Here is a 114,190-nt window from a genome sequence, read left to right as displayed (position 1 = left end):
GCGATCTCGGACGACTCGCGCCAGCGCTGCGGATAGTTGCGGCCGAGGTGGGACACCGACCACTGCGCCGTGTCGCGCCCGTCGACGACCTCGCGCCGGCCCGGCAGCCACTGGCCCTGAAAGCTCGGGTGCGGCCAGTCGGACATGAGCTGCACCGTCGTTTCCTCGGCCGTCGGCGCGAAATGCAGGGCCTGTGCGCCGTTCAGCGTCAGATCGAGCGTGAACGCGGTCAGCGCAGCGGGATCTGACGTGGCCAATGACTCGGCGATGGCGGGCCCGAGCGCCGCATGGATGCCGGGCGCGGCCCAGCTGCCGGACTGCCCGGTCGACGGCTTCAGCGCCAGCGGCTGGCCGGCCCACGCCAGCGCAGCATCGGCGCGCAGGCTGCGCGGCTCGGTCAGGCCGATCAGCAGCTCGGCGCGCGGCCAGTCGATGTCTTCCGGCGCCACGCCCCACGACGCGAGATCGGGCTTCTCGAACGCGCCGCTCAGATGCATCGCGGCGACATAGACCGGCACTTCGAACAGGCCGCGCTTGCGGCGCTCCGTGGTCAGCTCGGCGCGGATCGCCAGCCGCTTCGGCAGGAAGTAGCCGACGCCGGACTCGCGCCGCGTGATCGCCTTGCCCTTGTCATCCTGCGCGATCACCTGCCGCGTGTACGGCACGCGCAGGATCGGCCCGGTGAGCTGCTGCTCGCCGCCCCACTTGGCGGTGATGTCGGCCACCGCGGCATCGCGCCGCGCCTCGCGTTCGGTCACCACGTCGCGAATCATCGAGGCCGGAATCATCAGCAGCAGCACCAGCAGCCCGATCAGCATCAGCCGCCGCGTCGGCGAATCGAGCAGCCGCTGCGACCACGGCGCGCTCATGGCGTCACCGCCATCGTCGCGGAAGTTTCGCCGGTCAGCGTCGCGACACAGGCGGGCAGCAGGAACAGGGTCAGGATCGATGCGGCAAACAGCAGCACGCGAATGCGCATGGCAGGCCTCGGCAGGGGGTCGGAAAGCACCGGTGAGTGGAGTCCGCAGTGTTCGCGCCGGCCATGACGGCCCCGCGCCGCGCCCGTGCAAGGCGCGAGGATTTGCGTGCAATTGCGGTGCAGCGATGCAACGGCGCGGAAGCGCCGCGCTAAGCTCGCCGCATGCAGAAAATCCTCGTCGTCGACGATGACCCGCACATCCGCGAAGTCATCTGTTTCGCGTTGCAGAAGGCCGGCTACGCCACGGTCACGGCGGCCGATGGCCGGCAGGCGCTGAGCCTGTGCGAGCGTGAGAAGCCGGCGCTGTTGATCCTCGACATCCTGATGCCGGAGATGGATGGCACCGAGGTCTGCCGCCGCCTGCGCCGCGAACCGGCCGACGGCCATCTGCCGATCCTGTTCGTCAGCAGCAAGGATGACGAGATCGACCGCATTCTCGGCCTGGAACTCGGCGGCGATGACTACGTGGCCAAGCCGTTCTCGCCACGTGAGCTGGTGGCGCGGGTCAAGGCGATCCTGCGCCGCACCGGCGCGCCTGCCGGCGATGGCAAGTCCGCGAAGCTGCAGCATGGCCGGCTGCGGCTCGACCTGGACCGCTACCGCGCCGAGTGGGACGACATCGACGTGGTGCTGACGCTGACCGAGTTCGGCATCCTGCGCACGCTGATGACGCGGCCGGGCAAGGTCTGCACGCGCGATCACCTGATGAACACGGCCTACGAGCTGCACAAGATCGTGGCCGACCGCACCATCGACAGCCACGTGCGCCGGGTCCGCGCGAAGTTCGCGGCGATCGGTGCGGACCCGATCGAAACCCTGCACGGCGTCGGCTACAAGCTCGGTCCCTGCGAGTGAAGCCGGCGCTGCCGCCGTCGACCTCGGCCAAGGCCCGAGAAGACGTTGCCGGGGAAGACGACGCCCGCCGGCGCGCGCTGCTGAAGAAACTGCTGCGCGGCCACACCGGCAAGCGCTTCAAGCGACCGCGGCTGCGGACTGTTCTGTTACTGATCAACCTCGTGGTGCTGGTGCTGCCGCTGGCCGGCATCGCGATGCTGCGCATCTACGAAAGTGCGCTGATCCGCCAGACCGAGTCGGAACTGGTGGCGCAGGGCACGGTGATCTCGGCGACCTATCAGGCGCTGCTCCAGCGGCTGGCGGCGGCGCACAAGACTGCGGGTGTCGCCGACTACGGCATTCCGGTCGAATTTCCGCTGCCACTGCGCAATGACGATGGCGAAACCTTCAGCCCGTGGCGGCCGCGGCCGCTGCAGCTCGATCTGGCGCGCGACCCGATCCTGCCGAAACCGCCCGAGCCGGATGCGCCGAACAGCCCGAGCGATCCGCTGGCGCTGGAGATCGGCCGGCTGATCGAGCCGATCCTGCGCACCGCGCAGTTCACGACCCTGGCCGGCATCCGCGTCGTCGACTTCCGCGGCACCATCGTCGCATCGACCTTCGACCGCGAGCTGCGGCGCTCGATGCTCGGCTTCGTCGAGATCGCCCGGGCACTGCGCGGCGAGCCGGTGAGCACGCTTCGCAGCCGATATGACGCGGGCAGCGGCAACCGACCACCACCGCCGCTGGCCTCGATCAGTCGCGGCACGCAGGTGCGCGTGTTCGTCGCCGTGCCGATCGTGATCGACAGCAAGGTGGTCGGCGCCGTGCTGCTGGTGCGGACACCGGCCAGCCTCCAGCAGGCGCTGCTCGGCAAGCGCACCGAGCTGCTGCGCGGCACCCTGCTGCTGATCGCGGTGGTGCTGGCCCTGTCATTGCTGACCAGCTTCACCATCAGCCGTCCGGTGCGCGCGCTGATCGAACAGACCCGCCGCGCCGCGCGCGGCGAGCAGGGTGCGGTGGTGCCGCTGCGCCGGCCCGGCACCTACGAGATCGGCGAGTTGTCCGACACCATCGCGGTGATGGCGGCGACGCTCGAAGCCCGCGCCACCTACATCCGTGATTTCGCCGCGCATGTCTCGCACGAGTTCAAGACGCCGCTGACCGCGATCCAGGGCTCGGTCGAGCTCTTGCGCGAGCACGGCAACGCGATGTCGGACGACGAGCGCAGCCGCTTCCTGAACATCCTCGCGGACGATTCGGAGCGCCTCGAACGCCTCGTGCAGCGGCTGCTGGAGCTGGCGCGCGCCGACATGACCCAGCCGGGCGACGAGCATGCCGCCGTGCGTCCCACCGTCATCGCCGTGGCCGAACGCTTCCGCGAGCGCGGCCTGCCGGTGCACTGCGATTTCGCGTTCGATGCCGAGGTGCCGATGGCGGTGGAAACGCTCGACGCCGTCGTCGCCACCGTGCTCGACAACGCGCGCCAGCACGCCGGGCCGGACGTGCAGGTGCTGGTGCAGGTCGGCCTTGATGATCGCCCGGACACGCTGAAGATCGACATCGTCGACGATGGCATCGGCATCACCGCGGCCAACGCGCCTAAGATATTCGAGCCGTTCTTCACCACCGGCCGCCCGCGCGGTTCCACCGGCCTTGGCCTGCCGATCATCCGCTCGCTGCTCGCGGCCCACGGCGGCAGCATCGCGCTGGTGCCGGCCGGCCGCGGTGCCCATTTCCGCATCCGTCTCCCGCACCTTGCCCTCCGATGACCGTCACCACCCCCGAACGCATCACCAATGTCCGTGCCGCCGCCGCGAAAGCCGTGGCCGCGGTGATGACCGGCCGCAATCTCGATGACGCGCTGGCCGCGGTCAGCGCGCCGCTGTCCGCGGCCGACCTGTCGCTGCTCAAGGCGATGGCCTACGGCGTGGTCCGCGAGTTCAGCACGCTGAACTGGCTGGTCGGCCGGATGCTGCAGAAGCCGCTGCGCGAGGAACCGCTGGTGGCGGCACTGCTCGCCTGCGGCGTCTATCAACTGCGCGCGATGCGGGTGCCGGCCCACGCCGCCGTGGCCGAAACCGTGGCCGCCGCGGAAGTGCTCGGCAAGCCGTGGGCGAAAGGCCTGACCAATGCGCTGCTGCGCCGCTATCAGCGTGAGGCCGATGCCATCGAAGCGACCCTGCCGCCGGATGTCGAGGTGCGGCAGTCGTATCCGGAATGGCTGGTTCGCCAGATCAAGCGCGACTGGCCCGGCGCCTGGCGCAGCGTGCTCGCGGCCGGCAACACGCAGGCACCGATGACGCTGCGGGTGAACCGCCGTCGCGGCGATCGCGAGGCCTTCGCGGCCGAGCTGAGCACCGCCGGCATCGGCCACCTACTGCCGCGCACGACTCCGGACGCCGTGATCCTGAACGAGCCGCTGCCGGTCGAACGCATTCCGGGCTTCGCCGATGGCCGGGTCTCGGTGCAGGACCTGAGCGCGCAGCTCGCCGCCGACCTGCTCGGTGCCGAACCCGGCATGCGCGTGCTCGATGCCTGCGCTGCCCCGGGCGGCAAGACCGCGCACCTGATCGAGCGCAGCGAAGGCCTCGACGTCATCGCGATCGAATCCGAAGCCGCGCGCCTCGGGCGCATTCGCGACACGCTCGGCCGCCTCGGGCTCGACGCGATGCTGGTCCATCACGATGCCGCCGACACCGCCGGCTGGTGGAAAGGCAAGAAGTTCGATCGCATCCTGATCGATGCGCCGTGCTCCGGCACCGGCGTGATTCGCCGCCATCCGGACATCAAGTGGCTGCGCCGCGAGACCGACATCCCGACGATGGCCGCGCAGCAGCTCCGTCTGTTGCGCGCGCTGTGGCCGCTGCTGAAACCGCAAGGCGTGCTGGTCTACGCCACCTGCTCGATCCTCAAGGCCGAAGGCGAGGACGTGGCCCGCGCCTTCATGGCCGAGCAGCCGGAAGCGGTCGAGCAGGTGATCGACCCGTCGCCGTACGCGATGTGGGGCGAAGACTGCGGCCTCGGCCGACGGATCGAGCCGGGTGGCGATTTCGATGGCTTCTACTACGTGCGCTGGGTGAAGGTGCCGTGACCCGGCAACGTCCGGGCGCGATTCGCGATTGACGTTCGCTATCGCCGAACGATTCGACATAGGGACGGTCTAGAATCGGGCGCACCGGCGGCGGGGAGCTGTCGGGCCCGCTTCCCACAGACAGGTCAACCCATGACGCTGACCGAACTCCGCTATCTCGTGAACCTCGACAAGGAGCGCCATTTCTCGCGCGCGGCCGAGCGTTCGTTCGTGTCGCAGCCGACGCTGTCGGTGGCGCTGAAGAAGCTCGAGGACGAGCTGGGCGTGACCTTGTTCGAGCGCATCCGCGGCGAGGCCAAGCCGACGGCGGTCGGCGTGCGGATCATCGAACAGGCGCGGCGGGTGCTGGCCGAAGCGAAGCGGGTCGAGGACATCGCCCGAGAAGGCAAGGACGAGCTGGTCGGCTCGCTGCGGCTCGGCGCGATCTACACCGTCGGCCCGTACGTGCTGCCGAGCCTCGTGCCGCTGATGCGCGAGACGGCACCGATGATGCCGCTGATGATCGAGGAAAACTTCACGGCCGTGCTGCTCGAACAGCTGCGCGACAACGAGCTGGACGTGGCGCTGCTGGCGCTGCCGATCGATCTGCAGGGGCTGTCGGCCTGGCCGCTGTACGACGAGGATTTCGTCGTGATGCTGTCGCCGAACCATCGCTGGGCCGAACTGCCGAGCATCCCGGCGAAGAAGCTGGCCGAGGAGCATCTGCTGCTGCTCGGCCCCGGCCACTGCTTCCGCGAGCAGGTGATCGCGGCCTGCCCGAAGTGCCTGGATGCCGAAGGCGACGGTCCGCGGCCGGTCACCGGCAGCTCGATCGAGACGATTCGCTACATGGTCGGCTCGGGGCTCGGCATCACGGTGATGCCGAACTCGTCGATCGCCAATCGCCCGCCGGAGCCGAACCCGTTGCCGGTGGTGCCGTTCGCCGCGCCGGCGCCGTCGCGCCGCATCGGCATGGTCTGGCGCCGCAGTTTCCCGCGGCTGACCGCCATCCGCGCGCTGCATGCCGCGATCCTCGCCAGCGGCGTGCGCGGCGTGCGCCTGCTGCCGGACGCCGAACCGCAGCATCCGTAAGGCGCGGGCGTCCGCGGCAGCGCGTCATCCGGCGCGGGGCGCATCTGCATCAGAATGGTGGCCTGTTCCTGACGCCTGCCTGCCCTCATGTTCGAAGCGCTGATATCCGCCACCCGCAGCCAGTTCCAGGGCCGCATGCTCGGGCTGGTGCTGTAGCCGCTGGTTGGCTCGCTGGTGCTGTGGACGATCCTGCTGATCGTCGGCTGGCAGCAGGGCATGGCGGCGCTGCGCGGCGTGACCGAATACGCGCCGGTCGACGCCTTTCTGCACGAATGGGGTCTGGCGTGGATCGCCAGCGCGCTGACCCTGGTCGTGCTGTTCCTGTTCCTGCCGACCTTGGTCGCGGCGACGGCCCTGTTCATCACCTCGGTGTTCGCGATGCCGGTGATGCTGGAACACGTCGCGGCGCGGGATTACCCGGGCCTCGTCCGCCAGCGTGGCGGCAGCAACTGGGGCAGCGTCTGGAACGGCCTGAGTGCCCTGCTCGTCTATTTGTTGTTATGGATTCCAGCGCTGCTGCTGGCGCTGATCATCCCGTTCGCGTTCATCATTCCGATTGCGCTGGCCGGCTATCTGAACGACCGCGTGTTCCGCTACGACGCGCTGGCCGAGCACGCCTCGCCGGCCGAGTATCAGGAAATCCTGCGCCGGCACGGCACGCCGCTGTTCGGGCTCGGCGTGGTCGCGGCACTGATCCAGATCATCCCGCTGGTGAACCTGATCTCGCCGGTCTACTCGGGCCTCAGCTTCATCCACTTCGGACTGGCCGAGCTGCAGAAGCTGCGCGCCGAGCCGGTGGCCGTGCGCTGAAGCGCGCGCGATGAGCCTGCCGATGCTGCTGGCCGCCGCCGTCAGCGCGCTGCTGGCGATTGCCGCCGAGGAACGCGCGGCCGGCCGACATCCGGCGTTCTATGCGCTGAAGCCGCTGACGACGACACTGATCCTCGCGGCGGTCTGGGCAACGCCGGCGCGCGAGCCGGTCTACGCCGAGTGGATCGTCGCCGGGCTCGCGCTGTCGCTGTGCGGCGACATCGCGCTGATGTTCGCCGGGGATCGTGCGTTCATCGCCGGCCTCGGCAGTTTCCTGATCGCGCACGGCTTGTTCGTCGCCGCGTTCCATTCGAGCCACGGCTGGCTCGCGCCGCCGCTGTGGTCGCTGCTGGCCTGCGTGCCGGCGCTCGCGTTCTTCGGCTGGCTGATTCCGCGCACCGGGCCGATGAAGGGGCCGGTGGTCGTCTACGGCCTGAGCCTGCTGGCGATGGCGCTGGTCGCGGCGGCACGTGCGCAAGTGGTCGATGACCGCGCGGCGTGGCTGGCCAGCATCGGGGCCTTCGTCTTCATCGTCTCCGATGCCAGCCTGGCCGTCTGCCAGTTCCAGCGGCCGTATCGCCGGGCGCAGGCGCTGATCCTGTCGACCTACTGGACGGCGATCGGCCTGCTGGCGCTGTCGGTCGGCTGAGCCGATCGCCCAAGCTGATCGCTCACAAAAAACCCCGCCGTCGAGTGCGTCGACGGCGGGGTGTGGTCACGACCGGTGCGCGATCAGCGCGCCGAGTGGCCCTTCAGCTCCACCTTCACCTTCTCGTGCGCTTCGAGGCCGGCGTAGTACGCGCGCAGCACCTTGAGCACTTCCGGGCGCGAGAACTGCGGCGGCACTTCGCCGTCCTCGCTCAGCAGCTTGCGCAGCTTGGTGCCGGACAGCAGCAGGCGGTGCGAGGCGTCGTGCGGGCAGGTCTTGGCCGACGACATGCCTTCGCAGGCGTCGCAGTAGAAGGTCCAGTCGATCTTCAGCGGCTTGGTTTCGAGCGCGCCGGCCGGAATCTCGTCGAAGATCGTCTGCGCGTCGAACGGGCCGTAGTAGTCGCCGACGCCGGCATGGTCGCGGCCGACGATCAGGTAGGTGCAGCCGTAGTTCTGGCGGAACACGGCATGCAGCAGCGCTTCGCGCGGGCCGGCGTAGCGCATGTCCAGCGGATAGCCGGACTGGATCACGGTGTTCTTGACGAAGTACTTCTCGATCAGCTGCGCGATCGCGTCCTGACGCACTTCAGCCGGGATGTCGCCGGGCTTCAGCTTGCCGAGCAGCGAGTGGATCATCACGCCGTCGCAGATTTCCACGGCGATCTTGGCCAGGTACTCATGGCTGCGATGCATCGGGTTGCGGGTCTGGAACGCGGCGATCGACTTCCAGCCGCGCTTCTCGAACTCGGCGCGGGTTTCGGCCGGCGTCATGTACATCTCGCCGTACTGCGTCGGGAACTCGGCCTGGCTCAGCACCTTGATCGGGCCGGCGAGGTTGACCTCGCCCTGCGCCATCACCATCGCGACACCGGGGTGGGCGGCGTCGGTGGTCTTGAACACGGTCTGGCACTCGTGCGCCTTGTCGATGCCGTACTTCTCGGTGACGGTCATCGTCGCGAGAATCTCGTTGCGCTCGGCGTCGAACAGCGCGATGTCGCTGCCGATGGCGAGCGTGCCGGCGGTCGCGGCATCGGTCGACAGCGTGATCGGAATCGGCCAGAACAGGCCGGCGGCGGTGTGCATCGTGTCGCAGACGCCCTGCCAGTCGGCCTTGGTCATGAAGCCGTCGAGCGGGGTGAAGCCGCCGATGCCGAGCATGATGATGTCGCCCGCTTCGCGCGAGCTGATGTGGACCTTCGGCAGCGTGGCGGCGCGCGCCAGTTCGGCGGCCAGCGCAGCCCCTTCGAGCAACAGCGGTTTCAGCGGGCCGCCACCATGCGGCCTGACCAGATTCGACATTTCGTTATTCCCAAGTGATGAGCTGACGCGCCGTCAGTATACGAAAGTCATGCCATCGGCCCGGTGACCGGACGGTCGATCGCCCGACCGGAGGGCCGCTCAGCTCAGCAGCATGCGCAGGCTGATGCCGGCGAGAAAGATCGCGAAGGCCCGTTTCAGCAGCTTCGGCGGCAGGCCATGGGCCAGTTTCGCGCCCCACGGCGCGGTGAACACGGACATCACCGCGATGCCGCCGAACGCGGCGAGATCGATGTAGCCGAGGCTCCATGGCGCCAGCCCGGCCACGCCATGGCCGTTGAGCGCGAAGCCGGCCGCGCCGGCCCAGGCGATCGGAATGCCGCAGGCCGCCGAGGTGCCGACGGCGCGCCGCATGTCGACATTGCAGGCGTTCAGGTACGGCACCGTCAGCGAGCCGCCACCGATGCCGATCAGTGCCGACAGCGCGCCGATGACGATGCCGACGATCCCGAGCCCGACCGTGCCCGGCGTTGCGCGGGTGGCCTTCGGCGTGGCGTCGATCAGCATCTGGATCGAGATCAGCAGCGCGCCGACGCCGACGCAGGTCTTCAGCGCATCGCTGCTGACGTGATGGGCGACGGCCGCGCCGATCAGGCTGCCGAGGACGATGCCGGGCGCCAGCTTCCAGAAAATCGGCCAGATCACGCCGCCACGGCCGTGGTGCGAGCGCGCCGAGGAGATCGCGGTCAGGCCGATCACGGCCAGCGAGGTGCCGATCGCGGACTGCATGACGACGTCCCGGGCCGTGCCGAGCGACGGCAGGATGAACGCCAGCGCCGGCACCACGATCAGGCCGCCGCCGACACCGAACAGGCCGGCCAGCAGGCCGGCGGCGGCGCCGGTCACGAGAAAGACGAGCAGGGTTTCCATCGAGCGTTCCGGCCTCAAGCGCGGCCGCGGCAGGCCGTAGAATTGCGAAGGTCGCGCAGCCTACCGCAAGGCAATGCCGCGGCCGCACGAACCTCGCGGCGATCCTGCGGGTCAGACAGGCATGATGATTCCCCTCCCGATTCGATTCTCCCGCGTTTCCGCCGCCGTTCTGGCCACTGCGTTCAGCGCGGGATTCGCACTGCCGCTGGCCGCGACCGCTCAGTCCGCGCCCGCCGCGGCCTCCCCCAGTGCGACCGTCGCGGCCACCGACGATCGCTACGCCGCCGTCCGCGCCGAATTCGTCGCCGCGCTGGCCACCGCCGAACTCGGCTCGCCGGCACCGGCGGACAGCGAGCGGCTGCGCGCCTATCCGATCTATCCGTGGCTGGTCGCGGCCCGCGTGCGCGCCACGCTGGCCCGCGCCAAGCCCGATGACGCCGCGGTCGACACCGCCGTCGCCGAATTCCTGAGCGCGAACGGCGATGCCCCGGTGACCCGCGACCTGCGCCGTGCGTGGCTCCTGAGCTTGGCCGAGCGCAAGCGCTGGGATCGCTACCTGAGCGCGCTGCCGGCGTCGCTGGCGGCGGCCGATCCGCTACTGCGCTGCCAGCAGTTCGCGGCCCGCATCGCGCTGATGCAGACCGAAGGCCTCGGCCCGGCCGTGGTCGAGCAATGGCAGGCGGCCGACAAGTCGCTGCCGGCCTGCGATGCCGCGTTCGACTGGGCCCGCGCGCAGAACCTGCTGACGCCGGCGCTGATCGAAGCGCGCGCGCGGCTGACGCTGAAGGCCGGCTACGGCGCGCTGGCGACGATCATTGCCGCACCGCTGCCGGCCGATCGGCTGGCGCTGATCCGGCAGTGGGCGGCGCTGATCGACAGCCCGGCGCGCGAGATCGACGCACTGATCGCCAACCCCGAACGCCCGGTCGATCTCGACGCGCTGGTCGATGGCTGGCAGCGCCTCGCCCGCAAGGATCCGGACGCCGCCGCCGCCCGCTTCGACGCGCTGCGCACCGCGCGCAAGCTCGACGCCGCCAGTGTCAGCCCGCTTGCCCGGGCGCTGGCGCTCGGCTACGCGTGGAGCCGGCGGCCGGAAGCGCTGCCGCTGTTCGCGCAGGTGCAGACGACGGATCGCGACGCGCTCGCGTCCGAGTGGTGGGCGCGTGCCGCGTTGTGGGCCGGCGACTGGAAGCAGGTGACGCAGGCCATCAACGGCATGGGTGCTGACGCGCGCGGCGAGCAGCGCTGGCGCTACTGGTCGGCCCGCGCGGCCGGCGAACTGAATGATCCGGCGGGCAAGGACTTGCTGGCGCAATTGGCTGCGGAAGATGGCTGGTATCCGGCGCTGGCGTCGGCGCGCATCGGGCAGCCCTATGCGCCGCATCCGCAGCCGGTGGCGGTCGATGCCACGGTGCTGGCGCAACTGGACCAGAAGCCGGGATTCGTCCGTGCCCGCGAACTGTTCCGCGCCAGCCAGCGGGGGCCGGCCGGACAGGAGTTCCAGGCTGCGTACGAAAGTCTCGACGACGCCGGCCGCCGCGCGGCGATCGCGCTGCCGATCCGCTGGGGCTGGTACGAGCAGGGCGTGGCCACGGCCTCGAAGCAGAAGGTGTTCACCGATTACGGCCTGCTGTATCCGCGGCCGTACGATGCGCCGGTCAAGGCCGGCGCGACGCTTTCCGGCCTGCCGGAAGCCTTGATCTACGGCGTGCTGCGCCAGGAAAGCCTGTACCGGGCCGATGCCGTGTCCCGCGCCAATGCCTACGGCCTGCTGCAGATGCTGCAGGAAACCGCGAATCGCACGGCGAAGAAATGGCAGCGGCCGGTGCCGAGCCGCACGGCGCTGTTCGATCCGAACGTCAACGTGCCGCTCGGCGCCGCGCATCTGCGCGACCTGATCGACCGTTTCAACGGTCAGTGGCCGCTGGCGATCGCCGGCTACAACGCCGGCCCGAACGCCGCCGCGCGCTGGCTGCCGACGACGCCGACGCCGGTCGATGTCTGGGTCGAGAACATTCCGTTCAACGAGACCCGCACCTATGTCCAGCGCGTGCTGTGGCACACGCTGGTGTTCGGCTGGCAGCAGGACGGCAAGCCTCAGAAGCTCGATCACTGGATCGCGCCGGTGGTCAAGCCGGGTGTCGTCGCGCCCGATCCGGCCGATCCCGCGCCGTGAGCAGCCCGCGATGAAGCGCTATCTCGTCGGCGGCGCCGTGCGCGATCGCCTGCTGAACCGGCCGTTCCACGAACGCGACTGGGTGGTCACCGGCGCCACGCCGGAAGACATGGTCGCCGCCGGCTACAAGCCGGTCGGCAAGGATTTCCCGGTGTTCCTGCACCCGGAAACCAAGGAAGAGCACGCGCTGGCGCGCACCGAGCGCAAGAGCGGCCGCGGCTATCACGGCTTCACCTTCCACACCGACCCCGAGGTCACGCTGGAACAGGACCTGATCCGGCGCGATCTGACCGTCAACGCGATGGCCGAGGACGAGCATGGCGCGCTGATCGACCCGTACGGCGGCGTGGCCGATCTCAATGCCCGCCGGCTGCGGCACGTGTCGGACGCTTTCGCCGAAGACCCGGTGCGGGTGCTGCGCATCGCCCGCTTCCACTCCCGCTACGCCGCGCTCGGCTTCAGCATCGCCCCGGAGACGATGGCGCTGATGCGGCAGATGGTCGACGACGGCGAGGTCGATCATTTGGTGCCCGAGCGGGTCTGGGCAGAGACCGCGCGGGCGCTGATGCAGGCGCAGCCGTCGGTCTACTTCACGACCCTGCGCGAATGCGGCGCGCTGAAGCGCCTGATGCCGGAAGTCGATGCCCTGTTCGGTGTCCCGCAGCCGGAAAAGCACCATCCGGAAATCGACACCGGCGTGCACGTGATGCTGGTGATCGACCGCGCCGCGAAGATCGAGGCGCCGCTCACCGTGCGCCTCGCCGCGCTCTGTCACGACTTCGGCAAGGCGCTGACGCCGGCGCATGTGCTGCCGAGCCACTACGGCCACGAGACCTCCGGCGTGCCGAGGGTCGAAGCGTTCTGCGAACGCCTGCGGGTGCCGGCCGACTGTCGCGACCTGGCGCTGCACGTCTGCCGCGAGCACCTGTACGTGCATCAGGCCTGCGACCTGCGCCCGAACACGCTGATGCAGCTGCTGGAACGGCTCGATGCCCTGCGCCGGCCGCAGCGCTTCGAGGAATTCCTGATCGCCTGCGAATGCGATGCCCGCGGCCGCACCGGGCTGGAGGATCGCCACTATCCCCAGCCGGATGTCCTGCGCGAAGCGTTCCGCCGGGTCGCGGCGGTCCCGCCATCGCAGGTGACGCGCGATGGTTTCGTCGGTGCCGCCATCGGCATCGAGCTGCGGGCACGGCGCGTCAGCGCGCTGCAGATGATGATGCGGGAGCCGGCGGCGGAGTAGCGGCCACCCGTGCTGCGAGCCGGCCGGCGCTCGCGGCACACGGTTCATTCAGCCCGAATCGGGTGGAATTCGCCGGAATTCGAACGAAATCGCGCGAATTCGGCGTCGATCAGGCTCAAACCTTTGTCCCGGCAACCGCATCTCAACCGCTTGCCCGCGGCGTAAACTCGGACCCTTCGCCGGTCCAGCACCTGCCGGCTCCCTTTCCAGACAGGACATTTCCGTGAAACGTACGCTACTGATCGCCGTCAGCGCAGCCCTGGTCTACGGCTGCGGCAAGTCGGCCGAAGCTCCCAAGACCGACGCGGCCCCAGCCGCGGCCGCCACGCCCGCCGCCCCGGTGGCGCTGACCTCGGGCATCGACACCGCCGGCATCGACGCCGCGACCCGCCCGCAGGACGACACCTACCGCCATCTGAACGGCAAGTGGCTCGACAGCTTCGAGATTCCGGCCGACAAGGCCCGCTACGGCTCGTTCACCAAGCTCAGCGACGATTCCGAAGCGCAGCTGCGCGCGATCATCGAGGCCGCGGCCGCCGACGAGAACGCCAAGCCGGGCACCGAGGCGCAGCAGATCGGCGATCTGTTCAAGAGCTTCATGGACGAAGCCAAGGCCGAGGAAGTGGGCATGAAGGCGCTCGAGGAGAGCCTCAAGTCGATTTCCGCGCTGCCGGACAAGAAGGGCATTCCGGCGATCATGTCCACGCTCGCGATCATCGGCGTCGGCTCGCCGGTCGTCCCGTTCATCCATCAGGACAACAAGGATTCGACCAAGTACATCGTCGACCTGTACCAGTACGGTCTCGGCCTGCCGGACCGTGACTACTACCTGAAGGACACCGACAAGTACAAGCAGAGCCGCAGCCAGTACCTCGCCCACATCGAGAAGATCCTGACCCTGGCCGGCGACGCGGATGCGGCGAAGAAGGCGAAGGCGATCTTCGCGTTCGAGACCGATCTGGCCAAGGTCCAGTGGGACAAGGTCGAGAACCGCAATCCGGTCAAGACCTACAACAAGGTCACGCTCGCCGACCTGCCGAAGCTGGCCCCGGGCTTCGACTTCAAGTCCTACTTCGAAGCCGGCGGCATGGACGGCAAGTTCGACTACGTCATCGTCAGCCAGCCGACCTACATCACGGCGATGGCCAAGCTGATCGGCAAGGCACCGCTCGACACGCTCAAGGCCTACTTCAAGTGGCACCTGCTGAACGAGTTCGCGCCGTACCTGAACAAGGCGTTCGTCGACGAGAACTTCGCGTTCTACGGCACCGCGCTGCGCGGCATTCCGGAACAGCGTCCGCGCTGGAAGCGCGGCGTCGAGGTGGTCGAGACCGCGATCGGCGAAGGCGTCGGCAAGCTCTATGTCGAGAAGCATTTCCCGGCTGCCAGCAAGACCCGCATGGAAGCGCTGGTCAAGAACCTGCTCGAGTCGTACAAGACCTCGATCGACACGCTGGACTGGATGAGCCCGGAAACCAAGAAGGAAGCCCAGGCCAAGCTCGCCAAGTTCACGCCGAAGATCGGCTACCCGAACCAGTGGCGCGACTACTCCAAGCTGGTGATCGCGCCGGATGACCTGATCGGCAACCTCGCCCGCGCCCGTGCCTTCGAGTACGACCGCAACCTGAACAAGCTCGGTGCGCCGATCGACCGCAACGAGTGGGGCATGACGCCGCAGACGGTCAACGCCTACTACAACCCGGAACAGAACGAGATCGTGTTCCCGGCCGCGATCCTGCAGCCGCCGTTCTTCAACGCCGCTGCCGACGACGCCGTGAACTACGGCGGCATCGGTGCCGTCATCGGCCACGAGATCAGCCACGGCTTCGACGATCAGGGCAGCCAGTACGACGGCGACGGCAACCTGCGCCAGTGGTTCACCGAATCGGACCTGAAGAACTTCAAGGCCAAGACCGAGGCGCTGGTGGCGCAGTACGCCGCTTACGAGCCGGTCAAGGGCTACCACGTCGACGGCAAGCTGACGCTCGGCGAGAACATCGCCGACCTGTCCGGCCTCGCCATCGCCTACAAGGCCTACCGCCTGAGCCTCGGCGGCAAGGAAGCGCCGGTGATCGACGGCCTGACCGGCGACCAGCGCTTCTTCCTCGGCTGGGCCCAGGTCTGGCGCGGCAAGGATCGCGAAGCCGAAGCGATCCGCCGTCTGACGGTCGATCCGCACTCGCCGCCGTCGGTGCGCGGCAACGCCACGCTGGTCAACCAGAGCGGCTTCTACGAAGCGTTCGGCGTCAAGGAAGGCGACAAGATGTATCTGGCGCCGGAGAAGCGCGTCAGCATCTGGTAAGCCTCCTGTCGTGAGGCGTCGAACGACGCCGTGCTGAAACGAAGGGCCGGTGGCGACACCGGCCCTTTTTCGTGGATGATCGAAGCAGTCCCGGCGACAGACCGGGTCACCCGCGAGAGGAGCGATCGACCATGAACCGCCTCACCGCCGAAGACTGGGCCGCGCTGGAACGCATCGAACACGGCCAATGCGCGCTCGACGCCGCGACCGCCGCCCGCCTGACGCCCTGCGCGCTGATCGAAGAGAAAAGCCCCGGCGCGGGGCGTTACGCCCTGACCCCCGCCGGCTGGCATGCGCTGCGGCAGCATCGGCGGCTGGATCCGGATTGAGCGCGGTCTGGATTCGGACTTCGGAAACGCTCGGGATGCGGTGGTCGAAGCATCGGAATCGCGCCACCTCGCGTTCCCCTGAATGCTGCGCCGTGTCGATCACGAACCGCTCGCTCGGCGCGACGTCGCACCTCGGCAGGTGTACTGACAGCCGTGCCCGTGGCCACCACTTGCCGAGCACTTGCACTAGGCCGGCAAAAGATATTGAGTCCGTACCGGATTGAAGACAGCCGGGCCTTGGAATCGGGAGCAAGCAATGGCAAAGGATGTCGCACAAACAATGACAGCCGATCAAATCCTTGACGTCACGCTGTCGGCCAACACGATATGCGCCGACGGGGAAGTCAACGCGTACGAGATCAGAAACGAGTTGGTTGTCGAGGCCGACAAGGCACGCGTCCGATACGAAAACGGCGTGACGCTGCCCATTCACGCCCGGGCCCTGCTGCAAGATGTGGCAAGAAAGCGCCGTCACTCGCGCATACTCGGTCGCAATCTATGCAGGCAATCTCGACAGGCTCGGCCAGCGAAAGTCGAAGCGCATCACATCGTCGCCTGCCGGGATGAGCGTGCCAATAACGCGCGGAGGTTGCTGTTTCGCTGGGGAATTGCGATCAACGATGCCGATAACGGCGTCTTTTTGCCGATCGCTCATCATGCATTGGAAGGCTTCCCGGGAGCAGTCAAGCATCGCTCCATTCATACCGCCCGGTATTTTCTGGAGGTCGATGCGAGGCTGCGCCCTGTTGCAAAAGAACCTTCGCTGAAAGGTCGCCTTGAGTTGCGCGGGATACGAACCGAGCTTCTGGAAGGGACATTTCCTCATTGAGGTCGAATGCCATGACGGTCTGGGAGTTCCGCAATGCTGACGTCAATCGCTACGCGCTGTGGACGAATGCCGATGTCGTCGATCTGGATGACGGGCTGTTCGATATCGGAGGCGTTGCGCTGAACTGGCCGCGTCGGCCACGGCTGACGGCTTTCGTCGAGCCCCGAACGCGCAAAGCGAAACCGCAGGCCGATATCGGCGCCCTTCAACCGGGGGCCGTGCTGCTCAATGCCCGCGCACACGACGCACTGTCAGCGTTTCTCGGCGCGTTCGGGCAACTGCTGGAGGTGGATTGCGACGGTCGGCCCGGCTGGTTCTACAACGTCACGACCGTCATCGACGCGCTTGATGGCGACAACAGCGAGTACCGCGCCAGCGGTGCCGTTGCCCGCGAAGCTTTCGTTGCCGGGCGCATTCCCGTCGAACCCGTCGTGTTCAAGGTTCCGCAGACGGCAACGGTGAAGCTGTACGTCAACGACGCTGCCCGTCGGGTGATCGAGGCGCGCATCGCAGCGGCCGGACTGACCGGCGCCGAGTTCGTCGTGCCGGGCAGTCGTTGAGTGGCGGAATGCGGAAGCCTGCGGGCCGCGGCTACCCGGCGCGTAATGCGTCTTTACCAATGCTCGCCCTTGAAGACATTGGCGAACACCACCTGCTCCAAGGTCGGCTTGTCGGACTTGCGGTCCTTGTCCTTGGCGCCCTTGGCGGCGGTCGATGACGGGAACAGCTGGAAGCCCTTCGACAGGATGTAGTCGTTGAGCTTCGGCCACACGGCGTACGACAGGGCGGCGGCCGTGCCGAGCGGGGTGGCGATCGACTTCGGTTCCTCGACGATGGCCTTGATCACGGTGTCGGCGGCATCGTCCGGGGACCAGGTCGGGATGTACGAGTAGATCTTGGTCGGCGCGATCATCGGGGTGCGCACCAGCGGCATGTAGATCGCCGTCGTGCGGATGTTGCTGCTCTTGACCTCGGCCGACAGGCAGCGGGTGAAGGCATCGAGCGCGGCCTTCGAGGCCACGTAAGCGGAGAAGCGCGCGGCGTTGGCCAGCACGCCGATTGAGCTGATGTTGATGATGTGGCCTTCGCGGCGCTCGGTCATCGTCGGCAGCAGCGCCATGATCAGACGCACGGCACCGTAGTAGTTCAGCTCCATCGTGCGTTCGAAGTCGTGGAAGCGGTCGAAGCTTTCCATCACCGCGCGGCGGATCGAGCGACCGGCGTTGTTGATCAGGATGTCGACGTGGCCGAAGTCGCGCAGCACCTTCGCGGCCATCTCGTCGATCGCCTTCATGTCGATCAGGTCGCAGGGGTAGACGTAGCTCTCGCCACCGGCCTTGGCGATGATGTTCTGGGTCTCGATCAGGTTCTGCTCGGTGCGCGCGACGAGGATCACCTTGGCGCCGGCGATCGCGAGGTTCTTCGCGGTGGTGAAGCCGATGCCGCTCGACGCACCGGTGACCAGGATCACCTTGCCCTGCACCTTCGCGATCAGCTCCGGGCTCGGCTCGTAGTGGATGTCGAGGAACTGCTCCCAGAACGACCACAGGTTCTTCGCGTAGTCGCGGAACTCGGGGCACTTGATGCCGGTGCCCTTCAGTGCGGCGCGGGCGTTCTTGTCGTCGAACACCGCGCGGTTGGTGATGTAGCCGAGCACCGAGATCGGCGCGCCGATGGCCTTGGCGATCTGATTCTTCACCGAGTTCGGCAGCGCACCGCCCATCTGGCCGCCGAGCTTGCGCATCGCCGCCGGCATCGTCGGCAGATCGAACTTGCGCGCGAAGCGCGGGCCGTGCGCCGCGCGCAGGATCGACTGGATGACGTCGCCGACGCTCGGGCTGTTCGACTGCACGAGGTGGAAGGTCTGGCCGTTGCGGTTCGGCACGTGGGCGATGGCATCGATGGCATCGGCGACGTAGTCGACCGGCGCGATCGGCACCTTGCCGCCTTCGATGCCGAGCAGCGGCAGCCACTTCGGAATGCGGTGGCTCAGCTTCTGGATGGTCTTGAAGAAGTAGTAGGGGCCGTCGATCTTGTCCATCTCGCCGGTCTGCGAGTGACCGACGACGGCACCCGGGCGATAGACCCGGAACGGCACCTTGGCTTCATTGCGGACGATCTGCTCGCTCTGGAACTTGGTGCGGAAGTACGGATGCTTGACCGGCTGGCCTTCGTCGAACATCTCTTCGGTGAAGCGGCCGTTGTAGTCGCCGCCGGCGACCGCGACGCTCGACACGTGATGCAGCACGATGCCGCCGCCGAGCGCATTGGCGAACGCCACGACATTGCGCGTGCCTTCGTTGTTGATGCGATCGCCCTGCTCGTCGCTCATGTTCATGTCGTAGACGGCGGCGAGATGGAACAGGTGATCGACCTTGCCCTTGAGCGTCTTCAGGTCCGCCGCCGACACCAGACCCGGCGTGGTGATGTCGCCGGCGACCATGACCAGCCGGTCTGCGGCATCGCCATAGCGCTCCTGCAGTGCGCTGAACTTGTCTTCCGACGAGGCCCGCACCAGCACGTGGACAGTCGCGTCCTCGCGCGCGAGCAGGCGTTCGATCAGGTGCTTGCCGATGAAACCGGTCGCGCCGGTGACGAAGTAGTTCATGGATCTCCTCGGGCCCTGGGCAGGCCACTGGGCCGAAGTCCGGCCGGTTCTGGTTGGTATTGCCGGCTATCGTAAGCCGCGCCGCCGCGCACAACCACACGGGGGCGGCCGACGTCGGAACGGCATCCGCATCCGAGGCCGGTTCAGTGGCCGCTGCGATTGCGGCCTTCGAACTCGACCGGCGTCGCCGGATCGAGCTGCCGCTGCAGCGTGTGCAAGGCGTCCTGGTATTCGAGGCTGATGTCGTAGCGCAGCCGCAGCGGTGCCGACTGCCGGCCGTCCGGCGCAATGGCGATCGCCGTCATCGTCACCGGCGCGGCGACGTAGACCGGTGCGCGATACAGCGCCGCACCGCTGTCCGGCATCGTGCCGGCGGTGGAGTAGACGATCAGCGCGCCGGGTTCGCTGGCGGTCAGCGTGATCGTCGCCGGGTCGGCATACGGACCGGGCGGCGGCGAGGCCGCCAAGGTCAACGGTACCGACGACACCGCGGCCGGGCGCCGGGCAAAGCGCGCCATCGGGCTCGACAGGCCGGTGCGCGGGTTGTGCGCATAGCAGGTCAGCCATTGATCCGCGGGAATCGCGGCGGCGCGCAGCATTGGCGTGGCGCGGTCCGGATAGCGGCCGCCGGCGGCGCAGTGCAGCGCGGTGTCGGGCGTCGTCGCCTGCACGGTGTCGCCGCGCTGCGCGAGTTGCGGCGGCGCGGCCGGCGGCACCGCTTCGTCGGCGGCGCGCAGGAAATCGACGATGACCGCCATCGTCGCCGGCTCCCGCGGCAGTTCCAGATGGCCGTAGCCGCCGGCCCAGGTGTCGGCCGCCCGGTTGAACGCGATGTTCGTCGCACCGGCGAGTGCCGGGCTGTCCTGCAGCGGCTCGGGGAACAGCACGTCGTAGCGGCCGGTGCCGTCGTACAGGGTCATCATCCGCGTGGCACCGGCGGTTTCGCCGCCGGCATTGAGCTGCGCCAGCCACGGGCTGCCGACCGCCAGCTCGAAGCTCGCGATCCGGCTCGGGCCGCGGGCATCGGGCAGCGCGGTCCAGACGCCGTGGTTGGCGCCGGCCACGGCGACGAAGTTGCGCACCTCGTGCCAGCGGTTGGTCTGCGTCAGCCATTGCCGCACCGCCGTGACGCCGAGCGAATGGGCGACGATGTCGAACTGCCGGATCCGCCGGCCGGCGCGTTTCGACAGGTAACGCTGCACCTCGTCGACGAAGGCGTTCAGCGTCGGCGCCGACAGGTCGTTGCTGTCGAAGGTGGTGGTGCCGCCGTGGCCATGGCTCGGCGCCCAGAGCTCGTCGTCGCGGTAGCCGGCCGCGCGGAAATACGTGCGCGCCTTGTTCCAGTACGTCGCGTCGACGGTGTTACCGTGGATGAACAGCACCGGCGTGTGGCTCGGGCTGCCCGGGGCTGGCTCGCCGTGGCCGGCCGGATCGCCCCCCCAGCCGTAGATCGGCCGGCCGGTGGCGGTGCTGATCGGCGGCGTGAAGCCTCGCGGGAACGCGCGTTCGTGCGGATAGGCGTCACGCGGGCCGGTGCTGGCGCAACCCGACATCCCGAGCGCGGCGATGCAGGCCGTCCTCATCGCCAGCGTCCAACGCGCCTTCCGCCGCCCGCTTCCCGCCGCGCGAACCGGATTCACGGCGCGAACAGCAGGAACACGAGCCGCAGCTCGAAGAACGGCGAGGCGGTGATCGCCGCTGCTTCCTGCACGCCGGTCAGGCGCGCGCTCTGGCGGGCGGACGCGACCTCGGTGTCGGCATTGCACGGCGACTGCGGGCAGACGTAGTACGGCACCGTGATCTGCGAGCCGCGCCCGGCAATCGGCAGCGCTGCGCGCAGACTGATCACGGTCGACGCGCGATAGATGTAGCTGAAGCCGGCGGTGACGAGGGCATTCGAGACGCCGCGATCGCGATAGCGGCCCGGCACCGGCGCCAGATAGAAGGCATCGAGCAGCGTGCATTGCGCCGCCGGCACCAGCAGCGTGTTGCAGGCAGTGGACGGCGGCACCGGCTGGTCGGCCAGGTTCAGCGTGACATCGTCGTAGCGGTTGTCGGTCAGCGAGCGCGTGTAGGTGAAGCCGGCTTCGGCATACCAGTGCTCGTCGAGCTTCCAGGCGAGGTTGGTTTCGAGGTTCAGCAGGTGGCCGGGCCGCGTCGGCGTCAGGCCGCCGTAGGCCGGTGCGCTGTTCCTGCCGTTCAGCTGCAGCGCTGCGGTGCTGTCGATCGACAGCTTGCCGAACCAGTCCTGGTGATGCGACACCTGCGGAATGACCGTCCAGTAGCGAGTGCCGATGTTCAGCAGCGAGTCGCGCTGGTAGCTGCCGACCGGCAGCTTGGCGGTGATCGTGTACAGCGCGTTGGCGTGCAGCGGGCCCCAGTGATGCTCGTCGCCGTAGATGCCGGCGAGCACGAAGACATCGCCGATGCCGGACGCGCTCGTGGTCAGCCCGAACTGGCGTGACAGGTCGTTGATCGCGCCGGTGCCGTGCTGACGGCCGGCGGTGCCGATGATGCGGAACACCTGATCGTGCTTGGACACGAACGGCAGGCTCGTGTCCTCGAACAGGTTGCCGACCCACAGATAGCGGGCCAGCAGCAGCTGCGCGTTGATCGACTCGCCCGGCGGAATCGCGGTGTTGCCGAGTGCCACCTTGTTGCCGTCGGCATCCCAGATCCGATCAATTGAACTGTAGATGTACGTCGTGTCGAGGTAGGTGCCGCGCGGCGGCTTGGCGTATTCGGAAACATGCGGCGTGAACACGACGCCGGCGCTGGCCGGCAGTGCCACCGACAAGGCCATCGCCCATACGGCGGCGAAGCGCCTCATGGCCCACCCTGACTGCTGCGCGGCTGCCAGCGCAGCTGCAGCTGGAAGCTGTCGGACGCGAAGGTCCGCGCGCTGCCGAGGCCGTCGATGCCATCGCTGCCGTTCGAGCGCGGGTTGCAGGCGTTCAACGCTTCGCAGTTCTGCAACTGCGCGAGATACGGCACGGTCGCGCTGCCGCTGCGACCGGACAGCGGATGGCTCCAGGCCGCGCCGAGCCACAGCCGCTGCGTCACGAACACGCCCAGCCCGACCTGCAGCCGCTGCTCGCGGGTGCCGCCGTCGCGGACGGCGGCCGGGTCCGGAAACGTGTCGTTCAGCAGCGGCGCATCCGGTGGATTCGCCGTCGCCCGCACGTTCCGGTACTCGTTCGCCGCGCCATCGCGCCACGTGTACGAGACCTGCGCGTGGACGCTGCGCCAGAGCTTGCGCGCGAGGGTCGCGTCGAACGACAGGTCGCGCCCGGCCTGCGTCGGGGCCTGCGCGTTGAACGCCGGCTCCTGATCCGCGCCATACCAGCGGCCGCGGACGCCGGCATCGAGCCGGAAGCCGTTCAGCAGCGCCTGCGACGGCTGCCAGTGCACACCGAGCCGGGCACCGTAGGCGAATACCGAATCGCCGGCGTTGTTCGGCGCGCTCGGGTCATGGGCGCCGATCGGCAGGCGCAACTCGGCAAGCAGCACGGCCGAGAACGGCGTGGCGCTGCGCGTGCGCCAGTCGCCGGAGCCGACGAGAAACGGCCCGATCGCGAGCTCGATGTCGCTGATGCCGGCCTTCGCCGGCGGATCGCCGGCCGCGGCCTGCCGATCGCGCAGCGGGCCCTTGGTGGAGGTTTCGGCATAACCCAGCGCGGCGCGCGCCTGCCACAGCCGGGACGACACGAACGGCAGCTTCGCCGCCTCGAAGGCCGGGAACTGCCAGTCGAAACCGAGCTGGAAGCGGGTCAGCGGAAATTCGTTGCCGGCGCCGTAGCTCGGCACCACGCCGGACTGCCGCGCCCCGCTGGCACTGAAACTCTGGTCGCGCGGGTCCTGCAGCACGGTGGCGCCGACGATCAGGCCCGGATAGCGCGCCCGGTAGCGGCCGCTGTCGAGCGACAGGTCCGGATGCGTCTGCCCCTGTGCCAGCGCCGGCAGCACGATGATCAGCGCGACGGCCGCGGCGCGGATCATGCCGCGACCGCCTGCGTGGCCGCCGCGTGCAGCGCCCGCGCTTCGTGGCGCAGCACCTTGCCGGCGGCGCTGCGCGGCAGGCTGTCGACGACCCGCAGCACGGCCGGGCGCTTGTAGCCGGCCAGCCGCTCGCGCAGCGCTTCGCGCACGGCGGCGACATCGATCGCGCTGCCGACTTTCGCCACCAGCAGCGCGACGCCGGTCTCGCCCCAGCGCGCGTCCGGCCAGCCGAACACGCAGGCTTCGGCCACGCCCGGGCACTGCAGCAGCGCAGCCTCGACCTCGGCCGGATAGACGTTCTCCCCGCCGGAGATGTACAGATCCTTGAGCCGCCCGCGGATGCGGAACAGGCCGCTCGCGTCGCGGCTGGCGAGATCGCCGGTGCGCAGCCAACCGTCGTGCAGGCTGCTGTCGCGCTCGCCATTCGCGGTCAGATAGCCGGCGCAGATCTGCGGCCCGGCCAGACACAGTTCGCCGACTTCATCGCTGCCGGCTTCGCTGCCGTCGGCGCAGCGGATCAGCGCCTGCATCCGCGGCATCGGCCGGCCGACGGCATCCGGATGCCGCGCCGCTTCGGCGTCATCGATCACGAAGCAGTTGACGCCGGCCTCGGTCATGCCGAAGCCCTGCCGGAACGGAATGCCGCGCGCCGCGAAGGCATCCCGCAGCGGCGGCGGACACGGCGCGCCGCCGCTGATCGCGAAGCGGACGGCAGACAGGTCGGTCGCGGCGAAGGTCGGCTCGGCGACCAGCATCTGGAACATCGTCGGCACCATGAACATCAGGCTCGCGCGGTGGCGCTCGGCCAGCGCCAGATAGGCGGCCGGCTCGAAGCGCGGCATCAGCACCACCGTGCCGCCAACGCGCAGCAGCGGCAGGCTCAGGACATGGGCCGAGGCATGGAACGACGGCGTGCACTGGATCGCGCAGTCGCCGGCCGTGATGCCCCAGGCGGCGGCGGTGTCGTCGGCATTGCCGAGCGTCTGGCGATACGGCAGGCAGGCGCCTTTCGGGCGGCCGGTGCTGCCGCCGGTGAACAGGATCACGTGGATGCTGTCGTCGTCGAGGCCCTCGACCGGCGGCAGCGCGGGGGCGCTCGCATCGACCTCGACTCCGGCCAGCCAGGCGTCGTGATCGCTGATCCGGACGGTGGCGATCGCCAGCGGCAGCACGCGTGGCAGCGCCTCGTCATCGGCCAGCATCAGCTTCGGCGTGACGATGGTGACCTGCTCGGCCAGCTCCGTCGCGCCGAGCCGCGTGTTCAGCGGCACCGCGAGGATGCCGAGCTTCGGCGCGGCCAGCAGCAAATCGAGATGGGCGACGTGATTGGCGGCGACGATGCCGACCCGATCCCCGGCGCGCAGGCCGAGGTCGTGCAGGCGGCGGGCAAGCTGCCGCGCGCGGCGATCGAGGTCGGCGAAGCTGTATCGGCTGTCAGCTAGGCACAGCGCCAAGCCTTCCGGGTCCGCCTGCAATGCGGGGTGCAGCAGCTCCAGCGATGTCCGGATCGACGTGGGCGGCACAGAACGTAGGGTGGGCGGGCCGGGGATCGCGAAGGCGACCCGCTAGCGGCCGCTCCACTGTACCGGAAGCGCAGGGTCGGTCGGCAAGCGAATGCGTTCAGGCCCGGTCGGACGTGATGGCGGGCGGTTCGGCTGGGCCCGGTTCAGCGCTTCGGCGCGATGCCGTGGCTGATGAAGTCCATCAGGCTGTCGATCATGGCGGCATCGGGCACGCGGCCCTGCCACAGGCACCAGCGCATGCCGATGAAGTGGCCGATGCCCATGATCGACCAGGCCCGCGCCACCGAATCACCGGCCGACAACTGGCCCTTGGCCGTGGCCTCGTCCAGATCCTCGGCGTAGCCGGCGGCGAGCCGCTCGTAGTATTCGCGGAAGATCGCGTCGTCGACGAACTGCGACTCCTGCACGATGCGATAGAGGCCCGGATGCGCCTGCGCGAACTCGAAGAACGCCTCCAGCGCGCGACGCTCGGCCGCGAGACGATCGTCGATGCCGTCGATCGCCTGGGCCATGTGCTTGCGCAGGCGGCGGCCGATGTCGCGGACGAGGGTCAGGAAAATCTCGTCCTTCGAATGGAAGTACAGGTAGAACGTGCCCTGGCCGACGTCGGCGCGCGTCGTGATCGAGCTGATCGAGGCGACATGGAAGCCCTTTTCGCCAATCTCGATCTCCGCCGCGGACAGCAGCTTGCGCCGCGTCGCTTCGCCCCGCGCCGTCACCGGCACCAGTTCTCTTTCTTTGGTCATGGTCTGCACGGTCAAAATCCGTTTTGGTCGAAGGTGTTCCGAGAATACTTCAGGCGATGCCGGTTTCGCTGACCGAATCCAGCCGTTCGGCCAGCATCTTCAACGTGTTCCGGTGCACGACTGTGCCCGGGATCACATCAGTGACGTGCGGCTGCCGATCCAGCCAGAACTGCCCGCCCGGCACCGCCGCATCGGCGAGCGCCAGCCAGACGATGCTGTCGGCACCCTGTTCCGGGGTGCGCAGGAAGCGCCGCATGGTCCGGTGGAAGCCGGGCAGCGACGTTTCGACACCCGGCGTGTCGACCCAGCCCGGATGCATGGCATCGACCCGCACGTGGCGCGCCTGCCAGTCGTCGTTCCACTGCCGGCTCAGCGCCACCAGCGCGCGCTTGGCCTGCGCGTAGGCCTTGGTGCCGTCGTACGGCGCCTTGGCGTAATCCAGATCGTCGACATCCAGCGCCTGCAGATACTGCCCGCCGGACGAGACATTGACCACCCGTGCCGGCTGCGTCGCCGTGCCGGACGCCGTCAGCCGCGGCAGCAGCGCCCGGGTCAGCGTGTACGGGGCCAGCAGGTTGATCGCCACGCTGCGCTCGCGGCCTTCGGCGGTCAGCGCCCGTTCGCCGTACAGCGCGCCGGCGTTGTTGATCAGCGCGTCGATCCGCGGCTCGCTGGCGATGAGCCGCGCGGCCAGTGCCCGGACTTCGGACTGCAGCGCCAGATCGGCGATCTGCACGGCGATCCGGTCATGGCCGGCATCGGCGATCAGCGTGTCGCGCAGCGCCTGCAGCTTCGCGCCATCGCGGCCGACCAGCACCACGCGGGCACCGAGCCGCGCCAGCGTGGTCGCGGCACTGAGGCCGATGCCGCTGGTGGCGCCGGTGACCACGATCGTGCGGTCGCTGGCATCGGTCGTGATCGCCGGCAGCCGGGCGTGGGCAAAACCTTGTCGGGTGAACTTTGCCGCACCGGGCAGCAGCAGGCGGTCGGCCAGATCGCGCGACCACGAGCGCGTGACGACCGGCGGCTCGGCCGCCAGTTGCCGACGCAGGCCGTTGATCGCGCGGCGGCCGTTGATCACGGCGATCGGGCGCACCACGCGGTCCAGCCAGGCACCGCCGCCTTTCAGTTCGAGATCGGCGGTGTAGACGAGGTCGGTGCCGCCGCCGTCGCGCGCCGGACGTGGCGAGAAGCGGATGGTGTCGGTAGCGATCACGGTCTCGCCCTCGCCCCGAAGCACGACCTGATGCGGCGGCCGCCAGCCGGTCACCTCGTAACGCATCGGCAGCACGCGCGGGCCGAAGCGCACCGCGATCTCGAACACGGTGCCGAGGCCGACCGGCCCGGGCGTGGTCTTCGTTGCCCGGACGGCGGTCGGGTCCCAGCCGGTGAGCTGGCGGAAGTCGGCGGCGTAGCGGAAGCATTCGCTCGGCGAGCGCGGCGAAGTCAGCGTTTCCTGCAGTCGGATCATGGTGGCAGTTCAGCGGAAGTCGCTTGTGATTCAGAGGCTTGCAATGCGGCGCGGCGATTCAGCACACGCTGCCAGTACCACGGCTTCAGCACCGCGAACAGCCCGTAGCTGTAGCCGGACCACGGTGACCAGCGCGCCGGCAGCAGCAGCGCCAGCAGCGTGGCGAAGGCCGCGATGCCGAGGCTCAGGGCATGGCCACGGGCGTCGGCGCGGGTGTCGAAGCGTTCGAGCGCGTTCAGCCGCAGCGCGTCGGCGCGGCGGGCGGCGTCGGCGTACAGGCCGACGAGCGTCGCCTGCATCAGCACGAAGCCGGCGCCGTAGATGATGAACAGCGTCTGCAGCTGCTCGTGGCTTTGGAAACGTGTGGCGCCCGGCACCCAGCCGCCGGTCAGCGAGCTGAAGAACGCGCCGAACACGATCTTCAGCGGGTAGACGAAGACCAGCATGGTGAAGATCAGCAGCGCGCTGAGCGCGACGGCGGGGCCGTCTTCCAGCCCGTAGCGGCGGCTCCAGCGGACGTGCGCGGACCAGAACAGGATCAGGATCGAGAAGCTCGCGGCGAACACCGGCGTCTGCCGGAAGGCCAGCATCAGATCGCTGAAATCCTTCGGGATTTCCTGCTGCACGATGACCAGGAAGGTCAGCGCCAGCGCGAACGCGCCGTCGGTCAGCGCTTCGATCCGGGTGACCTGCGCGCCGCGCAGGCGAAAGCCCTGGTCGATCGGCAGCGCCGCCAGCCGCTCGTCGTTCCAGTGCATGGCGCCTGCGGCGAAGCCGGCCGTCCGCCTAGCCCGGCTCGCCGGTGCGGCGGCCGTCGCTGACGGCGAGCTTGAGCCGGTCGCCCGGGCGCGCGCGGCGCGGCCGTCGGCCGTCGTGGGCACGCATCGCGCCCTGTTCCTTGAGCCAGAACAGGCAGTCCTCGAACGCCCGGGAAATGCGTGTCTGCAGGCGGATGCGTTCGAGCTTCGGCCAGGTGGCGCGTTCGCCGTCGCGGATGAAGTTGGCGATCGCCGCGGCCGACGGGTTCGAGAACATCCGCATCAGCTGGGTCGGCGACTGCTTCGGGAACACGCTGATGTCGCCGCTGTAGCGCTGCTGCAGCACGTCGTTGAGCATGTCGACGATCCTACCCGGCGCGTTGGCGCCGACATAGCTGCGGGTCAGCTTCAGCACGTCGCGGCTGGCGGCGGTGGCGAACTGCTGCACGGCATCGCTGACCGAGCGCCGGCGCGGGTTCACTTCGCGCATGAACGGCACCACGTGCGGATTGGTCTGGCTGACGATGTAGTGGTTGACGTTGTGCAGGCGTGCGAGGCGCAGCATCGGCAGGTCGTTCGCGATCGAGCCGTCGACCCAGCGCTTGGAGCGCATGTACGGGTGCTTCACGCCGTCGAAATCGAGCGAATCGAGCATCACCGGCGGAAACACGCCGGGCACCGCGCACGAGGCCAGCACCGACGACTGGATGGTGACGTTCGGCGCCGTCAGGTAGTTCAGCAGGCGCGCGGACTGGTGTGCCTCGGCCGGCGACACGGTGACGCCGAGGATGCGGCGGGTGCGCTCGAAGGCCTGGATGAAGCTGCCCGGGTGGATGTTGCGTTCGAGGCAGGCCTGCAGCTGCGACGGGTCCATCAGCGCCCGGCCGGACAGCACCTGGCGCAGGCTGACGGTCTGGAATGCCTGCAGGCTCAAGGATTCCGGCTCGAAGATCGCCGGCAGTTCCTCGTCGGTGCGGGTGCCGACCATGCTGGCGATGATCGCGCCGGCTGACGAGCCGGAAATCACGCGCGGCAGCACGTTCTGCTCGAACATCGCCTTGATCACGCCGAGGTGGAACATGCCGAGCGTGGCACCGCCGGACAGCAGCAGCGCCGAGCGGCCGAAGCTGGTGCCGGTGCGCTTGAAGAACAGGATCTTCTCGTCGGCGCTGAAATCCGGGAAATCGCCGACGCAGACGTAGTCGAGGCAGCGCACCGACTCCTCGATGTAGTCCTGCACCAGCTTCTTGGTGCCGACGCGGGCGTATGAATACAGCACCGGGTCGGCGACGTTGCCGAGATTGCCGTGCAGGCCCTCGGCGAGCTGGAACACCAATTGGCGCACTTCGCCGGACTTGCGCAGTTCGCGCAGCGTGTTCAGCCGTTCCTTGATCAGCAGATAATCGTAGTCATCGCTCATCTCGTCCTGTTTCCAGGCGTCCGCGCCTTCAAGACGATCGAGTTCCGTCGCGATGTCGCGCCATTCGGCATAGGTCATCGCCTGCTCGAGATCCCGCAGGCGGCTGGCGATCAGCTTCTTGTACATGCTCGCAACGACGAGGCGACGTGAAAGCGGCGTCAGCGTCGAGTATGCCATCTTGCAGTGCAGCATTTGCCCCAAAACGGCCGTTCGGCGTTCATCTGGCGGCCATCTGACGCGGCGGGCTGCGCAGTACAATGACGGTTCTCCGCTGTCTGACGGCCATGCCCTCCCGTTTCACGTCCTTTTTCGCCGATCGTCGCCGCGTGCTCGCGGTGGTGCTGACCGTGGGCCTGCTGGCCGTGGCGATCTGGGCACTGCGTCGCAACCTCGCCGAATTGAATGTCGATGAGGTGCTGGCCCACCTGGCGGCGATGCCGCGGCTGCGGATCGTCGAAGCCCTGCTGTTCTGCGGCACCAGCTACGGCCTGCTGACCTTGTACGACTGGCTGGCGCTGCGCGGCGTCGGCCACCCGCTGCCGTGGAAGCAGGTGGTGCCGACCTCGTTCATCGCCTTCGGCATCGGCCACAGCGTCGGCTTCCAGACCGTGTCCGGCGGTTCGATCCGCTATCGCGACTACACCGCGGCCGGCGTGCCGGGGCTGAAGGTGGCTGGCGTCATCGCGCTGGTGTCGGTGGCGTTCGCGCTGGGCGTGGCGACGCTGCTGGGGCTTTCGCTGCTGGCGGCGTCGGACAGCGCCGGCCGCGTGTTGCACCTGCCGCTGAACGAGGTGCACCTGCTCGGCGGCGTGCTGCTGGCGGCGGTCATCGCCTATCTCGCGCTGAACGGTCTGCGCAAGAAGCCGCTGGTCTGGCGCGGCCGCGAGTTCAGCCTGCCCGGCCTGCCGCTGACCCTGGGCCAGATCGCTGTGGCCAGCGTCGATCTGTGCTTCGCCGCCGCCACGCTGTATGTCCTCCTGCCGACCTCGGTGACCCTGGACTACCCGGGCTTCGCCGGCGTTTTCGTGCTGGCGATCTACGCCGGCACCGTCAGCAATGTGCCGGGCGGACTCGGCGTGTTCGAGACGGTGCTGATCCTGCTGCTGCCCGGCGCGCCGGCCGAAGGCGTGCTCGGCGCGGTGCTGCTGTATCGCGTCATCTATTACCTGCTGCCGTTCGTGGTGGCGCTGGCGCTGCTCGGCGCGCGCACGGCGCTGGCGCAGCGCGCTTGGATTGCGAAATACGGCAGCCGCTTTCAGGACGCCATCGAGCGGCTTGGCCCGCCGGTGCTGGCCACCACCACCTTCCTCGCCGGCACCGTGCTGTTGCTGTCGGGTGCGACGCCCGCGATCGGCAGCCGTCTGGAATGGCTGGCCGAGATCCTGCCGCTGGAAGTGCTGGAGGTTTCGCATCTGGTCGGCAGCGCGATCGGCGTCGCCCTGCTGATCCTCGCCCGCGGCCTGTATCAGCGTCTCGATGGCGCCTGGTGGCTGACCTTGGGCCTGCTCGCCGCCGGCATCGTCGCCTCGCTGCTGAAAGGCCTCGACTACGAGGAAGCGATCCTGCTGACGATCATCGCGATGATGCTGATCGCCTCGCGCGAACGCTTCTACCGCCGCGCTTCGCTGCTCGATGTCCGCGATTCCCGGCTGTGGCTGTTCGCCACGTTGTCGGTCGTGGCGTTCGCGTTCTGGGTATCGATGCTGTCGTACGGCGATCACTCGTTCAGCCGCGAGCTGTGGTGGCAGTACGCGTTCGACGATCAGGCCTCGCGTCTCGCCCGCGCGGCGTTCGTTTCGGCGATGGTGCTGGCCGGCTTCATGCTGTGGCGGCTGCTGAGCCCGGTGCGGCCGGAACCGGCGCTGCCGGATGCCGCCTCGCTCGACCGCGCCGCCGCCATCGTCGCGAACAGCGGCGGCACCATGGCCAACCTCGCGCTGCTCGGCGACAAGCAGCTGCTGTTCCACCCGGACGGCGACGCTTTCATCATGTACCAGCGGTCCGGCCGCAGCCTCGTGGCACTCGGCGATCCGACTGGCAACCCGGCCAAGTTCGAAGCGCTGGGCTGGGCCTTTCGCGAATTGGCCGATCGCAGCGCCTGCTGGCCGGTGTTCTATCAGGTGTCGTCGGACCAGCTGCCGTTCTACCTCGACCTCGGCCTGTCGCTTGCCAAGCTCGGCGAGGAAGCGCGGGTGCGGCTGGCCACGTTCTCGCTCGAAGGCTCGAAGCGCCAGAGCCTGCGCAACGAGCACCGCCGGCCGATCCGCGAGGGCGCCAGCTTCGTCGTGCTGACGCCGCAGGAAGTCGAAGGCCGGCTCGACGAGCTGCGCACCATCTCGGACGACTGGCTGCTCGGCAAGTCCGCGGCGGAAAAGGGTTTTTCGGTCGGCCGCTTCGATCTCGACTACCTGCGCCGCTTCCACTGCGCCTGCGTGCTGCGCGAAGGCAAGATCGTGGCGTTCGCCAACCTGTGGCTCGGCAACGGCCGCGAGGAACTGTCGATCGACCTGATGCGCCACGCCAGCGATGCCCCGCGCGGCGTCATGGACTACCTGTTCATCGAACTGATGCTGTGGGGCAAGGCCCAGGGTTACCAGTGGTTCAACCTCGGCATGGCGCCGCTGGCCGGCCTTGAAAACCACCCGCTGGCACCGTTCTGGCACAAGCTCGGCCGCATCGTGCATCGCTATGGCGAGCCGTTCTACAACTTCAACGGCCTGCGTCGATACAAGGACAAGTTCCAGCCTGAGTGGCGGCCGCGGTATCTGGCCTCGCCCGGCGGTCTGGTGCTGCCCCGAATTCTGCTGGACACCGCCGCGCTGATCGCCGGCGGCGTGAAGGAAGTCATCTGGAAGTCATGAAAACCACATTCGCCTCACTGGCTGTCTTCGCGGCATCGGCCGCCGCCCTGTCGATTTCGCTGCCGTCGCTCGCCGCTGGCGCCACCACGCCGAAAGCCGTGCCGGCACCGGCCGCTGCCGCAGCGGCAGTTCCGGCCGCCGCTGCCAGCGCCCCGGCCGGCCAGCTGCCGGCCGAACCGCGCACCGATCGCATCAGTCACGGCCGCTTCGACCAGTTTGATGTCTACCTGCCGGGCGGCACGCCGAAATCCTTCGTGCTGTTCCTGTCCGGCGAAGGCGGCTGGGCCACGCGCGACAAGGGCGGTGTCGTCGCCATGGTCAACGCGCTGGTCGCCGACGGCGCCATGGTGGCCGCCATCGACACGCCCAAGCTGTTGACCGTGCTCGAAAAGGACGGCGGCGACTGCGTGTTTCCGGACGGCGATCTGGAAAACCTGAGTCACTTCGTGCAGGCCTACTACCACCTGCCGACCTACCTGCCGCCGATCCTCGTCGGTCACTCCGCCGGAGCCGCGCTGGCCTATGGCGTGCTGGCGCAGGCCCCGGCCGGTGCCTTCTCCGGCGCGCTGACCACCGCGTTCTGCCCGGACCTGAACCTGAGCAAGCCGCTGTGTCCGGGCAACGGCGCCCGGTTCAGCAAGCGCGACGACAACAACGGCGTCGACTTCCTGCCGGCGAAGACGCTGACCGCGCCGTGGCTGACCCTGCACGGCGAGATCGACCAGGTTTGCGATGCCTCGGCCATCGCCAAGTTCGCCGCCGCCACCGGCAATGCCGGCAGCACCTTGCTGCCGAAGGTCGGCCACGCGTTCTCGGCTCCGGAAAACTGGCTGCCGACCTATCGCAACGCCTACGACAAGATGGTGGCCGCGCAGGCCAAGGCCAGCGTGCCGCCGCCGCCGACCAGCCTGACCGGCCTGCCGGTGATCGAAGTGCCCGCGACCACCGCCGGCAACAACCCGGACGTGTTCGCGATCCTGGTCTCCGGCGACGGCGGCTGGGCCGGCATCGACGAGGAACTGGCCGCGCACCTGTCGGCCGACGGCATGCCGGTGATCGGCGTCGATTCGCTGCGCTACTTCTGGACCGCGCGCACACCGGAAGGCTTCGCCGCCGATCTCGACCGGATCATGAAGCACTACCGCCGCGCGCTGAACCGCGAGCGGGTGCTGCTGATCGGCTACTCGCAGGGCGCGGACGTGATGCCGGCGGCGCTGAACAAGTTGCCGATCGCCAGCCGCAACGGCATCGCGCTGGCCGCGCTGCTCGGCCTGGCCGAACGCGCGCAGTTCGAATTCCACCTGACCAACTGGGTCGACGCCACCGACGGCGGCCTGCAGACCCGCCCGGAAATCGCCAAGCTGCTGGCCCCGGCCGGCAACCCGCCGCTGCTGTGCGTCTACGGCGAGAAGGACGACGAATCGATCTGCCCGGACCTCGTCGCGCCCGGCATCAAGCAGGTCAAGATGCCCGGCGGCCACCACTTCGGCGGCGAATACGAACGGCTCGCGCAGGAAATCCTGGGTGCGATTCCGGCGCCGAAGCGGGCGGCGGGCAAGCCGTGAGCGGCTGCTGAATCGAGCGAGATCGCGGCAACCTGGGCAGCGGGTTGCGCCGTCGACAGCGAACTAGTTCTTGCGGCCGCCCTCAGGGCTAGCCGCGAGGCCAGTCTTGAAGTCTTGGTAAGACTTCCACTCGGGATCAGGCGCTGAGTGAATGTCGATCGGGAAGCGTTGCAGCTTCCGGAGCGCCCGATTCAGGCGATCAAAGAACTCGGCCTCGGATTTCGCGTACCAGATCCACTCGCGCAAGTTGTCGCCGGTGGACACGAGCGCCAGCGTCGCGAAGCCATTCTTTTCGACCGCCGGAATCAACGCATCCTCGAGGGCGTCCATCCGTGTGCGTTCTTCGCGGGACGGCTGGCCCCGCGTACCGTCGTAGCGCCACGTGATGATGATTCGCTGAGGTTGGGTCGCCTTGTCGAAGCCGTCCGCGAACTGATCGAGGTACCGGAAGACGATCGCGTCGCCCGTCGTTGCGTGAGTCGATGTGGCGAGATCCCAAGTCTGCGCCTGTGCCACGGCGGCCATCAAAAGTCCGAAAGCCAGCAGGGCGCGAGGACGCGTCATAGCGATGCGTTCCTGAATCTCAGCCGCGCGGCACCTTGATCGTCGAGCCGACTCGGATCACGTCTTTCTCGCCGATGCCGTTCAGTTCGCGCAGCGAGGCGATCGACGTGCGGTAGCGCTTGGCGATTGCGCCGAGCGTCTGGCCGCGCTTCACCCGGTGCGTCAGGTGCGGCACGGCGCTGGACGTGGACGCCGACGCCTTGACCGTGGCCAGCGAATCGCCGCTGACGGTCAGCGTTGAAGCCGTTGCGGCGGCGGACGTGCCTGCCGCGCCGTCATCGCTGGCGCGGGCGACCTCGATTTCGGCCGGGCTGCTGTCGGCCGGCGGAATCTTGAGCTTCTGGCCACGGCGGACCTTGGCGTTCTTCGGCAGGCTGTTCGCGGCGAGCAGTTCCTTCTCGCTGATGCCGTAGCGGCGCGCGATCTTGCCGATCGAATCGCCCTTGGCCACGACATGGTTGCTGTAGAAGCGGCGCTGGGCATCGAAACGCTGCTCGGCCGTCAGCGTGGCGTAGGCCAGTTCGAAGCGCTGCGCGGCACCGGTCGGCACGCGGATCGGGTGGCTCGGCGGCACGTACAGACGGCCGCTGACCACTTCCGGGCGATAGGCCGGATTGAGACGGCGGAATTCTTCTTCGTCCGCCCCGACCAGCCGACGCAGCGTTTCGTACGGCACGAAATCGCGGGTGCGGACGGTTTCGAACTTCAGCACCGGCTCGCGCACGACATCGCCGAAATGCTGGTGGTAGTTGCGTTCCACTTCGCTGGCGGCGATGAATTCCGCGTAGAAGTTGCTCGACGCGAAGCCGAAGCTCGGCGCGTCGTAGCGCTCGATGATGTCGGTCAGCGTGGTGCCGTCGACCGCCTTCAGCGCCTTGGCGATGCCGCCGCGGCCGTGGTTGTACGCGGTCAGCGCCAGTGGCCATGAGCCGAGCGCGTTGAAGTCGTCGCGCAGATGCCGGGCGGCGGCGTCGGTGGAGGCCCAAGGATCACGACGATCGTCGACGATATCGTTCAATCGCATGTAGATGCGAGCCGATGACGGAATGAACTGCCACAGGCCGGCGGCGGCGGCCTTCGAATAGGCCTCGACGTTGAAGCTCGATTCGACCAGCGGCAGCCGGGTCAGCCGGGTTGGCAGGCCGTAGCTGGCGAAGATGCGCTCCATTTCCGGCAGGTAGCGGCCTGAAATTTCGAGCGCGCGCTGCGTGCGCTCGCGCAGGCCGCGCTGGATGCGGACCTCATCGGCCGCGTGAGCGAAGCGCTTCGGGTCCTTGTCGCCGCTGAACATCGCGTACAGGCTGGCCTGATCGCGCGGCAATTGCTTAGGCTCGATGACGACACCGGTGTCGAGCAGCTTCTGCAGCGCGCGCAGATTGGTGTCGAGTTCGAGCCGCGCCGCCTTTTCCTCGCGCGCTTTCAGGTTCGCCAGCGCGACCGGCGCCAGCACGGCCGCATCGGCGCGGAAATCGAGCACCTTGTAGACCTTCGACAAATCGTCCTTCGCGTGCAGCACGCTGTTGTGCTCGGACCATTCGGCGAAGACCTTGGTCCAGAACGCGACGGCCGGCTTCAGGATCGTGGGCACCGGAAACGCCGGGTCTTCGACATGAATCGGATCGACCGCAGCCACGGCGATCGCGGCAGCCGTTCCGGGCGGGGCTGCCGGAATCGTCTGCAAGCCGCTGAGCGGGGCCGGCGCCGCAGCGGGTGCGGCGGTCGGCGCAGGGTTCGCCGTAGCGGCGGCGGCGGGCGCATCGGCAGCGGCCACGGGCCCGGCGAGCGTCGCCAACATCGCGAGAATCAGGGACTTGTTCGGCATTCGCATGATCGCTCGCAGGAATCGTGAAGCAGGGATGACAACGTCGAGCGATGCTAGCGCAGCAGCCGACTGGGCGACAATTGAACCGGAAGCCTTTGCGTGTCTGAATCTGCACCGCTGACCGCACGGCTCACCGCCACGCCGCCGCTCACCGAAAACCGCATCCGAATTCCGACCCGATGACCGCCGAAACCCTGTGCCTGCTCGCCGCCGGCCTCTATTTCATGACCGGCCTGCTGACCGGCCTATGGAAGTACCGCCACATCGCCACCAGCGACACCGCCAGCGCGCCGGTCTATGTCGACATCGCCCACCGCGCATCGCTGATGTACGCGTTCTCAGCCTTGTTGCTGCGCGAGTTCGTGCCGTATTCGCCGCTGGATGCCGCCGGCACGGTCTGGGCCGTCGGCCTGCCGCTGCTGTTCTTTGGGCTGGCGATCGGCACCTACGTGCTGCATGGCCTGCTGCGCGATACCGACAACCAGTTGCAGCACCCGCATCGGCTGGGCCGCGCGACGATTCCCGGCGTGCTGATCCACGGCTTCATGTGGGCGCTGGTCGCCGGCGAGATCGGCGGCTTTGCGGTGCTGCTATTCGGCTTTGGCAGGACGGTGCTGTGAAGCCGGCCCGATCATCCGGTTAATCTAGACGCACTTACCGACACGCTTCCGCCATGGCCCAGCCCTACCCGCCGATCGAGCCGTACCGCGTTCACCGCCTCAAGGTCACCGAGATCCACGAGATTTACGTCGAGGAAAGCGGCAATCCCGCGGGCAAGCCGGTGGTCTTCGTCCACGGCGGCCCCGGCGGCGGCTGCGAGGCCTGGCACCGCCAGTTCTTCGACCCGAAGCGCTACCGCATCGTGCTGTTCGATCAGCGCGGCTGCGGCCGATCCACGCCGTACGCAGACCTGCGCGAGAACACGACCTGGGATCTGGTTGCCGACATGGAAACCATCCGCACCACCCTCGGCATCGATGCCTGGGTGGTGTTCGGCGGCTCCTGGGGCTCGACCCTGGCGCTGGCCTATGCCGAAACCCATCCGGAACGCACGCTGGGCCTGATCCTGCGCGGCATCTTCCTGATCCGGCCGGAGGAAATCCGCTGGTTCTATCAGGAAGGCTGCAGCTGGATCTTCCCGGACGCCTGGGAGCACTACATCGCCCCGATTCCGGTCAGCGAGCGCGGCGACCTGGTCGCCGCTTACCACCGCCGCCTGACCAGCGAAAACCCGGAAGTGCGCCGCGATGCCGCGAAGAGCTGGAGCATCTGGGAAGGCGCGACCTCGAAGCTGATCCCGTCGACCGACATGATCGCCCGCTACGGCGGCGATGACTTCGCCGAAGCCTTCGCCCGGATCGAATGCCACTACTTCGTCAACGGCGGCTTCCTGCGGCCGAACCAGCTGCTGGACGACGCGCACAAGTTGAAGCACATCCCCGGCGTCATCGTGCAGGGCCGCTACGACGTGGTCTGCCCTGCGAAATCCGCCTGGGACCTGCACCGCGCGTGGCCGGAAGCCGAGCTGCAAGTCGTGCCGGACGCCGGCCATGCCGCCAGCGAGAGCGGCACGCTGAGCCGGCTGATCGACGCGGCGGACCGGATGGCGCGGCTGTAATTCGGCTGCTGGGTCAGCCGCCCAGCGCCAGCCCCTCGTCACGCTTGATCGCTTCGAGCACCAGCGACGAGCGCACGTCCTTCACGCCCGGCAGGCCGATCAGCACCCGCATCGAGAACTCGGCGAACGCGGCGAGATCGGCCACCTGCACATGCAGCAGGAAGTCGAGATCGCCAGTCATCACGTAGCAGGCGCGGACCTCGGGCCGGGCGCGCACGGCGGCTTCGAAAGCCTGCGTCGCGTCCTTCGACTGCCGCTCGATCGCTACCCGGACAAAGGCCTCGATGCCAAGGCCCAGTGCTGCCGGGTTGAGCAGCGCGGCGTATCGATCGATCACGCCGGATTCCTCCAGTTTCTTCAGCCGCCGCTGGCAGGCGGTGGCCGACAGCGCGACCTTGTCGGCCAGCTCGACCACCGGCAGGCGGCCGTCGGCTTGCAGCTCGCGCAGGATGCGCAGGTCGGTGCGGTCCAGATCGGCGCGCATGTTTTCGCTATCCGTTGTCAGTTTGATAGTGGAATCATGCGTGGATCATGCGTATGGCCGCAATCTTTGCAATAAAACCGTGGCCGCCGCGCGCTAACCTGAACGCTCGAGAATCGCGTCGAACGAGGTGGCTCATGGCCAAGGGGATGGAAGCATCGAGCTATCGCTCATCGGCACCGGATGCCTCTGGCCGTGTCGCGTATTCCGCTGACGAACACGCGATCTGGGCGACGCTGTACGCGCGCCAGACGGCCGCGATCGCCGATGTCGCCTGCGATGAGTTCAAGTACGGGCTGGACCTGCTGAAGCTGTCGCCGGACCAGATTCCGCAGTTGCCGGATGTCTCCGCGCGGCTCAAGCGCGAAACCGGCTGGGAAGTCGCGGCGGTGCCGGCGCTGATTCCGTTTTCCGAGTTCTTCGCGCTGCTGGCTGCCAAGCGCTTCCCAGCCGCCACCTTCATCCGCCGCCGCGAGCATCTGGACTATCTGCAGGAGCCGGACATTTTCCACGAGCTGTTCGGCCACACGCCGCTGCTGACCAACCCGTGGTTCGCCGAATTCACCGAAACCTACGGCCGCATCGGGCTTGCCGCGTCGAAGGAAGACCGCGTGTTCCTGGCCCGTCTCTACTGGTTCACGGTGGAGTTTGGGCTCATCGGCAGCGTGAATGCCTTGAATGGCATTCACGCTGCCGACGAGCGCCCCGCCACGAATGGCGGGGCCGGGGCCATTGCAACCGGGAACGGCCTCGCCAGGGATGGCAGGACGCAGCGAGCCAGCGAAGTCGCCTTGAATGGCATTCGGATCGCCGATGAGAGCCCCGCCATGGATGGCGGGGCTGGGGCTGCGGAAACCGCGAACGGCCTCGCCAGGGATGGCAGGACGCAGCCAACCCATGAAAGCGCCTTGAATGCCGTCACGTCGCGCGACCGCCTCAAGATCTACGGTGGCGGCATCCTGTCGTCGCCGGGCGAAACCGCGTACGCCGTCGGCCCGGTGCCGCAGCGTCGGCCGTTCGATCTGATCGAGGTGCTGCGCACGCCGTATCGCATCGACATCCTGCAGCCGCTGTACTACGTGCTCGAATCGTTCCGCGATCTGCATGCGCTGACCCGCGTCGATCTGCTGGCCGCGGTGGCCGAGGCGCGACGGCTGGGCCTGCATGCGCCGCTGTTTCCGCCGAAGCCGCTGGCGGCCTGAGCCCACACCGCCAAACCGCGTCATTCCCGCGCAGGCGGGAATCCAGTACGCCGCAATCGATGGTGATTGGCCGTAACAAGCTGCGCCAGAACACGTGACCCCGATTCCAACGAGCCCCGCCCGGAGCCCACCATGACCGCCAACATCACCAACCCGCTGCAGACCGACGGCTTCGAGTTCGTCGAATTCACCGCGCCGACCGCGGCTGGCGTGGCGCAGCTGCATGCGCTGTTCGAGCTGCTCGGCTTCACCGCCGCGGCGCGTCATCGCTCGAAGGACGTGACCCTGTTCAAGCAGGGCGACATCCACTTCCTGGTGAACGGCACGCCGTACACGCACTTCGCGCAGTTCGCGATCGCCCATGGCCCGAGCGCCTGCGCGATGGGCTGGCGCGTGAAGGACGCGCCGGCCGCGTTCCGTCATGCGGTGGCGCAGGGTGCGGTGCCGTTCGACACGCGCCCAGGGCTGATGGAGCTGAACCTGCCGGCGGTCTACGGCATCGGCAATTCGGTGCTCTATTTCATCGATCGCTACGGCTCGCATTCGATCTACGACGTCGACTTCGTCCCGATTCCGGGTGCCGAGCAGCAGCCGGCCGGCGTCGGCCTGAAGGCGCTCGATCACCTGACGCACAACGTGGCCCACGGCAACATGGATGTCTGGTCGGGCTTCTACACGCGCATCGCCAACTTCCGCGAAATCCGCTATTTCGACATCGAAGGCAAGCTCACCGGCCTCGTGTCGCGAGCGATGACCAGCCCCTGTGGCAAGATCCGCATCCCCATCAATGAAAGCGCGGACGACCAGTCGCAGATCGCCGAATTCATCCGCGACTATCGCGGCGAAGGCATCCAGCACATCGCGCTCGCGACCGACGACATCTACGCCACGGTCGAAGCGCTGCGCGCCCGCGGCGTCGTGTTCATGGACACGCCGGACACGTACTACGACAAGACCGACACGCGCGTGCCGAACCACGGCGAGGATCTGCCGCGGCTGCGGAGCTTGCGCATCCTGATCGACGGCGCACCGGTGGAAGGCATCCTGCTGCAGATCTTCACCAGCACCGTGATCGGACCGATCTTCTTCGAGATCATCCAGCGCAAGGGCAATGAAGGCTTCGGCGAGGGCAATTTCAAGGCGCTGTTCGAATCGATCGAGGAAGACCAGATTCGCCGTGGCGTGCTGAAGGCCGGCGCGGCATAGTCGGCGCAGTTCGGTTTCCGGAGCCCGCGATGCGCCGCTGGATCAGCCTGCTGCTGCCGCTGTTGGTCGTGACTGCCGCGTCCGCCGCGCCCGCGTCGCGCGTCGAGTTCAACGTGATGTTCCAGGGCCAGTCCGGCGGCAGCGAGGTGGCGACGACGGCCGCCGATGGCCGCGTCCATGTCGAGCAGCACTATCGCGACAACGGCCGCGGGCCGGACCTGTCGGAAGACTACGCACTGGCGCCGGATGGCACCTTCCGCCGCTACCGGGTGCGCGGCACCAGCACTTTCGGCAGCCGGGTCAAGGCGGATTTCATTCGCGAAGGCAGCAGCGCGCGCTGGAATGCGCCGGGCGAAACCGGTCAGACCGTGCCGAGCGGGCCTGCGGTCTATCTGCCGATCGAATCGAGCTTCCATACGTATGCGCAGGTGGCGGTCGCGGCACTCGCCAATGGTGGCCGGATTGGGCTGCTGCCCGGTGGCGAGCTCAGCGTGAAGCGCCTCGCCAGCCGCACGGTGACAGGCACGGCGGGCGAGCACGAGATCGGCCTGTACGCGCTGATCGGCCTCGGCACCGAGCCGCAGCTGCTGTGGCTGACGGAAGGGAAGACGCCGCGGCTGTTCGCTGCCGTCGAGCCCTGGCTCGGGCTGATCGAGAAAGGCTACGAGGCGGAAGCGGTCGCGCTCGGGCAGGCCACGGAAGCCGCGAAGGCCGCCCTCCAGCAGGAACTCGCGAGCAGCCTGCGCCACCCGCTGCCGGGGCTTACCGTCATCCGCAACGTCCGCGTGTTCGACAGCGAGACCGCGCAGGTGGGTCAGCCTGCCGATATCACCGTGTTCCGCGGCCGGATCACCACGATCCGCCCGGCCGGCTCCGCGCCGCAGGACGCGCAGGCGACGATCGACGGCGGCGGCCGCATCGCCCTGCCGGGCCTGTTCGACATGCACGCACACCTGGCCCCGAGTGATGGCGCGCTGCATCTGGCGAACGGCGTCACCACCGTGCGCGACCTCGGCAACCAGAACGATGCGCTCGAAACGCTGCGCGACAGCATCGCGCGGCACGAGGCGATCGGCCCGCGTGTGGTCGTCAACGGCTTCATCGAAGGCGACAGTCCGAATGCCGCGCGCAACGGCATCGTCGTCAACGATGTCGATTCCGCAAAGCGGGCGGTGGACTGGTACGCCGAGCGCGGCGTGCGCCAGTTGAAGCTGTACAACTCGTTCAAGCCGGAATGGGTGCCGCCGGTCGTGGCCCATGCACACGAGCGCGGCCTCAAGGTGGGCGGCCACATTCCGGCGTTCATGCGCGCCGAGGAAGCGGTGCGCGCCGGCTACGACGAAGTCCATCACCTCAATCAGCTGCTGCTGAACTTCCTGGTCAAGCCGGGCGATGACACCCGTACCCTGCTGCGCTTCACGCTGATCCGCGACCTGCTGCCCGAGCTTGATCTGGATAGCCGCGAGGTGCGCGATTTCATCGCGCTGCTGGCCGCGCGCGGCACCGTCGTCGATCCGACCCTGACCGTGCACGAGGCCTTCATCCATGTCGGCGGCGAGGTCGATCCGTCGTTCGCGGCGATCAGCGATCACCTGCCGCTGACCTTCCAGCGCGCGCTGCGCAGCGGCCTGTTCGACGTGACCGCGAAGACCCTGCCGCGGGACCGCATCGTGTTCGACAGGATCAGCCGCTTCCTGAAGCAGTTGTTCGATGCCGGCGTGACGGTGGTGCCGGGCACCGACGGCTTCGCCGGTTTTGCGCTGCATCGCGAGCTGGAGCTGTACGTCGCCGCCGGCATTCCGGCCCCGCGCGTGCTGCAGATGGCGACGCGCGACGCTGCCCGCGTCGCCGGCCTGAGCGCCGAGGCCGGTCGCATTGCACCCGGGTACGCGGCCGATCTGGTGCTGGTCGATGGCGATCCGACGACGAGCATTTCTGACATCCGGCGCGTCGCCGCCGTCATCCAGGGCGATACGCTGTGGCAGCCGCAGGAACTGTTCACCGCGCTCGGCATCAAGCCGTTTGCCGGCAGTGTCGGCTGGACCGAATCGCCGGTGGCGCCGCCGCTGCTGCCCGCCACGCCGTAAGCCGATCAACCGCGAGCCCGTCATGCGCAAATGGATCCACATTCCCCACGTTGAAGGTCTGGCCTCGCGTCAGGCCCATGCCGATCTGCCGCCGGGCACGGTCGAGCGGGAACTGGGCAAGGAAGGCTTCTTCGGCCCGGCCACGCAGATGATCCACCCGCGCCCGCCGACCGGCTGGTCCCGCTGGGATGGCCCGCTGCGGCCGCGCGCGTTCGACTGCACGCAGCTGCCGCGCGATGGCGCCAGTCCGTGGCATGCCAGCGAGCTGCTGCACAACGGCCACTGCCGGATGCGCTTCTGGAACGTCGCCGCGAGCATGGATCACCTTGCGCGCAATGCCGATGGCGACGAGCTGCTGTTCGTCCACGCCGGCCGCGCCGAGCTGTACTGCGACTACGGTCATCTGGCGATCGAGGCCGGCGATTACGTGGTGCTGCCGCGCGGCACGATGTGGCGGCTGGACGTGGCCGAGCCGATGCAGATCCTGCTGATCGAAGCGACCGGCAGCAGCTATCAGCTGCCGGACAAGGGGCTGGTCGGCGAGCACGCGATCTTCGACCCGGCGATGCTCGACCTGCCGCGGATCGACGACGCCTTCAAGGCGCAGGCGGCGCTGTCCGGCGAATGGCGGGTGGTGATCAAGCGCCGCAATCTGCTGTCGATCGTCACCTATCCTTACAACCCGCTCGATGCGCTGGGCTGGCACGGCACGCTGCATCCGGTGCGGATCAACGTGCGCGACATCCGGCCGCTGGTCTCGCATCGCTATCACCTGCCGCCGAGCGCGCACACCACGTTCGTCGCGCATCGCTTCGTCGTCTGCACCTTCGTGCCGCGGCCGTTCGAGACCGATCCGGGCGCGATCAAGGTGCCGTTCTTCCACAACAACGACGACTTCGACGAAGTGATCTTCTATCACGCCGGCGACTTCTTCAGCCGCGACGGCATCCATCCCGGCATGGTCACGCTGCACCCCTGCGGCTTCACCCACGGCCCGCACCCGAAGGCGCTCGGCCGCATGCTGGTGCAGCCGAAGATCGCGACCGACGAATACGCGGTGATGATCGATGCTCGCGATGCGCTGGACGTCGCCGATGCCGCGAGTGCCGTGGAATGGGCGGGCTATCACCAGTCGTGGCAGACGACGCCGGCCCAGCCCTAGTCCGACAGCAGAACGCCGGCATGACGCCGGCGTTCTGGTGACACGCGCTTCGCCTCAGCGATCGCGGAAGCCGCCCTTGTCGCCACGCTCGCCGCGTGCCGGGGGTTCGGGCAGGTTCTTGAGCTTCTCGTTCAGCGTCGCTTTCTGGGCATCCGTCAGCATCCCGTAGATCTCGGCCTTCAGCGCGGCCAGACGCTGCACGCGGTCACGGGCGGCATTGGCTTCGGCATCGGCCAGCTGGTTGACGACGCTGCCGTAGTTCGGTGCGCCGGGGGCCGTGATCAGCGCCGCACGCTGCAGGCTGCGCAGCGCTTCATGCTGGCTGCGACCCGATTCCCAGGCCGATTTCATCGCGGTGCGGATGCTGGCGCGCTGGGCTTCGCTGAGATCGAGCGTGCGCAGCTCGTGCAGGAACGGGCCGCCGTGGCGGCCACGGTGGTGGCCGCGGGGGCCGAAGGCCGGACCCGCGCCCGGACCGGCGTTCTGCTCGGGGCCGGCGGCAAGCTCGCCCGGTGGTGGCGGCAGCGGCGGCAACGCACCGAGCGCGCTGGCCAGCATCGGCGCCGCCAGCGCGGTGCCGCCGAGCAGCAGCACGGCGGTCAGGCGACGCAGCGGACGGATCGCGGAAAAGGAAACGGACGGGGCATCACGGTTGTCGCGGTTGAGGCTGTTCATGGTGGTTCTCGCAGGGGGGTTGGGAACGCCCGAGCATTGAGCGCCTCGCAGCCGTGGCGATGGGTTGCGCGGCCGTAAAGATCGGTAAAGCGGGGGCGGCCGGCGAAGGGCGGGCTTGCGTGGCCCGGATCGCGGCCGGACAGTAAGGCCATGACTTCCCGCATCCTGATTGCCGACGACGACCGCGAGCTGGCCGAACTGCTGGCTGACTATCTGCGCCATGAAGCGTACGAGGTCGAGGTCGTGCACGACGGCGCGGCGGCGATCGAACGCCTGAACCAGCCGCAGCAGCGGCCGGACCTGCTGATCCTCGACGTGATGATGCCCGGGCGCACCGGGCTGGAAACGCTGCGCGAGCTGCGTGCGCGCCACGCACTGCCGGTGATCATGCTGTCGGCCCGCGGCGAGCCGGTGGACCGCGTGATCGGTCTGGAACTCGGCGCCGACGACTATCTGGCCAAGCCCTGCCTGCCGCGCGAGCTGCTGGCGAGGGTCCGGGCACGGCTGCGGGCACCATCGTCCGCGGCCGGCGAAGCACTGGAGGCCGGCCATCTGCGGATCGAGCCGCTGATCCGCCGCGCGACGATCGACGGCACGCCGCTGGAGCTCACCGGGGCCGAGTTCGCGCTGCTGCTGGCGCTGGCCTCGCGGCTCGGGCAGGTCGTCGACAAGGCGGTGCTGACCCGCGAAGGCCTGGGCCGGGAAATCGAGCGCTTCGATCGCAGTGTCGATGTCCACATCAGCCGGCTGCGCAAGAAACTGGCCGACGCCTCGACGCTGGCGCCGCGCATCGAATCGATCCGCGGCGCCGGCTATCAGCTGATCGCCACAGCCGCCGCCACCGCGTCGAGCCCATGAAGCGGCCGCGGCTGAATCTCTACGGCCGTCTGCTGGTCTGGTTCGTCGCCGCCAACATCGGGACCCTGCTGGTCAGCGTCTTCGTCACCGAGCGCTTTGCCCGCAGCGCCTACGCGCAGGAGCCGGACTGGGCGGCGCTGGCGCAGTCGGCGAACCTCGCGTACCTCGATGGCGGTGTCGCGAGCCTGGCCCGCTGGCGCAAGGAGCACCGGCGCAGCGGCATCGACGGCACGCTGTACGAAGGCCGCGAGAACCTGCTGCCGCGGCCGCCACCGTTCGCCCGCCGCTCGCTCGATCAGCTGCTCGGCGAAAACAGCGTGCTGCTGCGCCCACGCCCCGGCGTGCTGCTGGCGGGCGAGCGCGTGATCGGCAGCGATGGCATCGAGCGCCGGCTGATCGCCGTGCGCGGCTCGCGGCCGCCGCCGACGCGGATCGAGCACCTGCTGCTGGTGCAGGTGACCCTGTCGCTGCTGGTGATCGGCGCGCTCGGCTGGTCGGTGGCGCGCTCGATCTCGCGGCCGGTCGCCGCGCTGAGCGCAGCGACGCAGAAGATGACCGCCGGCGATCTCGGCGCCCGCGTCGGCGCGCCGTGGACCGGCCGCGATGACGAGATCGGCCGGCTCGCCGCCGACTTCGACCGCATGGCGACGCGCATCGAAGCGCTCGTGGCGCACGAGCGCGGCGTGCTGCAGGACGTGTCGCACGAACTGCGCTCGCCGCTGGCGCGGCTGCATCTGCTGCTCGATCTCGTGCGGCGCACGCCGCCGGACGCCGCCGGCCCGCATTTTGCCCGCGCCGAGGCCGAGATCGAGCGGCTCGACCGCACCATCGGCGAAGCGCTGGCGCTGTCGCGGATGGAAGCCGATCTTCCCGGCATGAGCCTGGAACCGGTCGATCTCGCCGAACTGCTGCGCGAGCGGGCCGACGCGTTCCAGATCGAGGCCGATGCCCGCGGCGTGCGCTTCGCGTTCGACGGCGCGGCACTGGCTGCCGGCGCCAAGCCGATCGCGGTCAGCGGCAGCCGCAACCTGCTGGAGCGGGCGGTCGACAACCTGCTGTCGAACGCGGTGAAGTTCAGCCCGGATGGCGGCGTGATCACGCTGATGCTGGTGGCGCAGGCGGCGACCGCGACCATCACCGTGCGCGATCACGGCCCCGGCGTGCCGGATGCCGAGCGCGCGTCGCTGTTCCGGCCATTCTTCCGCGGCGCCAATGCCGCCCGGGCCGAGGGCCACGGGCTCGGCCTGGCGATCGTCGATCGCATCGTCCGCGCGCATCGTGGCGCGGTCGATGCCGACAATGCCGACGGCGGCGGGCTGGCGGTGTCGCTGCGGTTGCCGTGTGAGCCCGTCGCCTGACGGCCGGCCGCAGGGCAGGACTACAATGGCCGGATCGCTACCAGACAGGACCGCTGGCACTGCTGGCGGATGATCCAACATGAAACTCGCTACCTTGCGTGACGGCAGCCGCGACGGCCGACTGGTCGTCGTCAGCCGCGATCTGTCGCGCGCCGCTCCGGTGCCGCAGGTCAAGACCCTGCAGGACGCCCTCGACGACTGGGACGCCGTCGCCCCGGACCTCGAACTGCTGTCGGCCCAGCTCAACGACGGCCGCATCGCCGGCACGCTCGCGTTCGACCCGGCCGAATGCCTGTCGCCGCTGCCGCGGGCCTACCAGTGGGCGGATGGCTCGGCCTATGTCAATCACGTCGAACTCGTGCGCAAGGCGCGGGGTGCGGAACTGCCGCCGAGCTTCTGGACCGACCCGCTGATGTACCAGGGCGGGTCCGACAGCTTCCTCGCGCCGCACGATCCGATTCCGGCGGCCAGCGAGGACTACGGCATCGACCTTGAGGCCGAGGTCGCGGTGATCACCGGCGACGTCATGATCGGCACCGCGCCGGATCGCGCGCGGACCCAGATCCGCCTGCTGATGCTGGTCAACGATGTCAGCCTGCGCAACCTGATTCCGGACGAGCTGGCGAAGAACTTCGGCTTCTTCCAGTCCAAGCCGTCGAGCGCGTTCAGCCCCTGCGCGGTGACACCGGACGAATTGGGCGCGGCCTGGGACGGCGCCCGTGTGCACCTGCCGCTGGTGTCGTATCTGAACGGCGTGCGGCTGGGCCAGCCGAATGCCGGCGTCGACATGATCTTCGACTTCCCGCAGCTGATCGCCCACGCCGCGAAGACCCGGCCGCTAGTGGCCGGCACGATCATCGGCAGCGGCACGGTCTCGAACAAGGGTCCGGACGGCAGCCCGGGCAAGCCGCTGGCGGATGGCGGCGTCGGCTATTCCTGTCTCGCCGAGCAGCGCACCGTCGAGACCTTGCTGACCGGCGCGCCGAAGACGCCGTACCTGAAGTTCGGCGACGAGGTGCGGATCGAGATGTTCGATGCCGCCGGCGCCTCGATCTTCGGCGCCATCCAGCAGGTGGTGCGGCCGTATCCCTGATCGGGTGCCGGCCGTCGACGGCCCGCCACGGAGAACGCCGCGAGACCGATGATCCGGTGCCCGCGGCGTCGGCTGGCGCTGTTGCGCGGGTCGATGAAATTCAGTTCATGAAGCCGCTGAAATGATCGCGCCGCGATTTCGCGCCACTCTGTCGCGAACCGGCAATCAGCGACCGCCGCGACGGTCGTCACCCGGCTCGGTGCGGCCGTCACGCGGATTGCGGCCGCCGCGGTCATCGCCCGGCTCGGCGCGACGGTCGGACTGTCGATCGGATTGGCGATCGGCCTGACGATCCGACTGCCGATCGGACTGGCGATCGCTGCGGCGATCCTCGTGACGCGGACGTTCGCCGATCTCGCGGGCCATCGCGGTCTGGGCGGTGCTGATGCCGACCAGCGCGATGACGGTGGTGACGAGCATGTGCTTGAGCTTCATGGTGTGCTCCGAATGGCGGTGATGTGGGTGTGACCGATGGATGTGGGACGAGCGCAGCGGACGATCCCGGCCAGGACTTGGTTCCGCGGCGCTCATCGAGACAACGGACCGGACGGGCGTTTATTCCGACGGCATTCAAGCTTTGGCGAACGCGGCCGATAGTGGCGCGCTCGACCCGGCGGAATCCCGAGGGGACACGCGTGCGGTCCGATCCTTCGTTCACGAACCAACCCGCGGCAGCGGTCCCGAACGGGACGCCCGCGCCACCAGCCTTCGGAGATCGCATGCAGTCCTTCCTGACCTCTACTCGCCGCACCGACGCAGCCATCGCGGCCGCAAGCGCGGCCGTGCTGGCCGCCGCCAGCCTGTGCAGCCCGGCGGCCCTCGCCGCGAACAGCTTCCAACTGGCCACCGGCGCCGACTATTCCTCCGGCGACTTCGGCGGCCCGACCACGACCGATGTGCTGGTGGTGCCGCTGTCGGCCCGTCTGCGCCTCGGCGACTGGTCGTTCCGCGCCACCGTGCCGTACCTGACCGTGCGCGGCCCGGCCGATGTCACCATCTTCGTCGACGACAACGGCGGCTCGAACAGCGGGTCCAGCGGCAGTTCCGGCAGCTCCGGATCGTCCGGCGGCTCCGGCGGTTCGGGCGGCGGCGGCAGCGACGACAACGGCGGCGGCAACTCGTTTCCCGACAACCGCAGCGTGTCGGGCATCGGCGATGCCACGCTGTCGGTGACGCGCTCGTTCAACGCGATCGGCGGCTCGCCGGTCTATCTCGATGTGGTCGGTCGCGTGAAGTTCGCGACCGGCAAGGCCAGCGATGGTCTAGGGGTCGGCGCCACCGACTATCAGGCCGGCTCGGAGATCGGCTACGTCGGCCGCGCCGGCGGGCTGTATGTCAGCGGCGCCCGCCGTTTCCTCGGCAGCACTGCGACCCTGCAGCGCCGCGATGGCTGGCAGTGGAGCGGCGGCGGCTGGCTGAACCTCGGCTCGGCGGTCGAATTGGGCGCGCTGTACAACTGGCGCCAGGCGGCGGTGCCGCTGGGTGTCGACAGCCGCAACGTCGAGATCAACCTCGGCGTGCTGATCGGCAAGGCCTGGCAGACCAGCCTGTTCGCCAGCCGCGGCCTGTCGAACGGCAGCCCGGACTATGCGGCCGGCTTCAGCCTGTCGTGGCAATACCGGCTCTGATCGACGCGGCGCAAGCCCCGGCGCCGCGCGCGGATTCAGCGCGCGGGGTCCGGGCGCCAGCGGCTGGCGATGCGGGCCTGCTCGTCGGCCGCTTCCAGCACCGGCGCGCTGCCGAGCTGGTTCATCAGCGCGTCGATCCGCGGGCTGGCCCCGGCTGGACGCAGGCTGCCGGCGTCACTCGCCTGCTCGTCGAGCGCCAGCACCTGCCATCCGTCGCCGGCGGTGCAGGCCAGGCCTTCGCGGTGATGGGCCGCGGTCTGCTGCTCGAACACGCGGCACCAGCGGCCATCGTCGGCCCTGAAGCTCAGCACCAGCCGGGTGCTGGCATCGCCATCGCGCCGGCTGCCACCGCTCGGAAGCTGGTCGAGGGCGGCGGTCAGCGCCGGGTCGAGGCCGGTCACCGCGACTTCCCGGTTCAGCACCAGTACGCCAACCGCGAGTGCCGCGAGGCCGGCGGCGAGCGCCATCAAGGTTTGCGGCCGGCGCTGCCGGGCCGCGCGGCGCGGGGCTTCCGGCCGGGCACGGGGGGCGTCCGGCGCATGGCGCAGGATGCGCGCGGCCAGCGGATCGTCCTGACCGGACGCGGCGATCGGAAACGCAGCGCGCAGCCGGGCATCGGCCAGGCGCATGCGTTCCAGGCGCAGGCGCGCGCCGGCATCGGCCGCCAGCGCCGCCTCGAACGCCGGTACCTGCGCAGCGTCGAGTTCGCCATCGAGATAGGCGGACAGCGTCTCGTCATTCAGTTCGATCATCGGTTCCATTGCCGCCTTACTCCCGGTTGTCAGCGACCTGCCTTCAGCGGCACCACGGTACTGCCGCCGAGCCGCTCGGCCATCCGTGCGCGGGCGCGCGACAGCCGGCTCATCACCGTGCCGATCGGCACGTCGAGCGTCTCGGCCGCCTGCTGGTACGACAGGCCATCGAGCACGACCAAGGTCAGCACCACGCGCTGGTCCTCTGGCAGGCCGTTCATCGCGGCGCGGGCCTCGTCCCACTGGATCCGGTTCAGATTGACCTCGCGTCCGTCTTCGCCCATGACTTCGGTGACATCGTCCAGTGGTTCCGCGCGGCGCCGATGCGCCCGCAGTTCGTCGCGCCACAGGTTCTGCACGATGCGGTACATCCAGCTGTCCAGCGCGGTGCCCGGTTCCCAGGCATCGGCATGGCGCAGCGCCCGTTCGACGGCGCCCTGCACCAGATCGTCGGCGTCGTGCGCGGTGGTGCTCAAGGTCAGCGCAAAACGGCGCAGACGCGGCAACAAACCCACCAGCTGGACCCGGAAATCGGACATGCGCACTACCTGTGGCTCGACGGGACAACGAACGACGCGGCAGTTTATTCCCGCGCTGCCTGACGATTGGTCGAGGACCCCTGCATGAACAAGTTTTCACGCCCGTTCGGCCGCTGCGCGATCGCGCTGCTCGCCGCGACCGCCATCCCGCTGACCTCGCCGCCGGCCCGGGCGGACCGCGACATCCGCGAGGATCGCGAGCTTCGAACCGGCGGCGGCAGCGAGCGCAGCCGTGACGACAGCCGCGATCGCGAGTCCCGACGCACGGCCGACGAGGCCGCCCGGCGCAGCCGGGACAGCGGCGGCGATACCCGACGGTCCGCCGAATCGGCCGGCAAGGCCTCCGGAGGCGGCTCCGCGAAGGCCGACGCCGCCCAGAAGGACGGCCAAAAGGACGCCCAGAACGAAGCCCAGAAGAACGACGCCAAGCGCGCCGAAGACGCCGCCAAGGCCGACGCCGACAGCCGCAAGGAAGCGGCGAAGATCGCCGAGGATGCCGCCAAGGCGCAGGCCGACGCCGAGGAAGATGCCGCCAAGGACGCCGAAGACGCGTCACGGGAAGCGGCGAAGGAACGGATCGAATCGGCCGGCCGCGATGGCGGCGAGCGTTACCTCGTCGAGCGCGGTCTCGATGGCCGCGAGCGGCTGCCGGGCGAAGTGCTGGTGATCGATCGCAGCGAAGCCGCCGCCGCCGTGCGCGCCGCCGGCTACACCGTGCGCAACGCGCAATCGTTCGGCGCGGGCCGCGAAGCGCTGCTGCGCGTGGCGGTCCCGGCCGGCCAGAACATCGAGAAGACGGTCGAGCGCCTGCAGCTGCTGCGGCCGACGGCCAGTGTCGCGCCGAATCACATCTTCCGGCCGTCGCAGGCGGGCGCGTCGGCGGCCGCGGTGGCGCCGGCGCTGCCGAACGCGGCGGCCGGCGCGACGCAGAGCGCGGCCGAGGTGCGGCGCGCGATCGGCATCCTCGATACCGGAGTCGACACCCGCACGCCGGGGCTGGCGCGCGCCGTGGTCCGGCGACAGGCCTTCGCCGGCGCGACCTACATCCCGCGCGCGCACGGCACGCTGGTGGCCGAGCGGGCGATGCGGCAGGGCGCGCCGCTCGCGGTCGCCGATGTCTTCGGCGCCGATGGCGACAACCGTCTGGTCGCGCCGACCGATGCCGTCGCCGGCGCCATCGCCTGGCTGATGGCCGAGCGCGTGCCGGTGATCAACATCAGCATCGAAGGGCCGGACAACGCGGTGATGGCGCTGCTGGTGCGGCGTGCGATCGAAAGCGGCATCACCGTGGTCGCCGCCGCCGGCAACAGCGGCCCGGCCGCCGCGCCGGTCTATCCGGCCGCGTATCCCGGCGTCATCGCGGTGACCGCGATCAACGACCGCGACGAGGTCTACCGGCGCGCCAACCGCGGCGACTACATCAGCTTCGCCGCACCGGGCGTCAATGTCGTCAGCCAGGCCGGCTCGTACGATTCGCAGCCGGTGTCCGGCACCTCGTTCGCGGCGTCGGAAGTGGCCGCGGTGATTGCCGATCGCCTGACCCGCCCGCGTGCCGATGGCCGCATGCCGCCGCCGAACGTGGTGCTGGCCGAACTGCGCCACGCCGCCCGCGATCTCGGCCCGACCGGCCGCGATCCGGTCTACGGCTGGGGCGCGATTCCGCTCGACCCGGCGCCTGCCGTCGCGCGACCCGGGGCATCATCGCCCTAGACCTTTCTCCGCGATCCCGAAGCGGATGACCCCGCTCGCCCCGCAGGCGACTTTTCCCGGCGCCACCGCCGCTGCCGGCGACGCGCTCCGCGTTGCCGGCGAAACGCTGCTGCCGCTGGCCGACCGCGCGCTGCTGTGGCCGCGGCAGCGCTGCCTGATCGTCGCCGACGTGCATCTGGGCAAGGCGGCCGCGTTCCGCCGCGCCGGCGTGCCGGTGCCGAGCGGCGCGACGCGGACCGATCTCGACCGGCTCGACCGCCTGCTGCGCGCGCATGACGTGCAGCGTCTGGTGATCCTCGGCGACCTGTTCCACACCGCGCTGACCGCGAGCGAACCGGCGATCGCCGCGATCGAAGCGTTCCGGCAGGCGCATCCGCAGCTCGAAATCCGCGCCATCGTCGGCAATCACGATCGCCAGATCGAGCGCCTGCCGGCCGCGTGGCGGATCGACTGGATCGCTGGCCAGCAGCATCAGCCGCCGTTCGTGTTCGCGCACGAGCCGGCGAGCGACGCCCGCGGCTTCGTGCTGGCCGGGCACCTGCACCCTGTGGTGCGGCTGCGTTCGCGGCGCGACTCGGCGCGACTGCCGGTGTTCTGGTTCCGCCACGCCGAGCGCATCGGCGTGCTGCCGTCGTTCGGCAGCTTCACCGGCGGCTGGCCGGTGGTGCCGGCAGGCACGGACACGGTGATCGCGGTCACGCCGGACGGCGTGGTTCGGCTACAGTCCGGCGATTCCTTCGAGGCACCCGCGCCATGCATGTCCTGATCACCGGCGGTACCGGCTTCATCGGCCGCGAGCTGGCCGCTTCGCTGCTGTCCGATGGCCACGCCGTCACCGTGCTGACGCGCGAAATCACCTCGGCCGGCAACCGCGTGCCGAACGGCGCGAAAGCGATCCGCGATCTGGCCAAGGCCGAGCCGGTCGATGCCGTGGTCAATCTCGCCGGCGCCAGCCTCGGCGGCGCGCGCTGGAACGCCGTCACCAAGATGGGCTTCCGCACGTCGCGCATCGACACCACGCGGCGGCTGGTCGAGTGGATCAGCCGCCTGCCGGTGAAGCCGAAGGTGCTGGTGTCCGGCTCGGCGATCGGCTGGTACGGCCCGCATGGCGATGAAAAGCTGACCGAACGCGAGCCGGCCGGCGACGACTTCTCCGCCACGCTGTGCCGGGACTGGGAGGCCGAGGCCGAGAAGGCCGCGGCCCTCGGCGTGCGCGTCTGCACGCTCCGCACCGGCATCGTGCTCGGGCCGGATGGCCCGGCCGGTGGCGGCGCGCTGGCGCAGATGCTGCCGGCGTTCCGCCTCGGCGGCGGCGGGCCGATGGGCTCCGGCAAGCAGTGGATGAGCTGGGTGCACCGGGCCGATCTGGTCGCGCTGATCCGCTTCCTGATCGAGCGCGACGTTGCCGCCGGCCCGTACAACGGCACCGCGCCGGAACCGGTGACCAATGCCGAGTTCGCGAAGACGCTCGGCCGCGTGCTGAGCCGCCCGGCGTTCCTGCCGATGCCGGGTTTCGCGCTGAAGATGATCGTCGGCGAAATGGCCGAAATCCTGCTGACCGGGCAACGGGTGATTCCGCAGGCGGCGCTCGATCAGGGCTTCGCGTTCCGCTTCCCGACGCTCGACGCGGCGCTGCGCGATGTCCTCGGCCGAGCGGCCTGATCAGCGCCCGCCGACCGGGCCACGGATGGCCGCCGTCCGTCCGTCCCGCATCGCCGTCCGGGATCGCCTGTCGATAATGGCATCGACCTCCTCTATCGAAAACGCCTCCTCGTGATCGAGTCCGGCGATGCCGCAGTGACCAGCGAAATCAGCGCGCGCTTTCGGGCGTTCACCGAAAGCGAAAACCAGCGGATGCTGCGCGCGTCGTACCTGAGCGGCTGCCTGATGTTCGCGCTCGCACTGCTGGCCGAGCATTTCCTGTTCGAAGGGCGCTTCGCGTGGTCTGCGGTCAATGGCGCCGTCGGCTTCGTGCTGCTGCAGTGCGTGGTGCTGACCATCCGCATGGTGCGCGGTGCGCCAGCGCCCGGCGAGCACCTGCGCGGCCTTCTGGTCGCGGTCAACGGGCTGATGTGGGTGGTGCTGAGCGCGCTGCACACCCTGCCCGGCGACAACGAGCCGTACATGCAGGAATTCGTCATCGTGCAGCTGGCGTTCTGCTACCTGTTCGCCGGGCTCACGCAGCGCACGGCCGCGGTGGCCGGGCTGGTGATCGGCATGGGGCTGCCACTGGCGATCTCGATGACGGCGGGTGCCAGCACCGTCGCCATCGCCCGGGCGGCGTTCGTGATGGCCGCGATCAATGCCATCGGCCTTGCCGGCCGCTACTGGATCAACCTGTCGCAGCGCACGCAGTTCGTCGCGCAGCTGACGCTGAAGACCCTGGCCACGACCGATTCGCTGACCGGGCTCGCCAATCGCCGCGGCATGCATCAGGGCCTTGAAGCCGCGATCCACATTGCCTGGCGCGAAAGCCAGCATCTGGCCGTGATGATGCTCGATCTCGACAAGTTCAAGCCGATCAACGACGCCTTCGGCCACGAGGCCGGCGATGCCGCGCTGTGCGAAGTCGGGCGGCGGCTGCAGTCGGTCGCGCGGCGCAGCACCGATGTCGTGGCCCGACTCGGCGGCGACGAGTTCGCGGTGATCTGCGTGGCGCCGGAGATCGAGGATCTGTACCGCATCGCCGAGTCGCTGCACGAGGCCACGCGCGACATCTCGCTGCAGTTCGGCGAAGGCGCGGCCGGCGTCGCCCGCACCTCGGCCTCGCTCGGCGTGATGATCGTGCGCCGTCCCGGCCCCTGGCTGCAGCAGGACGAGCTGATCCAGCGGGCCGATGCGCTGTCGATGCTGGTCAAGCGCATCGGCGGCAGCCAGATGGTGGTGCGCGAGTGGTCGGAAGCGCTGCATCGGCGGCGGCTGCGCAGCGTCGGCGGTACGGTGACGGCGTCGAAACCGTTGTCGGATCGGGCCGCGCCGTCCGACGGCAATGGCGACGGCGGTCTCGCCGCTTGACGACGTCGCGCCGCGATCAGCGCGGCCGAAGCTGGCGCGCGGCGGCCAGACCGAGCAGCGCCAGCGCCACGATGGTGAACGGAATGGTGCTCGCGCCGATCAGGTAGCCGAGCATGCCGGCCGCATCGGCCTCGCCGAGTCGCGTGCTGCCGGCTGACAGCGCACGGTTGCTCGAGACGTTGGCCAGGTGGAAGAACACGGTATTGCCCCAGCCGGTCCAGACCAACCCGCCGACGATCCAGCGCTGCGCGCTCGGACCGGGTGCCGTCGGCACCAGTGCCAGGCCGCCGAGCATCATCAGCATGCCGTTGAGCACGCCGGCGACATGCGCGACACGCCAGCCGTGCTCGCTGCCGGGCACCGGCAGGTGGATCGGCAAGGTCAGCGGCCAGACATGCCAGGCGTCGAGAATCGAGAACACCAGCCCGAAGCCGGAGACCAGCCCGATCACGCCGATCGCAGCCCCATGCATCAGCAGGATCAGACGGCCGCGCTCGGCAGGTGTCAGCAGGGCTGGGCTCATGACGACGATGGCGGCTCGGGGCGCAGCGAACGCCACGCGATCAGCGCGAGGATCGCCATGACGATCAGGATGCCGATGTAGAACAGCCCGAACGCGATGTTGTTGGTCAGTACCGAATTGGCGGCCAGCCCGCGGCTGTCGGGAAACAGCGCATCGCACATCGAGCCTGCCACGAGCGTCCATCCGGTGACGATGATCCCCCACGTGATGCGACGCAGGCCGGCGATGGTGAACGGCAGATGCGGCAGCAGTGCGGCGATCAACCAGATGATCGAGCCGTTCATCAGCGCTTCCAGATGCGACATGCGCCAGGCCTTGTAGCTGCCGGGCATCTGGAAGTCGATCACGCCCGGAAACGGCCACAGCTTGATCGCGCCGATCAGGTGGAACAGGAAGCCGAAGCCGATCACGCCGCCGGTGAAGAGCAGCAGGGCGCCGTGGCCGATCAGCAGGCGGCGCAGCGGCTTCAGGTCATCCGTCGGCGTCACGCAGGCAGCCCGTCGGGGGCAATCGATGCTCGGCTTGCAAACGGCACCGGGATGTCCGGATGCCGGGTGTCGAGCAGCGGTACCTGGTCGTCGCCGGTGGCGGCATGGCCGGCGATCCAGTCATCGACCCAGACCGGATTCGCTTCCTCGCGGGGATCGTGGCCGGGCAGCATGGCGCGCAGCAGGTACGGGCCGACGTGGCGAACGAAGCTGCCAAGGCGGCGGGCGAGCCGCAGGCGCGACGACAGCCGGTACCACAGGCCTTCTTTCTTCAGGATCAACCGGTAGCCGCGCATCGAATACCACATCACGTCGAGCGAGCCGTGCAGCACGCCGCGCGCACGCACCAGATAGCTGCCGAGGCCACCGCCGTACAGCGCCTGATAGACGTCGTGGGCCACGCACTTGTGCTCGGATTCCTCGACGAAGTGCCAGAGGATGAACGAGGCCACGCGGGTATCGGAGCCGCCAAACAACTGCTGCCGGGATTCCACCAGCCAGCGGGTGACGCCGAGGGTCATCGCTTCGAAGCCGGCGGTGTAGGCCATGCGCGTGCGCAGCGAGCGCTTGGCCAGCCGCGCGTAAGACGCGGCCATGTCGGCTTCGATCTCCGTCAGCTCCGGATAACGGCTGCGCTTCAGCAGCTCGTTGAAGCGGCGATGCGCCTGATAGTGATGCTGTTCCTGCGTGTTGAACGCGCGGCCGCTGTCGGCCACTTCCGGGTCGCCGATCTGCGGCAGCGCTTCGCGCACGGTGCGGATCAGGAACGGCTCCAGATACGGCATCACCAGCGAGGCGCCGTTGACCATCGCCGAGAACTCGGGATCGTCCGGCTTCCACTGCGGGTTCAGGTCATCGGGGAATTCGAACGGGATGCGTCTTGGCGTCGGCTGAGGGATCGGATGGGCGGCGGCCGGCGGTGTCAGGGTTTGCGACATGGAGGCTCTCCTCGTTGACGGATGCGCGCCGTGTGGCCGGCGTCTCGTCGAAATGTTCAAGTCCGGCCCGCAGGCAGCGGATCAGGGTCGGGACCAGCACCGGCAGGTCGCGGCCCATGACGAACTGGCCGGCGACCTGCAGCGAGACCAGGCCATGCGCGCCAATCCAGAACAGGTGCGCGGCGGTCAGCGGATCAACCCGGTCCGGCAGCTGGCCGCAGGCCTGGCCGGCGGCGATCGCCTGTCGGCAGACATCCAGCGCGTCGCGGCGCGCGGCTTTCAGCTCGATCGAGCGGCGGGCGATGTCGGTGTCGTCGAGCTTGAAGAACATCAGCGCGTAGCGATCCGGCCGCTCGATGCCGCTGCGGATGTAGGCCGCGGCCAGCGCTTCGAGCTGCGCTTCGGGATCGTCGATCCCGGCGATGGCGTCGCGCATCGCCTGCTCGATCCAGCGGAACGCGCGCGCCCGCAGCGCGTTGACCAGCTCATCCTTGTCGGCGAAGTAGCGGTACGGCGCCGAGTAGCTCAGGTCCATCTCGGTGGCCAGCCGGCGGAAGCTCAGCGCTTCCAGACCGCCGTGCTTCTCGAACACCGCCATCGCGCTGTCGAGAATGTCGTCGCGCTTCTTCGCGCGCACGTCGTCGGACTGTCGGTTTCGAGCCATGCCCACATGCTGACGCTGTTAACGTAACAGTGTCAACAGTTATCGCTCGCAATCGAAGCGGGCGATCGCGCCGGCCTCGTGTCAGTGCGGCCCGCCGCGATATTTCTTCTCGCCGGCGGTCACGGCGATCTTCAGGCGGTTTTCCTTCGGCGCGAGCGGGCAAGTGGTGTACGGCGTGAACGCGCACGGCGGGTTGCGCGCCAGGTTGAAATCGAGCGTCACCCGACCGTCCTTCGGCGGCTCGGCGTTGAGGAAACGCGCGCCGCCGTAGGTCTCGCGAGCGCTGGTGCGATCGGCCATCACGAAGAACAGCCCCGGTTCGGAGCCATCCGGAATCGGCGTCAGCTCGAAGGTCTGGCCGTTGCGTTCGAACACGGCCTTGCCCAGCACCTTCTCGACCGTGACCTGCCCGATCTGATTCGTCACTTTCAGCTCGCGCGGCGGATCGAACGGCACCCAGCGCGCGGTCACCTGCCACGACGGGTCGATCGGGAAATACTCGATGCCGGTGAAGTTGCGCAGGATCTCGGAGTCCGGATCGAACACGCGCAGCGCACGCCGGTCCCCGCGTTCGATCAGATGGAAGTTCGTGCTGCCGAAGCGCACCTGGGTCGGCGGCCGGTCTTCGTGGATGTCGCTGACCAGCACCGCGCTGGTCTTCGCGTCGCCGTCGATCGTCGCGTTCGCCTCCGGCAGCAGGGTCAGCCGCACCTCGCCGTTCGGGGTCCAGTCGACGCTGCCGAGATGCGCCGGCCCCTTGGCCAGCACCACGGCATTGTCGGCGGCGCTGCCGACGGTGCTGACGCCCGGCACCAGCCAGTGCCGGCCAATCAGCGCCAGCCAGGCGTCCGGCTGCTTGAGCTGGGTTTCGCGGTCCGCCCGCAGTTTCTCGATCTGCTGGCGGTACGCGGTATCGGTCGCTGCGGGCGCGGCCGCGACGGGACCGGCGGTCAGGGTGACGATCGCCGCACAGGCGAGGGTCAGGGCAAGCGGTGTCAGGCGCATCGAAAGGCTCCGGGAAGGGCCGATGGATCGGCCGATGGACCCCGAAAGCATCGTCCGGCCCGCCGCCGGCTGCCAATACCGTTTGGCGCTGTCGTGAATCCTCAGACCAGCGTGCGGCGCAGCCCCTCGGCCTCGCGCCGGATCGCGGCCACCGCATCGGGCTTCAGCCGCTCGAGGTTGCGCACCTGCATCACCAGCCGGGGATGGCCGGCGAAGCGCTCGCGGTGGCGATCTAGGAAATCCCAGTACAGGGTCGTGAACGGACAGGCCTTTGGGCCGGTGCTCACCGCAGGGTCGAAGCGGCAGCCCTTGCAGTAGTTCGTCATCTTGTCGATGTACTTGCCGCTGGCGATGTACGGCTTGGAGCCCATCAGGCCACCGTCGGCGAACTGGCTCATGCCGATGGTGTTCGGCACTTCGACCCACTCCACGGCGTCGACATAGACCGCGAGATACCAGGCGTGCACCGCCTTTGGCTTCACCCCGAACAGCAGCGCGAACAGGCCGGTGATCATCAGCCGCTGGATGTGATGCGCGTAGCCGTGGGCCAGCGTGTCGCGCACGACATGCTTCAGGCAGTTCATCTCGGTATCGCCGGTCCAGTACAGCTTCGGCAGATCCTGCTGCGCGTCGAGCGCGTTGTCGTCGAGGTACTGCGGCATGTGCCACCAGTACAGGCCGCGCACGTACTCGCGCCAGCCGATGATCTGCCGCACGAAGCCCTCGACACTGGCAATCGGCGCCTGCTTCGCGTGATACGCCGCAATCGCCGCGTCGATCACCTCGCGCGGGTTCAGCAGCTTCAGGTTCATCGCCGCGGACAGCCGCGAGTGATACAGCAGCGGCTCGGTATCCCACACCGCGTCCTCGAACGGCCCGAACGGCCCGAGGCGATGCGCGATGAAATCCTCAAGCGCGATCAGGGCATCGGCCCGCGTCACCGGCCAGTCGAAATGCTGCAGCTCGCCGGGATGATCGGCATAGCGCTCGGCGACCATCGCCAGCACCTCGGCAGTGAGCGCATCGGGCAGGAAGCGCGCGGGCTTCGGTACGAAACCCGGCCCGTTCTTGCCGAAGGCCTCGCGGTTGTCGTGGTCGTAGTTCCACTCGCCGCCCTCGGGCTGACCATCGGCGTCCATCAGCACGCCGGTGCGGCTACGAACGGCGCGATAGAAATGCTCCATCCGCGGCTGCTTGCGGGCGCCCATCCACGCCGTGAACTCGGCCACGGTGGTGATGAAGTGCCGATCGATCCGCACTTCCAGCGGCCGCTGGGCCTCCGCGCAGACCCGCTCGAGATCACGTGCCAGCCGCCATTCGCCCGGCTCGACCACGACCACGCCTTTCGGCTTCCGGGCCGCAATCGACTCGGCCAACGCGTCCGCCAGCGTGGCATGGGGATGCGTGCCGGTGGCGTGGTAGTCCACCGTCCAGCCACGCGCCGTCAGCACGTCGCGGAAATGCCGCATCGCCGACAGGAAGATCGCGATGCGCGTCTTGTGGCTCCAGACATAGGTGGCCTCCGACGGCGCTTCGCACATCCAGACGCGGTCCTGCGCCGGGTCGAAGCCATCGAAGGCGGCGGATGCTTCGTCCAGTTGGTCACCGAGGACGACGACGAGGTTTCGCATGGCAGGCAAGGGCGCAATTCAAGTGATCGGGCGCCGACCTCGCGCAGCCGCCGGATGGCGCGCAGCGAACGGTCGACTGGGCAGAATTTGTGCGGCTCGCGCGGCGGCCACGCCGGGCGACGCGCGCCAGCGCAGACAGCTCAGCGCTCAGACCGGCGGCGACTTCGCACTGCCCCGCCGCGCGCGGCAGGCGTCGGAACAGTAGCGCACCTCATCCCACACCTTCTCCCACTTCTTGCGCCACGCGAACGGCCGCTGGCAGACGACGCAGGTCTTCTCGGGCAGATGCCGCTTGCGGTGAACCATCGGACGCGCAGGGATGGCAGGGACCGGACGCATTGTGCCCGAGGTGGTGGCGTGGACGGGCGCGGGTGTGATCGCGTGCGTTGTGATCAAGCCCACAGTCGCCGTTGCTGCAACGTGATCGCGACCTGGCCGTGATCCGGTGCTTCCGTGATCATCGCTGGCACGGTGCCAGCCGGCACCCTTCAAGCGTCGACCCACGATCCCCGATGACCCGTCCCGACGGCCTTTACGACTTGCTGCTGACCGAGCATCTGCAACAGCAGATCCATGCCGAGCACGCGGAGCTGAAGGCGCTGCGCGAGCACGCGGCGGAATGGCTCGGGGATGTCATCGGCCGCCAGCTGCGCGCCGTGCTCGACGAACTGCCGGGCGACGGCGACGACAAGCTTCAGGCACAGCTGGCGCTGACCAATGACACGCTGGTCGCGATTCGTGATCGGTTGGCCGCTGCGGCGAGCACGCGCGATGCCGCCAGTCTGGTGGATCCGGTGGTGTCACCGGGCGCGGTGCTGAAATCGATCCGGCGCGATCGCCAGTTTCCGCAAGCGCCGGCGCTGGGTCTGGCGTTGCCGTGGCTGTTCACGGCCGGCAAGGGTTCGCCGTCGCTGCTGCAGGAATTGCGGCATGAACTGGCCAGCGCCGATCACGTCGACATTCTCGTCAGCTTCATCACCGTGTCCGGTGTGCGCAAGCTGGTCGACGTCTTGCAGCAGATCACGGCGGTATCGGCCAACGGCCGGGCGGCGACCCGGCTGCGGATTCTGACCACGACCTATACCGGCGCCACCGACGCGCAGGCGCTCGACACGCTGGCGCAGCTTCCGGGTTGCGAAGTGCGGGTATCGCTCGATGGTCGCCGCACCCGCCTGCACGCCAAGGCCTGGCTGTTCCGGCGCGCAACGGGATTCGGCTCGGCGTATGTCGGCAGCGCCAATCTGTCGGGCGCAGCCATGACGGGCGGGCTGGAGTGGACGGTCAAGTTCACCGAGCGCGCGCAGGCGGCCCTGTTCGATCGCGCGGCCGCGCATTACGAGACGTTGTGGGCCGATCCCGAGTTCGAGCCTTACGACCCGGCGAACGACGCGCATCGCACGCGCTTGCGGGCGGCCTTGCGCGCGGAGTCCGGCAGTGATCGCCCGGATGTCGACGCGCCGCAGCACTTCTTCGAACTGAACCCGAAGGTCTACCAGCAGGACATGCTGGATCAGCTGGCCGCTGAGCGGCGACTTGGCCGGCTGCGCAACCTGGTGGTCGCGGCGACCGGCACCGGCAAGACCATGATTGCCGCGTTCGATTACCGCCGAAGTTGCGCGTTGGCAGGCGGACAGCCCCGGCTGCTGTTCGTCGCGCACCGCCGGGAAATCCTCGTGCAGGCGCGCCGCAGCTTTCGCGAAGTGCTGCGCGATCCGCAGTTTGGCGAACTGCTGCACGGCGGTGAAGCGCCTGCGCGGCACGACCATCTGTTCGCGACGGTCGAGACCGTCAACAGTCGCGATCTGATCGCGCGCTTCGGCGCGGATTACTGGCATACCGTGGTCATCGACGAATGCCACCACATCGTCGCCACCGGCTTCGATCGTCTGGCGCGCGCCGTGCAGCCACGCGTGCTGCTCGGCCTGACGGCAACCCCGGAACGCCACGATGGACAGTTGCTGGCGCCGTACTTCGACATGAAGCCGGACGGCAGCCCCGCCGTCGAAATGCGCCTGTGGCACGCGCTCGATCAGCAGTTGCTGGCGCCATTCGAGTACTACGCCTGCGATGACGACACTGATTTCTCCAGCGTGCCGTGGGACCGCGCCGGCGAACGCGACGCACTCGACAGGCTGATCAGCGCCAATGACGTTCGTGCTCGGTTGGTGGTCAACGAATGGCGGCGCCTGACCGCCGACCCGCGCCGTTCCAGGGCGCTGGTGTTCTGCGTTTCCGTCGCCCATGCCGAGTTCATGGCGGCTCGATTGAATGCGGCGGGGCTGCCAGCCGCCTGCGTCGTCGGCAGCAGCGATCCGGAACTGCGTCGCCGCGCGCCGCAGCAGTTGGCCAACGGCGAGCTGTGCGCGATCGTCACCGTTGATCTGTACAACGAAGGCATCGACCTGCCGATGGTCGATACCTTGCTGCTGCTGCGCCCGACGCAGAGCCCGGTGCTGTTCCAGCAGCAGATCGGCCGCGGCTTGCGCCTGTCGCCGCAGACGCAGAAGGAAAGCTGCCTCGTGCTCGATTTCGTGGGTCAGCATCGGGTCGATTTCCGCTTCGATCGCCTGCTCGGCAGCCTGACCGGTCTCACGCGCGCCGCGCTACAAGACAGCGTCGAGCATGGCTTCGGCAGCTTGCCGCCCGGTTGCCACATTCACCTGCAACGCCAGACGCGCGAGCAGGTGCTGGCGGCGCTGCGGGGCTTGAGTCGGCAATCGTGGCGACGCCTGCAGAATGAACTGGCAAGTTGGGTCGCGTTGCGCGGCCGACAGCATCCGACGCTGGGCTCGTTTCTGCACGATCAGGCGCTGACCGTGGACGAGGTGTATCGCAGCGGCGCGACCAACGGCCCGCACAGCGGCTGGACCAGCCTCAAGCGCGAGGTCGGACTGCTGCTATCCGAGCCTGGCCCGGAAGAGGCGTACTTCAGCCGCCGTTTCGCCGCACTACTGCATGTCGACGACCCGATCCGCCTCGATGGCTTTGCGCAGATTGCCGCTCGCCGTTCAGCAGAGGGTGTCGATCCGGCGGTTGCCCAGATGCTGGCGTACCAGATCGACAGTCAGCACACGCAAACCGGCGATCCGGCTGCGTTTGCTCAGCGGCTCGCGGGAAATCCCGCGGTCGCGAGCGATCTGCTCGAACTGGTCGATCTGCTGCAGTCGCGCTCAAGTCTTGCAGTCACTCCGATCCCTGGGCTTGAAGACCTGCCGCTATGCCTGCACGCCGCCTACGGCATCCGCGAAATCCTGACCGCCGTCGGCTGGCTCACCAGCGCGCAGCGCACCCCGTTTCAGGCTGGCTTGCTCGCGCTGCCGTCGCGGCGCACGGAACTGCTGTTCGTCACCATCGACAAGTCGCAGGGCTACCACGCGGGCGTTCGCTATCACGACTACGCGATCAGCCCGGATCGCTTTCACTGGCAAACCCAGAACAGCGCAGGGCCGGATACACCGGTCGGCCGCCGCTACCTCGAAAGCCCCGGCAATGGTTGGCAGTACCAACTCTTCGTCCGCGAAAAGCCGGGCGATCCGTATCGCGCCTGCGGCCCGCTGCAGCTCGAAAGCTGCGAAGGCGACCGGCCGATGACCTTGGTCTGGCGGCTGCAAATCCCGCTGCCCGCGCGATTGTTCAGCGCCTATTCTTTGTTGAAAGGCAACTGACACCACGCGCAATCGGGACCGTCCGTAGTATCCTTGCAGCCTCCGCGCCCGTAGCTCAGCTGGATAGAGTACTTCCCTCCGAAGGAAGGGGTCAGAGGTTCGAATCCTCTCGGGCGCACCAAATCAATGACTTAGAGCCCGCCTCGGTTAATCCGTCGCGGGCTTTTTGCTGTCCATTGGCCTGACGCTCAGCTTGTCGCTGCCATTGAAGGTCTGGCGGGCAGAGAACAAGGCCCCCGGCGTAGAGCGGCAGCATCGGTCAACGGCAATGGACAACGCTGTTGCGGGCGGGTACACGGAATGAAACGCACTTGCCCGGTGATCCCGATGCCTCTCTTGCTGCGAACCCTGATGCTGTGCCTGCTGCTCGGGATCGGCCCAGACGGGGCGGCGGCGCCGTCGCCGCTGTTGGCACAAGCGGCCAGCCGGCAATGGATGCACGGTGCCGAGAATTGCTCGATTGATCGCAATCCGGCGTTCGAGGTTTTTCAAGCCGATGCGGACACTTACATTCTTCGTCAGAACAAGTGCCTGCATTTCGAAGCGCCGTTCATTTATGTGCTGTTCGGCGCGCACACGGTGTTCGTGCAGGACACCGGCGGCAAAGTCGATGGTCCTGCGACGGCGTTGCTGGACACGTTGCGTGGATTGATCGAACAACGTGCCCGAAACAGTGCGTCTGCCTCTCCCGCGATGCTGGTCGCGCATTCGCACAGCCACCGGGATCACACCGGCGGCGATGCGCAGTTCAGGAATCGCCCCGATGTCACCTTGGTAGAGCCGCAGCGCGAAGCCATCATCCGGCAGTTCAAGCTGAGCAACTGGCCGCAGGGCAGCGCCACGCTGGATCTTGGCGGGCGCATGTTGCAGTTGCTTCCAACGCCCGGCCATCAGGACGAGAGCCTGACGGTCTTTGACGAGCGCACCGGATGGTTGCTGACCGGGGATACCGTGTACCCCGGTCTGGTGCTGGTCCAGCACTGGCCCAGCTACGTGTCGTCGGTGCAGGGGCTCGCGGCGTTTGCGCGCCAGCATCGGGTGAGTTTCCTGATGGGGACCCACATCGAAATGTCGCGTGGGGGCAAGTTGTACCCGGTCGGCACGACCTATCAGCCGGAAGAAGCGGGGCTTGGGCTGCAGGTAGCCGATCTGTTCGAGCTTGATCGACGCCTGCAGCAGACGCGGAACAATGCGGCGGAGATCGTGCTCGACCGGCTGGTTGTGCAACCGATCGGGCCGGTACGCAAGGCGCTGGGGGCTGTCCTCAAGGCGCTCGGCGTCTGAAGCCGATGGACGAGCCGCTTGCTCCGCCCCTCAAAACACCTTCCGCTTCTTCAGCAGATACAGCAGCCCCAGCCCCAGCGTGGCGATGACGCCAAGCACGATGAAGTAGCCGTAGCGGGTGTGCAGCTCGGGCATGTTGTCGAAGTTCATGCCGTAGATGCCGGTGATCAGGGTCATCGGGAAGAAGATGATCGAGACGGCGGTCAGCGTGCGGACGATTTCGTTGGTGCGGTGGCTCATCGAGGCGAAGTGCAGCTGCACGGCGACTTCGACGTCTTTCTGCAGCGCGTCGCCATGGGTCTGGACGCGGGTCAGGTGTTCGACCAGATCATCCAGCCGCACGCGCTGGTTTTCGGTCAGCTCCACGCGCATGCGGCGGCGCCAGGTGCCGATGGTCTGCAGGTTGTGTTCGCACAGCAGTTCGAACTGGTGCGCCTGCTTGCGGTAGTCGAGCAGCTCCTGCCAGTCGTCGAACGGGTCTTTCGGGTCCAGCAGCGCGTCCTGCAGCTTTTCCAGCCGATCTTCCAGTTCATCGACGATGGTCAGGTAGCGGTCGACCATGATGTCGAGAATGCTGTGGACCAGCCCGATCGGCGTGGACGGAAAACGCAGCCGGGTTTCGCAGAATTTTTCCTTCACCTTCTGGAACGACACGTTTTCGGCGGCGTGTACGGTGATCAGCAGCCGGTCGAACATGAAGAACGCGGCGGACTTGGTGACGATCAGGTGCTGCGACGATTCGCAGTCTTCCGGGGTCAGGCCCTGGAAGATCAGCATGTCGTAGTCCTCGGTGCCGTCGAAGTACGACGGGTGATCGCCGTTGAAGCTGTCGCTGATGTGGGCGTCGTGGACTTTCTCGCCGCTGAGCCGTTCGGCCCACTGCGGCCATTCGAGGGCATCGCTCCGCGTGAAGTCGAGCCAGATGAAGCCTTCGTCCGGCAGGCGATCGACACTGTCGAGGCGCTTCGGCACCTCGCCCTGACGGTTCAGCTGGTAGATCTGCATGGAGATTCCTGTCGCGCCGGCGCCGGGCCGGCCGCGGTGATCGGGAGGTTGCGGGTGGCGCGGGAGGCCGCGCTCGCGATCGGACGCGGTTACTCGACGCCCTTGTCCGGATCGATGGTCTTCATCTGCCTGAAGAAGTCGCGCAGCGCCTCGTCCAGGCGCGGCCGCAGCTGCGCCGGGTCATCGACGCCGTAGCGCTCGACCGACTTGATCGGCAGCCAGGCGCGCACCGGATACGGCTTGCCGCCACTGACCGCCTTGGTCAGCTGCACGCGGTGGAAGTAGATCATCTGGCCTTCGATCTTCGATGGCAGTGCGCGGGTGTAGACGTAGACCTTGATATTCGGGTCTTCCGGGATGTTCTGGCCGATCTCGCCGGCAATGGCGTTGACGGCCGCGCGTACGGCTTCTTCGCTGATCTGCGGGTTCTCGCTCTTGACCTTCAGCTCGAACGCGGCGGCCGGGCCGGCGGTGACGACGGCGAGGGACATCGAGAGTGCGGCAAGGCGGCGGGACGGGAGCATTGTGAAATCCTCGTGAAGAAGGCTTGCGTCTTCAGACTGCGGCGAATGCCAATGGTGCCCGGATGCCGCGTGACCGGCCTGCCGGCCGCGCCAAAAAGAAACCCGGCCCGCGCGCGAGGCGACGGGCCGGGTCGGTCCGCTCGCGGCGGCCTTACTTCAGCAGGTCTTCAACGGCGGCGCGTTCTTCACGCAGCTCGTTCTCGGTGACCGTCATGCGGCTGCGCGAGAAGTCGTCGACCGACAGGCCCTGCACGATCTCGTAGTCGCCGTCCTTGCAGATGCACGGGTAGCCATAAACGATGCCCGGCGCGATGCCGTAGCTGCCGTCCGACGGCACGCCCATCGACACGATCTTGCCGTTCGAGCCGAGCGCCCAGTCGCGCATGTGGTCGACGGCGGCGGACGCGGCCGAGGCGGCCGACGACAGGCCGCGCGCCTTGATGATCGCAGCACCCCGCTGCTGCACGACCGGGATGAAGTCCTTTTCCAGCCATTCCTGGGTGACCAGATCCTTGGCCTTCTTGCCGCCGATCGTCGTGTGGCTGACGTCCGGGTACTGGGTCGAGCTGTGGTTGCCCCAGATGATGACGTTGTCGATGTCGTTGCCATGGACGCCGGTCTTCGACGCCAGCTGGCTGATCGCGCGGTTGTGGTCGAGGCGAACCATCGCGTGCACCTGGCGCGGGTTCAGTCCTTCCTTCGAGCCGGCGGTGGCGGCGATCAGCGCGTTGGTGTTGGCCGGGTTGCCGACCACCAGCACCTTGACGTTCTTCGAGGCCTTGGTCGCCAGCGCTTTGCCCTGCGGGCCGAAGATACCGCCGTTGGCGGTCAGCAGATCCTTGCGCTCCATGCCCGGGCCGCGCGGGCGGGCGCCGACGAGCAGCGCGTAGTCGGTGCCTTCGAAGCCGGTCTGCGGGTCGGAGTGCAGCTCGATGCCGGCGACCAGCGGAAACGCGCAGTCTTCGACTTCCATGATCGTGCCCTTCAGCTTCTCGAGCACTTCCGGCACCGGCACTTCGATCAGCTGCAGGATCACCGGCTGGTCCGGGCCGAGCATCGAGCCCGAGGCGACCCGGAAAATGAGCGAGTAGGCAATCTGGCCGGCGGCGCCGGTGATGGCGACCTTGACGGGCTTCTTCATGGATGTTTTCCAGTTATTCGTGGGTGAGGGGGTGCGGCGTGCTTTTTGGGCGCCGAATTATGCCGCTGTTGACCCGGCCGGGGCGACCGGCAGGTGATTTCAACGCGTCCGGCGAACCGTCTTGTTGGACGTTCGCCAGGTTTTCCGGGCTGCTGGCGGCGATTTTCAGCTGCCGCCCGGCACCCTCCGCCGGAAACAGGCGCTCAGACTTCCTTGACGAACAGCGCGCGCTCGAAGCGCACCTGCGGCCAGAACACGCCGTCGTCCGCCCGTTCGCCGGCACCGACGACCATGATCGGCAGTGCTTCCGGGCCGAGCTTCAGCAGCTTGCGCACCCGCACTTCGTCGAAGCCTTCCATCATGCAGCTGTCGTAGCCGTGGGCGCGCAGCGCCAGCACCAGGTTTTCGCAGGCCAGGGCCGTGCTCTTCGCCGCCCAGAGCTGCACTTCCGCGGTGGTGTACGGCCCGCGCGGCACCGGCGCCACCAGACCGCCGGCGGCAATCGCCGCCTTCTTCACCAGCGCGAAGCTGTTCAGCGGCCCGGGCGCGTAGTAGTACGGAATCAGCTGGTAGTAGCGCTTCACCAGCGGCGGCACGTCCGGCATCGGCCAGTCGCGCAGCATCTGCTTGGAGAACGACTCCACCCGGTCGGTGCGCGCCACGCAGACGATCAGCTCGGCCGCCGTCTTGGCCGCCAGCTGGCTCATGCAGGCCTTGACCAGCTTCGCCTTCTTGTCGGCCGAGCGCACGATGTAGAACTCCCACGGCTGCAGGCCGGACGAGCACGGCGCGAGCATCGCCAGATCGAGGCAGTCGTCGAGCACCGCCTTCGGAATCGGCTTGGCGGTGAACTTGCGCACCGAGCGCCGGCTGGTGACCACCTTGCGGAACGCCTCGATGTCCATGTCCTGCGGCGCCGGCTCGAAGTAGCGCGGCTTGCCATCGACGAGGATGGTGTTCGGCGGCTGTTTCGGGGCCGATGGGGCGCCCGCGGTCTTGCGCGGCGCGCGCTTGCGAGGGGCGGCGGCGGCCGGCTTCGGGGATTCGACGGATTCGGTCATCGGGCGTTCGGGGTTCGGGGGGTGCGGGAAGTCTGGATGTCGGGATTCACGGAACGAGCCAGTCGGCCGACAGCCGCTGGCCGTCCGCACCGTAGTGGATGCCGATGCGGCGATGGCCGGCGTGGTGCAGGTACAGCGCTTCGAGCCGGGTGACGACGGTTTCGACCACGGCGAAGTTCGGCCGGCCGCGTTCGCTGAATTCCAGCGTCCAGCGCTCGTCATCGAGTTCCGGCGGGTGGCCGGTGGTCGGCACCGGGCTGACTGTGCCGGGCGCGACCACGGCCTGATAGATCTTGCGACTGTTCATCGCCGTGGCCGCCCAGCGTTCGTCGGCCAGCGCATCGTCATGGTGCAGGCTGGCACGGCCCCAGAGCCGGAACTGCAGGCGTGACGGCTCGTCGTACAAGGTCCACGCGACGCGCGGATCGGCGCGGATCTCCGCGAACTTCGGGCTGCGAGTGTCGGTGTGACACCAGACGCGGCGGCGTGGACCATCGGCCCCGCGCAGGATCACGACGCGGGTCGACGGGCCCTCGGCGCCGAGGGTGCCGATCACGCCGCTGTGGAACGGCGCGCGGAACGAGCGGCCACCGGCTTCGAGGAAGGCCCAGGCTTCGGCTTCGACGGCATCGAGCGATTCCGGCGGCAGCCGGCCTTCGCGGTTCTCGGCGCGGCTCATGCGCCGCCCCCGGCGAGGACCACGCGCGGCGAGGTCGTCAGCACGCGGCGCAGGCTCAGGTAGCCGGCAGCGGTGACGATCAGGCAGCCGGCTGCGGCCCCGGCCAGCCACAGCAGCGGCCGCGGTCCGTACGGCAGTTCCAGCACGCCGACGGCCAGCGCCCAGGCCAGTGCCTGCGCGGCCAGCGCGGCCACGGTCCCGGCCAGCAGGCCGAGCACGGCGAATTCCGCGATCAGGCCCTGCCGGATCACCCGGCTCGAGGCCCCCAAGGCGCGCAGCACGCCGGTTTCCCGGACCCGGTCGGCCCGGGAGCCTTCGATCACGGCCATCATCACGATCAGTCCTGCCAGCAAGGTGAAGAGAAAGATGAACTCGAGCGCGGAGACGATGCGGTCGACGATGCTGCGCACCTGATTCAGGGCTGCATCGAGATCGATCGCGGTCACGTTCGGGAATTCGCGGATCAGTTCGCGCAGCAGCGCCCGTTTCTCGCTCGGCAGGTAGAAGCTGGTGATCCACTGCAGCGGCGGGCTCAGGCCCGGCGCATCGAGCACGCCGGGAGCGGCGACGACAAAGAAGTTCGGCCGGAAGCTGTCCCAGTTGATCTTGCGGGTGGCGTGCACTTCGAAGGTCAGCGGCGTGCCGGCGAAGTCCAGGGTCATCGTGTCGCCGAGCTTCAACTTCAGCCGCTCGACACCGTACTCGTCGACCACGACCCACGGCTTGCCGTTCGCTTCCGGACCCCAGGGCTTGCCCTGCAGGAAGGTGCTGTCGTCGCCGAAACGGTCGGTCCAGCTCAGGTTGAACTCGCGGTTGATCCAGCGCCGGGTTTCCGGGTCGTCGAAGCTGTCGGCCGTCACTTCCTGGCCGTTCAGGCCGGTCAGGCGGCCGCGCACCATCGGCACCAGCGCCAGATCGGCGTAGCCGCGTTCGGCGAAGAACGCCCGCAGCGGCGTCACCTGCTCCGGCAGGATGTTGACGAGAAACTGGTTCGGCGTGGTCGCCGGCAGCTTGTTCTTCCACGTGGCCAGCAGGTCCTCGCGAACCACCGTCACCAGCAGCAGCGCCATCAGCGCGACACCCAGCGCGACGATCTGCGCCACCGCCGCGCCCTTGCGCCGCGCGATGTTGCCGAGGCCGAAGCGCCACGACAGCCCGCCGCGCGCGCGGACGCCGGCCAGACCGCGCACCAGCAGCCACGCGAACAGCGCCAGCACGCCGGCGGTGGCCAGCGCGCCGCCGAGCACGAAGCCGGCGAGCTTCACGCTGCCGGCCTGCAGCCACAGCAGGGCGGCGATCGCGACCACGGCCGCGACGATGCCGGCGGCGGATCCGCGCGCCGGATCGGCTGCGCGCTGGAACACGCGCACCGGCGATGATTCCACCGACGCCAGCACCGGCGGCAGCGCGAAGCCGGCCAGCATCAGCAGCACCAGCGCCAGTACCGCCGGCAGCGGCAGCCAGCCCGGCGTCGGCAGCGTGATCTTCAGCACCGGTGCGGCGAGATTGGCCAGCACCGACTGTCCGCCGACGCCGACGGCTGCCCCGAGTCCGCCGGCGATCAGGCCGAGCAGCAGCACCTGCAGCACCAGCACCTGACGGATGAACGCACGGCGCGCGCCGAGCACTTTCAGCAGCGCCACTTCATCGCGCAGCCGCTGGCTGTATTGCCGCGCGGCCAGCGCCACGGCCGCCGCCGACAGCAGGATCGTCGCCAGCACGGCGATGTTCAGGAAGCTGCGCGCGCGGTTCAGCGAGTTGCGCACTTCCGGCCGCGCGTTTTCCGGCGTGGTGAACTTCCAGGCGTCCGGCAGCTTCACCGCTTCCGCCGCCTTCAGTTGCTCGCGCGTGCCACCGAGCTGCCAGCTCAGCTGGACGCGGCTGCCGGGGCCGACGAGGCCGGTGTCGGCCAGATCCTCGGCACGGATCAGCAGCGATGGCGCCAGTTCGGCAAACGCGCCGCTGCGGCCCGGTTCTTCGGCGATCAGCCGCGTGATCTCGAAGCTGCGGCTGCCGACCTGCAGCTTGGCCCCGAGGCGCAGACCGAGATGCGTCCACAACTTCAGGTCGACCCAGACCTCGCCGCGCGCCGGCTGAGGCGGCGCCGGTTCGGTCGCGCCGAACGGCTCGCGCGCCAGCCGCAGCGCGCCACGCAGCGGGTAGCCGGCTTCCACCGCCTTGATCGTCGCAAGCTGCGTTTCGTCGCCGTCCTCGCGCGCGACCACGCTCGGAAAGGTCGTGATCATGACGATGCGGACGCCGGTCGCCCTGATCGCGTCATAGGTCTGGGCCGGCAGCGGATCGCGCCCGGAGACGACGGCATCGGCCCCGAGCTGGTCGCCAGCCCCGGCTTCCAGCGCCAGCCGCACGCGATCGGTGAACAGGCCGACGGCGATGGCCGCCGCGGCGGCGACGGCGAGTGCCAGCACCAGCACGCGCAGTTCGCCGCTGGTCCAGCCGCGACGCAGGCGCTGGAACGCGAAACGCAGCGGGTTGGCCGCGCGGGCGTCAGTCATCGAAACGCCCCGCGCGCAGGCGCAGCACGCGGTCGCAGCGTGCGGCCAGGTTCAGGTCGTGGGTGACCAGCACCAAGGTCGCGCCGCGTTCCCGGTTCAGCTCGAACAGCAGGTCGACGATGCGGCTGCCGGTGGCGGCATCGAGATTGCCGGTCGGCTCGTCGGCGAACAGGATTTCCGGCTGGGCGGCGAAGGCGCGGGCGATCGCCACACGCTGCTGCTCGCCGCCGGACAATTGATACGGATAGTGGCCGGTGCGCGCCGCGAGGCCGACCTTGGCCAGCGTGTCGCGTGCCAGCGCTTCGGCATCGGCGCGGCCGGCGAGCTCGGCCGGCAGCATCACGTTTTCCAGCGCGGTGAGGCCGGCCAGCAGCTGGAACGACTGGAACACGAAGCCGACCCGGCCGGCACGAAGCGCGGCGCGGCCGTCCTCGTCGAGACTTGAAAGCGGCTGGCCGGCCAGCATGATCGAGCCGGCGGTGGGCGAATCGAGCCCGGCCAGCAGCGACAGCAGGGTGGTCTTGCCGGACCCGGAGGCGCCGACGATGGCCACCGATTCGCCGGCGGTCACGCGCAGGCTCAGGGCATCGAGGATCGCGATCTGTTCGCCGCCGCTGACAATTTTCTGTGTCAGGTTTTCAGCGACAATCACGGCTGGTTTCAGGCCTGCAGCGTCTGCACTCATGCTTCGACAACTCCGATACCGCGTGGTGATGGTGCTGGCCGGCTGGCTGCTCGCCGGTGCGGCGCTGGCTGGCCCGACGATCCTGGTCTGGGGCGATTCGCTGAGCGCCGGCTACGGCGTGGATGCGCAGGCCCGATGGGCTTCTTTATTGGAACGGAAGCTCAAATCTCAAGCCGATCCGGCGCTGAATCGCTGGTCCGTGGTCAACGCCTCGGTGTCCGGCGAAACCACGGCCGGCGGGCTGGCCCGGCTGCCTGCGGCGCTGGCGCGGCACCAGCCGGACGTGGTGCTGATCGAACTCGGCGGCAACGACGGCCTGCGCGGGCTCGATCTGAAAGCGATGCGCAACAACCTCGAACAGATGGCGCGGCTGGCGATCAAGGCCGGTGCCGCGCCGGTGATCTTCGAGATGCGGATTCCGGAAAACTACGGCCCGGTGATGACCAGCCGCTTCCAGAAGGCGTTCGGCGACGTGGCGGCGGCGGTCAAGGCGCCGCTGGTGCCGTTCTTTCTGGCGCCGATCGCCACCGATCGCCCGCGCTGGTTTCAGGATGACGGCATCCATCCGACCGGCGAAGCCCAGCCGCAACTGCTCGACGCCGTGTGGCCCACGCTGCTGCCGGTGCTGAAGGCGCCCATCGCATCCCGCAAGGTCGCAGCACCGTAACAGCGCTGCGCAATGCTGCGCGGCATCCGCCTTGCGTCTCCTGCTATCCGTCCCCTGCATCCTGAAAAAATGAACATCGCCGTCATCGGCTCCGGCATTTCCGGCCTGTCCGCCGCCTACTTCCTCGCGCAGAAGCACGAGGTCACGCTGTTCGAGCAGGACGGCCGCGTAGGCGGCCACACCAACACCATCGAGATCAACACGCCGAACGGCATCGGCGCGGTCGACACCGGCTGGATCGTCTACAACGGCATCAACTATCCGAACCTGACCGCGCTGTTCAAGGAGCTGGAGGTCAAGACCCAGCCGACCAGCATGTCGTTCGCGGTGTCGATCGGCGACGGCGCCTACGAATGGAAGGGCAGCGATCAGGTCCTCAGCGTCTTCGCGCAGTGGACCAACCTGTTCAGGATCAGCCACATCCGGATGCTGCTGGACATCCTGAAGCTGAACAAGCGCTGCAACGCACTGCTGAAGTCCGGCAACCTGCCGAAAGGCTCGCTTGGCGAATTCCTCGATCGCGAAGGCTTCTCGCAGGAACTCCGCCGCGACTACCTGCTGCCGATGGCCGGCATGATCTGGAGCTGCTCGCCGAAGGCCGCCGCCGAATATCCGGCCGACGACTTCATGCGCTTCTTCGACAGCCACAGCCTGTTCACCGCGACCCAGCAGCCGACCTGGCATTCGGTCGTCGGCGGCAGCAATACCTACGTCAAGAAGCTGCTGTCGCGCTTCAAGGGCCGGGTCCGGCTGAATTCGCCGGTGACGCGGATTCGCCGCGAGCCCGCCCATCCGGATGGCACGCCGGGCGTCTGGCTGCAGTTCGCCGGTCAGGCCGACGAGCAGCGCTTCGATCACGTGATCTGCGCCACGCATTCCGATCAGGCGCTGCGCCTGCTGGCCGATGCCAGTCCGGCGGAAACCGAGGTGCTGGCCGGCATTCCGTATTCGGAATCGAAGGTCGTGCTGCACACCGACGACTCGTTCCTGCCGAAGCGGCGCGCGGCGTGGGCCAGCTGGAACTACACGCATCCGGTCTCGGAAATCCACGACCAGCGCATTTCCGGCACTTACTGGATGAACCTGCTGCAGCACATTCCGGGGCCGGTGAACTACCTCGTGACCCTGAACCCGCAGCGGCCGATCCCGCGCGACAAGACCATCTACGAAGTCGTCTACCACCACCCGCACTACACCGCGACCAGCCAGATCACGCACGCGAAGCTGCCGGCGATCCAGGGCAACGGCGGCCTGTGGTGGGCCGGTGCCTGGACCGCATACGGCTTCCACGAGGACGGGCTGAAGTCCGGGCTGCGGGCGGTGAAGGGGATCGATGCCTCGTGCCTGCCGAGCTGGACTGCGCTTTGATCGATAGCGCCTCAGCTTCGGAGCGGACCCGCGACGCCGCGGCGCTGTACCCCAGCCGCGTCATGCATCGGCGTCTGATCGCGCCGTTCTACCGCTTCGTCTACACCGTGTTCTACGTGGTCTGGGACATCGACCGGATCGACGAGGCCGTGGCACCGCTGCGCCTGTTCAGCCGCAACCGCTTCAACCTGCTGAGCTTTCGCGACGCCGACCACGGCAGCGGCGCCACCGCGCCGGGCGCGCTGCGGGCCTGGGCCGAGGCGCTGCTGAAGAGCGCGAAGATCGATCTCGATGGCGGCCGCATCCGGCTGCTGGCGTTCCCGCGGCTGTTCGGCTTCGCGTTCAACCCGATCTCGATGTGGTACTGCGAGCATCGCGACGGCACTCTGCGCGCCGTGATTGCCGAAGTGCGCAACACCTTCGGCGAGAAGCACTGCTACCTGCTCGCATCCGACGGCCAGCCGATGCCGTATCAGCAGCCATACGAGAAGGACAAGTGCTTTCACGTGTCGCCGTTCTTCGATCTCGTCGGCCGCTATCGCTTCACGCTGGAAGATCCGGGCGAGCGGCTGCGGGTGGTGATCCACGAAACGCGCGACGGCGTGCCGATTCTCGATGCCACACTCGCCGGAGAGCGGGTGGCGCTGAGCGACGGTGCGATCGTCCGGCAGGTCCTGCGGATGCCGTTGATGACGTTCAAGGTCGTCGCCGGCATTCACTGGGAAGCCTTGAAGATCTGGCTGCGTGGCGCGCGCTTCCACAAGAAGCCGCTGCCGCCGCGGCACGAGATGAGCTGAACCGCTGTTGCCTTGCCTGACCTGCCCAAAATGCCTGCCGCACGGACCCGACTGACTGTCCCGAGCCCGAGATGAACGACAACGACAAGCGCGAACCACGCGAACCGCTGGACCAGATCATGAGCCGCGACGGCTTTTCGCCCGATCTGCCGTCCGATTTCGCCACCCGTGGCGACAACGCCGGCCTCAGCTGGGGCCTGAAGATCCTGATGTACATGATGTCCGGCGTGAAGGTCGGCACCCTCGACATCATCCTGCCGAATGGCAGCACGCGCCGCTTCGAAGGCAGCGAGCCCGGCCCGCACGGGCTCTGGCAGATCAAGAGCGAGCGCCTGATGCGGCACCTGCTGACCGGCGGCGAAGTCGGCATCGGCGACGCCTATCTCGACGACTGCTGGGAAACGCCGGACCTCACCCGCCTGCTGATGGTCATGTACCTGAACGAGCCGCACTACAAGGGCCCGTTCGAGATCAACTGGCTCGGCCGCTTCTGGGGCATGGTCAAGCACAAGCTGCGCGCCAACACCAAGCGCACCGCGAAGAAGAACATCGAGTACCACTACGACCTCGGCAACGAGTTCTACAAGATGTGGCTCGACGACACGATGGCCTACTCGTCCGGCATGTACATCAAGCCGAACGAGACGTTGATGGACGCCCAGATCAACAAGTTCCAGCTGATGTTCGAGCGGCTGGACCTGAAGCCCGAGCACACGCTGCTCGAAATCGGCTCCGGCTGGGGTGGCTTCGCGATCTACGCCGCGAAGCACGCCGGCTGCCGCGTGCATTCGATCACGCTGTCGAACGAGCAGTACGCCGAAGCGAAGATTCGCGCGGAGAAGGCCGGTGTCGCCGATCGGGTGACCTTCGAGATCCGGGACTACCGCGACGTCACCGACACCTACGACCGCGTCGTCTCGATCGAGATGTACGAAGCGGTCGGCGAGGAATACTGGCCGGGCTATTTCGCCGCGATCTCCAAGGCGCTGAAGCCCGGCGGCATCGCCGCGATCCAGGGCATCACGATCAACCCGGCGATCTTCGACAACTACCGGACCAAGCGCGACTTCATCCAGAAGTACATCTTCCCGGGCGGCATGCTGTGCCCGCCGGGGCTGTTCCAGGATCTGGCGCGCACCGCCGGCCTGCTGCCGGCGAACCCGACGTTCTACGCCAAGGACTACGCCGACACGCTCGCCGCCTGGCATCGCAATGTGCTCGGCGTCCGCGAGCAGATCGTCAAGCAGTTCGACGAGCGCTTCCTGCGCATGTGGCGCTATTACCTGAGCTACTGCGAATGCGGCTTCCGCACCGGCTCGATCGATCTGATGCACATCACGCTGAACAAGCCGGCCTGAGCGCTGGCTTGCGCACGGGCCTGATCAAGGAATCTTCACAAGACGATGAAAGCGGGCATTGCAGCATTCGCGGTTGCGGCGCTGGCCGCGCTGATCGGCGTGTCGATCTGGGCCACCGGCCATCAGAGCATCGTGCCGGCGATTGCCGACCTGAGCGCGAACCCAGCCGGCGGCAACAACCCGTGGTTCGTCGCGACCCTGTTCGACGCCTACTTCGCGTTCCTGTGGTTCTGGCTGTGGATTGCCTACAAGGAAACCTCGTGGATCGCCCGCGGCGCGTGGCTGGTGGCGGTGCTGCTGCTCGGCAACATGGCGATGGCGGCGTACGCGCTGATCACGCTGGTCAGGCTGCCGGCCGGGGCGACGATCGAGGATTTTTTGCTGCGCCGTTCGCGCCCATCAGCCCGATGAGCGACACCCCGACCCTGGCTCCGCCGAGCACCGGCAGTGTCTGGCAACGCAAGGTCGTCACGCCGATTCTCGATCAGCTTCGGCAGGGCATCACGCCGGAAAAGATCGCGCTGACCGCCGCGCTCGGTGCCGTGATCGCGGTGTTCCCGATCTTGGGCTCGACGACCCTGCTGTGCGCGCTGGTCGCGTTCCGGTTGAAGCTGAACCAGCCGATCATCCAGCTCGTCAATTACCTGTGCTACCCGCTGCAGTTCGCGCTGCTGCTGCCGTTCTATCGCGCCGGCGAATGGTTCGGCGCGCCGCACGTGAACCTGTCGATTCCGGAGATGCTGGAACGCTTTCAGGCCGGGCCGATGCAGTTCATCGCCGATTTCGGGCTGGTGGCGCTCGGTGGCGTTGCCGCCTGGTGCGTCGCCGCGCCGTTCGCGATTGCGGCGCTGTACTACGGGCTGCGGCCAGTGTTCCGCGCGATGGCACTGCGCACGCTGCGGACGGCGGCCTGAGCCGACGCTTCAGTCCGCCGCGCCGTCCAGCGGCAGCCGGAAGAACACGACGCGTTCGGTTTCCTCGAACGCCATGGCCCGATGCAGGGCGTGGCTGGCGTGGTTGTCGATCGCGGCATCGGACGCCAGTTCGGTACAGCCCTGCGCCAATGCCCAGGCCCGGACCGGTGCCAGCAGCGCGCGCGCCACGCCGTGGCGGCGATGGGCAGGGTCGACGTACACGCCTTCGATGAAGGTCACCGGGCTGGAATCGGTGCCGTTGACGTAGTCGACGCGCAGCGAAGCCTCGACGAAGCCGACCGGTCGGCCGTCATCGGACCGGCAGGCCATGAACTGCGCAAAGCGCGCGGGATCGGCCAGAAAGCTGGCCATTTCCTCCAGATGCTCGTCGCGCGGGCAGTCGTCCCACAGCGCTTCGCGGAACGCGAGCCAGCCCGGTTCGTCGACCGAACGGCAGGGGTGGATGCTCAGAGATAACTCAGCCATGTCTGGTCTCGGTGACGCCGCTTGTAGTCGCCAAACCAGCGGCACAGGGGATAAAGCAATACGAGCACGATGAACCACGCGCCGTAGACCGGCAGCAGGCTCGGTTCGTAGCTGGCCGGCAGGTCGTCCGGACGCTCGCCGCTGAACGCCGCCGGGCCGAACAGGATATAGCGCGCGGCCAGACTGCCGAGATGGATCAGCGGCACGTGCAGCAGATAGAAGAACATCGGCACGCGGCCGAAGGTGGTGACGATCGTCGCCAGCCGCCCGCGCCAGTGATCGAGCCGGCTCAGCAGCAGCAGCGCCGGGCCCAGGGTCATCGTCAGATAAATCAACGACGGCGGGTACTTGCTGGCGTTGAGCCAGCCCAGCGCAGTGAACACGGCGCCGCGGGCGTTGACCGCCCAGTGCTGCGGATCACCATAGCCATTGGCCAGCCGCAGCAGCGCAAACAGCAGCAGCGCAGCGAGCCCGAGCTGCAGCAGACGCCGGTCGCGGACCGCGGCCGGCTGCGCGAACACCGGCCCCAGCCCGTAGCCGAGCGCCATGACGCCGATCCACGGCAGCAGCGGGTAGATGATGCCGAACTCGAAACCGTTGGCGCTGCGGATGAAGTGGAACTCGTGCAGCAGGCTGTAGCCGAGCGCGGCCGGCGAATCTTCGGCACCGAAATCGCTGGCGTGGAGGCCATCGAGCCCGTGGTGGCCGATGACGATGGCAGCGCCGATCGCGATGATCGCGGCGCGCGGCAGCCACAGCAGCAGCGCCAGGAACAGCATCGACATGCCCAGCGCCCACAGCACCTGCAACTGGATGCCGTGCAGGTCGAAACGCCACATGACGCTGTTCCACGTCAGCTCCAGAAACACGATCCACAGGCCGCGCGAGACGAGGAAGCGCTGCAGCGCGCGACGGTCGAGCCCGCCGTTCGCGGCGTGCAGCCAGGCGCTGGTGCCGGCCAGCAGCACGAACACCGGCGCGCAGAAGTGGGTGATCCAGCGGGTCAGGAACAGCGCGACGGAAGCCTGATCGAGATCGGTCGGCGGATACGGGTAGGCGCTGAAGTAGTCGCGGCAATGGTCCAGCGCCATCAGCACGACTACGATGCCGCGCAGCGCATCCAGCGCCGGCAGGCGGGCCTTGGTTTCGGGGGCGCCGGGGCCGGTCGTGGTCACGATGATCGCGGTGGCCGGCTCAAGACCGGCATCGGCAGCACGCAGACGTCATCGCGGACTTCCGGGCGGGCGGGAATTCGCCCGCCGCGGAGCTTAGCTGACCGGCAAGGCGGTGCGATTGATCCTGCGTAGGCGCTTGACCAGCACATCGAGCAGCCGGGGGCGCGCCTGCGTCGACAGCAGCCAGGCGATCGCCGGGCTGGCCAGCACCGGCGGCATGATCCCGACCCAGGCGAACCAGGCCATCAGCAGGCACTTGCGCGGCCAGCGGTATTCGGAGTGCAGCCAGATGGCGCGGATGCCGTCGAAGGTCAGTCGTGGCAGGCGGTCATCGACCAGCGGGTGGCTGTCCGGGCCCATGCGCAGCGACGCGATGCGTTGCACCAGATGCTGGTGATCGCGCGAGCCCAGCCGGGCGTCGACGCTGAGCCCGAGCGCTTCGGCGCGAAGTGTCAGGTGCTTGTACTTCTTCAGGTCGAAATCGATCGAGCGGCGAAACACCGCCAGCGGCGTGCTGCCGCCGGAAATCGCCCACAGGTTCTTGCCGTGCTTGCGGTATTGGCCGAGGCAGGTTTCGATCGCGGCAATGTGCCCGTACAGCGGCGCCATCGTGATCAGGTAGCCATCGGCGCAGATGCGGAAATCCGCTTCCGGCACCGGCAGCACCTGGTCTAGGAACGCACGGGTGTAGGCATGGCCGCTGGTCACGGTCGACGAATAGCGGCCGGTGGTCAGCAGCGTCGCGCGCTGGTCGCCGGTATCGAAGGCAATGCTGCGCGCGGGGAAGACATCCAGATGCTTGCCGTCGGCATCGACCAGATCGAGACGGAATATCGTGTCGATGATCCCCGGACGCCACTGTTCGACGACGGTCTGCACGGCCTGCGGATAGAGGACGTCGTCGGCATCGAGAAACATGACGTAGTCGCCGCGGCTGGCGGCGAATCCGGCATTGAAGGCGGAGCCTTGACCGCCGTTGCGCTTCAGTACCGGGACGATCCGGGCACCGTATTCCGCGATCAGCTTGGCTGAACTGTCGGTCGAGCCGTCATCGACCACCACCACTTCCACCCGCGGGTAGCTCTGGTTCAGCGCGCTGTCGATCGCTGTCCGGAGGTAGGTTTCGTAGTTGTAGTTGTTGACGACGATACTGACGAGAGGGTGTTTGTCGAGTCCGTTCACTGCGTGTTTTTTCCGTGATTTACATCACAGAATGACATTGTATTCACACGATGGAGGCGGTGCCAGACGGGCGGGTCCTATCGCCCCTCGAACGGCATTGCGTTCAGGCCGGAATGCCGACCGCCGCTTCGAGTTCGTCGAGCGCGTCGCCGGTGTAGACCGCGAGTCGCTGCATGTGCGGCAGTGCATCGCGGGCGCCGGTGAAGCCGAAGTTCAGCTTGCCGGCGTACGACAGGCAGGTGATGTTCAGCGCCTGTCCGTGCTGCAGCACCGACACCGGATACATCGCTTCGAGCTTCGCGCCAGCGAGATACAGCGTTTCGTCCGGCCCCGGGACGTTGGAGATCGCCAGGTTGAACATCGGCTTGATCCGGCCGGCAGCGCCGGTCAGCATGCCCATGATGTACGGCGCCATGAACAGCATCGTGTAGTTGTTCAGGCCGCTCTTCGGCAGGCTCTGCAGGTGCTCCTTGGCGCCGACCGTCGAGGCGTGGATCCACTGCAGGCGCTTGACCGGGTCGGCGATCGACGTGCCGAGGTCGGCCAGCATGAAGCTGATCGCCGTGCCGAGCTGTTCGTCGCCCTTCGGCCGCAGCGACACCGGCAGGCCCGCAGTCAGCGAACGCCGCGGCAACACGTTCATTTCCTTCAGGAATCGCCGTAGCGCGCCGGCACAGATGGCGAGCACGACATCGTTCAGCGTGACCCGCGCCGCTTCGGCGATCGCGCGCAGCCGCGCCAGGTCGTATTGCTGCGTGGCGAACCGGCGCTGGCCGTCGACGCGGTCGTTCAGCACCGATTTCGGGGCCTTGAACGGCGTGGCGAGCGCATCGTCCGGCTTCTTGCCGCGCCAGATCTTGGCCAGCGCGCCGGCCACCTGCGGCACCAGTTCCACCTGCTGCTGCAGTTGCTCGCGCAGCCGCTCCAATGTCGACGGCGTCTGGTCGTCGTCACTGCGGGTGCGGCGCTTGCGCATTTCCACCCCGATGGTCCACGGCGGCACCACCTTGCTGCCGCCGGCACTGGCCGAAAACGCCCGCGCCGTCATCCGGATGCCGCCGACGCCGTCGATCAGCGCGTGATGCATCTTGGTGTACAGCGCAAAGCGGTTGTTCTCCAGCCCTTCGATGACATGGCATTCCCACAGCGGCCGCGACAGGTCCAGCGCGTGGCTGTGCAGGCGCGACACCAGCACGCCGAGTTCGCGCTCGCCGCCCGGGCTCGGCAGTGCGGAATGCCGCACGTGGTATTCGAGGTCGAGCCCGTCGTCGATCTCCCATTCCGGCAGCACGCCGCGCAGCAGGGAATCCTTCAGCCGCAGGTTCCACGGCGGCGCGAAGGTCTTGGCAGCCTTGAGCTGGGCGACCAGCCGGGCGAGGAAATCCGGTGCCGCATCCGGCGGCAGCGAAAAGATGTTCAGGCCGGCGACATGCATCGGCGTATCGCGCGATTCGACGTACAGCCACGACGCATCGAGCGGTTTCAGACGGGTAGCCATCGGGTTCTCCCGGAACCAAGGGTCTTGTTCTGTGCAGCTGGGAGAAACTTTACGCCGATGCCGCAGACCGCGGCAGGCTTTTCGCGGCCCGGCCCGGCCCGGCCCGGCCCGGCCCTGACCGGCGCCGATGCCGCGCTCAGGCCGTCGGATGCAACCCGGGCTTGCTGCGCTTGCCGCGACGGCTGGCGACAACGGTGTTGGCGGCCTGGCGCTCGGCCGCCAGTTCATCGATGTAGCGATGCAGGGTCTCGATCGCTTCCGCCCGGCCATCGCCGGCATGGGCGCTCATGTTCGACTTGTAGAAATCGTGATTGCCCATGAAGCGATCGACATCGCTCGGGTTCAGGCGCAGGCGGTCGCCGCGCATGCCCACACCCATGCGCTCGATCATCCACGCGTTCAGGCGCTGCTCGAAGGCTTCTTCCGGCAGCGCCAGGATGGGCTTGCCGAAGTGGATCGCTTCGCCGATGGTCTGGTTGCCGGCGGTCGAGATCACCGCCTTGCAGTTCGCCAGATCGTGGACGAACCACTCGTTGCTCGGCGCGCGGAAGTCGAGATTCTCGACCTTGCCGCGGAACGGCGTGCCGTAGATCACCACCGGGCAGTCGAGCTGGCGCAGGGCGTGATCGATGTTCGGCCGGTACTGGTGCTCGCCCTTGTTGAAGTAGACGAGCAGGAAATCGCCATCGCTCGGCGTCGTGCGCAGCACTTCGTCGCGCAGCATCGGCCCGATCACCTTGACCCCCGGGTAGGCGCCTTCGGCCGGATAGAAGCTGGCGATCAGGATGCGCTCCGGAATGCCCATCAGGCTGCGGTAGCCGATGGCGTCGCGCATGCCCATCAGCCACAGGTCCGGCGGGAAGTGCGGCTTGCAGTAGGCGATGATGCCGACGTGATCGAAGCTGATGCGCGGCAGTTTCAGCTTGCGCGCCAGGCGGTGGGTCCAGGCTTCGGAATCGGAAATCACCAGTTCCGTGCCGCGCGCCTTCATCTCGCGCTCGACGATCTCCGAGCCATGGCCACCGAAGAACAGGTCTGCCATCGGCGCCAGGTTCTTCGCGATCGTCTTCGGCACCGAGTGGCTGCCGCTGGCCTGATAGACGTAGCCGATGGTGGGAATGCGCACGGTCGGGAACAGCGGCGCCAGCACGTCATAGGCATCGCCACCGGCATAGACGGTGACCTCGTGCGCAGCCATCAGGCTCGGCAGCACGGCCATCGTGCGCATGGCGTGGCCGCGTCCGTAGCCCATCACTCCGTATGCAATCTTCATCGCCGCCGGCTTCAGTGATTCCCGGCCAGACTTTATGAAGCGGCGGTAAAGGCTGGATGACGGTGAGGTGACGGTTAGGTGAAGCGGAAACGAACGGGTTCAGTGGAACGCCGGAGAGGATGGGTCCGATAGCATCGGCGGCCGGCCGGCCTGTACGGGAAACCGGACGTTGCCGACCTGCGCCCACTGCCAGTCCGATGTCACCCCTTCGATGCCGCGAACAGCCCAGTCCTTCGCTTCCGGGAAAGACAGGTGGGAGGGCTGGACCAGCACGTGGGCGGCGATCTGCCAGCCATCGGCGCTGTTGGCGTAAATCAGCGGCGGAAGCTGCCGATCGTGAGGACCCGGCGCCACCAGCCATTGCTCCGCGTCGGGATCAACCACGCTCAAGCGAACCGGCGTCAGCAGACAGTGGCTGCGTGGATACAGGCATCCGAACTTGATGTCTTGTCGTTTGATTTCGAGGAAATAGCCGCCAGAGCCAAGCTTTTCGGCGTGAGGCCGCTCGGATTTCTGGCTCAGGTCCTGGTCGATGGCTTTCAGCAGCGCTTCCGGTGGCTCGGCGCCGGCCGGGATCAGGATGAAATCGGCTGCCACCAGCGGGCGATCCACAACCTGTTCCGCCCCGTCGGCCGCCAGTGCTTCGTCAATCTTCGCCATGAAGTCGGCATTCCCGGCATGTGCCGGATCGGCTTTCAGCGACTTCAAGGCCTGACGCCCGCCCCGTCCCAGTAGACGGGCAAAGGTCCGGACATCGAACTCCGCTGCAGTCGTCTCGCCGCGCTCCAGCCGCGCCAACTGCGAACGGATGGTGATGGCGCGGAAATCCAGCAGCGGAGATTGCGTGGCCAGCACGGTCGCCACCACGAACGCGGCCAGCAGCGGATTCGCCATTTGCAGTCGTGCGAGCCAGCGGCCACGGCCGGGCAATACGGCAATCGCCAGCAGCACGGCGTGCAGCAGCAGAATGGCTGCAACCAGTGCTCCGGTCAGCCGATCGACCGTCCAGCCGTGCTGGCTCACGCGCAGTGCAATGGCATAGGCTGCCAAGGCGGCATGCACCGGCATCGTCAGCAAGCCGGCGCCGACGACATGGCGCAGCCAGCGCGGGTAGGGATCGTCGGCCTCGCCGTCCTGAAACACGCCGTTGGTCAATACCAGCGTGCCCAGTACCAGCCACAGCAGCAGGCTCGCCGGCCGCCCGGTTTTCCATAGCGGCTCCACGCCCTGCAGCAGCACTACCGCCAGAAACGACAGTGCCAGCACGGCGATGAAAGGCAACAGGGCACGGCATAGGCTCAGGCACAGCCGCAACAAGGCGCGCAAAGCACCACCCTGCGCGCGGCACAGCACCAGGCCGAACCCGGTCATCAGGCCATTGGCGGGATAGATGAAGCGTACTTCGTCAAACAAGTCGCGGAACACGGTGATCCCGAGCAATACGAACAGGGCAGCCCACAGCCAGAGGATCAGCCACGACACGCCGATGAACAGTGCAGTGCCCGCCAGCGCCAGCGCATTGTCCCAGGCATATCGAAACAACAACGGATACGGCGGCTGCCACGCATCGCCGGGCTGGCGGTCACGCCCGGCCTGCAGGAAAGGCAGCAGGATGAACAAGGCCACGACGAGGCTCGGAATATACGTAGCGCGCACCGGTCCGCAGCCCGTTCCCGGCGGGAAGCACGCGGTGCCGTTGTGCAGCGACAGCCCAAGCAGCAGCATGGCGGTCAAGCCGATCACCACCCAGGTCCGGCGCTCGTCGATCCGGCTGATCATCAGCGCCAGCATCAGCGGCGGCGCCGTTGCCAGCGTGTAGCCGGCAAACAGCACGCGGGAATCGCTGAGCCATGGCCAATACCATTCCTGACCCTGATGCAGCAGCAGCAGCGCCAGCGACGCCAGCACGGCGACCAGCACGATCAATGCTTGCGTCGCCCGATCCGGCGCGCCGTCACCGGCCACACGCCCGCCCTGCACGATCTCGTCCATGATTTCTGCAACCTTCCTGTGGCTGGGGTTGCCGCATAATCGCGCAACCCGAATACCGACATCGTTTCCAGTGAACCTGCTCGACCCCGAACTGATCGTTGCCTTCCTGACCCTGGCCGCGCTCGAAATCGTCCTCGGCATCGACAACATCATCTTCCTGTCGATCATGGCGGCGAAGCTGCCGGCACATCAGCAGGCGCGCGCCCGGACCATCGGTCTGGCGGGCGCGATGGGCACGCGCATCCTGCTGCTGGTATCGCTGGCGTGGATCGCGAAGCTGACCAACGACCTGTTCGCGATCGGCGACATGGGCTTTTCCGGCCGCGACCTGATCCTGTTCTTCGGCGGCGTGTTCCTGGTCTGGAAGGCGGGCAAGGAAATCCGCGAGATGCTGACCAGCGACGGCCACAGCGTGGGTCATGCGCCCGGCGCGGCCGCCGTCGGCTTCATGAGCGTGATCGTCCAGATCATGATTCTGGACATCGTGTTCTCGCTCGATTCGGTGATCACCGCCGTCGGCATGACCACCAACCTGCCGGTGATGATCGCGGCGATCGTGGCGGCGGTGATCGCGATGATGTTCTTCTCCGGCCCCCTGTCGCGCTTCGTAGACGCCAACCCGACGGTCAAGATGCTGGCACTGGCCTTCCTCGTACTGATCGGCATCGTGCTGATGGCCGAAGGCGTGGAGGTGCACTTCTCGAAGGCCTATGTCTACACCGCGATGGGCTTCTCGGTGGCCGTGGAACTGCTCAACCTGCGGCTCAGGAAGCACCTGCTGCGGTATGGTGCGCACTGATTTCGCACCCCCCATGTTTCGATGCAGGTTGACACGCACGTCGCAGATCTCGTTTCCGGACTGAACCCCGCCCAGCGCGAGGCGGTCACCGCGCCGCCCGAGCACCGGCTGGTGCTGGCCGGCGCCGGCTCCGGCAAGACCCGGGTGCTGACCCACCGCATCGCGTGGCTGATCGCGGTCGAAGGGGTATCGCCGCATTCGATCCTGGCGGTGACCTTCACCAACAAGGCCGCCGCCGAGATGCGCAGCCGGATCGAAGCGCTGGTCACCGTGCCGGTGCGGACGATGTGGGTCGGCACGTTCCACGGCATCGCCCACCGCATGCTGCGGCTGCACTGGAAAGACGCCGACCTGCCGCAGAACTTCCAGATTCTCGATGCCGACGATCAGCAGCGCCTCGTCAAGCGCGTGATCCGCGCGCTGGACCTGTCGGAAGAGCAGTGGGTGCCGAAGCAGATCACCGGCTGGATCAACGCCCAGAAGGAAGAGGGCCGCCGCCCGCACGGCATGGAGGATCAGGGCGATTTCGCGCAGCGCCAGCTGGTGCGCATCTACAGCGCCTACGAAGCCCAGTGCAAGCAGAACGGCCTGGTCGACTTCGCCGAACTGCTGCTGCGCGCCCACGAGCTGTGCCGCGACGTGCCGTCGATCCAGCAGCATTACCGCAACCGCTTTCGGCACATCCTGGTCGACGAGTTCCAGGACACCAACACGCTGCAGTACGCCTGGCTGCAGGTGCTCGCCGGCCGCACCGGCACGATGTTCGCGGTGGGTGATGACGACCAATGTCTCGCCGCTGGCACACCGGTGACGATGGCCGATGGCAGCCAGCGACCGATTGAGCGGGTCGCCCCCGGGGATCAAGTGCTGTCGGCGCATGGCAGCGGCACGCTGAAGCCATCGACCGTGCGACGCACGAAGCAGCTCGGTGCCCGAAGCGATCTGGTCGAGATCATCACGCGTGACGGCCATCGCCTGCTGTCGACGCCGGAGCACACGCATTTCGCGGGTTATCGGCTGGGCGAAGCGCCTGCGCTGTACTTCAGCTACCTGATGTACAAGCGCGGCATCGGCTGGCGCATCGGCACGTCGCAGACCTACACCCGTGGCCAGCGTCGGCCGATGCTCGGTTTCAAGCAGCGCTGCCTGCAAGAACATGCCGACGCGCTTTGGGTGATCGGCACGCACGCGACAGAAAGCGAGGCCCGCCGCGACGAAATGCTGACCAGCCTGCGTTACGGCCTGCCGACCCTGCCGTTCGTGGCGCGCAAGGGCGGCTCGACCCGCGGTCTGGTCCACGATGCGGCGCTGATCGCGCAGGTCTTCGCATCGCTGGACACGGAAAGTGCTGCCCACCATCTGCTGGCCGATCGTGACCTGAACGCCGACGAACCGCACCATCGCCCGCAATCACGGGACTCGAATCGCCGCAACATCGTCGTCACGCTGTGCGGGGACCGTCGCGGTGCCGCCCCGATGCACCGGATCTCGATCATCGGCAACGATGTGCTCGGCCGCGCGATCCTCGGCACGCTCGGGCTGTCGGTGCGCCCCGCCAAGGCGGGTTCCGAAAGCTGGCGCTTTGAAACATCACGCCGTGATTTTGGTGAGCTGTATGCCATCGCCGAGCGCGCGGCCAAGGCGCTGTCCGGTCAGGTGCTGCTGCAGGCCAATCTCGGCCGCGGCAACGAAGGCGGCCGCTCGCTGCCATTCATTCGAGCCGGCTCGATTCGCCCCGGCATGGCCATGGTGACGGCCGATGGCCGTTTCGATGTCGTCACCGACGTCCGTCGTGTGTCGGGCCCCGCCGCGGTCCACGATCTCGATATCGACAGCACGCACAACTTCGTCGCCGGCGGTCTGGTCACGCACAACTCGATCTACAGCTGGCGCGGTGCGAAGGTCGAGAACATGGCCAAGCTCGGGCGGGATTTTCCGGGCTCCGAAGTGGTGCGGCTGGAGCAGAACTATCGCTCGACCGGCACGATCCTCAAGGCCGCGAACGGGCTGATCGAGAAGAACGCCGGGCGGCTCGGCAAGGTGCTGTGGACCGACAGCGGCGATGGCGACCCGATCCAGCTCTATGCCGCGTTCAACGAGTACGACGAGGCGGAATTCGTTGTCGGCCGGATCAAGACCCATCACGAGAGCACGTTCGCATTGAAGGACTGCGCGATCCTGTATCGCTCGAACGCGCAGTCCCGCGTGCTGGAAGAAGCGCTGATCCGCAATCGCATGCCGTATCGCATCTATGGCGGCCTGCGCTTCTTCGAGCGGCAGGAAGTGAAGGATGCGCTGGCCTATCTGCGGCTGGTCGCGATCCGCGACGACGATTCCAGCTTCGAGCGCGCGGTGAACACGCCGCCGCGCGGCATCGGTGCCACCACGCTGGACAAGCTGCGGACCCTGGCGCGTGATGCCGGTGTCTCGCTGTGGAAGGCGGCGGTCGGCGCCGGGCCGGCGCTCGGCCGCAGCGCCGGGCACCTCAAGGCGTTCATCGACCTGATCGATGGTCTGGCCCGCGATACCGAGGGCAAGCCGCTGGCCGAGCTGATGAAGCTGGCGATCGAGCGCTCGGGTCTGCGCGAGCACTACAAGAAGGACAAGGGCGAGCAGGCCGAGGCGCGGCTCGACAACCTCGATGAACTAGTCAACGCCGCGCGCGGCTTCGAGCGGCCGCCGGAAGACGACGGGCTGGACCCGCTGAACGCGTTCCTCGCCCACGCCTCGCTTGAAGCCGGCGAGCGTCAGGCCGGCGTCGGCGAGGACTGCGTGCAGCTGATGACCCTGCACTCGGCGAAAGGCCTCGAATTCCCGGTGGTGTTTCTCGTCGGCATGGAAAACGGCCTGTTCCCGAGCCAGCGCGCGGTCGATGGCGGCTCGCTGGAGGAAGAGCGGCGTCTGGCCTATGTCGGCCTGACCCGCGCGCGGCAGCAGCTGTATCTGAGCTACGCCGAAATCCGCCGCATCCACGGGCAGGAACAGATCGGCATGCCGTCGATGTTCCTGAAGGACATCCCGGCCGAGACGCTGGTCGAAACCCGGCCGCGCGCCGGCATCCTGCGGCCGGCGTACGGCGGCCCGTCCGGCACCGGCGGCTACGGCGGTGGCAGCTCGTATGGCGGCGGCGGCAGTGGCTACGGCGGCGGTTACGGTGGCCAGAGCCGCTATGGCCGGGCGGTCGACGTGCCGCCGGCGCGGACCAAGATGACCGCGGCCACCACCGGCGAAGGCCCGGGCGGTTTCCGGCTCGGCGATCGCGTGCGGCACGCCAAGTTTGGCGAAGGCACCATCCTGAGCTTCGATGGCGATGCCGACCGCACGCGCATCGAGATCAAGTTCCGCGAGGCCGGCACCAAGTGGCTGATGCTGTCGTACGCGCATCTCGAAAAGCTGTGAGGATCGACGAATGAATGCCACGGTCATCTGGGTGCTGATCCTCGTCGTCGCGCTGATCGTCGGCCCGTTCGCGACCCTGCGGGCGGTGTCGCACTACAAGGCGCGCAAGGCCACCCGCGCGGCACCCCCGAAGCCGGACGACGAGGACGACCCGGACAAGCCGAAAGGCTTCTGGTAGCGCGGCGTCGGGGCGGACGCGGCCCGACTTCGGACTCTTCGCCACACGACGCGCCGCATCGCCTGGCCGTGCAGTCGGCGTGACGCTTGGTCACACTGGCACCCACAAGACGCCTTGCCGCATCGGCTGGACCGACGCGGGACAAGGCTGGGCACGGCTGGACCCGGGGGAGCCGCAACACCATGAATAGCCTGCGATTGATCGCGACCGGTGCCATCGCCGGCGCGCTGCTGACTTTGACCGCCTGCAGCCAGGGCCTTGATCCGGCCGCCGCCGCGCTGCCGCAGGCGGCGCTTGCCGATCCGGCGCGCGCGCAATGCGTGGTGCGCAGCCCGCGGCTGCAGGTCGGTGCCGGGCGCGATGCCAGCGGGCGGCTCGAAGCGCCGCTGTCGACACCGGTCGGCGCGGCATCCGGTGCCTGCAGCGGCAACACGCGGTTTCGTTTCGGCAGCGGGCTGCACGACGTCACCGGCGTTGTCGCCTACACCGGCGGCTCGGGCTGGGAATCGCCGACGCAGGTGTTCCGCGGCCTGCACCAGCGCCAGTACGCGCGGGCATTCGCGTTCGAGTCGCCGTGCAACGGCCAGCGCGTGATGTTCGTCTCCGCCGACATCGGCCTGATGTACGGCTCGCTGCGGCTCGGCGTGCTCGATGCCATCGCCGCCGATCCCGAGCTGTCGCGCCACTACCGCGGCGACAACCTGATGCTGTCGGCCACGCACACCCATTCCGGGCCGGCCGGCTATGCCCATCACGAGGCCGGCAACGCGCTGCACTTCGGCTACGACGAAACCGTCTACAACGGCATCGTCCACGGCATCGTCGAAGCGATCCGGCTGGCGCATGCGAACCTGCAGGCGCATCCGCAGACCGCCCCGATCCGCATGGCGATCGGCGAACTGCTCGATACCAGCATCAACCGCTCCAAGCCGGCGTTCGCGATGAACAGCGAAGCCGAGCGCCGCGAGTTCCTCGATGCCCTGGGCAACCCGATCGAGACCGACAAGCGAGTGGTCCAGCTCAATCTGGTGCGCGACGGCGGCAGCGCCGTCGGCCTCGTCAACTGGTTCGGCGTCCATCCGACCACGATCGGCCCGACGCAGCATTTCGTCAGCAGCGACAACAAGGGCTACGCCGCACTCGGCTTCGAGCGGGTGATGAAGACCCGCTATGCCGCCGCCACCGATGGCGCCGATACGTTCGTGAGCGCGTTCGCACAGACCGACGAGGGCGATGCCTCGCCCAACCTGTTCATCGAGCAGTTCCCGCACCCCGACCCGGCACGCGGTGGCGGCGTCGACGATTTCGACTCCAACGCCATCGCCGGCACCAAGCAGCTGGCGCGGGCGCTGAGCCTGTATGCGCAGGGTTCGGCGCTGCGCGGGCCGGTCGACACCCGCTTCTTCCACGTGGCGATGAACCGCGTCACGGTGACCGATCCGGTGGTGCTGGCCAGCCTGCGCCATCCGGCCGCGCTCGATGTGTCGAGCAAGCAGACCTGCAACGGCGCGCTCGGCGTGTCGTTCCCGGCGGGTGCCGAGGACGGGCCGAGCCCGACCGGCGTCGAAGGGGTGTCGTGCGCATCGAGCCCGGATCTGATCGCCCGCGCTGTCGCCGATTTCCAGGCGCTGGCCAGCTTCCGCGTGCCGGCCAGTGTCGTCTCCGGCGCGCTGCTGTGCCGGGCCGATACCTTGCCGCTGCTGGGCCTCGGCTGCCATGCCGAGAAGCCGGTGCTGCTGCCGGTCAACCTCGCGGAGGCGGCCGGCGGCGTGCTCGATCCGCTGCTGAACGGGCTCGATCTGACCACCAATCTGGAACCGGCCGTGATGCCGTTCCAGCTGTTCCGCATCGGCAACCTCGCGATCGTCGGGCTGCCGTGGGAAGTCACCACGGTGTCGGCGCGGCGGCTGCGCAAGACCGTGCTCGACGTGCTGGCACCGGCCGGCGTCGATACCGTGGTCATCGCCGGCCTCGCCAACGACTACATCCACTACCTGACCACGCGCGAGGAATACGCGAGCCAGCAGTACGAGGGTGCTTCGACCGTGTTCGGCCCATGGTCGCTCGCCGCCGTGCAGCAGGAAACGCGGCGGCTGGCGATCGCGCTGCGCGACGGCGCGGCGGTGGCGCCGGGCCCGGCGTATCCGCGCGTCACGCCGATCCTGCGCCGCCCGCCGTATGTGCCATCCGATCTGCCGGTGCAGCCGTTCGGCACCGTCGTGACCGATGTGCCCGCGACCGCGCGCCCGGGCGACACGGTGCGCGCCGAGTTCCAGGCCGGCCACCCGCGCAACGATCTGCGGACGCAGGCGAGCTATGTCGATGCCGAACGCCGCCGTGCCGACGGCAGCTGGGAAACGGTGGCCCAGGACCGCGATCCGGAACTGTTCTACGAATGGAACCCGTCGCTGCCGTCGCCGCTGCCGATCGATCCGCCGGTGATCGGCCCATCGACCGCCGCCGCGATCTGGCAGATCCCGGCCAACACGCCGCCCGGCACGTATCGCCTGCGCCATCGCGGCGCGGCGCGGACCTCGCCGCTGGCGCCGGTTACCGCCTATGAAGGCGTGTCGAGCCCGTTCACCGTCGCCGGGCCGGTGGCGGAGTGTCCGTGAAGCTGCCGCCAAGGCGACCACGTCGCGAGCGCTGAGCCGCCTTGATTCGGCGGCGCGCGGCACCCATGTCCGGTCGATGAGCAAGGCAACCGGGGCTGCAAGGTGCTGATCTGGGACTGGACGATCGGCATCGTCGATTTCGCGATGGGCCTGTTCGCGGCCGTCGTCTGCGTCACCTACTGGCGCCGCCGGCAGGCCCGGCGCCGGCGCGAACTCGCGCCCTTTCCGCCGCACTGGCGGGCGCTGCTCGAACGGCGACTCGTGCTGCTGCGCCGGCTGACGCCGGACCAGCGCCGCCTGCACGAAAAGCGGGTGATGGAATTCCTGACCGACATCCGCCTGCTGGGCCGTGGCGGTCTGGAACTGACCGAAGAGATGCGCGTGCTGATCGCCGGCTTCGCCTGCCTGATGCTGCTGCGGCCGGATGCCTACGTGTTCCGGGGGCTCAAATCGGTGCTGGTCTATCCGGCGCCGTTCTGGGTGCGGCATCACGAGCCGGACGAGCTCGGTCTGGTCAATGATCAGCCGGAGCTGCGACTCGGCGAATCCTGGAACGGCGAGCGCGTGGTGCTGAGCTGGGAAGACGTCGAGGCCGCGCTCGACGGCGATGCCGTCAACGTCCTCGTCCATGAATTCGCCCATCAGCTGGACGACGAGAACCCGGAAACCGAAGGCGCGCCGTTGCTGCCCGACTACACGCGCTGGTCGAAGGTGATGACGGCCGAGTTCAAGGCGCTGAAGCAGCGCTCGTCCCAGGTGCTGGACGACTACGGTCTCGAAGGCCCGACCGAATTCTTCGCCGTGGCCACCGAAGCCTATTTCCAGCGCGGCACCGAACTGCGCCTGCTGCACCCGCCGCTGTATGAGTTGTTACGCGATTACTACCGGATCGAGACGTCGGATTGAGGTTCGGCGCTGCCTCGAACAGGTTTTCAGGTCACCGAATCCGGAAACAAGTCATCGTAGGTCGGATCAGCGTGCTCGAACTGGAGCGCGTGGTGGATCGCCACCTTGCGGACCGTTTCCAGCTCGACTTGCGGCGGAACATCAATGCAAATGTACCGTCCGTTCGATCCCTCAAATGTGCAGCCGAGGGACACGAATTCCGCCAGCGTCTGCGCCGAAGTCGAGCCATCGGTCGCGGCGGTCTCGAACAGCACGCGAATCATCCGATGGCCTGACTTCGTGACCACCCGCTCGAAACTGGCGATGCCGCGCTCGTCATCGAACGGTGCCAGCACCACATCCCCCCAAGAAACGGAGTAGGCATAAAACGGACTGTTGTCGATCCGGAAAAGGTCGTTCCCGAGCGGGAACGCCCATAGCGTCTCGCAGAATTCCCCGCCGTCCCCGTTCGGCACACGAAACAGAACCTTCGCCATGTCCGGATACTGGCTCATGACCGGACGGCCTCAGCGTACCGCCCGCTCCACCACCCGCCGCTGCATGCCGTGGTCGGTGAAGAACTTGACGATCCCCGGCAGCAGCCGCTCGGGCTTCGTGCGCAGTTCGAGGATCGATTTCGCCTCCAGAAACTGCGTGTTCGGCAGTTGCCGGGCAAGGGCTGCGGCGTCGTCGAACGGATGCAGGAAGTCGCCGGGGTGGCCGATGATCAGCGTCGGCATGGTCATCGCGCGGCGGGCGGCCAGATCGGGCACGACCGGGCCGACGAGGATGCCGTGCAGCACGGCCCCGAGTTCTTCCGGCGACATCGACAACAGGTTCATGACCGAGATGCCGACGTTGTGCTTCGGCCGCGGCAGGCGCTTCCAGATGCCGGACCACAGCCGCACCAGCGGCTTGGCGCGGCGCACGGTGATCAGCAGCGGCGCGAACAGCAGCGCGGCGGCGGGCGTCGCCCACTCCATCACCGGCATCTCGATGAACAACGCGCGGACGCGGTTCGGGGCGATGGCGGCGACATGCAGGCTGACATCGGCGCCGAGCGACAGCCCGCCGATCACTGCCTGCCGCACCTTCAGTTCATCGAGCAGCGCGATCACCTGCAGCGCATACAGATCGAAGCGGTGATGCGTCGGCTCGTGCGGGCGGTCGCTGCGGCTGTGGCCGAGCAGGTCGAGCAGCACCACGCGGAAACCCGCGTCGGCCAGCGCCGTGGCGAGATCGCGGTTGACGTGGGCATCGAGCAGCAGGCCGTGCATCAGCACCACGGTCTGCGGACCGGCGCCGTGGATTTCGTAGGCGAGGCGGTGCTCGCCACAGGTGAAGCTGCGCAGTTCGTAGACCATGGATGATGGCGTTTCGGGTGGCGCGACGACCGCGCGCCGCTACTGTAGCGGCGGGACGGCCCACGCGGCGAGACCGGCCAGCCGGCTTGTCGCACCGCGGCCGGGGGTGGCGAACCCACGGGTCATCACCGCGGATGAGCGATCGTCTTGAGCCGATCAAGCCCGGTTGCGCAGTGCAGCACGCGGGGGTACCGTGCGCGCCGTGAAGGAATTCCAGTGATTCGGGCATGAAGATCGTGATTCTGGGCGCAGGCCAGGTCGGCTCCACCTTGGCCGAGAATCTCGCCCGCGAAGCGCACGACATCACCGTGATCGATTCCAACAGCCACGCGCTGGCGGCGCTGCAGGAACGGCTCGACATCCGCACCGTGCTCGGCCACGCCTCGCACCCGGAAACCCTGCGCCGCGCCGGCGTCAACGATGCCGAGATGATCATCGCCGTCACCGACAGCGACGAGACCAACATGCTCGCCTGCCGGATCAGCCAGACGCTGTTCCACACGCCGACCAAGATCGCCCGCGTCCGCGCCGCCGAGTACCTGAACGAGGAAGACCGGCTGTTCCTGCCGGACGCGCTCAGCGTCGACATGCGGATCAGCCCGGAGCAGCTGGTCACCGACGCGATCCTGCGTCTGATCGAGTATCCGGGCGCGCTGCAGGTGGTCGACTTCGCCGACGGCAAGGTGCAGCTGGTCGGTGTGCGCGCGTACTACGGCGGCCCGCTGGTCGGTCACGAACTGCGCGAGCTGCCGAACCATCTGCCGACCGGGGTCGATGCCCGCGTCGCCGCGATCTACCGGCGCGGCCGGCCGATCATTCCGGAAGGCTCGACCATCCTCGAAGCCGACGACGAAGTGTTCTTCGTCGCCGCGCGCGGCCACATCCCGAAGATCATGGCCGAGCTGCGCCGGGTCGATCGCCCGGTGAAGCGCGTGATGCTCGCCGGCGGCGGCAACATCGGCATGCGGCTGGCGCGGGCGCTGGAAAAGAAGTGCCAGGTCAAGATCATCGAACGCTCGACCGACCGCGCACGGCTGCTGTCGCAGCAGTTGAACCACGTCATCGTGCTGGCCGGCGACGCCGCGAACGAAGCGTTGCTGGAAGAGGAAAACATCGAGGACACCGACGTGTTCTGCGCCGTCACCAATGACGACGAAGCGAACATCCTGTCGGCGATGCTGGCCAAGCGCCTCGGCGCAAGGCGCGTGCTGAGCCTGATCAATCGGCTGGCCTATGTCGATCTGGTGGAAGGTGGCGCGATCGACATCGCGGTCTCGCCGCAGCAGGCCACGGTCAGCGCGCTGCTGACCCATGTGCGGCGCGGCGATGTCGCCAAGGTGCACTCGCTGCGGCGCGGGGCGGCGGAAGCGATCGAAGCCGTGGCGCATGGCGACCGGCACAACTCGAAGGTCGTCGGCCGCCGGCTCGACGAGATCAAGCTGCCGCCCGGCACCACCATCGGCGCGCTGGTGCGCGGCGACGACGTGATCATTGCCCACCACGACACCCGGGTGGAGGCGGAAGACCACGTGATCCTGTTCATCGTCGACAAGCGCCGGACCAAGGATGTCGAGAAGCTGTTCCAGGTCGGGCTGACGTTCCTGTAGGCAGCGGCACCGCGCGGGCAACGCCGACGCTGCGCAGCCCGCCCGCTCACTCGCGCCAGAACGTGGGCGTCAGCAGCACGATCAGCACGAACACTTCCAGACGCCCGGTCAGCATCGCGACCGTGCACACCCAGGTCTGGAAATCGGTCAGCACGGCGAAGGTCGTGGCCGGGCCGACCAGGCCCAGGCCCGGGCCGGCGTTGTTCATCGTCGTCACCACGGCGGAGAACGCGGTCACCGGATCGAGTCCGCTGATCAGCAGCAGCAGCGCGAAGACCACGATGCTGATCGTGTACAGGTGGATGAAGCCGAACACCGACAGGATGGTGCGCTCCGACACCACCTGACCGCCGACCTTCAGCGAGTGCATCGCGCTCGGGTGCACGAGGCTCGTCAGCTCGCGCCCGCTCTGCTTGAAGAGGATCAGCGTGCGGATCATCTTGATGCCGCCGCCGGTGGAGCCGGCCGAAGCGGCGACGCAGGACATCGCAAGAATCCAGAAACCGGCGGCGATCGGCCACTGGCCGAAGTCGGCATTGACCAGGCCGCAGTCCAGCGCCACCGACACCAGGTTGAAACTGGCGTAGCGCAGCGCCGTCCAGAAATCCGGATAGACGCCGCTGATCCAGATGTACAGCGCGATGCCGACGCAACTGCCGACCAGCACGCCGATCATCGCCAGCGCCTCGGCATCCCGCCAGTACGGCCGCAGGCTTCGGCCACGCAGCGCGAGGAAGTGCGTGGCGAAGTTGATGCCGGCCAGCACCATGAACACGATCAGGATCACTTCGACCAGCACTGAATCGAAGTAGCCGATGCTGGCGTCGTGGGTCGAGAAGCCGCCAAGCGACAAGGACGCGAAGGCATGGCAGATGGCATCGAACGCGGTCATGCCGGCCAGCCACAGCGCCAGCGCGCAGGCGGCGGTCAGGCCGGTGTAGATCAGCCACAGCGAGCGCGCGGTCTGCACCAGCCGCGGCGTCAGGCGCGAATCCTTGATCGGCCCGGTGGCTTCCGCGCGATACACCTGCATGCCGCCGACACCGAGCAGCGGCAGCACGGCCATCGCGAGGCCGATGATGCCGAGGCCGCCGAGCCAGCACAGCTCGTGACGCCAGAGATTGTGCGCGTGGTCCATGCCATCGAGGCCGGTGAGCACGGTGGCACCGGTCGTGGTGAAGCCCGACATCGTCTCGAAGTAGGCATCGGTGAAGCTCATGCCGAGGCCGATCATCAGCGGCACTGCGGCGGTGGCGGCGAGCAGGGTCCAGGTCAGCGCCACCAGCAGAAAGCCGTCGCGCGATTTCAGCTCGCGGCGGTTTCGCCGCGCGACCAGCCACAGCAGCAGGCCCAGCCCGAAATTGGCCGCCAGCCCGGCGAGGTACGGCCGCAGCGCGCCTTCGTCATTCAGCAGCGAGATGCCGATCGGCGGCAGGAACGCCACGGAAAACGCCATCAGCAGGATGCCGAGCGGACGGGCGACGTTGAGCAAATCCTTCAGCAAGTGCCGGAGTCCGAAAGGCCGTGTGCGGAACCATGAGTTTACAACGCGTGACCGCGCTTCCCGTGCGTCGGGCGCGAACGGCGGCGGCCGTGTTTTCGTAAACTGCGCGGCGCCCCAGCCCGCCACCTGCCGCCATGTCCGTCTTCACCAAAGTCAGCCACGCCGAACTGCTGGAATTCCTGCGCCAGTACGATCTCGGCACCCTGCTCGGCTTCCAGGGCATCGGCGAAGGCATCGAGAACACCAACTATTTCGTCGACACCAGCCGCGGCCGGTGGGTGCTGACGCTGTTCGAGCGGCTGGACTACAACGACCTGCCATTCTTCCTCGGTCTGATGGAACATCTGGCGCGGCACGGGTATCCGAGCGCGCTGCCGGTATCGGACAACGCTGGCCAGACGCTGAAAGCGCTGAACGGCAAGCCGGCGGCGCTGGTCGCCCGGCTCACCGGCCAGAGCGTGCTGTTCCCGAACCTGATGCAGTGCGCCGCCGTCGGTCACGCATTGGGTGAACTGCACAAGCTCACCGCGAGCTACACCGGCGTCTGCAGCAACTCGCGCGGGGTCGACTGGCGTCGGCAGACCGGTGAAACGCTGCTGCCGAAGACCACACCGGACGCGCGCGACCTGATCGCCGACGAGCTGGCCGCGCAGGCGCGACTCGATCTCGCCAGCCTGCCGCAGGGCGTGATCCACGCCGACCTGTTCAAGGACAACGTGCTGTTCGTCGACGACCGCCTGACCGGCGTCATCGACTTCTACTACGCCTGCAACGACTCGCTGCTGTACGACCTCGCCGTGACCCTGAACGACTGGTGCGCGCTGCCCGATGGCAGCCTCGACCGCGCCCACTCCGCCGCGCTGCTCAGCGCCTACCGCGCCTGCCGCCCGCCAACCGCGGCCGAGGAAGCCGCCTGGCCGCTGGTGCTGCGCGCGGCCGCGTTCCGCTTCTACCTGTCACGCCTGTACGACTGGACCTTCCCGCGCGAAGGCGACCTCGTCCACATCAAGGACCCGGAACCGTATCGCCGCATTCTCGTGCACCACCGGACCCAGAAGCCGCCCGTGTTGTGACCTCGGGATGACGCCGCTTGACCGCGCACGCCGGACGCGCCGCGCGCTCAGACCAGGTTGTTGAGGGCGGTCACCTCTGCAATCCGGGGATCGCCCAGCCAAATCGCATCGAGGAAGCCGAAGACCTCTTCGGCGATTGGCGTGCCCAGGACTTCGGCCCGTGGCAAGGATCGGGCGCACAGCTTGGCCTGTCGCGCGTGGCGGCCGCTGCCATCGATGACCTTGAAAGAACCGCCCTCTGGCGATGGCCGGTAAAGGACTGCAATCAGCGCTCGATCGGCAGCGGAAGTTCCCTCGCCCCAGGCCCCAACGACGAGATCGATGTGGACGTCGTGCTCAGGCGCACCAATGGTCCACTGAACGAAATAGGTGGCGCGCGCGAGGCCGTCGGCGTGCAGCCCGCCCCAGATGGTTCGTGACGTCCGGCCACAGCATGAGCAGGTGCCTGACGACTCACCCCAGAGACTCGCCACCCGTTTGGCGCTCGTCATCACCGGACTGGCGGCCGCAAGCGCTGTTACACCGTCACTTCGCTGCCGCAGGCCAGACGCCGCGTGACCGGCGGCACCAGCCGCTCCGTACGATCCGGCGTGGCGTGAAGCACCAGCAGAGTCGTGGGGCCGAAGACCAGTACGTCCTGCACACCCGGCGGCAGGTAGAAATTCGGCGCCAGCTGCAGATCCTTCGCCGCGTAACCCTTGCTGACGACTTTGACCACGGCCTCGGGAATCGAGGTCAGTGCCTGTTGCTGCTCGGCTTCGGTCGGCTCGCGGCAGAGGATCGAGACATCGGGCTGCTTCAGGCCATCGCGGAACGGGACATCGACGTCCATCGCATGAACGCACTGGCAATCGACCACGCCTTCAGCCGGTCGCACGCTGTTGGCGATGGGCTCAACCTGTTTTTGATCGCCGTACAGCGGCGTGGCCTTCCAGATCGACAGGCCGTTCATCACTTCCAGGCGAATGCCGAGCTGATCGGCACGCAGCAGGTCTTGCAGGGTCATGCCTTGAGCCGACGGTCAGACGTACCGCGCCAGTATAGGCGGCGCAACGCGCCGCCTGAGGCTCTGTCGGCGGCCGGTCGCCGAATCGCGGCCCGGCCCGCTCAGCAGCAGCGCGACGTCCCCCTGCCATAGCGCGCGTCCTGCCGGTCCCGGAAGAACTCGGCGTAGCTCATCACCGGCTGGTCCGGGTGCCGGTCGCGCTGATGCGCCACATAGGTGTCGTAATCCGGCACGCCGATCGCGAGATTCGCGGTCTGCGCGGCCTTGCGCCATGCAGCGTGCAGCCGCGCGATCATGCCGGCGTCCGGTGCTGCCGCAGCATCAGGCCGTGACCGCGACATCCTTCCGCTCCACGTACGGCGCTTCCAGCGTCGTCGGCGCATTCGCGCGCAGCGCTGCTCTGACGGTGCGGATGGCGAGCGCGAACACGATCACGACCACCGACATGAACAGCAGCGCGAGTGTTGCGTCGATGCGGTCGTTCAGCACGATCTGCTGCATCTGCGCGACGGACTTGGCCGGGGCCAGCACTTCGCCGCGGGCCAGGGCATCGGCGAACTTGTTGCCATGCGCGAGGAAGCCGATGCGCGGGTTGTCCGAAAACACCTTCAGGTAACCGGCGGTCATCGTGCAGATCAACAGCCAGGTCATCGGCACGGCGGTGATCCAGACGTAGCGCTCGCGCTTCATCTTGATCAGGATGACGGTGGCGAAGATCAGCGCGATGCCGGCGAGCATCTGGTTGGCGATGCCGAACAGCGGCCACAGCGTGTTGATGCCGCCGAGCGGATCGGTCACGCCCTGATACAGGAACCAGCCCCAGCCGGCGACGCAGATCGTGGTCGCCACGGTGTTCGCGCCCCAGCTCGCGGTGTTCTTCATCGGCGCGTACATCGCCCCGAACAGGTCCTGGATCATGAAGCGGGCGATGCGGGTGCCGGCGTCGACCGTGGTCAGGATGAACAGCGCCTCGAACAGGATCGCGTAGTGGTACCAGAACGCCATCGAGCCGATGCTCGGGATGACGTTGTGCAGGATGTGCGCCATGCCGACGGCCAAGGTCGGCGCGCCACCGGCGCGGCTCAGGATCGAGTTCTCGCCGATGTCCTTCGCGGTCTGGGCGAGCTGGTCCGGCGTGATCACGAAGCCCCAGTTGGCGATCGCGGCCGAGGCCGATTCGACCGTGGTGCCGATCGCCGCGGCCGGCGAGTTCATCGCGAAGTAGACGCCGGGGTCCAGCGTGCAGGCCGCGGTCAGCGCCATGATCGCGACACAGGCTTCCATCAGCATGCTGCCGTAGCCGATCGGCCGGGCGTGGGTTTCGTTGGCCAGCATCTTCGGCGTGGTGCCGCTGGACACCATCGCGTGGAAGCCGCTGACCGCGCCGCAGGCGATGGTGATGAACAGGAACGGGAACAGGCTGCCGCTCCAGACCGGGCCGGTGCCGTCGATGAAGCGGGTGACGGCCGGCATCTGCAGGGTCGGCGCGGAGATCAGGATCGCCACTGCCAGCAGCGCCACGGTGCCGATCTTCATGAACGTCGACAGGTAGTCGCGCGGTGCCAGCAGCAGCCAGACGGGCAGCACCGAGGCCGCGAAGCCGTAGCCGATCAGCAGCCAGGCGAGCGTCGTGCCCTTGTGCGTGAACGCGGCGGCCCACGCCGGATCAGCGGCGACATGGCCGCCGACGATCACCGCCGCCACCAGCGCCACGATGCCGATCAGCGACATCTCGCCGACCTTGCCCGGCCGCAGATAGCGCGAGTACACGCCCATGAACATCGCGATCGGAATGGTCGCGGCCACCGTGAACAGGCCCCACGGACTTTCCGCGAGCGCCTTGACCACGATCAGCGCGAGCACGGCGATCAGCATGATGGTGATCATCAGGATGCCGGTCATCGCCACCCAGCCGGCGGTGGGGCCGAGTTCGGTGCGGATCATGTCGCCGAGGCCGCGGGCATCGCGTCGGGTCGACAGGAACAGGATGATGAAATCCTGCACCGCCCCGGCGAACACGACGCCGACGAGAATCCACAAGGTGCCGGGCAGATACCCCATCTGCGACGCGAGCACCGGTCCAACCAGCGGACCGGCACCGGCAATGGCGGCGAAATGGTGGCCGAACAGCACGGTGCGGTCGGTCGGCACGAAGTCCAGACCGTCATTGCGCAACTGCGCCGGCGTCGCGCGGTTCGGGTCGAGCCCCAGCGCGGTGTAGGCGATGTAGCGGCTGTAGAAGCGGTAGCCGATCAGGAACACGGACGCGGCGGCCGCGACTAGCCACATCGCGTTGATGGTCTCGCCGCGGCGCAACGCCACCACGGCGAGGCAGGCCGCGCCGAACAGCGCCAGCACGGCCCAGCCGATCCGCGCGCCCACGCTCGTTGCACCAGCGTTCATCGTGTTCTCCGGCCGGGCCTGCGGGACGCGGCCGGCAATCTGCTCGTTGTGGCGGCAAGATTCGGCCGTGACGGCAGCGGGGTCAAGCGCGGCGAAGGTCGAATGTCGGGCGTCGGGTGAGCCGCCCGTGCCGCGTGCGGCGCTGGCTCAGCCGGGCAGTGCGTAGCTGCCGGTGGCGTGAGCGACGAGCGTGTCGTCGCCTTCGCTGCGGATCAGTACTTCCACCGTCGCCAGCCGCCGGCCCAGCTTCAGGATCCGGCCTTCGGCGATCACGGCGGCCGGCTGCGGCCGATTCAGGAAGTTGATCGTCAGATTCGTGGTCAGCGCCATCACCTGATCGCCGATGTGGGCGAGGATCACCGCGTACATCGCGGTATCGGCTGCCAGCATCATCACTGGCCCGGCGACGGTGCCACCCGGGCGCAGCATCCAGCTGGCAAACGGCAGGCGCACGGTGGTGCTGCCGCGGGCCACGTCGATGACGGTGAAGGCCGCGAGCGAAGACATCGGCAGGCCGTTGTAGATGATGCGCTCGACGGCGGCAGCGTCGAGAACCGGGTCAGGCAGCGGCATCGGAATCGGAGCAGGTGGTGGGCCCGCGCCGATTATCGCGGGCCTCGCGTCAACGCGTCGCGGGCGGCGCCGGAACCTGCTCGTTGAAGATGCTCGGCACCTGGTTCAGCGGATTGGCGCCGCCATTCGACTCGTTGCCGTAATTGAGCCGCAGCACCGTGATCTGCGCCGCGCCCACCTGCACGCCCAGCGTCTGCAGCAGGTTGGTCACCGCGCCGTCGAGGACATTCGTGACCGGGGACAGGATGCCGGTGACGGCCGCTGCGAGGCCGCCCGCCTGCAGGCAGGGCAGCGGTGTCGCGCAGATCGTCAGATTGTTGCGCAGGCTGCCGCTGAGGCCGTTCAGCGTGTTGCCGAGCGAAATGTTCGAGCCAACCGTCGCCGGGGCGCTCGGGAACGGCCCATTGAAGGTGTTGATCGTCGGGCCGGCGCCGCCGACCTGAGCCGACAGCGGTGCCGAATTCAGATTGACCGTCAGCAGGCCAAAGAGCGCCGACACCAGTGATCCCGAGGTCAACGGCCCCGACGGGTTGCTCGTGCTGAACGAGCCGACCGTCAGCGAGGCCGGCATCACCGTCGTGCTCAGCGCCACGACCGGCTGCGGCCGGGCTGGGCTCGACACCGCCGACGGGCACAGGATCGAGGTCAGCTGGCTGCTGGCACTGCTGACCGCCACGTCGACGCCCAGCTTGACCTGCGCCAGGGCCGCGAGGCCCGGAACATTGTTGACGACGGCGCGCAGCTTCAGCGTGATCTGCTGCGTGGTCGCAACCGTTCGCGGCGCGCTCAGCGGGCTCGGGCGGCCGAGGCCGATCGTCTCGAACTGCTGGGACTCGCGCTGCGGCTGTCCGACCTCGATGAAGGTGTCGAGGCTGACCAGATTCGCGACATTGACGCCCAGGTTCGGAATGTTCAGCGGATACAGGCCATGCGCGGCGCTCAACGCCAGCGCCTGCAGCACCGAGAGCGCGTTGAACGGCAGCGCATCGACCAAGGCCGCCGCCCCGTCCTCGATCCCGAGCACATTGCCAAGCGTCGTCGTGCGGTTCGGATCGGCGAGATCGGCCAGGGTCTGCAGCGTGTTGGCGGCGGCGGTCTGACCGGTGTTGGCCAGTGCCGTGGCCAGTGCATCGAGAATCTGGCTTTGCGGCAGTTGCAGGTCGAGCAGGTCCTCGGCATTGCCGACGCCGAGCGCAGCCTGAATCTGCGCCAGCGTGACATTGGCGTTGGCCAGACCCTGGTAGCCGATCAGCGTCAGGTTGACGTTGCCGCCAAGCAGCGCGCTCAGCAGCGAATTCAGCGGGCTGACCTGGTTCACGGTGACCGTGGTCGTGCCGATCATGAACGAGGCCTGCGGTGCGTGCTGCGCGGAAGAAGACGCTGCCAGCGTGCCGGTGGCCGGCAGCACGATGTTGAAGAACGGCAGCAATGGCCGCGGGGTCGGACGGGTCAGCGTCACCCGCACGGCATCGACGGCGGGATTGTTGCTGGCCAATGGCGTGAAGGTGCGGGTGCCGGCAATGTCCTCGTAGCGCCCGAGCGCCACCGCTGCGGTGATGCCGCTGGCACCCGCCGGCGCGTTGTTGACCACCAGCGCGTTGTTCGCCGCGCTCAGCGCTGCGGCCTCGGTGCCCGGAATGCCGCTGCCGTTGCTGAAGCAGCCGCTCTGGGCGCGCGAAGCATCGAGTGCGGCGATCGTCGCCAGTTTCTGCAGATCGCGCTGCGCGTAGTAGAGCTGGCCGATGTCGACCACGAGCGCCGTGATCGGAATCAGCAGCAGCATCGAGATCGCGACGAAGATCGCGGCCACGCCGCGCTGGCTCGAACGCCGGGACTGTCGGCGAGGAAAGCGGGCGGGTACGGTGTTCAAGGGGTGACTCCGGGTGCGTTCGGCTCGACGTGCTGGTCCCGACCGCGCGCTTCACGGCGACGTCCGGGCGCAATCCCTGCAGCTTTCAGGGTGCAGGTCGGCGGATTAAAACCTACTCGGGCAGCCCGTGAAAGCGGCCCGCGAATTTCCTTGAGGCGATGGCGGACAGACGGCGCGGTCAGGACGCCGAGCGGCAGCCGCCCTCCCGTCGCGGCCGCTGACCCGGCTGAATTCCGTTCACGGCGGCCGCGAGGCGATTTCACGGCGACCGCTGGGCCGGCTTCGTATGCTGTGGACCGACGGCCGATCCCACCCGACGAGGACCCCACACGATGATCCAGCTTCACGGCTTTACCGGTTCCGGCAACTGCTACAAGCCGGCGCTCGCGATGCGTCAGCTCGGCATTCCGTATCAGTGGCACGAGGTCGACATCCTGCGCGGCGAATCGCGCACGCCGGCGTTCCTGGCCAAGAATCCGAACGGCCGGATCCCGCTGCTGGAGGTCGAACCGGGCCGGTATCTCGCCGAATCGAACGCGATGCTCGGCTACCTCGCCGACGGCACGGCGCTGCTGCCAGCCGATCGCTGGGCCCGGGCGAAGGTCTACGAATGGCTGTTCTTCGAGCAGTACAGTCACGAGCCGTACATCGCGACGATCCGCTTCTGGACAACGATCGAGAACAGCGTCGAGCGCCACCGTGATCGCATTGCCGAAATGCGGCCGCGCGGCCATGCGGCGCTGGCGGTGATGGAGCGGCAGCTGGCGCAGACCCCGTTCCTGACCGGAGCCGACTACACCATCGCCGACATTGCGCTGTTTGCTTATACGCACGTCGCACACGAGGGCGGCTTCGATCTCGGCCCGTATCCGGCGGTGCGGAACTGGCTCGGCAACGTGATGGATACGCCGGGCTTCGTGCCGATGCAGGACTGCTGCGGCTGACGTCGCCGCCACCCGATGCGGACAGACGGTCGCGCGATCGGCCGATGCTCAGCCGGCGACCGCTTCCTTCAGCTTCAGCATCTTCTTCTTGATTCGCTCGCGCTTCAGCGACGACAGGTAGTCGACATAGAGCTTGCCGTCGAGATGGTCGATCTCGTGCTGCACGCACTGCGCTTCGAGCCCCTCGCAGTCCATCTCGAACGGCTGGCCGTTGCGGTCGAGCGCGCGCACGCGCAGCTTGTTGTAGCGCTGCACGGTGTCGCGGATGTCCGGTACCGACAGGCAACCTTCTTCCATTTCCTGCCGCTCGTCGGTCGACAGGATTTCCGGATTGATCAAGACCTTAGGCTGGGTTTTGTCGTCCGAACAGTCCATCACCGAGAGCCGGAGCAGCACGCCGCACTGGTTCGCGGCCAGCCCGACGCCGGGCGCTGCGTACATGGTCTCGAAGAGATCGTCGATCAGTGTCTGGAGCTTGTCGTCGAACACCGTGACCGGCTTCGTTTTCAGCCTCAGACGGGGATCGGGATGGGTGAGGATGGGAAGGATCGCCATGGTCCAGACCTGCGCGCAAGACTTGCCGGATTGACTTGAGAAACGGATTACAACCATGCGTAATGGCAGGGATTCATGCCACCATCGCGAAGGCCGCAGCACTGGCCGCACAACAGGAACATGCAGCCATGAGGAAGTATAACGCCTCGCCGTTTCAGCTCCCGGCACGAGGCGCGGCCGCGCTGCTGATCGCCCTGCTCGCGGGCTGCGCCAGTCAGGCGCCGCAGGTTGCTGAGCCGGTGGCTGCTCCCGTTGCGCCGCCGCCGCCCGCGGCTCCGGTCCCTCAGGCCGAGCCCACCGCGCCGGTGGTGCTGCGCGAAGACGCGCCGCTGCGTTACGTCGTGAAGAAGGGCGACACCCTGTGGGACATTGCTCAGTATTTCCTGCGGGACGCCTGGCAGTGGCCCGAGCTCTGGTACACGAATTCGCAGGTGCGCAATCCGCATCTGATCTACCCGGGCGACGTGCTGACACTGATCAATGTCGACGGCCGTCCGCGGCTGGTGCGCGAAGGCCCGGTCGAGCGCCTGTCGCCGCGTGTGCGCGAGGAGGCGATCGATGCCTCGCTGCCCGCGATTCCGATCGAGGCGATCCGCAATTTCCTGCGCGGGCCGCGCCTCGTCACGCTCGAGGAAACGCAGCGTTCGCCGTATGTCGTCGCCTTCGTCGACGAGCGCCTCGCGGTCGGCGCCAACAACGATGTCTACGTCAAGAACCTGCCGGCCGAGGTCAAGTACAGCTACGCCGTGATTCGCGTCGGCGAGCCGTATCGCGATCCGGACAGCCGCGAGCTGCTGGGCTACGAAGCGATTCCGACCGGCGAGGCGGAACTGCGCGAACCCGGTCAGGCCGGGCAGCCGACCGCGCTGATGCGCATCACCAAGTCGAACCGGGAAGTGCTGGTCGCCGACCGGCTGCTGCCGATCGAGGCCGAAAGCTTCGATGCCAACTTCTATCCGCATCCGCCGGCCAGTCCGCTCGAAGGCCGCATCATTTCGGTGTTCGACGGCCTGTCGCAGATCTCGCAGTACCAGATCGTGGCGCTGAATCGCGGCTCGAACCACGGGCTCGATCCGGGCACCGTGCTCGACATCTTCCAAAGCGGACGCGTCGTCCCCGACCCGTACGGCAGCCGTGCGGTGAGGCTGCCGGACCAGTACGCCGGCGTGCTGATGGTGTTCAAGGTCACGCCGAAGCTGAGCTACGGGCTGGTGATGAACGCGACCAAGCCGCTGCACGTGCTCGACAAGGTCAAGAAGCCCGCCCCACGCTGACCCCGCCCGACTCGCTGCTTCGCGGCAAGGACGCCGCCCGATGCCCCAGCCTCCCGACGCCGCGACCGCGGCGACCACGCGCGATCTGCTTGCCTACCTGACGCTGCTGCGCACGGCCGGCGTCGGCCCGGCCCGACTGCGTCGCCTGCTGCATCGCTTCGGCGATGCCGGCGCCGTGCTCGTCGCAGGACCGTCCGCCTGGCGCGACTGTGGCTGCAGCGACGCCCAGATCGCCGCACTCGCTGCCCCCGATCACGCCGGCGGCGAGGCCGACCTGCGCTGGCTCGACGCGTCCGACCACCATCATCACGTCCGTCCCGGGGACGCTCGGTACCCGATGCGGCTGGCCGAGATCGCATCGGCACCGCTGGGCCTGTTCCTGATCGGCGATCCGGTGTGGCTGGCCGAGCCGCAGCTCGCGATCGTCGGCGCCCGCGCCGCCTCCGTGCAGGGCCGGGAAAACGCGGCTCACTTCGCCGGTGCACTGGCCCGGATCGGGCTGACCGTGACCTCGGGGCTGGCGCTCGGCATCGACGCCGCCGCGCATCGCGGCGCGCTCGACGCCAGCGGGCCGACGATCGCCGTCTGCGGCAACGGCCTGGATCGGGTCTACCCGGCGCGCAACCGCGATCTGGCGCGGGACATCGCCGCGCGCGGGCTGCTGGTGTCGGAGTTTCCGCCCGGCACGCCGCCGAAGCCGGAGCATTTCCCGCGGCGCAACCGGATCATCAGCGGCCTGAGTCTGGGCGTGCTGGTGATCGAGGCGGTGCCCGAGTCCGGATCGCTGATCACCGCACGGCTGGCCAACGAGCAGGGCCGCGAAGTGTTCGCGGTGCCGGGCTCGATCCACAATCCGCTGGCGCGCGGCTGTCACGCGCTGATCCGCGACGGCGCCACCCTGGCCGAATCGGTCGACGACATCCTGCGCGAGCTGGCGCCGCAGCTGACCGTGTCGATCCGGCCGTCGTCGGACCATGCAGAACCCGACAACCGGCAGGCGGCGCCGGTCAGCGATCCACTCGAACGCCGCGTCTATGAACACCTTGGCGACACGCCGCTGGCGCTCGATCAGCTGGCCGAACAGCTCGGGCTGGGCGCTGCGGCGCTGGGTGCAGCCCTGCTGTCACTGGAGCTGCAGGGCGTGGTCGAGACCCATCCGGGCGATCGATTCACTCGGCTGCAACGCAGCCGGTGAGGCGCTAGACTAGATTCGTCGCAGTTTTTCGATGACTGCAAGCGCCCGGTCCCGGCGCATGTGAGAGAACATGAAAGAGACCCTTCTCGATGTGCTGATGTACCTCTTCGAGAACTACCAGGACGGTGAGTTCTCCGACTCCGACAACCAGGAAAATCTGCGGGTGGAGCTGTCCGCCGCCGGTTTCCCCGATGAAGAAGTGGCGCACGCTTTCTCGTGGCTTGATGGTCTGGCCACCCAGCGCAATGCGCCGACCCTCCGAGGCCGTACCGACACCCTGCGGCTGTACGCGCCGCAGGAACAGGAACGGCTGTCGGCCGAATGCCGCGGCTTTCTCCTGTACCTGGAGCAGCTCGGCATCCTCAACTCGCAGAGTCGCGAGCTGGTGATCGACCGTCTGCTGGCGTTCGAGGACGAGATCGACATCGAGCGCGTCAAGTGGGTCTGCCTGCTGGTGCTGATCAATCAGCCGGGCTCCGAGGAAGCGGCGGTGCACCTCGAAGACATGGTCTATTACCACGGCGAATTCCTGCACTGATACCGGCTGCCCGGGTCGTCCGGGTGCGGGGCATCGCGGCGGGACTCCTGCGGTCGCGAACCGGCTGGAACCCTGACCTCGTCGACGGTCCGAACCTTCGCCGCCGCCGGTTCATCCGCCTGTTGCGCGAGCGTTCGGCCGGGTTCTGGACGCGCGTCGACCGCCACCACCGCGACCCCGCCGGGCTAGCCATTGGCCCGGCCTTTGCCGTATAAGCTGACGCCCCACGCGCCGCCGGGGCGCGGGAAACGGTCATTGATGAGCAAGAATCTGGTCATCGTCGAGTCGCCTGCGAAGGCCAAGACGATCAAGAAATATCTGGGCAAGGACTACGAAGTGCTGGCTTCGTACGGTCACGTGCGCGACCTCGTGCCGAAGGACGGTGCGGTCGACGTCACGCGCGGCTTCGAGATGAAGTACCAGCTGATCGACAAGAACGCGAAACACGTCAGCGCGATCATTGCCGAGCTCAAGCGCTCCGACAACCTGTTCCTCGCCACCGACCCTGATCGCGAAGGCGAAGCGATTTCGTGGCACCTCCTCGAACATCTGAAGGAGAAGGGCCTGCTCAAGGGCAAGCCGGTCAAGCGCGTGGTGTTCTACGAGATCACGCCGCGCGAAGTGCAGCGCGCGATCGCCGAAGGCCGCGACGTCGCCCAGGATCTGGTCAACGCCCAGCAGGCGCGCCGCGCGCTCGATTATCTGGTCGGCTTCAACCTGTCGCCGCTGTTGTGGCGCAAGGTCGGCCCGAACCTGTCCGCCGGCCGCGTGCAGAGCCCGGCGCTGCGCCTGATCTGCGAGCGCGAGGAAGAGATCCGCGCGTTCAAGCCGCAGGAATACTGGACGCTCGACGCCCGCGCCGAGAAGGACGGCACGGCGTTCAACGCACGCCTGCTCGAGTTCGACGGCATCAAGGTCGAGCAGTTCACGCTATCGAACGAAGGCGGCGCCGACGCCGCGAAGCGGGCGATTGCCGAAGCGGCGCGCGGCAGCCTGAAGGTCGCCAAGGTCGAGAAGAAGCAGCGCAAGCGCACGCCGGGGCCGCCGTTCACGACGTCCACGCTGCAGCAGGACGGCAACCGCAAGCTCGGCTTCACCGCCCAGCGCACGATGCGCACGGCGCAGCAGCTCTATGAAGGTGTCGACATCGGCGGCGAGACCGTTGGTCTCATCACCTACATGCGTACCGACGCCGTGAACCTGTCGCAGGACGCGATCGCCGAACTGCGCGAGGTCATCGTCAAGCGCTACGGCGCCGCCGCCGGCCTGCCGGAGCCGCGCTACTTCAAGGTCAAGTCGAAGAACGCGCAGGAAGCGCATGAAGCGATCCGCCCGACCTCGTTCCTGCGCGCGCCGGAAGCGGTCGCGAAGTATCTGACGCCGGATCAGGCCAAGCTTTATGACCTGATCTGGAAGCGCACCATCGCCTGCCAGATGGCGCCGGCGGTGTTCGATACCGTGGCCGCCGAACTGCGCGCCGGTGCCGATCACGCGTTCAAGGCCAACGGCCAGATCCTGGTCGAGCCGGGCTTCCTCGCCGCCTACGGCATTGCCGTCGACGACGAGAACGAGGCCAAGGAAGACGACGAGAAGCGCCTGCCGCCGCTGGAAGTCGGCGACGCCGTGAAGCTGCTCGACCTGCTGCCGGAACAGCATTTCACCCAGCCGCCGCCGCGCTTCACCGAAGCGAGCCTGGTCAAGACGCTCGAGGAATACGACATCGGCCGCCCGTCGACCTACGCCTCGATCATCTCCACGCTGCAGGCCCGCGACTACGTGCGCCTCGACGGCAAGGCGTTCATGCCGACCGACGTCGGCATGATCGTCAATCGCTTCCTGACCGAGCACTTCACCCGCTACGTCGACTACGAATTCACCGCCAAGCTCGAGGACGATCTCGACGCCGTCTCGCGCGGCGAACAGGCCTGGGTGCCGCTGCTGTCGAAGTTCTGGGGCATCTTCAAGCCGATGGTCGACGAGAAGATGGAACTGTCGCGCTCGGAGGTTTCCGAGACGCGCACCATCGGCATCGATCCGGTCAGCGGCAAGCCGGTCACCGCACGCCTTGGCCGCTACGGCCCGTTCGTGCAGATCGGTGCTCGGGTCGAGGAAGGCGACACCACGTCCGAGAAGCCGCGCTATGCCAGCCTCCGGGGCAATCAGCGCATCGACACCATCACGCTCGAGGAAGCGATGGAGCTGTTCAAGCTCCCGCGCAAGCTCGGGCAGATGCCGAACGGCGACGAGGTCGAGGTCAACATCGGCCGCTTCGGGCCGTATGCGCGCCACGGCAAGAGCTTCGTCAGCCTCAAGAAGGACGATGACCCGTACACCATCGAGCTGCCGAGAGTCATCGAACTGATCGAGCAGAAGGCCGCCGCACTGGATGCGGCGACGATCAAGAGCTTCGACGGCACCGGCATCCGCATCATCAAGGGCCGTTTCGGGCCGTACATCACCGACGGCACGCGCAAGTCGCCGATTCCGCGCACGCGCGACGCCGAGAAGCTCAGCGTGTTCGAGTGCGAGGCCTATCTGGCCGAAGCCGAAGCCGCGAAACCGGCCAAGAAGGGCGCCAAGAAGAAGGCGGCGGCCAAGAAGGCCGCGCCGGGCACCGACGATGCCGTGGTGGTGAAGAAGGCGGCGCTGAAGAAGGCTCCGGCCAAGAAGGCGGCGAGCAAGAAGACCGCCGCGAAGAAGTCCACCCAGAAGACCACCCAGAAGGCCGGCCGCGCGCCGACGCTGACGAAGCGGACGGTCTACGCCAAGAAAGGCTGAGGCCAGCCGCCGTGTTGAACGTCGCGAAGATCCGGGAAGCCGGGCGCGTCATGCGCAGCGGCGGTGTCATCGTCTACCCGACCGAAGCGGTCTGGGGTGTCGGCTGCGATCCGCAGAATCGCGGCGCGGTCGAACGCCTGCTCGCGATGAAGAACCGCGAATGGCAGAAGGGCCTGATCCTGATTGCCGCGAGCATCGAGCAGGTCGAGCCGTACATCGAAGTGCCGTCGCGCATGGCCTGGCGCCGTGCCACGGCGACCTGGCCGGGCGCGTCGACCTGGGTGTTTCCGGCGACCGACCACTGCCCGATGTGGATCAGCGGCGACCGCGACACCGTGGCCGTGCGGGTCACCGCGCATCCGGTGGCGTCACGCCTGTGCGAAGTCTTCGGCGGCGCGATTGTCTCGACCAGCGCCAATCGCGCCGGTGATCCGCCAGCCCGCAGTGCCGGCACGGCGCGAATCTACCTGCGCAACCGCTTCGACCTGCTGGTGCCGGGCGCACTCGGCGGGCTCGATCAGCCGACGATCATCCGCGACGCGGCCAACGGCAACATTCTGCGGCGCTGAGCACGCCTGCCGCCTGCGCGGAGGCGGCAGCCTGCGACCGCCGATCGCCAGCCACGGCATTCCCTAGAATTCGTTCACGAACTCCCCGGGACGCTCCATGATCGTCGGCATCGACCTCGGCACCACCAACAGCCTGATCGCGGTCTGGAAGGACGGGCGGGCGCAACTGGTGCCGAACGCGCTCGGGCAGGTGCTGACGCCGAGCTGCGTCAGCTTCGACGACGACGGCAGCGTGCTGGTCGGCGTGGCCGCGCGCGACCGGCTGCTGAGCCAGCCGACACGCTCGGCCGCCGCGTTCAAGCGCTACATGGGCACGGACAAGCGCCTGCGGCTGGCCGGGCGGGAATACCGGCCGGAGGAGCTGTCGGCGCTGGTGCTCAAGGCGCTGAAGGCCGATGCCGAGGCCTTCCTTGGCGAAGCCGTCAGCGAAGCGGTGATCACCGTGCCGGCGTACTTCAACGACACCCAGCGCAAGGCGACACGGGTGGCCGGCGAGCTGGCCGGGCTCAAGGTCGAGCGCCTGCTGAACGAGCCGACCGCGGCCGCGCTCGCCTACGGCCTGCATCAGGCCGATCCGGAATCGCAGTTTCTGGTGTTCGATCTCGGCGGCGGTACCTTCGATGTTTCGATCCTCGAACTGTTCTCCGGCGTGATGGAAGTGCGGGCGACGGCCGGCGACAACTACCTCGGCGGCGAGGACTTCGTCAGCCTGCTGGTCGACGGCTTCATCGCCGAGGCCGGTGCCGCCATCGGGCTGCAGGCGCGCAAGCTCGGCGAGGCGCAGGCCGCGCGGCTGCGGGCCGAGGCCGAGCGCGTGAAGCGCGTGCTGTCGACCGCCGACAGCGCCGAGTTCAGCCATACCGAGGATGGCCAGACCGCGCGCTGGACCGTCACCGCGGCCGAGTTCGAGCGCCGCGCCGCGCCGCTGCTCGAACGCCTGCGCACGCCGGTGGAGCGGGCGCTGCGCGACGCCCGCCTGCGCCCGGCCGATCTCGCGCGCATCGTGCTGGTCGGTGGCGCCACCCGCATGCCGATCGTGCACCGGCTGGTGTCGCGCCTGTTCGGGCGCTTCCCGAACCGCGACATCAACCCGGACGAGGCGATCGCCGTCGGCGCCGCCGTGCAGGCCGGGCTCAAGGCGCGCGATGCCGCGCTCGACGACGTCGTGATGACCGACGTCTGCCCGTACACGCTCGGCATCGAGACCAGCGAAACCTCGGCCGGCGGTGCCGTGCGCAGCGGCATCTACCTGCCGATCATCGAACGCAACACGGTGATCCCGGCCAGCCGCTCGAAGGAGGTTTCGCCGCTGACCG

Annotated in this window: 99 protein-coding genes, 1 tRNA gene and 1 pseudogene (2 of these 101 cut by a window edge); 52 read left to right on the top strand and 49 right to left on the bottom strand. The window is 68.0% G+C overall.

The genetic code is table 11. From position 1 onward, the window contains the following. Positions 1-869, bottom strand: the 5' portion of a protein-coding gene (gene creD / locus QZ951_RS10425; protein ID WP_293000507.1) for a cell envelope integrity protein CreD. The gene continues 526 nt to the left of window position 1, outside the view; 869 of the gene's 1,395 nt are visible here — the first part of the coding sequence; the start codon lies at positions 867-869; the stop codon falls past the left edge of the window. A gap of 272 nt (positions 870-1,141) precedes the next feature. Here creD and QZ951_RS10420 point away from each other — a divergent pair, with 272 nt between their 5' ends. The 6 genes from QZ951_RS10420 to QZ951_RS10395 all read left to right on the top strand — a co-directional run bounded on the left by QZ951_RS10420 (position 1,142) and on the right by QZ951_RS10395 (position 7,437). Further along, the gene (locus tag QZ951_RS10420) at positions 1,142-1,834 is read left to right on the top strand and encodes a response regulator transcription factor (RefSeq protein WP_293000506.1); all 693 of its coding nucleotides are present in this window, start codon (positions 1,142-1,144) and stop codon (positions 1,832-1,834) included. Continuing rightward, positions 1,831-3,585, top strand: coding sequence for a HAMP domain-containing sensor histidine kinase (locus QZ951_RS10415; RefSeq protein ID WP_293000505.1), 1,755 nt, complete (start codon positions 1,831-1,833; stop codon positions 3,583-3,585). The genes QZ951_RS10420 and QZ951_RS10415 overlap by 4 nt, the downstream gene beginning before the upstream one ends. Beyond that, on the top strand, positions 3,582-4,907 hold the full coding sequence (rsmB, locus tag QZ951_RS10410; protein WP_293000504.1) for a 16S rRNA (cytosine(967)-C(5))-methyltransferase RsmB: 1,326 nt from the start codon (positions 3,582-3,584) through the stop codon (positions 4,905-4,907). The genes QZ951_RS10415 and rsmB overlap by 4 nt, the downstream gene beginning before the upstream one ends. Before the next feature lie 132 nt (positions 4,908-5,039). Beyond that, positions 5,040-5,978, top strand: a complete 939-nt coding sequence (locus QZ951_RS10405; RefSeq protein WP_293000503.1) for a hydrogen peroxide-inducible genes activator — start codon at positions 5,040-5,042, stop codon at positions 5,976-5,978. A gap of 159 nt (positions 5,979-6,137) precedes the next feature. Next, on the top strand, positions 6,138-6,788 hold the full coding sequence (locus QZ951_RS10400) for an EI24 domain-containing protein (protein ID WP_293000578.1): 651 nt from the start codon (positions 6,138-6,140) through the stop codon (positions 6,786-6,788). Positions 6,789-6,798: 10 nt separating this feature from the next. After that, positions 6,799-7,437, top strand: coding sequence for a lysoplasmalogenase (locus QZ951_RS10395; protein ID WP_293000502.1), 639 nt, complete (start codon positions 6,799-6,801; stop codon positions 7,435-7,437). Positions 7,438-7,520: 83 nt separating this feature from the next. Here QZ951_RS10395 and sat read toward each other — a convergent pair whose 3' ends face one another. Both sat and QZ951_RS10385 read right to left on the bottom strand, forming a co-directional pair. Then, positions 7,521-8,738, bottom strand: coding sequence for a sulfate adenylyltransferase (gene sat / locus QZ951_RS10390; protein WP_293000501.1), 1,218 nt, complete (start codon positions 8,736-8,738; stop codon positions 7,521-7,523). Between the two features lie 99 nt (positions 8,739-8,837). After that, entirely contained in the window at positions 8,838-9,626 is a 789-nt protein-coding gene (locus QZ951_RS10385; protein WP_293000500.1) for a sulfite exporter TauE/SafE family protein, read from the bottom strand. Positions 9,627-9,747: 121 nt separating this feature from the next. Here QZ951_RS10385 and QZ951_RS10380 point away from each other — a divergent pair, with 121 nt between their 5' ends. The 6 genes from QZ951_RS10380 (at position 9,748) to QZ951_RS10355 (ending at position 17,065) form a co-directional block, all read left to right on the top strand. Then, on the top strand, positions 9,748-11,802 hold the full coding sequence (locus QZ951_RS10380; protein WP_293000499.1) for a lytic transglycosylase domain-containing protein: 2,055 nt from the start codon (positions 9,748-9,750) through the stop codon (positions 11,800-11,802). A 10-nt stretch (positions 11,803-11,812) separates the two neighbouring features. Continuing rightward, positions 11,813-13,045, top strand: a complete 1,233-nt coding sequence (locus tag QZ951_RS10375; protein WP_293000498.1) for a multifunctional CCA addition/repair protein — start codon at positions 11,813-11,815, stop codon at positions 13,043-13,045. A 223-nt stretch (positions 13,046-13,268) separates the two neighbouring features. Continuing rightward, positions 13,269-15,347: a M13-type metalloendopeptidase gene (locus QZ951_RS10370; RefSeq protein ID WP_293000497.1), complete on the top strand. Its 2,079-nt coding sequence runs from the start codon at positions 13,269-13,271 to the stop codon at positions 15,345-15,347. Positions 15,348-15,478: 131 nt separating this feature from the next. Then, positions 15,479-15,676 (top strand): hypothetical protein, encoded by a 198-nt coding sequence (locus tag QZ951_RS10365; RefSeq protein ID WP_293000496.1) that lies wholly within the window; start codon positions 15,479-15,481, stop codon positions 15,674-15,676. A 256-nt stretch (positions 15,677-15,932) separates the two neighbouring features. Further along, the gene (locus QZ951_RS10360) at positions 15,933-16,505 is read left to right on the top strand and encodes an AHH domain-containing protein (protein WP_293000495.1); all 573 of its coding nucleotides are present in this window, start codon (positions 15,933-15,935) and stop codon (positions 16,503-16,505) included. An 11-nt stretch (positions 16,506-16,516) separates the two neighbouring features. Beyond that, positions 16,517-17,065, top strand: a complete 549-nt coding sequence (locus QZ951_RS10355) for a hypothetical protein (RefSeq protein ID WP_293000494.1) — start codon at positions 16,517-16,519, stop codon at positions 17,063-17,065. Positions 17,066-17,118: 53 nt separating this feature from the next. Here QZ951_RS10355 and QZ951_RS10350 read toward each other — a convergent pair whose 3' ends face one another. From QZ951_RS10350 to QZ951_RS10310, 9 genes are all read right to left on the bottom strand, one after another. Continuing rightward, complete coding sequence (locus QZ951_RS10350; protein WP_293000493.1) at positions 17,119-19,113, bottom strand: SDR family oxidoreductase; 1,995 nt, start codon at positions 19,111-19,113, stop codon at positions 17,119-17,121. 143 nt (positions 19,114-19,256) lie between these two features. Further along, positions 19,257-20,696 carry a chitobiase/beta-hexosaminidase C-terminal domain-containing protein gene (locus QZ951_RS10345; protein WP_293000492.1) on the bottom strand — a complete coding sequence of 480 codons (1,440 nt, stop codon included), beginning with the start codon at positions 20,694-20,696 and terminating at the stop codon, positions 19,257-19,259. Between the two features lie 53 nt (positions 20,697-20,749). After that, complete coding sequence (locus tag QZ951_RS10340) at positions 20,750-21,943, bottom strand: transporter (RefSeq protein ID WP_293000491.1); 1,194 nt, start codon at positions 21,941-21,943, stop codon at positions 20,750-20,752. After that, positions 21,940-23,112, bottom strand: a complete 1,173-nt coding sequence (locus QZ951_RS10335) for a transporter (RefSeq protein WP_293000490.1) — start codon at positions 23,110-23,112, stop codon at positions 21,940-21,942. The genes QZ951_RS10340 and QZ951_RS10335 overlap by 4 nt, the downstream gene beginning before the upstream one ends. Beyond that, positions 23,109-24,635: an AMP-binding protein gene (locus tag QZ951_RS10330; protein WP_293000489.1), complete on the bottom strand. Its 1,527-nt coding sequence runs from the start codon at positions 24,633-24,635 to the stop codon at positions 23,109-23,111. The genes QZ951_RS10335 and QZ951_RS10330 overlap by 4 nt, the downstream gene beginning before the upstream one ends. A gap of 143 nt (positions 24,636-24,778) precedes the next feature. Beyond that, complete coding sequence (locus QZ951_RS10325) at positions 24,779-25,381, bottom strand: TetR/AcrR family transcriptional regulator (RefSeq protein ID WP_293000488.1); 603 nt, start codon at positions 25,379-25,381, stop codon at positions 24,779-24,781. A 49-nt stretch (positions 25,382-25,430) separates the two neighbouring features. After that, on the bottom strand, positions 25,431-26,852 hold the full coding sequence (locus QZ951_RS10320) for an SDR family NAD(P)-dependent oxidoreductase (RefSeq protein WP_293000487.1): 1,422 nt from the start codon (positions 26,850-26,852) through the stop codon (positions 25,431-25,433). Next, positions 26,849-27,610, bottom strand: coding sequence for a TMEM175 family protein (locus tag QZ951_RS10315; RefSeq protein ID WP_293000486.1), 762 nt, complete (start codon positions 27,608-27,610; stop codon positions 26,849-26,851). Before QZ951_RS10315 ends, QZ951_RS10320 begins: the two co-directional genes overlap by 4 nt. Before the next feature lie 28 nt (positions 27,611-27,638). Then, a complete protein-coding gene (locus QZ951_RS10310) occupies positions 27,639-29,156 on the bottom strand; it encodes a DUF3336 domain-containing protein (protein ID WP_293000485.1) in 1,518 nt (505 codons plus the stop codon). A gap of 158 nt (positions 29,157-29,314) precedes the next feature. On the opposite strand from QZ951_RS10310, the gene mprF reads away from it, so the two are divergent. Beyond that, positions 29,315-31,891, top strand: coding sequence for a bifunctional lysylphosphatidylglycerol flippase/synthetase MprF (gene mprF, locus QZ951_RS10305; protein ID WP_293000484.1), 2,577 nt, complete (start codon positions 29,315-29,317; stop codon positions 31,889-31,891). Next, positions 31,888-33,456 (top strand): AcvB/VirJ family lysyl-phosphatidylglycerol hydrolase, encoded by a 1,569-nt coding sequence (locus QZ951_RS10300; RefSeq protein WP_293000482.1) that lies wholly within the window; start codon positions 31,888-31,890, stop codon positions 33,454-33,456. Before mprF ends, QZ951_RS10300 begins: the two co-directional genes overlap by 4 nt. Before the next feature lie 63 nt (positions 33,457-33,519). Here QZ951_RS10300 and QZ951_RS10295 read toward each other — a convergent pair whose 3' ends face one another. Both QZ951_RS10295 and QZ951_RS10290 read right to left on the bottom strand, forming a co-directional pair. Beyond that, the gene (locus QZ951_RS10295) at positions 33,520-34,020 is read right to left on the bottom strand and encodes a DUF695 domain-containing protein (protein ID WP_293000480.1); all 501 of its coding nucleotides are present in this window, start codon (positions 34,018-34,020) and stop codon (positions 33,520-33,522) included. A 19-nt stretch (positions 34,021-34,039) separates the two neighbouring features. Then, entirely contained in the window at positions 34,040-35,842 is a 1,803-nt protein-coding gene (locus tag QZ951_RS10290; protein ID WP_293000478.1) for a lytic transglycosylase domain-containing protein, read from the bottom strand. Positions 35,843-36,021: 179 nt separating this feature from the next. Here QZ951_RS10290 and QZ951_RS10285 point away from each other — a divergent pair, with 179 nt between their 5' ends. Further along, the gene (locus QZ951_RS10285; RefSeq protein ID WP_293000477.1) at positions 36,022-36,462 is read left to right on the top strand and encodes a hypothetical protein; all 441 of its coding nucleotides are present in this window, start codon (positions 36,022-36,024) and stop codon (positions 36,460-36,462) included. A 53-nt stretch (positions 36,463-36,515) separates the two neighbouring features. Next, positions 36,516-37,460, top strand: coding sequence for a prolyl aminopeptidase (pip, locus tag QZ951_RS10280; protein ID WP_293000476.1), 945 nt, complete (start codon positions 36,516-36,518; stop codon positions 37,458-37,460). A gap of 13 nt (positions 37,461-37,473) precedes the next feature. On the opposite strand, the gene QZ951_RS10275 is transcribed toward pip, so the two are convergent. Then, complete coding sequence (locus QZ951_RS10275; protein ID WP_293000475.1) at positions 37,474-37,944, bottom strand: Lrp/AsnC family transcriptional regulator; 471 nt, start codon at positions 37,942-37,944, stop codon at positions 37,474-37,476. 146 nt (positions 37,945-38,090) lie between these two features. Here QZ951_RS10275 and phhA point away from each other — a divergent pair. The 5 genes and pseudogenes from phhA to QZ951_RS10255 form a co-directional block, all read left to right on the top strand. Further along, a pseudogene (gene phhA, locus QZ951_RS20400) lies at positions 38,091-38,618 on the top strand (phenylalanine 4-monooxygenase); the annotation flags it as partial. 150 nt (positions 38,619-38,768) lie between these two features. Next, on the top strand, positions 38,769-39,143 hold the full coding sequence (locus QZ951_RS20395) for a hypothetical protein (protein WP_366943868.1): 375 nt from the start codon (positions 38,769-38,771) through the stop codon (positions 39,141-39,143). Positions 39,144-39,275: 132 nt separating this feature from the next. Beyond that, complete coding sequence (hppD, locus tag QZ951_RS10265) at positions 39,276-40,349, top strand: 4-hydroxyphenylpyruvate dioxygenase (protein WP_293000473.1); 1,074 nt, start codon at positions 39,276-39,278, stop codon at positions 40,347-40,349. A gap of 29 nt (positions 40,350-40,378) precedes the next feature. Then, positions 40,379-42,436 carry an amidohydrolase family protein gene (locus tag QZ951_RS10260; protein WP_293000472.1) on the top strand — a complete coding sequence of 686 codons (2,058 nt, stop codon included), beginning with the start codon at positions 40,379-40,381 and terminating at the stop codon, positions 42,434-42,436. 22 nt (positions 42,437-42,458) lie between these two features. After that, a complete protein-coding gene (locus tag QZ951_RS10255; protein WP_293000471.1) occupies positions 42,459-43,598 on the top strand; it encodes a homogentisate 1,2-dioxygenase in 1,140 nt (379 codons plus the stop codon). 54 nt (positions 43,599-43,652) lie between these two features. On the opposite strand, the gene QZ951_RS10250 is transcribed toward QZ951_RS10255, so the two are convergent. After that, positions 43,653-44,273, bottom strand: a complete 621-nt coding sequence (locus QZ951_RS10250) for a Spy/CpxP family protein refolding chaperone (RefSeq protein ID WP_293000470.1) — start codon at positions 44,271-44,273, stop codon at positions 43,653-43,655. A gap of 150 nt (positions 44,274-44,423) precedes the next feature. Between QZ951_RS10250 and QZ951_RS10245 the strand changes: the two genes are divergently transcribed. From QZ951_RS10245 to QZ951_RS10235, 3 genes are all read left to right on the top strand, one after another. Continuing rightward, entirely contained in the window at positions 44,424-45,131 is a 708-nt protein-coding gene (locus tag QZ951_RS10245; RefSeq protein WP_293000469.1) for a response regulator transcription factor, read from the top strand. Beyond that, the gene (locus QZ951_RS10240; protein ID WP_293000468.1) at positions 45,128-46,489 is read left to right on the top strand and encodes a HAMP domain-containing sensor histidine kinase; all 1,362 of its coding nucleotides are present in this window, start codon (positions 45,128-45,130) and stop codon (positions 46,487-46,489) included. Before QZ951_RS10245 ends, QZ951_RS10240 begins: the two co-directional genes overlap by 4 nt. 79 nt (positions 46,490-46,568) lie before the next feature. Further along, positions 46,569-47,582, top strand: coding sequence for a fumarylacetoacetate hydrolase family protein (locus tag QZ951_RS10235; protein ID WP_293000467.1), 1,014 nt, complete (start codon positions 46,569-46,571; stop codon positions 47,580-47,582). Between the two features lie 165 nt (positions 47,583-47,747). On the opposite strand, the gene QZ951_RS10230 is transcribed toward QZ951_RS10235, so the two are convergent. Then, the gene (locus QZ951_RS10230; protein ID WP_293000466.1) at positions 47,748-48,017 is read right to left on the bottom strand and encodes a hypothetical protein; all 270 of its coding nucleotides are present in this window, start codon (positions 48,015-48,017) and stop codon (positions 47,748-47,750) included. Positions 48,018-48,301: 284 nt separating this feature from the next. Between QZ951_RS10230 and QZ951_RS10225 the strand changes: the two genes are divergently transcribed. Further along, positions 48,302-49,210 carry a hypothetical protein gene (locus tag QZ951_RS10225; RefSeq protein ID WP_293000465.1) on the top strand — a complete coding sequence of 303 codons (909 nt, stop codon included), beginning with the start codon at positions 48,302-48,304 and terminating at the stop codon, positions 49,208-49,210. Between the two features lie 35 nt (positions 49,211-49,245). On the opposite strand, the gene QZ951_RS10220 is transcribed toward QZ951_RS10225, so the two are convergent. Then, the gene (locus QZ951_RS10220) at positions 49,246-49,971 is read right to left on the bottom strand and encodes a hypothetical protein (RefSeq protein WP_293000464.1); all 726 of its coding nucleotides are present in this window, start codon (positions 49,969-49,971) and stop codon (positions 49,246-49,248) included. A 20-nt stretch (positions 49,972-49,991) separates the two neighbouring features. Then, positions 49,992-50,501, bottom strand: coding sequence for an RNA polymerase sigma factor (locus QZ951_RS10215; protein ID WP_293000463.1), 510 nt, complete (start codon positions 50,499-50,501; stop codon positions 49,992-49,994). Between the two features lie 84 nt (positions 50,502-50,585). Between QZ951_RS10215 and QZ951_RS10210 the strand changes: the two genes are divergently transcribed. The 4 genes from QZ951_RS10210 (at position 50,586) to QZ951_RS10195 (ending at position 55,226) form a co-directional block, all read left to right on the top strand. Beyond that, positions 50,586-52,211: a S8 family serine peptidase gene (locus QZ951_RS10210; RefSeq protein ID WP_293000462.1), complete on the top strand. Its 1,626-nt coding sequence runs from the start codon at positions 50,586-50,588 to the stop codon at positions 52,209-52,211. A 25-nt stretch (positions 52,212-52,236) separates the two neighbouring features. Then, positions 52,237-52,977 (top strand): ligase-associated DNA damage response endonuclease PdeM, encoded by a 741-nt coding sequence (gene pdeM / locus QZ951_RS10205; RefSeq protein ID WP_293000461.1) that lies wholly within the window; start codon positions 52,237-52,239, stop codon positions 52,975-52,977. Next, complete coding sequence (locus QZ951_RS10200; protein WP_293000460.1) at positions 52,965-53,873, top strand: TIGR01777 family oxidoreductase; 909 nt, start codon at positions 52,965-52,967, stop codon at positions 53,871-53,873. Before pdeM ends, QZ951_RS10200 begins: the two co-directional genes overlap by 13 nt. A 111-nt stretch (positions 53,874-53,984) precedes the next feature. Continuing rightward, positions 53,985-55,226: a GGDEF domain-containing protein gene (locus QZ951_RS10195; protein WP_293000459.1), complete on the top strand. Its 1,242-nt coding sequence runs from the start codon at positions 53,985-53,987 to the stop codon at positions 55,224-55,226. A gap of 16 nt (positions 55,227-55,242) precedes the next feature. Here the strand turns inward: QZ951_RS10195 and QZ951_RS10190 are convergent, their stop codons facing one another. From QZ951_RS10190 to QZ951_RS10160, 7 genes are all read right to left on the bottom strand, one after another. Next, the gene (locus tag QZ951_RS10190) at positions 55,243-55,749 is read right to left on the bottom strand and encodes a hypothetical protein (protein WP_293000458.1); all 507 of its coding nucleotides are present in this window, start codon (positions 55,747-55,749) and stop codon (positions 55,243-55,245) included. Then, a complete protein-coding gene (locus QZ951_RS10185; RefSeq protein WP_293000457.1) occupies positions 55,746-56,237 on the bottom strand; it encodes a hypothetical protein in 492 nt (163 codons plus the stop codon). The genes QZ951_RS10190 and QZ951_RS10185 overlap by 4 nt, the downstream gene beginning before the upstream one ends. Continuing rightward, positions 56,234-57,175, bottom strand: coding sequence for a metal-dependent hydrolase (locus QZ951_RS10180; RefSeq protein WP_293000456.1), 942 nt, complete (start codon positions 57,173-57,175; stop codon positions 56,234-56,236). The genes QZ951_RS10185 and QZ951_RS10180 overlap by 4 nt, the downstream gene beginning before the upstream one ends. Then, positions 57,090-57,839: a TetR/AcrR family transcriptional regulator gene (locus tag QZ951_RS10175; RefSeq protein WP_293000455.1), complete on the bottom strand. Its 750-nt coding sequence runs from the start codon at positions 57,837-57,839 to the stop codon at positions 57,090-57,092. Before QZ951_RS10175 ends, QZ951_RS10180 begins: the two co-directional genes overlap by 86 nt. An 81-nt stretch (positions 57,840-57,920) precedes the next feature. Next, entirely contained in the window at positions 57,921-58,844 is a 924-nt protein-coding gene (locus tag QZ951_RS10170) for a DUF1684 domain-containing protein (RefSeq protein WP_293000454.1), read from the bottom strand. Between the two features lie 101 nt (positions 58,845-58,945). Next, a complete protein-coding gene (locus QZ951_RS10165) occupies positions 58,946-60,475 on the bottom strand; it encodes a cryptochrome/photolyase family protein (RefSeq protein ID WP_293000453.1) in 1,530 nt (509 codons plus the stop codon). A 147-nt stretch (positions 60,476-60,622) separates the two neighbouring features. Then, positions 60,623-60,781 (bottom strand): DUF2256 domain-containing protein, encoded by a 159-nt coding sequence (locus tag QZ951_RS10160; protein WP_293000452.1) that lies wholly within the window; start codon positions 60,779-60,781, stop codon positions 60,623-60,625. Positions 60,782-60,987: 206 nt separating this feature from the next. Here QZ951_RS10160 and QZ951_RS10155 point away from each other — a divergent pair, with 206 nt between their 5' ends. The 3 genes from QZ951_RS10155 to QZ951_RS10145 all read left to right on the top strand — a co-directional run bounded on the left by QZ951_RS10155 (position 60,988) and on the right by QZ951_RS10145 (position 65,424). Next, entirely contained in the window at positions 60,988-64,140 is a 3,153-nt protein-coding gene (locus tag QZ951_RS10155) for a DUF3427 domain-containing protein (protein ID WP_293000451.1), read from the top strand. A gap of 44 nt (positions 64,141-64,184) precedes the next feature. Further along, positions 64,185-64,261: transfer RNA gene (locus QZ951_RS10150), tRNA-Arg, on the top strand. Positions 64,262-64,467: 206 nt separating this feature from the next. Beyond that, positions 64,468-65,424, top strand: a complete 957-nt coding sequence (locus tag QZ951_RS10145; RefSeq protein WP_293000450.1) for an MBL fold metallo-hydrolase — start codon at positions 64,468-64,470, stop codon at positions 65,422-65,424. Positions 65,425-65,454: 30 nt separating this feature from the next. Here the strand turns inward: QZ951_RS10145 and QZ951_RS10140 are convergent, their stop codons facing one another. The 7 genes from QZ951_RS10140 to QZ951_RS10110 form a co-directional block, all read right to left on the bottom strand. Then, entirely contained in the window at positions 65,455-66,429 is a 975-nt protein-coding gene (locus QZ951_RS10140; RefSeq protein ID WP_293000449.1) for a magnesium transporter CorA family protein, read from the bottom strand. Between the two features lie 89 nt (positions 66,430-66,518). Continuing rightward, a complete protein-coding gene (locus QZ951_RS10135) occupies positions 66,519-66,953 on the bottom strand; it encodes a hypothetical protein (protein ID WP_293000448.1) in 435 nt (144 codons plus the stop codon). Positions 66,954-67,104: 151 nt separating this feature from the next. Then, positions 67,105-68,094 carry a malate dehydrogenase gene (locus QZ951_RS10130; protein WP_293000447.1) on the bottom strand — a complete coding sequence of 330 codons (990 nt, stop codon included), beginning with the start codon at positions 68,092-68,094 and terminating at the stop codon, positions 67,105-67,107. Positions 68,095-68,297: 203 nt separating this feature from the next. Further along, the gene (locus tag QZ951_RS10125; RefSeq protein WP_366943867.1) at positions 68,298-68,999 is read right to left on the bottom strand and encodes a nitroreductase family protein; all 702 of its coding nucleotides are present in this window, start codon (positions 68,997-68,999) and stop codon (positions 68,298-68,300) included. 202 nt (positions 69,000-69,201) lie between these two features. Then, positions 69,202-69,834 carry a pyridoxamine 5'-phosphate oxidase family protein gene (locus tag QZ951_RS10120; RefSeq protein ID WP_293000445.1) on the bottom strand — a complete coding sequence of 211 codons (633 nt, stop codon included), beginning with the start codon at positions 69,832-69,834 and terminating at the stop codon, positions 69,202-69,204. Further along, the gene (locus tag QZ951_RS10115) at positions 69,831-72,350 is read right to left on the bottom strand and encodes an FtsX-like permease family protein (RefSeq protein WP_293000444.1); all 2,520 of its coding nucleotides are present in this window, start codon (positions 72,348-72,350) and stop codon (positions 69,831-69,833) included. Before QZ951_RS10115 ends, QZ951_RS10120 begins: the two co-directional genes overlap by 4 nt. Next, positions 72,343-73,014: an ABC transporter ATP-binding protein gene (locus tag QZ951_RS10110; RefSeq protein ID WP_366943866.1), complete on the bottom strand. Its 672-nt coding sequence runs from the start codon at positions 73,012-73,014 to the stop codon at positions 72,343-72,345. The genes QZ951_RS10115 and QZ951_RS10110 overlap by 8 nt, the downstream gene beginning before the upstream one ends. Positions 73,015-73,033: 19 nt before the next feature. Between QZ951_RS10110 and QZ951_RS10105 the strand changes: the two genes are divergently transcribed. From QZ951_RS10105 to QZ951_RS10080, 6 genes are all read left to right on the top strand, one after another. Next, positions 73,034-73,702: an arylesterase gene (locus tag QZ951_RS10105; protein ID WP_293000442.1), complete on the top strand. Its 669-nt coding sequence runs from the start codon at positions 73,034-73,036 to the stop codon at positions 73,700-73,702. Positions 73,703-73,771: 69 nt separating this feature from the next. Continuing rightward, complete coding sequence (locus tag QZ951_RS10100) at positions 73,772-75,070, top strand: FAD-dependent oxidoreductase (RefSeq protein WP_293000441.1); 1,299 nt, start codon at positions 73,772-73,774, stop codon at positions 75,068-75,070. After that, positions 75,043-75,867: a DUF1365 domain-containing protein gene (locus QZ951_RS10095; protein ID WP_293000440.1), complete on the top strand. Its 825-nt coding sequence runs from the start codon at positions 75,043-75,045 to the stop codon at positions 75,865-75,867. The genes QZ951_RS10100 and QZ951_RS10095 overlap by 28 nt, the downstream gene beginning before the upstream one ends. A 71-nt stretch (positions 75,868-75,938) precedes the next feature. Beyond that, the gene (locus tag QZ951_RS10090; protein ID WP_293000439.1) at positions 75,939-77,225 is read left to right on the top strand and encodes a cyclopropane-fatty-acyl-phospholipid synthase family protein; all 1,287 of its coding nucleotides are present in this window, start codon (positions 75,939-75,941) and stop codon (positions 77,223-77,225) included. Positions 77,226-77,270: 45 nt separating this feature from the next. Beyond that, positions 77,271-77,636, top strand: coding sequence for a DUF1475 family protein (locus tag QZ951_RS10085; RefSeq protein ID WP_293000438.1), 366 nt, complete (start codon positions 77,271-77,273; stop codon positions 77,634-77,636). Next, complete coding sequence (locus tag QZ951_RS10080) at positions 77,633-78,139, top strand: DUF2062 domain-containing protein (RefSeq protein ID WP_293000437.1); 507 nt, start codon at positions 77,633-77,635, stop codon at positions 78,137-78,139. Before QZ951_RS10085 ends, QZ951_RS10080 begins: the two co-directional genes overlap by 4 nt. Positions 78,140-78,148: 9 nt before the next feature. Here the strand turns inward: QZ951_RS10080 and aac(6') are convergent, their stop codons facing one another. From aac(6') to QZ951_RS10050, 6 genes are all read right to left on the bottom strand, one after another. Beyond that, positions 78,149-78,625 carry an aminoglycoside 6'-N-acetyltransferase gene (gene aac(6') / locus QZ951_RS10075; RefSeq protein ID WP_293000436.1) on the bottom strand — a complete coding sequence of 159 codons (477 nt, stop codon included), beginning with the start codon at positions 78,623-78,625 and terminating at the stop codon, positions 78,149-78,151. Continuing rightward, positions 78,607-79,800 (bottom strand): heparan-alpha-glucosaminide N-acetyltransferase domain-containing protein, encoded by a 1,194-nt coding sequence (locus QZ951_RS10070; protein WP_293000435.1) that lies wholly within the window; start codon positions 79,798-79,800, stop codon positions 78,607-78,609. The genes aac(6') and QZ951_RS10070 overlap by 19 nt, the downstream gene beginning before the upstream one ends. A gap of 93 nt (positions 79,801-79,893) precedes the next feature. Beyond that, entirely contained in the window at positions 79,894-80,982 is a 1,089-nt protein-coding gene (locus QZ951_RS10065) for a glycosyltransferase (RefSeq protein ID WP_293000434.1), read from the bottom strand. 103 nt (positions 80,983-81,085) lie between these two features. Then, positions 81,086-82,480 (bottom strand): wax ester/triacylglycerol synthase family O-acyltransferase, encoded by a 1,395-nt coding sequence (locus tag QZ951_RS10060; RefSeq protein ID WP_293000433.1) that lies wholly within the window; start codon positions 82,478-82,480, stop codon positions 81,086-81,088. A gap of 136 nt (positions 82,481-82,616) precedes the next feature. Beyond that, complete coding sequence (locus tag QZ951_RS10055) at positions 82,617-83,753, bottom strand: glycosyltransferase family protein (protein ID WP_293000432.1); 1,137 nt, start codon at positions 83,751-83,753, stop codon at positions 82,617-82,619. Between the two features lie 99 nt (positions 83,754-83,852). After that, positions 83,853-85,745 carry a DUF4153 domain-containing protein gene (locus QZ951_RS10050; RefSeq protein ID WP_293000431.1) on the bottom strand — a complete coding sequence of 631 codons (1,893 nt, stop codon included), beginning with the start codon at positions 85,743-85,745 and terminating at the stop codon, positions 83,853-83,855. A gap of 70 nt (positions 85,746-85,815) precedes the next feature. Here QZ951_RS10050 and QZ951_RS10045 point away from each other — a divergent pair, with 70 nt between their 5' ends. From QZ951_RS10045 to QZ951_RS10025, 5 genes are all read left to right on the top strand, one after another. Further along, positions 85,816-86,544: a TerC family protein gene (locus QZ951_RS10045; protein WP_293000430.1), complete on the top strand. Its 729-nt coding sequence runs from the start codon at positions 85,816-85,818 to the stop codon at positions 86,542-86,544. Between the two features lie 21 nt (positions 86,545-86,565). Then, positions 86,566-89,943, top strand: a complete 3,378-nt coding sequence (locus QZ951_RS10040; protein ID WP_293000429.1) for a UvrD-helicase domain-containing protein — start codon at positions 86,566-86,568, stop codon at positions 89,941-89,943. 10 nt (positions 89,944-89,953) lie between these two features. Further along, the gene (locus tag QZ951_RS10035; RefSeq protein WP_293000428.1) at positions 89,954-90,121 is read left to right on the top strand and encodes a hypothetical protein; all 168 of its coding nucleotides are present in this window, start codon (positions 89,954-89,956) and stop codon (positions 90,119-90,121) included. Between the two features lie 182 nt (positions 90,122-90,303). Then, on the top strand, positions 90,304-92,736 hold the full coding sequence (locus QZ951_RS10030; protein ID WP_293000427.1) for a neutral/alkaline non-lysosomal ceramidase N-terminal domain-containing protein: 2,433 nt from the start codon (positions 90,304-90,306) through the stop codon (positions 92,734-92,736). Between the two features lie 102 nt (positions 92,737-92,838). Further along, on the top strand, positions 92,839-93,642 hold the full coding sequence (locus QZ951_RS10025) for a zinc-dependent peptidase (RefSeq protein ID WP_293000426.1): 804 nt from the start codon (positions 92,839-92,841) through the stop codon (positions 93,640-93,642). Positions 93,643-93,668: 26 nt separating this feature from the next. Here QZ951_RS10025 and QZ951_RS10020 read toward each other — a convergent pair whose 3' ends face one another. Beyond that, positions 93,669-94,136: a DUF4265 domain-containing protein gene (locus QZ951_RS10020; protein WP_293000424.1), complete on the bottom strand. Its 468-nt coding sequence runs from the start codon at positions 94,134-94,136 to the stop codon at positions 93,669-93,671. A gap of 12 nt (positions 94,137-94,148) precedes the next feature. After that, complete coding sequence (locus QZ951_RS10015; RefSeq protein WP_293000423.1) at positions 94,149-94,985, bottom strand: alpha/beta hydrolase; 837 nt, start codon at positions 94,983-94,985, stop codon at positions 94,149-94,151. 227 nt (positions 94,986-95,212) lie between these two features. Here QZ951_RS10015 and trkA point away from each other — a divergent pair, with 227 nt between their 5' ends. Beyond that, the gene (gene trkA, locus QZ951_RS10010) at positions 95,213-96,592 is read left to right on the top strand and encodes a Trk system potassium transporter TrkA (RefSeq protein WP_293000422.1); all 1,380 of its coding nucleotides are present in this window, start codon (positions 95,213-95,215) and stop codon (positions 96,590-96,592) included. Between the two features lie 46 nt (positions 96,593-96,638). On the opposite strand, the gene QZ951_RS10005 is transcribed toward trkA, so the two are convergent. After that, positions 96,639-98,093, bottom strand: a complete 1,455-nt coding sequence (locus QZ951_RS10005; protein ID WP_366943865.1) for a potassium transporter TrkG — start codon at positions 98,091-98,093, stop codon at positions 96,639-96,641. Positions 98,094-98,230: 137 nt separating this feature from the next. Here QZ951_RS10005 and QZ951_RS10000 point away from each other — a divergent pair, with 137 nt between their 5' ends. Next, the gene (locus QZ951_RS10000) at positions 98,231-99,169 is read left to right on the top strand and encodes a homoserine kinase (RefSeq protein ID WP_293000420.1); all 939 of its coding nucleotides are present in this window, start codon (positions 98,231-98,233) and stop codon (positions 99,167-99,169) included. A 47-nt stretch (positions 99,170-99,216) separates the two neighbouring features. Here QZ951_RS10000 and QZ951_RS09995 read toward each other — a convergent pair whose 3' ends face one another. The 6 genes from QZ951_RS09995 to QZ951_RS09970 form a co-directional block, all read right to left on the bottom strand. Beyond that, on the bottom strand, positions 99,217-99,660 hold the full coding sequence (locus QZ951_RS09995) for a hypothetical protein (protein ID WP_293000419.1): 444 nt from the start codon (positions 99,658-99,660) through the stop codon (positions 99,217-99,219). Between the two features lie 26 nt (positions 99,661-99,686). Further along, positions 99,687-100,175 (bottom strand): Uma2 family endonuclease, encoded by a 489-nt coding sequence (locus tag QZ951_RS09990; RefSeq protein WP_293000418.1) that lies wholly within the window; start codon positions 100,173-100,175, stop codon positions 99,687-99,689. Positions 100,176-100,276: 101 nt separating this feature from the next. Continuing rightward, complete coding sequence (locus QZ951_RS09985; protein WP_293000417.1) at positions 100,277-100,471, bottom strand: CstA-like transporter-associated (seleno)protein; 195 nt, start codon at positions 100,469-100,471, stop codon at positions 100,277-100,279. Positions 100,472-100,496: 25 nt separating this feature from the next. Continuing rightward, a complete protein-coding gene (locus tag QZ951_RS09980; protein ID WP_366943860.1) occupies positions 100,497-102,578 on the bottom strand; it encodes a carbon starvation CstA family protein in 2,082 nt (693 codons plus the stop codon). Between the two features lie 147 nt (positions 102,579-102,725). Beyond that, complete coding sequence (locus QZ951_RS09975) at positions 102,726-103,151, bottom strand: PaaI family thioesterase (RefSeq protein ID WP_293000416.1); 426 nt, start codon at positions 103,149-103,151, stop codon at positions 102,726-102,728. A 49-nt stretch (positions 103,152-103,200) separates the two neighbouring features. Continuing rightward, positions 103,201-105,021 carry a pilus assembly protein TadG-related protein gene (locus QZ951_RS09970; RefSeq protein ID WP_293000415.1) on the bottom strand — a complete coding sequence of 607 codons (1,821 nt, stop codon included), beginning with the start codon at positions 105,019-105,021 and terminating at the stop codon, positions 103,201-103,203. Positions 105,022-105,353: 332 nt separating this feature from the next. On the opposite strand from QZ951_RS09970, the gene QZ951_RS09965 reads away from it, so the two are divergent. Then, entirely contained in the window at positions 105,354-105,965 is a 612-nt protein-coding gene (locus QZ951_RS09965) for a glutathione S-transferase family protein (protein WP_293000414.1), read from the top strand. 48 nt (positions 105,966-106,013) lie between these two features. On the opposite strand, the gene def is transcribed toward QZ951_RS09965, so the two are convergent. Then, positions 106,014-106,520, bottom strand: coding sequence for a peptide deformylase (gene def / locus QZ951_RS09960; RefSeq protein WP_293000413.1), 507 nt, complete (start codon positions 106,518-106,520; stop codon positions 106,014-106,016). Between the two features lie 128 nt (positions 106,521-106,648). On the opposite strand from def, the gene QZ951_RS09955 reads away from it, so the two are divergent. The 6 genes from QZ951_RS09955 to QZ951_RS09930 all read left to right on the top strand — a co-directional run. Further along, on the top strand, positions 106,649-107,794 hold the full coding sequence (locus tag QZ951_RS09955; RefSeq protein WP_293000412.1) for a LysM peptidoglycan-binding domain-containing protein: 1,146 nt from the start codon (positions 106,649-106,651) through the stop codon (positions 107,792-107,794). A 40-nt stretch (positions 107,795-107,834) separates the two neighbouring features. Further along, entirely contained in the window at positions 107,835-108,989 is a 1,155-nt protein-coding gene (gene dprA, locus QZ951_RS09950; RefSeq protein ID WP_293000411.1) for a DNA-processing protein DprA, read from the top strand. A gap of 70 nt (positions 108,990-109,059) precedes the next feature. Continuing rightward, entirely contained in the window at positions 109,060-109,527 is a 468-nt protein-coding gene (locus QZ951_RS09945; protein ID WP_293000410.1) for a DUF494 family protein, read from the top strand. A 258-nt stretch (positions 109,528-109,785) separates the two neighbouring features. Further along, a complete protein-coding gene (locus QZ951_RS09940; protein ID WP_293000409.1) occupies positions 109,786-112,305 on the top strand; it encodes a DNA topoisomerase I in 2,520 nt (839 codons plus the stop codon). A gap of 14 nt (positions 112,306-112,319) precedes the next feature. Continuing rightward, on the top strand, positions 112,320-112,874 hold the full coding sequence (locus QZ951_RS09935; protein WP_293000408.1) for a Sua5/YciO/YrdC/YwlC family protein: 555 nt from the start codon (positions 112,320-112,322) through the stop codon (positions 112,872-112,874). Positions 112,875-112,971: 97 nt separating this feature from the next. Next, positions 112,972-114,190, top strand: partial view of an Hsp70 family protein gene (locus QZ951_RS09930; protein ID WP_293000407.1) — the 5' portion only. 491 nt of this gene lie beyond the right edge of the window; the window shows 1,219 of its 1,710 coding nt (coding positions 1-1,219); the start codon lies at positions 112,972-112,974; its stop codon lies off the right edge, out of view.

The organism is Nevskia sp., assembly GCF_021732705.1.
Taxonomy (GTDB): Bacteria; Pseudomonadota; Gammaproteobacteria; order Nevskiales; family Nevskiaceae; genus Nevskia.
This window is presented reverse-complemented; position numbering and strand designations above follow the sequence as displayed.

Excerpts from the sequence above, each read along its gene's own strand:
- QZ951_RS10420 (WP_293000506.1), top strand. The coding sequence starts at position 1,142 with ATGCAGAAAATCCTCGTCGTCGACGATGACCCGCACATCCGCGAAGTC.
- QZ951_RS10380 (WP_293000499.1), top strand. The coding sequence starts at position 9,748 with ATGATGATTCCCCTCCCGATTCGATTCTCCCGCGTTTCCGCCGCCGTT.
- QZ951_RS10375 (WP_293000498.1), top strand. The coding sequence starts at position 11,813 with ATGAAGCGCTATCTCGTCGGCGGCGCCGTGCGCGATCGCCTGCTGAAC.
- pip (WP_293000476.1), top strand. The coding sequence starts at position 36,516 with ATGGCCCAGCCCTACCCGCCGATCGAGCCGTACCGCGTTCACCGCCTC.
- QZ951_RS10020 (WP_293000424.1), bottom strand. The coding sequence starts at position 94,136 with ATGAGCCAGTATCCGGACATGGCGAAGGTTCTGTTTCGTGTGCCGAAC.
- QZ951_RS20395 (WP_366943868.1), top strand. The coding sequence starts at position 38,769 with ATGGATGGCGGGGCTGGGGCTGCGGAAACCGCGAACGGCCTCGCCAGG.
- QZ951_RS10080 (WP_293000437.1), top strand. The coding sequence starts at position 77,633 with ATGAGCGACACCCCGACCCTGGCTCCGCCGAGCACCGGCAGTGTCTGG.
- QZ951_RS10100 (WP_293000441.1), top strand. The coding sequence starts at position 73,772 with ATGAACATCGCCGTCATCGGCTCCGGCATTTCCGGCCTGTCCGCCGCC.
- QZ951_RS10365 (WP_293000496.1), top strand. The coding sequence starts at position 15,479 with ATGAACCGCCTCACCGCCGAAGACTGGGCCGCGCTGGAACGCATCGAA.
- QZ951_RS10135 (WP_293000448.1), bottom strand. The coding sequence starts at position 66,953 with ATGCTCCCGTCCCGCCGCCTTGCCGCACTCTCGATGTCCCTCGCCGTC.
- QZ951_RS10405 (WP_293000503.1), top strand. The coding sequence starts at position 5,040 with ATGACGCTGACCGAACTCCGCTATCTCGTGAACCTCGACAAGGAGCGC.
- QZ951_RS10035 (WP_293000428.1), top strand. The coding sequence starts at position 89,954 with ATGAATGCCACGGTCATCTGGGTGCTGATCCTCGTCGTCGCGCTGATC.
- QZ951_RS10285 (WP_293000477.1), top strand. The coding sequence starts at position 36,022 with ATGACCGCCGAAACCCTGTGCCTGCTCGCCGCCGGCCTCTATTTCATG.
- QZ951_RS10165 (WP_293000453.1), bottom strand. The coding sequence starts at position 60,475 with ATGCGAAACCTCGTCGTCGTCCTCGGTGACCAACTGGACGAAGCATCC.
- QZ951_RS10000 (WP_293000420.1), top strand. The coding sequence starts at position 98,231 with ATGTCCGTCTTCACCAAAGTCAGCCACGCCGAACTGCTGGAATTCCTG.
- QZ951_RS10225 (WP_293000465.1), top strand. The coding sequence starts at position 48,302 with ATGCAGTCCTTCCTGACCTCTACTCGCCGCACCGACGCAGCCATCGCG.
- QZ951_RS10335 (WP_293000490.1), bottom strand. The coding sequence starts at position 23,112 with ATGATCCGCGCCGCGGCCGTCGCGCTGATCATCGTGCTGCCGGCGCTG.
- QZ951_RS10060 (WP_293000433.1), bottom strand. The coding sequence starts at position 82,480 with ATGGCTACCCGTCTGAAACCGCTCGATGCGTCGTGGCTGTACGTCGAA.
- QZ951_RS10275 (WP_293000475.1), bottom strand. The coding sequence starts at position 37,944 with ATGCGCGCCGATCTGGACCGCACCGACCTGCGCATCCTGCGCGAGCTG.
- QZ951_RS10310 (WP_293000485.1), bottom strand. The coding sequence starts at position 29,156 with ATGTACAAGAAGCTGATCGCCAGCCGCCTGCGGGATCTCGAGCAGGCG.
- QZ951_RS10250 (WP_293000470.1), bottom strand. The coding sequence starts at position 44,273 with ATGAACAGCCTCAACCGCGACAACCGTGATGCCCCGTCCGTTTCCTTT.
- QZ951_RS10120 (WP_293000445.1), bottom strand. The coding sequence starts at position 69,834 with ATGAGCCGCGCCGAGAACCGCGAAGGCCGGCTGCCGCCGGAATCGCTC.
- QZ951_RS10215 (WP_293000463.1), bottom strand. The coding sequence starts at position 50,501 with ATGTCCGATTTCCGGGTCCAGCTGGTGGGTTTGTTGCCGCGTCTGCGC.
- QZ951_RS10140 (WP_293000449.1), bottom strand. The coding sequence starts at position 66,429 with ATGCAGATCTACCAGCTGAACCGTCAGGGCGAGGTGCCGAAGCGCCTC.
- QZ951_RS10245 (WP_293000469.1), top strand. The coding sequence starts at position 44,424 with ATGACTTCCCGCATCCTGATTGCCGACGACGACCGCGAGCTGGCCGAA.
- QZ951_RS10170 (WP_293000454.1), bottom strand. The coding sequence starts at position 58,844 with ATGCGCCTGACACCGCTTGCCCTGACCCTCGCCTGTGCGGCGATCGTC.
- QZ951_RS10320 (WP_293000487.1), bottom strand. The coding sequence starts at position 26,852 with ATGATCCGACTGCAGGAAACGCTGACTTCGCCGCGCTCGCCGAGCGAA.
- QZ951_RS10130 (WP_293000447.1), bottom strand. The coding sequence starts at position 68,094 with ATGAAGAAGCCCGTCAAGGTCGCCATCACCGGCGCCGCCGGCCAGATT.
- QZ951_RS09965 (WP_293000414.1), top strand. The coding sequence starts at position 105,354 with ATGATCCAGCTTCACGGCTTTACCGGTTCCGGCAACTGCTACAAGCCG.
- QZ951_RS10015 (WP_293000423.1), bottom strand. The coding sequence starts at position 94,985 with ATGGTCTACGAACTGCGCAGCTTCACCTGTGGCGAGCACCGCCTCGCC.
- QZ951_RS10340 (WP_293000491.1), bottom strand. The coding sequence starts at position 21,943 with ATGAGGCGCTTCGCCGCCGTATGGGCGATGGCCTTGTCGGTGGCACTG.
- QZ951_RS10260 (WP_293000472.1), top strand. The coding sequence starts at position 40,379 with ATGCGCCGCTGGATCAGCCTGCTGCTGCCGCTGTTGGTCGTGACTGCC.
- QZ951_RS10105 (WP_293000442.1), top strand. The coding sequence starts at position 73,034 with ATGCTTCGACAACTCCGATACCGCGTGGTGATGGTGCTGGCCGGCTGG.
- QZ951_RS09995 (WP_293000419.1), bottom strand. The coding sequence starts at position 99,660 with ATGACGAGCGCCAAACGGGTGGCGAGTCTCTGGGGTGAGTCGTCAGGC.
- QZ951_RS10200 (WP_293000460.1), top strand. The coding sequence starts at position 52,965 with ATGCATGTCCTGATCACCGGCGGTACCGGCTTCATCGGCCGCGAGCTG.
- QZ951_RS10290 (WP_293000478.1), bottom strand. The coding sequence starts at position 35,842 with ATGCCGAACAAGTCCCTGATTCTCGCGATGTTGGCGACGCTCGCCGGG.
- QZ951_RS10315 (WP_293000486.1), bottom strand. The coding sequence starts at position 27,610 with ATGCACTGGAACGACGAGCGGCTGGCGGCGCTGCCGATCGACCAGGGC.
- QZ951_RS10295 (WP_293000480.1), bottom strand. The coding sequence starts at position 34,020 with ATGACGCGTCCTCGCGCCCTGCTGGCTTTCGGACTTTTGATGGCCGCC.
- QZ951_RS10235 (WP_293000467.1), top strand. The coding sequence starts at position 46,569 with ATGAAACTCGCTACCTTGCGTGACGGCAGCCGCGACGGCCGACTGGTC.
- rsmB (WP_293000504.1), top strand. The coding sequence starts at position 3,582 with ATGACCGTCACCACCCCCGAACGCATCACCAATGTCCGTGCCGCCGCC.
- mprF (WP_293000484.1), top strand. The coding sequence starts at position 29,315 with ATGCCCTCCCGTTTCACGTCCTTTTTCGCCGATCGTCGCCGCGTGCTC.
- QZ951_RS09990 (WP_293000418.1), bottom strand. The coding sequence starts at position 100,175 with ATGACCCTGCAAGACCTGCTGCGTGCCGATCAGCTCGGCATTCGCCTG.
- QZ951_RS10220 (WP_293000464.1), bottom strand. The coding sequence starts at position 49,971 with ATGGAACCGATGATCGAACTGAATGACGAGACGCTGTCCGCCTATCTC.
- QZ951_RS10300 (WP_293000482.1), top strand. The coding sequence starts at position 31,888 with ATGAAAACCACATTCGCCTCACTGGCTGTCTTCGCGGCATCGGCCGCC.
- trkA (WP_293000422.1), top strand. The coding sequence starts at position 95,213 with ATGAAGATCGTGATTCTGGGCGCAGGCCAGGTCGGCTCCACCTTGGCC.
- QZ951_RS10055 (WP_293000432.1), bottom strand. The coding sequence starts at position 83,753 with ATGAAGATTGCATACGGAGTGATGGGCTACGGACGCGGCCACGCCATG.
- QZ951_RS10385 (WP_293000500.1), bottom strand. The coding sequence starts at position 9,626 with ATGGAAACCCTGCTCGTCTTTCTCGTGACCGGCGCCGCCGCCGGCCTG.
- sat (WP_293000501.1), bottom strand. The coding sequence starts at position 8,738 with ATGTCGAATCTGGTCAGGCCGCATGGTGGCGGCCCGCTGAAACCGCTG.
- dprA (WP_293000411.1), top strand. The coding sequence starts at position 107,835 with ATGCCCCAGCCTCCCGACGCCGCGACCGCGGCGACCACGCGCGATCTG.
- QZ951_RS10115 (WP_293000444.1), bottom strand. The coding sequence starts at position 72,350 with ATGACTGACGCCCGCGCGGCCAACCCGCTGCGTTTCGCGTTCCAGCGC.
- QZ951_RS10350 (WP_293000493.1), bottom strand. The coding sequence starts at position 19,113 with ATGAACTACTTCGTCACCGGCGCGACCGGTTTCATCGGCAAGCACCTG.
- QZ951_RS09955 (WP_293000412.1), top strand. The coding sequence starts at position 106,649 with ATGAGGAAGTATAACGCCTCGCCGTTTCAGCTCCCGGCACGAGGCGCG.
- QZ951_RS10160 (WP_293000452.1), bottom strand. The coding sequence starts at position 60,781 with ATGGTTCACCGCAAGCGGCATCTGCCCGAGAAGACCTGCGTCGTCTGC.
- QZ951_RS10180 (WP_293000456.1), bottom strand. The coding sequence starts at position 57,175 with ATGTCGCAAACCCTGACACCGCCGGCCGCCGCCCATCCGATCCCTCAG.
- hppD (WP_293000473.1), top strand. The coding sequence starts at position 39,276 with ATGACCGCCAACATCACCAACCCGCTGCAGACCGACGGCTTCGAGTTC.
- QZ951_RS10360 (WP_293000495.1), top strand. The coding sequence starts at position 15,933 with ATGGCAAAGGATGTCGCACAAACAATGACAGCCGATCAAATCCTTGAC.
- QZ951_RS10175 (WP_293000455.1), bottom strand. The coding sequence starts at position 57,839 with ATGGCTCGAAACCGACAGTCCGACGACGTGCGCGCGAAGAAGCGCGAC.
- QZ951_RS10395 (WP_293000502.1), top strand. The coding sequence starts at position 6,799 with ATGAGCCTGCCGATGCTGCTGGCCGCCGCCGTCAGCGCGCTGCTGGCG.
- QZ951_RS10325 (WP_293000488.1), bottom strand. The coding sequence starts at position 25,381 with ATGACCAAAGAAAGAGAACTGGTGCCGGTGACGGCGCGGGGCGAAGCG.
- QZ951_RS10155 (WP_293000451.1), top strand. The coding sequence starts at position 60,988 with ATGACCCGTCCCGACGGCCTTTACGACTTGCTGCTGACCGAGCATCTG.
- QZ951_RS10085 (WP_293000438.1), top strand. The coding sequence starts at position 77,271 with ATGAAAGCGGGCATTGCAGCATTCGCGGTTGCGGCGCTGGCCGCGCTG.
- QZ951_RS09985 (WP_293000417.1), bottom strand. The coding sequence starts at position 100,471 with ATGATCGCGCGGCTGCACGCTGCATGGCGCAAGGCCGCGCAGACCGCG.
- pdeM (WP_293000461.1), top strand. The coding sequence starts at position 52,237 with ATGACCCCGCTCGCCCCGCAGGCGACTTTTCCCGGCGCCACCGCCGCT.
- def (WP_293000413.1), bottom strand. The coding sequence starts at position 106,520 with ATGGCGATCCTTCCCATCCTCACCCATCCCGATCCCCGTCTGAGGCTG.
- QZ951_RS10210 (WP_293000462.1), top strand. The coding sequence starts at position 50,586 with ATGAACAAGTTTTCACGCCCGTTCGGCCGCTGCGCGATCGCGCTGCTC.
- QZ951_RS10040 (WP_293000429.1), top strand. The coding sequence starts at position 86,566 with ATGCAGGTTGACACGCACGTCGCAGATCTCGTTTCCGGACTGAACCCC.
- QZ951_RS10030 (WP_293000427.1), top strand. The coding sequence starts at position 90,304 with ATGAATAGCCTGCGATTGATCGCGACCGGTGCCATCGCCGGCGCGCTG.
- QZ951_RS09975 (WP_293000416.1), bottom strand. The coding sequence starts at position 103,151 with ATGCCGCTGCCTGACCCGGTTCTCGACGCTGCCGCCGTCGAGCGCATC.
- QZ951_RS10090 (WP_293000439.1), top strand. The coding sequence starts at position 75,939 with ATGAACGACAACGACAAGCGCGAACCACGCGAACCGCTGGACCAGATC.
- QZ951_RS10355 (WP_293000494.1), top strand. The coding sequence starts at position 16,517 with ATGACGGTCTGGGAGTTCCGCAATGCTGACGTCAATCGCTACGCGCTG.
- QZ951_RS09980 (WP_366943860.1), bottom strand. The coding sequence starts at position 102,578 with ATGAACGCTGGTGCAACGAGCGTGGGCGCGCGGATCGGCTGGGCCGTG.
- QZ951_RS09940 (WP_293000409.1), top strand. The coding sequence starts at position 109,786 with ATGAGCAAGAATCTGGTCATCGTCGAGTCGCCTGCGAAGGCCAAGACG.
- QZ951_RS10230 (WP_293000466.1), bottom strand. The coding sequence starts at position 48,017 with ATGAAGCTCAAGCACATGCTCGTCACCACCGTCATCGCGCTGGTCGGC.
- QZ951_RS10125 (WP_366943867.1), bottom strand. The coding sequence starts at position 68,999 with ATGGACATCGAGGCGTTCCGCAAGGTGGTCACCAGCCGGCGCTCGGTG.
- QZ951_RS10145 (WP_293000450.1), top strand. The coding sequence starts at position 64,468 with ATGCCTCTCTTGCTGCGAACCCTGATGCTGTGCCTGCTGCTCGGGATC.
- QZ951_RS10050 (WP_293000431.1), bottom strand. The coding sequence starts at position 85,745 with ATGGACGAGATCGTGCAGGGCGGGCGTGTGGCCGGTGACGGCGCGCCG.
- QZ951_RS10240 (WP_293000468.1), top strand. The coding sequence starts at position 45,128 with ATGAAGCGGCCGCGGCTGAATCTCTACGGCCGTCTGCTGGTCTGGTTC.
- QZ951_RS10345 (WP_293000492.1), bottom strand. The coding sequence starts at position 20,696 with ATGAGGACGGCCTGCATCGCCGCGCTCGGGATGTCGGGTTGCGCCAGC.
- QZ951_RS10190 (WP_293000458.1), bottom strand. The coding sequence starts at position 55,749 with ATGAGCCCAGCCCTGCTGACACCTGCCGAGCGCGGCCGTCTGATCCTG.
- QZ951_RS09945 (WP_293000410.1), top strand. The coding sequence starts at position 109,060 with ATGAAAGAGACCCTTCTCGATGTGCTGATGTACCTCTTCGAGAACTAC.
- QZ951_RS10255 (WP_293000471.1), top strand. The coding sequence starts at position 42,459 with ATGCGCAAATGGATCCACATTCCCCACGTTGAAGGTCTGGCCTCGCGT.